Raw genomic sequence first — 115343 nt, forward strand, 5'->3', positions numbered from 1 at the left:
AGTCTTTTGGCGAGATCAAGCCTGATAGCCTGCCGCTTGCCGAGATTGCCAAGTACCGCAAGGCAGCATCGGAGATGGTGGACCGCGTCGGCCTCGACGAGGGTCCCGCCAGCTAGGCGGCACATAGCCGGATAATTTTGGCCGAAGCGGCATCGTCTCGCTTCGGCCATTTGGCGATGGTGGCATCGCATGAGCAGTTTCACCCTCAGGGAAGCGGCGTCTCGCTCCCAAACTTCCGCTGGCAGAATCCGCCGGCAGCGTCATCCCCTTGCCTTCACTCTGGCAGCCATCGCAGCAGCGGTGGTCCTTCTCCCGATCGTCACCGTCATCATCGTGGCTCTTTCGGGCAGCGGGGCGGACTGGCCGCATCTTGCGCGCTATGTACTTCCCCGGTCCGCCCTCATCACCTTCTGGATGCTCGCGCTCGTTTCCGTCGGCGCCGGGGTCGTGGGCGTTGGCTGCGCCTGGCTGGTGGTCGCGTATGATTTTCCCGGACGGCGCATCCTGTCTTGGGCGCTCGTCCTTCCGCTCGCCGTCCCTCCTTATCTCGCCGCCTATGCCTTCGCCGAGTTTCTCGATTTTGTTGGACCCGTGCAAAGCACCATCAGGGCGCTGTTCGGATTTGAGCGGCCGGGTGATTACTGGTTTCCCGACATCCGCTCCACCATAGGGGCCGCCATCGTCATGGTCGCAGTCACCTATCCGTACGTTTATCTGACGGTGCGCGTAGTGTTCCTGATGCAGGGCCGCAACATTGCCGATGTCGCGCGCACCCTCGGCGCCGCGCCCTCGCGCGTCTTCCGGCGCATCCTGCTTCCCGTGGCGCGTCCCGCAATTGCAGCCGGCCTCTCCCTTGCTTTGATGGAGACCCTCAACGATATCGGCGCGGTTCAGCATCTGGGTGTACGCACGCTCACATTGTCGGTCTATACCACCTGGCTTAATCGTGGCAGCCTGGAAGGCGCTGCGCAGATTGCCGTTCTCATGCTCGCCCTTGTCGCCCTTCTGCTTCTGGCCGAGCAGCTTGCACGCCGCAGGCAGCGTTTTCACGTAGCGCGCGCGACGCAGATGAAGGCTCGCCCGCCGCGAACGCCCTTGTCGGGCTGGCGCGGCTTTGGGGCTGCCTTAATTGGCCTGGTCCCGATTATGGCCGGCTTCGGCGTCCCGCTTCTGATATTCGGACGCTATGCAATCAACCGTCTCCATCAAGCGAGCGACCCGGCACTCGCCAAGGCCTTCATGACGACCGTCAGCGTAGCTTTCGCGGCCGCATTGATCGCAGTGATAACTGCGCTGCTGCTGATTTATGTCGCCCATCTTGTACGGTCACGTGCGGTGACATTGCTCGTGCGCCTTGCCGCCATCGGCTATGCACTTCCGGGCACGATCCTTGCTCTTGGCATGCTGATCTCGCTTGCCCGCCTTGACAATTTCATCGATGCGCTGGCGCGCGATTACGCGGGATTTTCTACCGGCCTGCTTCTCACCGGCTCCGCTACGGCCGTGGTGCTCGTCTGTGCCATCCGCTTTCTGGCTCTGGCCGATGGTGCGATCAGGTCAGGCTTGGCGAAGCTGCCGCCTCATCTCGATGAGGCTGCCCGTAGCCTTGGCCGGTCCGCTTCGGCAAGCGCGTACAGCACGTTGTTGCCGCTCTTGAAGCCAGCTATCCTGACCGGCGGCATACTGGTGTTTGTGGATACGGCCAAGGAGCTTTCGGCAACCATCTTGCTGCGGCCATTCGGCTTCAACACGCTGGCAACCTTTGTCTATGAGAACGCTTCTCGCGGTGCCGTGGAGGAAGGCGCCCTGGCGGCGCTGCTCATCATCGCGACCTCCATCGTGCCCGTCATCCTGCTTTCGGGCCCTCTTACACGGGATCGGGACGCGTAACCCGCTCTAAAAAGACGGCGCCCTGGAACAGAGCGCCGCAAAATGGGAATCAGTGCTTGGAAACGAGCTTGACCGGCTTCCTCAACCCGGCTTCTGCCGTGGATGCTGGCCGACAAGTTGCGGAGGACTATCCAGTTTAGCCCTTAACGATATCTTACTTGGCATAAAGCATTTTCTAGCCGGGGAGATCGCCGCTGTAATGTCAGTAAATTCCGCAATCACACTTTGTTAGCTATCGAGTTCGGGCAGGTTCCTGAACAGCTCCAGTGCTTCTGGGTTGGCCAGCGCCTCCTTGTTCTTGATCGCGCGCCCATGCACCACGTCGCGTACAGCAAGCTCGGTGATCTTGCCTGATTTGGTGCGTGGTATGTCGGCGACCGCGATGATCTTGGCAGGTACGTGGCGCGGGCTGGCACCGGTCCTGATCCGGTCGCGGATCTTCTTGCGCAGCGCATCATCGAGGCTGACACCTTCCGAAAGCCGTACGAACAGTACCACGCGGACATCCCCATCCCATTCCTGGCCAATGCAGATCGCCTCAAGGATTTCCGGCAGCTTCTCCACCTGGTTGTAAATTTCGGCAGTGCCGATGCGGACGCCACCGGGGTTCAGCGTCGCGTCCGAGCGGCCATGGATGATGATTCCGCCATGCTTCGTCCATTCGGCAAAGTCACCATGGCACCAGACATTCTCGAAACGGTCGAAATAGGCGGAGCGATATTTCTCATCTTCCGGATCGTTCCAAAAGCCGATCGGCATGGAAGGAAAGGGTGTGGTGCAGACGAGCTCTCCCTTGCCGCGCGCGAGCGGCCGTCCCTCGTCATCCCAGACGTCGACCGCCATGCCTAGTCCCGGACCCTGTATCTCGCCGCTCCAGACAGGCTCGGTGGGCACGCCGAGAACGAAACAGGAAACAATGTCCGTGCCGCCAGAAATCGACGTCAGGTGTACATCCTGCTTTATGGAGCGATAGACGAACTCGAAACCTTCGGGCGCAAGCGGCGATCCTGTGGACGAGAGGGTGCGCAGGCTGTCAAGATCATGCGATCGCGCCGGCTCAAGGCCCGCCTTGCGAACCGCGTCGATGAACTTGGCGGACGTGCCGAAGAACGTCATCTTCTCGTCCTGCGCGTAGTTGAACAAGGCATTGCCGTCGGGATGGAACGGCGAACCGTCATAGAGCAGGATCGTGGCTCCCGTGGCCAATCCCGATACCAGCCAGTTCCACATCATCCAGCCGCATGTGGTGAAGTAGAAAAAGCGGTCGCCCTCGGTAATGCCGGCATGCAGGCGCTGCTCTTTCAGGTGCTGCAGAAGGGTGCCGCCTGCCGAGTGGACGATGCATTTGGGAACGCCCGTCGTGCCGGAGGAAAAGAGGATGTAGAGGGGGTGCGCAAAGGGCAGGCGTTCATAGACGATCTCTGCCGGCTGGAAAGGTGCGAGCGCTTCTTCGAGCGTCTGCGACCGATCCGTCGCGGCCGCCGTGGCCGAGGAATTGCCCAGGTAGTCGACGATAATGGCCTTGCGTACGCTGGGAAGGGAGGCCAGGATCTCCCGTGTCTTCTCGCCAATGTCGAAGGCCTTGCCGCCATACCAATAGCCGTCCGGGGCAATGAATATGATGGGCTCGATCTGGCCGAAGCGGTCGAGCGCGCCACGGACGCCGAAATCGGGCGAACAGGATGACCAGGTCGCGCCGAGGGAAGCCGCCGCCAGCATCGCTGCCACCGTCTCCGGCATGTTGGGCATCATCCCAGCGACGCGGTCGCCAGGCTTCACACCTTCAGCCCGGAAAAGCTGCTGCAGCCGCGAGACCAGCGCCTTCAATTCATCCCACGAGAGCCGTCGCTCCACCTTGTCCTCGCCGCGGAAGACGATGGCGTCTTCACTGCCGGTTTTCCAAAGCAGGTTTTCTGCAAAGTTAAGCTTCGCATCGGGAAAGAACGAGGCGGCGGTCATCCGGTCCTGGTTGACGAGGGCACGCCCGCCCCGCTCTCCGATCACGCCGCAGAAGTCCCAGACAAGTGTCCAGAAATCTGCAGTCTCCTCCACAGACCATCGATGGAGCGTACGGAAATCCCCAATCGTGCGACCCGAGACTTTTTCCGCCTCTTTCATGAATGCGGCCATCGCCGACTGGCGAACTAGTCCCGCGCTCGGTTTCCACAACGGCTCTTCCTGGTGCATATCAACCTCTCCCTAATTGCCCGGTTTATGCACTTCGTGTGGAAAAGGGGCAAGCATGCATTCAACGCGACTTAAACGCGCCACAAAGGATTGAAATAAATGACTTGCTGTTTAAGGACGCTAGAGCACTTGTGTGCCCCTCGCGGGCATACGGGAGCTTGTAACCTGTTGATTCTGCGCATCACCGTTCGCGAAATGATTCCGTTTTCGGGCTGATGCTGTATGAATGGTCAGGCTGGTCTTGGGGGCCGCAGCGCGAGGGATGATGCCAGTTTCGGTGGTAAGGCGGGGCGCCTGGGTGGTTGGCGCCGCAGTCGTCGTGGCAGCGATCGTGCTGGCCAGCCTGCCTTTGATCGCCTCGACCCAAATCGTGCGCGATGGAATCGCCTATCAGATGACTGCCTGGAGCGGCTACCGGGTACGGTTGGACGATGCCCCCGACATTCGTGTTTGGCCCACCTTCCGCGCGGTCCTCAACGATGTCACGTTTCAGGGATGGGGTGACGGCGGCCCTGTGGAGGTGCTGCACGCCGAGCGAATCGAGATGGACCTTTCGGCGATCGCTGCGCTTCGGGGAGAGGTCGTCTTTACCAGAATGCGGCTGATTCGCCCTGTTCTACATCTGGCAGAGGAGGACGGCCGCCTCCATCTGCCATCCCCCAGGGACTGGGGCAGGTTGCCGCGCTCTCTTGCGGTGGCGCGCAATGTACTGTCCACGCAAACGGGCGCGAACGGAACAGGGCTGCCTGACGATGTCTTCGGGACCATCGAATTCTTGCAAGGCCGAGTCATTGTCGTTGCCGGAGAGGAGGCAAGGGGGCTCATCACGAGCCTCTCGGGTAGCTTTGATTGGCCAGCCCTGAACCGGAACGCTTCGCTCAACCTGAATGGCATCTGGCACGGCGAGAATGTCAGGCTCAGCGCCTCCAGCCCGCAGCCGCTGGTGCTCCTGGCCGGTCGCAACGCGCCGCTGAATGTCGCGCTGCAGGCCGCACCTGCAAATGTATCGTTTGAAGGCAATGCCAGCACCGTGGGTGGTGGATTTGTCGATGGCCGGATCGAGATCGCAGCACCGTCTCTCAGCCGCCTAGCGGAGTGGACGCAGTTGCTGACACTTTCAGGCCGCCGCCACGGCCCGGTTGCCATGAGCGCCAAGGTGGTGGGAGACGCAAGGCGGCTCAAGTTCCAGGACACGACCCTCAATATCGATACGAGCACTGCCGAGGGGCTTCTGGACCTTGCCTTCACCGAAGGTGGTCCGCTGGTTGCCGGCACGCTCGCTTTCGACAATCTCGATTTGCGCGCGATGCTGAACCTGCTCGGACCATTTTCCCAAAGCCCGCTGGTTGCGCACGATATGCCGGGCGGCGGATACGATTTCGACCTGCGGTTTTCGGCGGTGAATGCGAGTTACGGCGAAGCCAGGCTCGCCAATGTCGCGGCTGCCGCCAAGGTGAAGGACGGATTTTTCACCTTCGATATTTCAGACGCGGCTGTCTTTGGCGGCACGATTCAAATCAGTGCGCGGGAAGACCGTAGGGGCAAGGACAGCGTGGTTGAACTGCGTGCAAGCGGTGACAGGATCGAAACGGACAGGCTAGCCGATTTTTTTGGATACCAGCGTCTTGTGCCGCAGGCCCCCGGTGCGTTTTCCCTTGTTCTAAAAGGCTATGGCAAGGATTTCGAATCCGTTCTGGCGACGGCCGACGGCAGTATGGCCGCGGTCCTTGGACCGGGCAGAATTCCCGGCCTTAGTCTCGACGCCTTTTTCAAGCGCAGCGAGGCTGGCGACTTTTTCTCCCTTGACGCTCTTGAGGATGGGGCCCTCCCCATCGACGGGGTGGAGATCAAGGCCAACGTAAGCAAGGGAGTTGCACAGCTTGAAAAAGCGGAGGCGCGTTCAGGCCCTTATGTCATTTCTCTGGACGGACTTATTCCGCTCGCAGGCCGGGCGCTTGCTCTTTATGGCAATCTGGCCGCCGCCGAAGGAGCAGACAGCCGTCTTTCCTCGCCTTTGGTCTTTTTCGTAGGGGGCGCTTGGAGCGCCCCACTTATTGCTTCCTTTCTGCCGCCAAGCGGGACCAACGGCGAATAGGATCACCGCCCTCCGTTAGACTGGGTGCGGCACCGTAAGCCGAAGAGGAAGAATGTCCAGGCGGGACTACTGGCCGTTCTGTGGCGTTAAATCCGAGGCGGGCTGAACTGTTGGCCCTGATGCATCTTCCGCGCTACCGGCTGGTGTGTCTGTTGCATCGCCGCCAACATTCTTGATCGTGTTTTCTAATACCTTGAACTGACCGTCCATCTTCTCCTTCGCAGCGCCAATGGCAGCATCAAGCGGGCTTGGCGTCTCACCGGAAGCGTCGGGCGCAACGCCCATATTCTTCTCGATGGCGTTCTTCACATCGTCGATTCGGCTGTCCACGCCATTCCTGGCTGCATCGATCACCGCATCGAGGGGGACAGATTCGCCCGTTGCCTCGTCATCTCCCACTGCCGTTTCGGATGCGGGTTCTTCCACGGCCGCTTCGTCTTGCTCTGCGGCTTCGTCTTGCTCTGCCGCTTCGTCTTGCTCTGCTGTTTCGTCCTGAACAGCTTCGGGAGTCCCCGTCTCCTCGACTGCTGGCTCCTTTTCGCCGGTGGACGATTGATTTTCTTCCTTGCTACAGGCGGCAAGGGCAAAGAGCGACAACGCGCACACGGTAGTCGTGAAAAGCCTTTTCATATCGATACTCCGCTGGAAATCGCAGCCATCTATTATCGAGGCCGTTTTCCCGGCGGGGTTTAGCGACGCGGCGCGCATATAGTCAACCAAGGGTGTTACGCCGGCTCACATATTTCAACGCATTGAACGCCTTCGTGGGATCACAAATTGTGGAGGGGGAGAAGAAACCCGTCAGTTTTCAGGGTCCTCATCCTCCTGAGGGCGTGCCGGAATGACATAGGCTCCTGACAACCAGCGATTGAGATCGATCTCCTTGCAGCGTTCGGAACAGAACGGGTAGAACTCACGCACGGAGGGTTTGCCGCATTCGGGGCACGGACGCTTAGGGCGCAGCGGAGTCACCTTGTCGGATGTGCCGTGTTTCGTGTTCATGCCGCAGGGGTATTCCCGGATTGCCAGTTCTTGTGGACAATATAGCCGTCGGCAGTGAGCAAACCGACAGTCTCATAAAGCGGAAGGCCGACCACGCCCGTGTAGGAACCGACGATCTTCACTACGAAGCTGCCTGCAAAGCCCTGAATGGCGTAGCCGCCTGCCTTGCCGCGCCACTCGCCGGAAGCCAGATAGCTTTCCATCTCTTCGCGCGACAAACGCTTGAAGCGGACCCGTGTTTCCACCAGCCTGTGGCGCAGCTTTCCCGCGGGCGTGAAGAGACAGATCGCCGTGTAAACCCTGTGCGACCGTCCGGAAAGCAGCCGCAGACAATTAGACGCCTCTTCCGCAAACTCGGTCTTGGGCAAAATCCTGCGGCCCACCGCTACGACCGTGTCAGCAGCGAGTATAAAGGCACCCTCCGCCTCACCGTCCTTCTTCAGCCGCTCCAGCGCCTTGTCCGCCTTGGCGCGCGCCAGTCGCTTCGCCAGCGAGCGTGGATGCTCCGCCCTCGAAGGAGTCTCGTCTATCTCGGCGGGCATCAGGCGGTCCGGCTCGATTCCGGCTTGCTGGAGAAGTTCCACACGCCGAGGCGAAGCCGACGCCAGGATGAGTTTGCCAGGCGCGCTCATCAGAAAATGTCGATCCAATCGGGTCGCAACCCGCAATTTCCGGGCAAAACCGCAAGCTTCCTTACTTGAAGCGGTAAGTAATCCGACCCTTGGTCAGATCGTAGGGCGTCATTTCCACGAGAACCTTGTCACCGGTCAACACGCGAATGCGGTTCTTGCGCATCCTCCCTGCCGTGTGGGCGATGATTTCGTGATCATTTTCAAGTTTCACCCGGAACATTGCGTTTGGCAGCAACTCGGTGACTACACCGGGAAATTCCAGGACTTCTTCCTTCGGCATCCGAAACCTTTGTTTTGGCGGACAGTGGCGGCCAGGACCGAACTTACCGCCTGGATTCCAGGCGGCAGGAACGGGTCAGGCCGAAATCGGGCGGAAACTAGCCCATCCGGCCGCATTTGTGAACATGCTTGTTTACCTTTCGTCAGATGGTATCGCAGAAGCGAAGTGGAAGCGGCGCTTGATCCGCTCGGCTAAGCCATCACGGACCTCACGATAGGCTGCGAGCACATGCTCGCGAGCGCCCTCGATCACTGAAGGATCTAGGGTCGGCCAGTATTCCACCTCGACCGCCTGAGTACGCGTCAGTTCCATCGCAGTATGATGTGCCTCCGGCGAGAGCGTCACAATCAGGTCGAAATACAAGTCCTCCATCTCGTCCAGCCGGCATGGGTGCCAGTCAGGGGGCAGGGAAAGGCCGCTTTCCGCGAGCACCGCGTCCACGAATGGTTCACGCTCGCCGCTGCGCACACCCGCCGAAGCGACGAAGATGGATGGGGGAAGAAGGTTCCTGGCGAGGACTTCGGCCAGAGGGGACCGAATCACGTTTTCTCCACACAGGAACAAGACGGAACGTGGCTTTGCCGCTTCGTCGTCTTGAGACTCTTGGCCTAGCCATCCTGTCATCCTGGTCAACCCCGCCAGTGCAGTACGCACACGAGCGTGAAGAGGCGACGTGCTGTATTGAAATCCACCTCTATCTTGCCGGAAAGCCGCTCCATCAATGTCTGCGATCCCTCATTGTGGAGCCCGCGGCGTCCCATGTCGATTGCCTCGATCTGGCTTGGAGATGCCGTGCGGATGGCTTGATAATAGCTTTCGCAGACGAGGAAGTAGTCCTTGACGATGCGCCGGAAGGGCGTCAGCGAAAGGATGTGGGTGATGACAGGCGTGCCGTCTTCCCGCGTTACGCTGAGCACGAGGCGCGACTCCGCGAGGGAAATCCTAAGCCGGTAGGGGCCGCTCTTCTCGTCGCCAACGGGCTGGAAATGGTTCTCCTCGACAAGATCGAAGATGGCCACGGCACGTTCATGCTCGATATCCGGTGTGGCGCGGCCGAATGTCTCGTCAAGCTCGACGTCGATCAGGCGGGACTTGCCGGGATCACGCGCGCACATCCATCTGCTCTAGGAGTTCATTCTTATAGAGACCGAGCGGCCATGGGCCTCTAGCCCTTCCGCTTCGGCAAGTGCGATCGCCGAAGGGGCCAGGACGCGAAGCTGTTCAACCCCCAGCCGCAGGATCGACATCCGCTTCATGAAGTCGAGCACGGAAAGTCCGGAGGAGAAGCGTGCCGAACGCGCTGTCGGCAAGACATGGTTGGAGCCGCCGATGTAGTCGCCGATCACCTCGGGTGTATGGCGGCCAAGGAACACGGCGCCCGCATTGCTGATGCGGGATAGAAGGTTTTCGGCCTCGTCCGTTGCAAGCTCAAGGTGCTCGGGCGCAATTCGGTCGATGATCGCAGGCGCCTCATCGAGGCTATGGACGAGAATAATAGCTCCGAAATCGCGCCAGCTCGCAGCGGCAATCTCTGCTCGCGCCAGCGTCTTCAACTGCTTTTCAACCGCCTTCTCGACCGCGTCGGCCAATTGCGAATCGTCTGTCAGAAGGATGGATTGCGCCGCTGCGTCGTGCTCTGCCTGGGCGAGCAGGTCGGCAGCAATCCAGTCGGGATCATTGTTCCTGTCGGCCACCACGAGCACTTCGGAAGGACCGGCAATCATGTCGATGCCCACCTGGCCGAAGACATGCCGCTTGGCCGCGGCCACATAGGCATTGCCCGGACCCACGATCTTGTCCACTGCCGGTATAGTTTCCGTGCCGTAGGCGAGGGCGGCAACCGCCTGCGCACCGCCGATGCGATAGATTTCGGAAACACCCGCAAGCTGCGCTGCCACAAGCACGAGCGGATTGATTTTCCCTCCGGGAGCTGGCACGGCCATGACAAGGCGCGTGACGCCCGCCACCTGCGCCGGAACGGCGTTCATCAATACGGAGCTTGGATAGCTCGCCATGCCGCCCGGCACGTAGAGGCCGACGGAGCCTATCGGCGTCCACCGCCAGCCGAGTTCCACGCCGAGCGGGTCCGTGTAGCGCAGGTCGGCAGGCAACTGCCGCCGATGATGTGCCTCGATGCGCTCCTTGGCGAGTTGCAGCGCATCGATCAAGCCCGGTTCCGTCGCCTGGCGCGCAGCCTCGATCTCGGCGCTGGACACCCGCATCCCCAACCCGCCCAGGTCGAAACGGTCGAAGCGTTCGGTATAATGAGCGACGGCCGCATCGCCCTCCGCGCGCACCCGGGCGATGATGTCACGTACCGTTGCGTCGACTTCTGCCGAAGCCTCACGCTTGGTTGACAAGAAGGCCTGGAAAGCGGTTTCAAAGTCAGCGTCAGCGGTGGAAAGCCTCTTTGTCATTTAATCCAGATCTTTCGTACTGTGATGCGGACGCACCGGGGTCTCCCACGCCGCACCCAGATCGCAAAGGCGTGCCTCGATGCACTCGACGTCAAGGTGGAGGGTGGCGCCTGCGGCAAAGGCAAGTTCCACGACACCGGACGGTGCATCGCCCGGTATGAACCGGATGGCAAGCAGGGACAGTACCTCTTCCGGCTTGTTCACATCTATACCGGTCGAACGGACAGCAAGCACGCGGTCGAACTGTATCGCCGAAAGCCGCCTCTCATGTGTGCGACGTCGAAGAAAGCGTCCGCGTTTCTGTTCCCTTTCCCAGACAAAGCGTCGCACGGTCATCGCAAAGCGCTTCTCCCGCCTGTAAAATTTCATCTCGCCTATCTTGGACACCGCGTCCTGCACGTGGGCGGAGACGATGGCGAGATCTTCCTCGTCAAGGGCTGCCAGCTTCAGAAGGTCCATCGATCCACTTTCCTGGCTTGGGGGAAGGCAAGCGCCTCGATCGCGCTCTTGTGCTTTCCCGCTTCTGTCAGCCGGAGATACGCTCGATCTGCGCACCGCATCCCGAAAGCTTCTCCTCCAGCCTCTCAAATCCGCGGTCGAGGTGATAGACGCGATTGACCAGCGTCTCCCCCTCCGCTGCAAGCCCGGCGATAACCAGAGAAACCGAAGCCCGCAGATCGGTCGCCATCACCGGCGCGCCCCTGAGACGCTCCACGCCGTCCACAATGGCCGTCTGGCCTGAAAGCGAAATCCGCGCGCCAAGCCGTGCTAGTTCCTGCACATGCATGAAGCGGTTTTCGAAAATCGTTTCGGTGATCCGGGACTGGCCCTGGGCCATGGTCATCAATGCCATGAATTGGGCTTGAAGATCTGTCGGGAAACCGGGAAAAGGTTCCGTTTCCATGTCCACGGCGGCGATTCCGGCACCATTGCGCTTTACGCGGATTCCCGCATTGGTGCGTGTGATCTCCGTTCCGGTCTGCTCGATCGTCTTGAGAGCCGCCTCCAGCAGGTCGGCGCGAGCGCCTTCCAGGAAAACGTCGCCGCCGGTCATGGCGGCGGCCAGGGCATAGGTTCCGGTTTCGATGCGATCCGGGATGATGCGGTGCCTAGCCCCGGAAAGACTGGTTACGCCGGTGATCCTTATCGTCGAGGTGCCGAAGCCTGAAATCTTTGCGCCCATTGCGTTGAGGCATTCGGCCAGATTGACGATTTCCGGCTCACGGGCCGCGTTTTCCAGCACGGTCTCGTGCTTTGCCAATGTCGCCGCCATCATCAGCACGTGGGTAGCGCCCACGGAGACCTTAGGGAAGCGGTAGCGCCCGCCCGAAAGGCCGTTCTTCGCCCGGGCGACCACATAGCCCCCGTCGATCTCGATCTCAGCGCCAAGCGCGCGCAGGCCATCTATGAAAAGGTCGACAGGCCGAGTGCCAATAGCGCAACCGCCAGGGAGCGATACCCGTGCCTCGCCCATCCTGGCAAGCAGTGGGCCGATCACCCAGAAGCTGGCGCGCATTTTCGAAACAAGTTCGTAGGGTGCGGTGGTATCCACGATGCTGCGGGCAGAAAAATGGATCGTGCGCGAATGGCCCTTGCGCTGGTTCTCCCGGCGCCCGTTAACCGAATAATCCACGCCGTGATTGCCGAGGATACGAATCAGCAGCTCCACATCCGCCAGGTGGGGAACGTTTTCGAGCGTGAGCGTGTCATCGGTTAGAAGAGAAGCGATCATCAGCGGAAGCGCGGCGTTCTTGGCACCGGAAACGGGAATGGTGCCATTGAGCTGATTTCCCCCGCGAATGCGTATGCGGTCCATGAATTCCTTTCCCGGAAAATGAATCCGGCCTTTGGTTCGCGCGACTTACCTGTCCTAGAGCAAGGCTGCGCGCGGTTCAAGAAATTGCATTCTTGATGCAAGAAGCGCCTGCGAACATGCCATGCAGCCCATGGTGAGGCGACATGGGCGCCTTCCTGCTAGGCGTCATTGCCGTCTTCGCTCTTCCTGCCAATGGTGGGAATGCCTTCCGCGCGTTCGTCCGGCTTGCCTGCACGCCTTGAACGGGCCTGCGCCTTGCGCCGGGCAAGATTGGCGCGCAACTCGGCGGCGAGCCGCTTCTGGCGTTCGGTTTTCGTCTCGTTCCTTTCCTTCGCGGTCATGGTCGGTTCATCCTGCTCAATACGGGCGAAAAAGCGGCGGCCTCTGTGAGACGAAGCGGCCTCTCATCCTGCTTATATATTGGAGCGGGCGCTTGCGCTTGGCCAAGTGATATGGCAGAAGGCCGCCGAATGCGGCAATGCCATTTCCCAAGATCCGGTACGATCGAGGGAAATGGAAGGGTCGCTGCCGTAGCTCAGTGGTAGAGCACTCCCTTGGTAAGGGAGAGGTCGTCAGTTCAATCCTGACCGGCAGCACCATCTCACGTTGTTGATTTCATTGCGTAATTGACGAATTTCTCCGGCAGATTCACATTGACGCTGGTCTATCGGACGGGCTGCGGCTCTTCCTGCTCCGGTTCAGGAGCTGGCATTTCCTCGGTTCGCGGATCGTAAGCGACGGGAGCGGAAATTCCGGAGTCGGTTGCGGCCACGTAGTCCGCGCTGTGCATCGTCGGCGGACGCGCCAGTGTTCGTATCCGCAGCAGGATGAAGACCGTCAGCATAAGACAGATCACGCCACTTGTCAGAAAAAGCGCATCGGGACCCGCAAGGCGCATAGCAAATGCGCTAATGAGCGGACCCACCACGGAACCCACACCATTCAGGAACAGCAGCCCGCCTGAAACCTCGACGAAGCTTTCGTCGGTGATCAGGTCGTTCGCGTGAGCAACTGAAAGGGCATAGAGCGGAAATGTGAATGCGCCGAAAAGAAAGGCGAGCGGCAGGACTCCAGGGCTCCAGAACCGGCTGGCCAGGAAGAGCGAAAAGCCGGTCAGAGCCGACAAGAATGCGGCCAGAGCGATAATCGCGCGGCGGTCGAATCGATCCGAAAGTCGTCCGAAAGGCCACTGCGATAGCGCCCCGCCCAGTACGGTGACGCCGATGAAGGTGGCGACGCCTCTGACGTCCAGGCCAGCACTGGACGCGAATACCGGGGCAAGTGACCAGAACGCCCCGTTGACCAGCCCGACGGCGAAACACCCCGAGGCACCAGCCGGCGACATGCGCATGAGCCGGAACGGCTGGATCCTTACTGCTGTCAATGGCGCGGGTGCTGCAATCGCGGTCAGTGCGACTGGCACCGCTGCCAGAGAGATGATGATGGAGGCGATGATGAACGGCGTAAATCCGCCGGGATTGTAAAGGGTCAGGAGGATCTGACCGCCGATGATCGCTGCGAAGGTGAGGGTGGTATAGATCGAGAAGACCGTTCCGCGGGAAGCATTGTCAGTGCGCTCGTTGAGCCAGCTTTCGATGACCAGGAAGAGGGAGGCGATGCAGTAGCCGGTACCGGCGCGCAAGAGCCACCATGTCCACTCCTCCAGTGTCAGAACGTGGAAAAGCGGAATCACGGACGCAATCGCGGACATCGCGGTGAACACCCTTATGTGCCCCACAGGCCGTACCAGATAGGCGACGGAGAGGCAGCCGGCGACGAAGCCCACGAAATAGCCCGACCCCATGAGGCCGATAGACAATGGAGGAAAGGCTTCCGCCTCCGCGCGAAGGGGCAGCAGCGTTGTCAGTAGCCCGTTTCCGGTCAGCAGGATGGTGGCGCTGAGGAGCAGGGCGCCAAGTTGCAAGATGACAGCCAAATGCCACCTCCGACAGGTTCGGGAATGTCCTGTGTGGCATGTTAAAGGTTAGTTTGGAACGAAGTCATGAGCCAAGCACTTTCAGTGGACGTTGCGAGCCTGCTGTTCGACAATCGCCGCAGCTACAGCGGTATGCCTCGTTGTGCACAGTAATGATAAAGCGGCGGGGACTCGGCTTTGATCATTGCAAAGCGAACCATCTGAAAATCGCTCAATGTGCCTGCCTCATGATCATAGGTGACGGCAAACGGGCGGTGGCCGACATAATTGACAAATTCGCGTGTCTCGTCGCGCAGGTTAACCCAGCCGCAAACCGTCAATTCTCCTGAGGAACTCCTTGCTGCTTTGAGGCCGGAGAACAATGCGTCCGGGTTTTGAAGGCTTCCGCGCACATCCTGTTCTATCCGGTGCAACTCGGTCCGCGATAAATCGTGCGCAGCATAATCTTTCGGACCTGGAGATGAAACACATCCCGCCAACGTTGCTGAGACAAGCAGAAGCAATGCCTTCATGCGCTTTCACCTCCCCCTTTTTTGGCTATGGTGTGGGCGAGAAGGATGTGCGTCAAGCTTCAGATGATCTGCAGAAGACGTAGCGGTTCGTTTGTTAAAGGGGAGCCTGACAGACATAAAAGAGTGACAGGAGGCAACCTCCTGCCGTATCGGTCAAAACATATGTTGATACGTCTTGACCGACCGTATTTCTGCCGTGTCTTGGAACGAGAACTCCGCACGTGGCGCGAGCAGAAGCGCGTGCGCCGGCAAGGTGGCGGGAATTTTTATGCGGCCATTGACTGGCCTTAAATACGGGGATCGGAATAAGATGCAGGTTCTTCCAGTCATTGTCAGCGGCGGGGCGGGCTCGCGCCTGTGGCCTCTGTCCCGCGAGATGCACCCCAAGCCGTTCATCCGCCTGCCTGACGGCACGACGCTGATAGGGCGCACCTATTCGCGTGCAGCGGCGCTGGAGGGTGTCGAACGCATCGTCACTGTCACGAATCGGGAATTGCTTTTCCTGACAGCAGATGCCTATGCGGAGGTCGAAGCGCCCAACTGCCACAACACATTCCTGCTGGAACCGTTCGGGCGCGACACGGCAGCCGCTATCGCGCTCGCCGCTCTGCACGCGGCCAGCAGTGGTGCTGGCGAAATGCCGCTTCTCGTCATGCCTGCAGACCACCTGATCCGCGACGAAGCTGCCTTCGCGAAAGCCGTGGAGCGGGCCGTCGTTCTGGCCGGACAGGGCCGGATCGTTACGTTTGGCATCCGGCCGGACCGGCCAGAGACAGGCTATGGCTATATCGAGGTTGAAGGTGAGGAGGTGCGTCGCTTCATCGAGAAGCCCGATGCCAAACATGCCGAAGAATATGTGGCAAGCGGCCGGACTTACTGGAACTCAGGCATGTTCTGCTTTGCAGCCGCGACCATGCTAGGAGCCATGCGCAAGCATTGTCCGGAAATTATTTCCGGCGCAGAGGCGGCCTATGCCCGCGCATTGAAGAGCGAGGCAGATAATCGCGTTTCCTACGAGGTGGAAAGCGAAGCTTTCGCAGCCACCCCAGCCATCTCCATCGACTATGCCGTGATGGAAAAAACCGATAACGTGGCCTGCGTCCCCGTCGAGTGCGGCTGGTCCGATATTGGCTCCTGGTCAGCAGTGTCAGAACTTGTCGAGCCGGACGAAGCCGGCAATCGCGTCACCGGCGAGGCACTGGTGGAGGGTGCGCGCAATTGCTTCGTTCATTCGGAGGACCGTCTCGTCGGACTGGTCGGCGTTTCCGACCTGCTCGTGGTCGATACGCCCGATGCGCTTCTCGTTGCCCATAAGGACAAAGCGCAGGAGGTGAAGAACCTTTACAACCGCCTGAAGGCAAACGGCAACGATGTAGCAAGGCTGCACCGCACTGCCCACCGTCCATGGGGCACCTACACGGTGCTGGAGGAAGGCGACCGCTTCAAGATCAAACGCATCGTCGTGAAGCCGGGCGGCCGCCTGAGCCTGCAGGCGCATCATCACCGGTCGGAACATTGGGTAGTGGTTAGCGGGACCGCGCTTGTGGTCAACGGCGACAAGGAAATGTTGGTGACGACGAACCAGTCGACCTACATCCCCGGTGGTCACCGGCACCGTTTGTCGAACCCCGGCATTCTGCCGCTGGTTCTCATAGAAGTGCAGAGCGGAGACTACCTCGGAGAAGACGACATCGTCCGTTTCGAAGATGTCTATGGGCGCAGCTAAACCAAGCGGAAGGGCCATGTTGAAAAAGACAGACAATCCAAATGGCGGGAAGCTGCTGATCGTCTCCAGCTACCGGCGCTCGTGCGGCATCGCTCAATATGTAGAGTTTCTGGAAGGGCCGCTGCGGGCACAGTCCGGATGGGATATCGAGATTGCGGCGCTTCCGGTCACCCTCTTGAGGGCGCAGTCCCCCTATGCACGCGAGGCTGCCGCCAGGGAAATGGCGGAAATCGTGCACCGGGCGAAAGGCGCGGACGTGGTCAATATCCAGCTTGAACCGGGCCTTTTCGGATTGACCCCCATGCGCATCTGGAAGCGTCTGGATGCTATCATCAAGGCGAGCAAGAAGGTGCTTCTGACCTATCACACCGTCCCCAGCATGCAGGCAGAAAGCCTCAGCCTTTCACTGCGGGGCCTTGCCGCCGCCATACGGTCTTACCGCGGCAACTATGTCTTCGACAGGCTTTTTCGCAGAATCCGGCAAGCGCCTCACAAGTTCCACCACATTGTGCAAACCGAGCGCGAGGCAAGGAACTTTGTCCTTATGGGGATTCCGGAAAACACGATCTCCCATATGCCTCTTGCTTTTTTGAGCAAGGAGGCAAAACAGAGCTTTGATTTTTCCTCCTGCCGGCAGGAAGTGGAGGGTCAGTATGGTCTCAAGAACAGCAAGATAATCGCCTGTTTTGGCTTCCTGAGCGAATATAAGGGCATTGAAGTTGCCATCCATGCGATGCGGCTTTTGCCGCCCGACTATCACCTTCTGATTGTCGGCGGACTTCATCCCGAAGGCTTGGCGACGCGTACGGTACACCAGCCATATATTCACCGCCTGGTCACTGAGCTTTATCCAAAGAATGTCCGGGGAGCCGAACAGGAGGAGGAACTCATTTCAGCTTCGCTGATGAAAAGCCTTCTTGACAGAGTGCATTTTTGCGGCGCGCTGGGTAACGATGACTTCAACAAGATCATGGCGGCTTGCGACGCGGTGGTCCTGCCCTATGCCGAGGTTGGGCAGACATCGTCCGGCCCGGCATCGCTCGCCCTTGACTTGCAGCGCCCACTCTACTGCTCGCGAACGCATTGCTTCCGCGAGTTGGACAATTACCAACCCGGAATCTTGAGCTTCTTCGAAATCGGCAATCACGTCGAACTGGCCGAGAAAATCATGCTGGGCGATGCGATGCGCGACGAACGCTCCGCCGCGCGCGCCGCCTATGTACAACGATACAATGTAGAAGCGCGTGCCGCGCTCTACATTGAGTCTGCGTCAAGAGTCATGCAGAGAGCCTAATGAATTCGCCGGAATTTGAGAAGAACCGCTGGCGCTGGATAGAGCGTAGCTTCAAAGACGACCTTGCCGCTCTGTTGAACCAACGCTCGCTGGCATGGCACCTCTACCTGGCACAGGTGGCGGAGCTCAGGAAGAATTCCGGGCTTGGTCTCATCGCCCCCTTCGCTTCGGTTCTGGTGCATGTGCTGGTGCTGGGCTCGGTCATGGGGCTGGTTTTTCAGGAGCCGCTCGATAAATTCCTGCCCTATTTTGCGATTTCCTTCTCCTTGTGGCAGGGGCTGGCGATCTATGTTTCGCAGAGCGCGCAGGCGAATGAGAAGATATCGCGCTATATTCCTTTCCCCAATATTTCAGGATACATGGTGCATTTGGTCAATGCATACGAATATGTCGTCACCATAATAATGAAATTTGCTGCCGCCTGCATTATAATACTTGCCGTCAATCCAACGGTGCTGCTGAATGCAGAATATATGGGTTTTTTTGTCGGCATTGTACTGATATCTGCTGTCTTGTTTTGTTGGAGCCTTCCCATCTCCTTTTTCTTTGACAAGATACGGCTTCTGCGTGCGTTTCTGCCTCAATTCTTGTTCGCGGTTTATCTTCTCACGCCCATTCTCTGGTACGCTGATCGGCTCAAGGAGCACCAGTGGGTGGCGGATTTCAATCCGGTCTTCCATCTCATTGAACTCGCACGCGCGCCGATCATCACCGGCACCTGGCCGGTCGCCTCCTATTTCGTTGCGCTGGGACTCATCGTTTTGGGCGTTCTTCTATCGTTTCTCGTTTATCCCGCCAATCGGGCGCTGGTCGTCTATCGGTGGGTAGCATGAACATTCATTCCGCTAGGGAGCAAAATAGCAGCAGCGGTGAAAAGGATATTGTCGTCCGGCTGTCTGATGTTTGCGTCGACATACCCTTGAGAGGATTCAAGAGTGTCAATGTCAATGCCGACCCGAGGATCCGCCGCCGCAAGAACGGTGAGTTGGTCCTGCGCGCCCTTGACAATATTTCCCTTGAAGTGCGTCGCGGCGAGAGGATCGGCATCATCGGCGGTAACGGAAACGGCAAGACCACGCTTCTTAAGCTGATCGGGGGAATGTTGCCGGCAGCTTCCGGCCGCGTTGAAGTCCGTGGCTCCATTCGCGCATTGCTTACGATCGGCGCCGGCACGTTCCCGGCGCTTACAGGCCGCCAGAACGCTCATCTGCGCTACTCGTTGCTCGGCATCAAGGGCATGACTCTGGACGAATATGTTGACAATGTCGCCGAGTTTGCGGCTCTGGGCGCGTTCTTTGACCTGCCCATGGGCACTTATTCTCCGGGAATGCAGAGCCGCCTTCAATTCGCCATGAGTACTGTGGAGCCGGCGGAAATACTGCTTCTTGACGAGTGGATGGGGGTTGCCGATCGAAACTTCCAGAAAAAGGCCCATGAGCGTCTGGTCAGCTACATCAGCAAGAACGAAGCGTTTCTGTTCGCTTCTCACAACGAGAAGCTCCTGGACCAGATGACGGACCGGAAAATCACACTCAAGCTGGGGCGCCTGGTGGAGCAGTAAGCTTTGCACCAGGTCTGTTCACAAATGCGCTCGGGCTTCAAAGGCCCAGTGGCTTCAACGGCACGGTTAAACTTTGCCGCGAGCAAGCGCCCTGTAAAGATCGAGATAGGCGGCGCACATCGTCTCGGCTCTGAATAGCTTTTCATACCGGATACGGGCATTGCGGCCCATCTGCCGCGCAGCCTCCTGATCTCCGGCCAGCCGGCGCATCGCTGCCGCCAGAGCCTCCGGGTCTGCCGGCGGAACTGTAAGTCCCGTTTCTCTGTCTACGTTCACATAGCTCGTGCCGGTTCCGATCTCGCAAGAGATCATGGGCTTGCCCGCACGGGCAGCCTCAACCAACGCCACGCCGAAAGCTTCCGAACGCAGGTGGGAAGGAAAGACGAAGGCGCGGCAGAGCGCAAGCAAGGCTTCCTTGTCTGCATCTGAGACGCTGCCCAGCAGGCGGACATTGGCAAGATTTCGCGCCTCGATCTCAGGACGGATTTCTCCTTCCCCCGCAATAACGAGGGGCAGTCCGGTACGCTCGGCTGCATCGAGGAGGAAGGGAAGGCCCTTGTAGTATCGAAGTGCGCCCACGAAGAGGAAGAAGTCCGCCCCCACACGTTGGCGCCATGCTGCTACGTCCGTTTTTGCTGGCGGGCTTTGCCTCTCCGCAAGTCCGATGGGCACGATCGAGATTTTCTTTCCGTAGCGCGTCAGAACACGGCTCGTCTCCGCATAGGCTGGAGAGGTGGCGACGATATGGTCCACGCCTTGGAGGAACCGGTGCATCAGCGGCTGATAGAAGGGCGCAAGGAGACGCTGTCGCACGATGTCGGAATGATAGGTAACGAGAGTGGGGCAGGCGGGGCGTTGAACAAGATGAAGAAGGTCCATCATCGGCCAGGGAAAATGATAGTGCACGATGTCCGCCCGCGCAGCGAGTGCACGGAACTTGCCGAAGAGCGAAAGCGACAGACCCGTTGAGGCCAGATAAAGATCGCGCCTTGCATGATGTACCGTATGGTGGCCAGCCGCAAATGGCTCGCGGCTTGGTTCGCCTGCCAGCGCAAGAACATCGGTTTCAACGCCGAGCGGGGCAAGGCCCTCAGCTATTTCCCAGATCACGCGCTCAATTCCGGTAAAACTCTCCGGAAGATAGGTCTTGAAAAGATGCAGGATTCTCACGCTTTCCCCGAACGGTTGTGAGGATCAGTTTTGCTTTTGTCCCGCCCCTGCATTGACCGTTATCGGCGGGATCAACCCGCTCCGCAAGCCCGGGAGATTTTCTTCAAAAATTTTCAAAGGCCTATTTGCGTATAATTGCGGAGCGGGGCCAAAACACGTGCAGATGATTGAAACGCCGCACTGAGAAGGGGCAATTCATGCACGAGGGGATGAACTGTGACGCACCGCAAGCAAGCTGCGCCGCGCCGCCGATCGCACGGGCGCCGCAACTTCCTGCAACGTGCAGAGACAATCCTTCCCAATCGTTTTCAGGAATCATCCGCAAATCAGCCAACTAACCTCTGCTGCGTTCGTCGCGCGCTCGTGGGCTCGATGTGAGCGGCCCCTCAGACTGCGCCGATGGCAAGAGAGTAGCCGGTCCTCCCGCCCCCCGGACCGGCTTGCCCAAGGTCCCGTTCCTGTCAAGCTTCGGCGTGACAGACGGGACCTTGGCGCTCACCTCCCGCGCATCGACGTGAACGGCCGGTCGGCGGACCCTATCGGAGCGGCCGTTCCCGCATATATGCTAGGGGGGCGGCAACAGTTTCGAGGGAGGTCTCATGAGCCAGATGAACGTTGCGCTTCTGACCTTCTCCAGCATCGTCTTTATCGCGGCGGCAAGCGCTGCCAAGAATTGGGCCATTTCCGGAAGTCGTCCGTTCTGGCTGCTTCTCACGCTGGCGCTATACACCTTGGGCAACCTCATCATGTTGCGCCTAATCCGCGACCTCGGAATGGGCATCGCCTTGAGCTTGTCTGCCGTATTGCAGCTGATTGCCGTTAACGCCGTGGCTCTGTTGGTTTTCGGAGAGCGCGTCACGCCTGTTCAGGGCGCGGGCCTCGTTCTGGCGGTGGTTTCTGTTGCCATGATTACGCTGCCGGCAGGGCGGTAAGTCTGACCGGAAGTCCTGCGTGCCGAAGCGCAGCCCGCTGACGAACAGCTTGACAACATCCGAAAACTGTCGCCGAATTAATTCGTGTACAAACGAATAATCACGGCGGTGGCACTTGGCGGTGCAGTTTGCGCCATAGTGCCTGGGAGCGTTGTCGGGAGGACAATGACATACAGGCGCAAGTACATGGATGAAGCGGCCGGCCCCTTAGGGGAGGCCGAACTGCCCGCAGTGCTGCCCTTCGGCAAGAGCCGGAGACCGCAGGAAGTAATGAGCTTCCGGGTGGAGGGGCGTAGTGCCCGCCTCATCCGGCTTGCGCATCCGCGCGCCACGTCACTCTTCCAAAGGGCATTCGGGTCCCGTACGGTCACGCTGACGCAGGTCGCGGGGCTCGCCACACTATTGCGCCATGGCGACCTGCCGCAGAATCACGTCGGTGTGCTTACTGCTATCGACGCTCCCACGCTGAGCCCGCTCCTGCGAAAGGGTGCAACTCGTGGGTCTTGCCGAGCTCATGCAGTCGCAAAAGGATCAGCGCGTCAATCTGCGACGGTTTACGCACACGGGTACGCAGTTCACCAGTCAGATACTGTGACTATTCCAAAGGGTGAGCCACGAGGTCCTGACGCCACTCAGACCGCGCGATCGCAGGCGTTTCGTAGAACTGCTGAAAATGATCACCTGAAAAAAATGATCGTCTGAATGAAGGCGGCTGGAGAGAATGATGCCCGAATTCCCGATACGCAAGATTGTGGTCACGGTAGAGGAAATCCTGCATGAAGGCGGCCCTCCGCCAAAGACGCCCCGCCGCCGCGGTGCCGTGCTGGCACTGGTGAAAAATCCCTATGCCGGGCGCTATGTCGAGGAACTCCAGCCCGGCATGGAGGATTTAAAGCCGCTTGGCCTGACGATGACCAAACGCCTCATCGCTGCGCTGGGCGGTGACAAGAAGGCCATCGATGCTTATGGCAAGGGCGTCATCGTGGGTTCGGCAGGCGAATTGGAGCATGGAGCGCTCTGGCACGCTCCCGGCGGATATGCGATGCGTGAGGAGCTGGGCGAAGCCCTCGCCATAGTACCTTCAGCCAAGAAGGTTGGCGGTATCGGTGCCCGAATAGACATTCCGATCGGGCACATCAACGCCGCGTATGTGCGCAGCCACTTCGACGCGATGGAAGTGGGCATTCCGGATGGCCCCCGGCCCGACGAACTGCTCCTGTGCCTGGCAATGGCATCGGGCCCGCGCGTGCATTCCCGAATGGGCGGGTTGGAAGCTTCGGACATCCAGGCTTTTGACGGGTTGCGGTGAAGCGCTGAAAAGCTCGCCGGCGCGGGCGGGACGATGATGTATAAAGGCCATCAATGACCGGCTTAGCAGATCACTCGCATGGCATTGTCGCCGGCATCGATGTGGGCGGCACCTTTACCGATCTCATCGTGCTCGACATGAAGAGGGGCGCGGTGAAGATCGGCAAGGTGCCGACCACTCCGGAGGACCAGTCGCAAGCGGTGCTGGATGCCCTGTCGGGCTCTGGTTACCGGCCATCCGAGATCGACCTCATCGTCCACGGCACAACGACAACGACCAACGCGTTGCTGGAACGCCGAATCGCGAAAGTCGGAATGATCACCACACGCGGCTTCCGCGACGTAATCGAGCTAGGCCGCCGTACCCGCCCGAATCCTTATGGGCTCTTCGGCACATTCATACCGCTCATTCCTCGCAATCTGCGTCTGGAGGTGGATGAGCGGATCGAGGCAAGCGGCCGCATCCGCACCCCGCTCGATGAGGAAGGGCTGAGAGCGGCAGCGCGAACGCTCATCGAGGCCGGATGCGAAGCGCTGGTGATCCATTTCATCCATGCCTACAGAAATCCGGTTCACGAAGATCGCGCTGAAGAAGTGCTGCGCGAAATCTGGCCGAACACGTTCATCACCACGGGCCATGCGCTCCTGTCGGAGGCGCGTGAATTTGAACGCGGGGTGACAGCGGCAGTGAACGCTGCGGTTCAGCCGATCCTTCAGCGTTATGTCGAGCGGATGGGCGGCGAATTGCGACGGGGAGGCTACGCACGCGACTTCTTGATAATGAACGGCAATGGCGGCACCACCTCCTCAAGCCTGGTTGCCCGCGAGGCGGCAAAAACGGTGATGTCCGGCCCGGCCTCCGGCGTCATCGCCGCAGCGCGTACCGCTGGACGCGCCGGCTACACCAATCTCATCACCTATGACATGGGCGGCACATCCACCGATGCCGCGCTTATCCGGGGCAGCAGGCCGCTGATCTCCAATGAGCTTGAGCTCGAATATGGCATGCCCATCCATGTGCCGATGGTGGAGGTGCATACGATTGGCGCGGGCGGCGGCTCGCTCGCCAAGGTCAACAGCGCCGGCCTTCTTGAAGTCGGGCCCCAGAGCGCGGGCTCCATGCCGGGCCCCATCTGCTATGGGCGCGGTGGCGACCAGCCGACCATTACGGACGCCAATCTGCTGCTGGGCAGGCTCGACCCCGCACGCCTTCTGTCGGTCGATGAAGAAGTGCCCCTTGCCACCGTTGAGGAAGTGTTCAGGGCGAATCTGGGAGACAGGCTTGGGCTTTCGGCAGTGGAGGCGGCCGGTGCCGTGCTCAAGATCGCCAACCTGAAGATGGCCGGAGCGATCCGCATGGTATCGGTGGCCAAAGGCAACAACCCGCGCGACTTCGTGCTTTATGCGTTCGGTGGCGCTGGTCCGCTTCATGCAGCGGCGATAGCGCGGGAACTCGGCGTTCCCCGCGTCATGGTTCCGCCGCGACCAGGTATCACGAACGCGCTCGGCTGTATCGTTGCCGATCTCCAGCAGGATTATGTCAATACGGTGAATACCGCTGTCCGGGACATCGATCCCGATCAGCTGAACGGCATCATAAAGATGCAGGTAGCGGCTGGCCTAGATGCCCTTGGCGAAGAATCGATCACGCCTGTTAAGATCCGCATCGAGCACAGCCTCGATATGCAGTTCGTGGGCCAGACGCACCTGATCCGCGTGCCGATTTCCGGCCTCGTCTCGAAGATGGACGACATACAGGCGCTTTTCGAGGAGGCCTATTACAGCCGTTTCCGCGTAAGGTTACCTGAAGTGCGGGCGAACGTCGTCAATGTGAACACCTCCGTCATCGGCGTCCGCCAGGAAGTTCCGCTCGATGATCTCATTCCGCGCGAAGGACGCGCTCCGACGCTCGACAAAGCCCTGCGCGAAAGGCGGCAGGTCTGGTTTGACGGCAAGTGGCTGGAGACGCCGGTCTACGATCGCGAGCGTTTGCCGCTTCACGCGCAGATTGTGGGTCCGGCCATTCTCGAACAGTTCGATGCGACCACAGTCATCCTTCCCGGCGACATTGCCGAGGGGGATGCGCTTGGCAATATCATGATCACCATCAAGAGCGTTGCCGATGAGCGGCATTGACCCGATCACCCTTTCCGTCATCCAGGCCAGCCTTCAGCAGGTCTGCGATGAGATGGACACAACTTTCTCTCGCGCGGCTTTCTCGCCCATCATCGCGGAGGCAGATGACCGTTCAGACGGCATCTATTCGGCAGAGGACGGATCGCTGATCGCGCAGGGTCTGAAAGGGCTGCCCGTGTTCGTCGGCACGATGCAGGCATCCACGCGCACCATCATTGAGTTCATCAGGGAAGGCCGCTGCCTGCCGCCGGAGGAAGGGGACATCTATATCGTCAACGATCCTTATCTTGGCGGGACGCATCTTATGGATGTGCGCTTTGCCATGCCCTTCTACCGGAATGGCAGGATTTTCTGCTGGCTTTCCAATATTGGCCACTGGCCGGACATTGGGGGTGCCGTTCCCGGCGGCTTTTCTGCATCCGCGATCTCGGTCGAACAGGAAGGGCTGCGGCTGCCGCCGGTCAAGCTGTTCAAGCGCGGGGTGATGGACAAGGAAATCTTCTCCATCATCACCTCCAATATCCGCGTGGCCGACCAGCGCATAGGCGATATTCGCGCGCAGACGGCAGCCCTCGAAGTGGGCAAGGAAAGGCTTGCGGCGCTGCTTGACCGCTATGGCGACCAGACGGTTCTGGAAGCTATCGCCGAGCTGCGTGCCCGTTCGGCAGAGCAGATGCGTTCTGCAATCTCCCGCATTGCGGAGGGAACCTATCGCGGCAAGGCTTTCATCGATTCGGACGGCGTTGTGAACGAGCCGCTTACAATCGCGCTTTCCGTCACCAAGACAAGCGACAACCGCCTCATTTTCGATTTCGAAGGTTCCAGCCCGCCATGCAAAGGGCCGATGAACAGCGTGCTGGCGACAACCCATTCTTCCGTCTACCTTGCCGTAAGGCATATTTTCCCCGAGATTCCATTAAGCGCAGGTGCCTTCGATCCTCTTGTGATCAAAAGGCCAGCCGGAACCTTCCTGGACGCTCAATATCCGCGGCCGGTCTCGGGTTGCGCTGCGGAAGTATCCCAACGGATTGCAGAGGCGGTGTTTGCGGCGCTGGTCCAGGCACTGCCGGAGGATGTTACAGCGGCGCCTGCCGGATCGAGCGGCAATTTCGCGCTTGGCGGCCACGATCCGGAGCGCGGGCGCGACTATGTGATGTACCAGATTTCCGGCGGCGGCTATGGCGGGAATGCGCGCGAGGACGGCCTCACCAATGGCTGCTCGACCATCGGCATTTCCAAGTCGCCTCCTGTGGAGATCACCGAGCAGGTTTTCCCGGTCCATTTTCTCGAATATTCCCTGCGTGAGGGTTCGGGCGGGGCAGGGCGGCAGCGTGGCGGCTTCGGGCTTATTTACGAGATCGAGCTGCTGCGCGGAGAGGCAATGGCCTCCTTTGTGATGGACCACGGCCGCTTCGGCCCGCAGGGTGCATTGGGCGGCGCAGACGGAAAGCCCGGCGAAATCATCGTGACCCGGGGCGGCCTTGCCCATCGGCCAGCCCATATCACCAAGGAACAGGACATCCCGCTTTCAGCAGGAGATCGCGTCCGGGTGGAGACACCCGGAGGGGGCGGCTATGGCCACGCATTGGAGCGCGATCCGCAGGCGGTTCTGCGCGACGTTCTGCTGGGATACTACACGCGTGAAGAGGCTGAGACGCTCTTTGCAGTCGCGATCTCGGACGCATCCGAAATCGATGAGGAGCGGACCGCAAGCCTGCGCGAGGTGAAGGCGGCGTAAGGCTCCTCGTGTCCGAGGGTGCGGCCCCTTCAGCATCTGCCTTGCTGCGCTCAGCAGATCCCGGGAAAATGACCTTTCGGCTCGAACAAAAAACCCCGCGCACCTAAATGCGCGGGGTTCCGATTGGTTACTGATGAGCGGGAGGCTATTCCTCCTTCGCCTCGTCGCTCTGCTTCTTCAGTGCGGCGCCCAGAATGTCGCCCAGAGATGCACCGGAATCTGTCGAACCGTATTGGGCAACAGCCTCCTTCTCCTCGGCGATTTCCAGCGCCTTGATGGACACGGCGATCTTGCGCGTCTTCTTGTCGAATTGCGTGACGCGGGCGTCCACCTTCTGGCCGACGGCAAAGCGTTCAGGGCGCTGCTCGTCGCGGTCGCGCGACAGGTCCGAGCGGCGGATAAAGGCATCCAGATCGTGGTCGACGAGTCGCACCTCAATGCCGCTATCCTTGACGGCGGTGACCTCGCAAGTGACAACCGCACCCTTGCGCAACTCGCCAGAGGCTACCGCTTCGCCTACCGCATCGCGGCCAAGTTGCTTGATGCCGAGCGAAATGCGCTCCTTCTCAATGTCGACATCGAGAACCTGCGCTTTCACCATATCACCGCGGTTGTACTCCTCGATCACCTGCTCGCCGGGGCGCGTCCAGTCGAGATCGGAAAGGTGGACCATGCCGTCGACATCGCCTTCCAGTCCAATGAACAGGCCGAACTCGGTCTTGTTCTTGACCTCGCCTTCGACTACCGACCCGACCGGATGGTCGCGGGCAAAAGCTTCCCACGGGTTCTCGAGCGTCTGCTTAAGGCCCAGCGAGATGCGGCGCTTGACTGGATCGACCTCCAGAACCACAACCTCGACTTCCTGTGTCGTGGACAGGATCTTGCCGGGGTGGACGTTCTTCTTGGTCCAGGACATCTCGGACACGTGAATGAGGCCCTCGATGCCAGGCTCCAGCTCCACGAAGGCACCATAATCGGTGATGTTGGTGACCCGGCCCGTAACCTTCTTGCCCAGCGGATACTTGCCGCCGATGCCTTCCCACGGATCGGCCTCAAGCTGCTTCATGCCAAGCGAGATGCGGTGCGTTTCCTGATTGATGCGGATGATCTGCACCTTCACAGTTTGCCCGATATTGAGGATTTCCGTGGGATGGTTGACGCGACGCCACGCCATGTCGGTGACGTGCAGCAGGCCATCGATGCCGCCAAGGTCCACGAATGCGCCGTAGTCGGTGATGTTCTTGACAACACCCTCGACCACCTGGCCCTCCTCGAGGTTCTGTACGATCTCCGAGCGCTGCTCGGCGCGGCTTTCCTCAAGCACGGTGCGGCGGGATACGACAATGTTGCCGCGGCGCTTGTCCATCTTGAGGATTTCGAAGGGCTGCGGGGTGTGCATGAGCGGGGAGACATCGCGAATCGGTCTGATGTCCACCTGGCTGCGCGGCAGAAAGGCAACGGCGCCGTCCAGATCGACGGTGAAGCCGCCCTTGACCTGATTGAAGATGACGCCCTCGACGCGCTCGCCCTTGCTGAATTTCTCTTCGAGCTTGATCCAGCTCTCTTCGCGGCGGGCCTTATCGCGGCTAAGCATGGCCTCGCCCAGCGCGTTCTCTACACGCTCGACATAGACCTCTACCTCGACGCCTGGCTTGAGTTCGCCGTCCTTGGCCTTGGCGCCGAATTCCTTCAGCGGCACCCGACCTTCCACTTTCAGGCCAACATCAATGATGGCCATGTCCTTTTCGATGGCGGTGACAACACCTTTTACCACTGAGCCTTCGACAAGGTCGCGCTCGGAAAAGGATTCTTCAAGAAGGCTCGCGAACTCCTCGCGAGAGGGGTTGAGTTGTGACATTGAATCTCCTGAAAAAACCCCGAAAACGGAGTAGAGCGCCGGCGGGTTGGTGTTGCGTTTCGTCTGCGATGCATCCGCCCTTTCGGGCCAAAGCCGCTAGCAGCGGCGGATCCGGCGCAAAGATGCAGGCAGACCGGTTCATGAAGAATGGCGAAAAACGCCTGCCGTTCTGAACGAAGACAGGACGTTGCTTCCGTCAGCCGTTCCCCTCAGCCAGCGCCTCTTTTACCATGGAGCAGGCAGTGGAAAACGCCGTTTCTATATCCATTTCGCTCGTGTCTAGCAAGAGCGCGTCGATTGCCGGACGAAGCGGGCTGTCCTTGCGGTTCATGTCGCGCGCATCCCGCCTTTCTATGTCAGCCAGGATCTCGTCGTAATCGGCAGTGCCGCCTGCATTGACGATCTCTTGCCAGCGGCGTTTCGCCCGAACGGGAGCACTCGCCGTCACATAGAGTTTAACTGCCGCATCGGGGCAGACGACGGTACCTATATCGCGACCATCGAGCACCGCACCAGGCGGCATCGCGGCAAATGCGCGCTGCTTCTCCACCAGTGCCCTGCGGACCGAGGGCATCAGAGCGATTTTTGAAGCCGCTTCGCCCACGCTGTGAGTCGAAAGCGATAGCGTGTCTAGGCTTGAAAGACTGAGCGTTCGGGCCGCTGTTTCGGCTGCCGCTATGTCATCCAGCGGGATCTGTGCATTCAGAAGTGCCTTGGCGACAGCGCGATAGGTGAGCCCGGTATCTAGGTGATTCAAGCCGAAATGATCCGCCAGCTTGCGCGCTAGCGTGCCCTTGCCGGAGGCGGCCGGACCGTCAATGGCAATAACGACGTGATCAGCCATCAGCCAGACTCCTCCAAGCGGGTGAAGGTTATGACGGAACGTTGCTTCGCTACGCTCATGCATTCCCCTCAAGTGCCTCGAACATGGCGCCGGCTGCCGTCATCAGCCCCATGAATTGAGGGAAACTGGTAGCGATCATCGTCTCGTCGTCGATTGTCACCGGTTTCTCCGACGCAAGCCCCAGCACGAGAAATGACATCGCAATCCGGTGGTCGAGATGGGTGGCAACCTTACCGCCGCCGAAGCCCTTTCCGTCGGGCCTGCCGTGAACGGACAGGGTAGCCTCGCCCTCGGCGCAGTCGATGCCATTGACCTTAAGCCCTTCGGCAACAGCCGAGAGGCGGTCGGATTCCTTGACGCGCAGCTCTTCCAGCCCAAGCATCAGCGTCTCGCCTTCGGCATAACTGGCCGCTACGGCGAGTATCGGATACTCGTCGATCATGGAAGGCGCTCGTTCCGGCGGCACGGTTACGCCCTTGAGCCGCGAGTGGCGTGCGCGCAGGTCCGCCACCTCCTCGCCCCCGGCAAAGCGGCGGTTCAGAAGCTCGATATCGGCGCCCATCTCCTGCAAGGTCAGGATAAGGCCGGTGCGGGTGGGATTCATCAGCACATTCTCGATCACCATGTCCGAGTCAGGCACGATGAGGGCGGCAACCAGCGGAAAGGCCGCTGACGAGGGGTCGCCCGGCACGGCGATCTGCTGGCCTCTGAGTATAGAGCGGCCCTCTATGCTGATGTGGCGGGCGCGCTCCTTATCCACTTTCACTTCAATTGCCGCGCCGAAGCCTGTCAGCATCTTTTCTGTATGATCGCGTGTCATGACCGGCTCAATGACTGTCGTAACGCCCGGCGTATTGAGTGCGGCCAGAAGCACTGCGGATTTCACTTGTGCCGAGGGGACGGGAACGCGGTAGGTGATGGGCGCGGCGTGGCGGGGGCCGCGCAGCGTGATGGGCAGGCGGTCTCCTGGGGCAGCCTCTACAACCTGAAGCCCCATTTGCCGCAGCGGATCGAGGACCCGCCCCATGGGACGGCTGGAAAGTGATGCGTCACCGGTGAAGCGGGTTGTCATGTCATAGCTGCCGACAAGGCCCATGGTAAGACGTGCCCCGGTGCCAGCATTGCCGAAATCGAACGGCTCCTGGGGCTCCAGAAGGCAGCCATTGCCCGTGCCCTCCACAACCCAGGCATCGTCCTCGCGCGCGATCAGCGCTCCCATGGCGCGCAGCGCATCGGCCGTACGCAGCACGTCTTCGCTCTCCAAAAGACCGGTAATCCGCGTTCGCCCGGAAGCTAATCCACCGAACATGAGGGAACGGTGGGAGATGGACTTGTCGCCCGGCACGCGCATATTGCCTTTGAGGGCGGAAGAGCGGCGGCTCTGCGCTGCGCGGGGTCTGGAGTGCACGGTCATGGCTCTCTCCGCATTCGGGAACGTTGCGCGCTGCCTCTAGCACGTTGGGAAAGACCGGTCATCCCCCGGCCGGAAAGCTCGTGAACAACAAGGGTAGAATGGCTTTCTTTTAGCTTTGACAGGCGCTTCATCTGTGGCTATGGGGACCGAAAACGGCATGGCCGGGCGGCGTAGATTTTCGCCCGTACCAAGACGCTGGCTCGATCCCGGGCCAGCTGGCAAAGATGAGGCAAAAACGGTGGCAAGACCCGAACTCGGCACTAAGCGCATCTGCCCGGAAACGGGACGCAAATTCTACGATCTAAACCGCGATCCTATCGTATCGCCCTATACCGGCCAATCCTATCCTCGCAGCTATTTCGAGGCAGGCGCGGAGACGCTCGTGGACGATGAGGAAGAGCTGGAGGAGAAGGAGCTCGACGCTCAGGAGGGTCCCGAGATCATCTCCCTTGAGGATGCCGATGACGACGTCAAGGGGAGCGAAGACGACCTGCCGGAGCTCGATGACGATGATGTGGATCTCGGCGACGACGACGACGACACCTTCCTCGCCGACGAAGAGGAGGACGACGACGACGTCACCGGCATTATCGGCGTCAGTGACGACGATGATGAACATTGATGGCATTCGAGCGGTGGAGATTATCGGGTTCCCTGTGGATGGGGCTTGATTCTCCTGCCGGTCGGGTTTAGAAGCCGCCATCACATCGGCAATAGCCGAGACCTCTTCGCCGGATACGGCACCGGTTCACAGTGACCGGATGTGGGGCCATAGCTCAGTTGGGAGAGCGCTTGAATGGCATTCAAGAGGTCAGGGGTTCGACTCCCCTTGGCTCCACCAACTAACCTTTGTACGACCCTGAGACATAGGTAACAGATCGAACCTAAGACATGGGTGACGACCTCGTGCCGAACGGGTCGTCTATTGTCTGCAATATCCTTTGTTCGAGGTCGATCTATCCCAAATCATAGTGCAGAGGCTTACGAGCAAATGCTGTCATCGTCTTCGGTGCTTCCGAGCCTGCGCCCGGCCAGCACGGTGAAGACGTTGATCTTCCTCCTCGGGCAGGCCGCTATACCGGCAAACATTGCTCATCCTCCGGGTCAAGAAGACAGCCAACAAGACAAGCACGGTCGTTTATCACCGAACACGCCTTCCACGGCATCAACACATCCCGCCAAAGCGAGAAAGTGTTACCATCTGTCGGTAGGAAACGTCACCTATGTTAGGGTGATCATTTCTAAATTCATTTTCATTGTACCTTAGCCATCTATCGCAATCGCCGCGCAGGAGCCTACGCCGTTAGCGTGTCCTCTACTCATACCATCGTGGAAACCACAGACGACTTTGAATAAGCGCTGAAGGTTGCGGTTCAGAAAAACTTGGATGCCCTTAACGCAGGGGTGGCAAGGGGCTGGTGCCGCACGCCGGACTCGAACCAGCGACCCCATCATTACGAATGACGTGCTCTACCAACTGAGCTAGTGCGGCTTACCAGACGCAGGACGACTTAGCTATCGCCCTACTATTTTCTTCACTCCTCCGCCAACCCACTGGCTTCCAACGTCATTCTCTAGCGGATCCGCTCATTACGAATGCGTTGCCCGGCCAACGGAGCTAGTGCGGTCTGCGGCACGGAAGCTCCGGCCGCATGCTGCGCCTGATACAGACATCACGGGCGAAGATCAAGTAATGTTGAGCGTCATCGTACCCATACCCTCCGCATCTTTAAATGGCGGTGGACTCTGGCGATTGTAAGATTAAGCTGGAGGGGGTGTCCGGGAGGAAAGAGACGGCACACCAATCGGAGGAGGGAACCCATGGCTGAAATCTCTATGAAGGTGAATGGACGTGCTGTGACGGCCGAAGTGGAGGATCGCACCTTGCTGGTGCATTTCCTGCGCGAACATCAGGGCCTTACCGGCACGCATGTGGGCTGTGACACCTCCCAATGCGGCGCATGCGTCGTGCATGTGGACGGCAAGGCCGTCAAGTCCTGCACCATGCTTGCGGCGCAGGCATCGGGCGCTCAGGTTCTTACCATAGAAGGCTTGGCGGACGGAGGCGAATTGCACCCGGTGCAGGCAGCATTCCGGGAGCATCACGGGCTGCAATGCGGCTTCTGCACGCCAGGCATGATCATGGCAGCAGTCGACATGATCCGGCGCCATCCCGGAGGTCTCGACGAAAAAACGGTGCGGGCAGAGCTGGAGGGCAATCTGTGCCGCTGCACCGGCTATCACAACATCGTCAAGGCCGTGCTGGCGGCAGCGGAGGCGATGGCGGGCCAGAAGGCAAAGGCAGCTTAGGGCAAGGTGGGCAGTAGGCGACAGGGCATGGCAAAAGGGAGCGGGTTGCAGGGTAGGCGATGAAGTTCGCATTACCGCCGCAAGGCCTTTATCCGCCATTGCCGACAAGGGAGGATTCCATGAGCGTTGAAGGTGTCGGCGCGCGGATCGCGCGCAAGGAGGACAAGAGATTCATCACCGGCCTTGGCCGTTTTGTGGACGATATGGTGCTGCCGAGGATGAAACATGCGGCTTTCGTGCGCAGCCCCTACGCGCATGCGAAAATCACCGGCATCCGCACCGAGGCTGCGAAAGCCATGCCCGGCATCCTTGCCGTTTTGACGGGGCCGGAACTGAAGGACGATGGCATCGGTAACCTGATCTGCGGATGGATGATTCACTCCAAGGACGGTACGCCGATGAAAATGGGCGCATGGTCGCCGCTGGCCGTGGAACGCGCGCGTTATGTGGGTGATGCGGTTGCCGTCGTGGTCGCCGAGACGCGCGCGCAGGCCCGCGATGCGGCAGAGGCCGTCGAAGTCGACTATGAGGAACTGCCCGCAGTGACCGAAGCCGTCGAGGCGCTCAAGCCTGGGGCTCCGCAACTGCACCCAGAGGCGGAAAACAATCTGATCTTCGACTGGGAGCTGGGTGACGCCAAGGCAACAGACGAAGCCATCGCGCGGGCCGCGCATGTCACGCGCATGAAGATCGTGAACAACCGCCTTGTGCCGAATGCAATGGAGCCGCGGGCGGCTCTGGGGCACTACGACGGGGCGGAGGATCACTTCACACTCTGGACTACCAGCCAGAATCCGCATCTGGCCCGCCTCGTGATGAGCGCTTTCTATAATGTGGCGCCGGAGAACAAGCTCCGGGTGATCGCGCCGGATGTCGGCGGCGGTTTCGGCTCTAAGATCTACATCTATCCAGAGGAAATCGTCTGCCTCTGGGCCTCGAAGCGGACTGGCTTTCCTGTGAAATGGACGGCTGACAGAACCGAAAGCTTCCTGTGCGACGCCCATGGACGCGACCATGTGAGCGAGGTGTCTCTGGCTTTCGACGCCGATAACCAGATGATAGCGCTGAAGGTCGACACCATCGCCAATCTGGGCGCCTATATGTCGCTTTTCTCCTCATGCGTGCCAACCTATCTTTATGCCACACTTCTTTCAGGCCAGTATGTGATACCGGCGATCCACTGCAATGTGCGCGCGGTCTACACCAACACCGCGCCCGTTGACGCTTATCGCGGGGCCGGCCGGCCGGAGGCGACTTATCTACTGGAACGAGTTGTGGAGACGGCAGCGCGCGAACTTCAGATCTCGCCGGCAGAACTGCGGCGCAAGAATTTCATCCGTGCTTTTCCATACCAGACGCCGGTGATTATGAACTACGACGCGGGTGACTACGAGGCTTCGCTGGAGGCAGCCATGCAGGCGGCCGACTATGCAGGCTTCACCGTCCGGCGCGAGGAAGCCAGAAGGCGCGGCAAGCTACGCGGTATCGGGATGAGTTGCTACATCGAAGCCTGCGGCCTTGCGCCATCACAGGCAGTGGGCTCGCTCGGGGCGGGCGTAGGCCTTTGGGAATCGGCGGAAGTGCGGGTGAACATGGCCGGCACCGTGGAGGTGCTGACGGGCTCGCATAGCCATGGCCAAGGACATGAGACCACATTTGCCCAAGTGGTGGCCGAGCGGCTCGGCATCTCCATCGATCAGGTTTCCATCGTCCATGGCGACACGGACAAGGTGCAAATGGGCATGGGCACCTATGGCTCACGCTCAGGCGCAGTAGGCATGTCCGCTGTGGTCAAGGCGCTCGACCGGGTAGAGGCGAAGGCGAAGAGAATCGCCGCTCATCTCCTGGAAGCCGACGAGGCGGACATCGTGATCGAGGATGGAGCAGTGAAGGTGGCCGGCACGGATCGCAGCCTGCCCTGGGCTCAGGTCGCGTTGTCGGCCTACACGGCTCATAATTTGCCCGAAGGGATGGAGCCGGGCCTGAAGGAGACCTCTTTCTACGACCCGTCCAACTTCACCTTCCCTGCCGGCTGCCACATTGCGGAAGTCGAAGTCGATCCCGAGACCGGCCACACAGAGATCGTGCAATTCGTGGCGGCAGACGATTTCGGAAATATCATTAACCCGATGATCGTTGAGGGGCAGGTGCATGGCGGGGTAGCGCAGGGAATCGGGCAAGCGTTGCTCGAGGGCTGCCGCTATGATCCGGATACCGGCCAGCTCCTGACTGCCTCCTACATGGATTACACCATGCCACGGGCCGCCGATCTGCCTTCGTTCGATGTGTTGACCAGCAACACGCCATCTCCCAGCAATCCACTGGGGATCAAGGGCTGTGGAGAGGCAGGTGCCATCGGATCGCCGCCCGCGGTTATCAACGCCATAACCGATGCCATTCGCAACAACGAGCTGCCCATGCCTGCAAGCTCGCAGACGGTGTGGAAGGCGCTGCGTAAAGCCGCGTGAGAAAGCATGAAGCCGAAGGCAGGAAGCCGTTGCATCGGCCCTTTGCCGGAAGTGACAGAAAACGAAAGGGCTGGCCCGAGCTTTGCTCACCATGCACATTCGACCTCTCGATGAGGAGAACGTAAATGTATCAGACCACTTATCATCGCGCTGCTTCACTGGAGGAAGCCGCAAAATTGTTGGCCCAGGCCGATGACGGCAAATTCCTGGCTGGAGGGCAGACACTTATCCCCACCATGAAACAGCGGCTCGCCGCCCCTTCGGATCTCATCGACCTTCGTCACATTCCGGAGCTCAAGGGGATCACCATAAACGGTTCCGACATGCGCATCGGCGCTGGGACCACCCATGCAGAGGTTGCGGCTCATGCGGGTCTTGCCGCTTTATGCCCTGCCATTTGCCGACTGGCCGCACATATCGGCGACCCGCATGTGCGACATATGGGAACCATCGGGGGCTCCATTGCCAATAATGATCCAGCGGCGGACTATCCCGCAGCCGTCCTTGCACTGGGAGCGACGGTTGAAACCAGCAAGAGAACTATCGCGGCGGACGATTTCTTCACCGGCCTCTTCGGAACTGCGCTTGAAGAGGACGAGATCGTAACCGCCGTGTCGTTTTCTGCACCTGAGAAGGCTGGTTATGCCAAATTTCCGAATCCCGCCTCCCGCTATGCGCTTGTGGGCGTGTTCGTCGCTCGGCGGCCAGAAGGGGTGCGCGTAGCTGTCAGCGGCGCGGGTGAGGACGGCGCTTTTAGAGCTTCGGCTCTGGAGGATGCGCTCGCACGCTCTTTCGATCCAGCCGCGCTAGACGGCATTTCCCTGCCGTCTACAGGGCTCATGTCGGATATTCATGCTTCCGCCGAATATCGCGCTCACCTGATCGCGGTGATGGCCAAGCGTGCCGTCAAGGCCGCAATCGGGTGAGTATGATCAGATAGGGTGTGCACAAAGCTGGTCAGGCTGCGCGCTTCTTCTTGGGCAAAAGGCCCTCTCGCTGTGCCTGCTTGCGGGTCAGCTTCCTGGCGCGGCGGATGGCCTCGCCACGTTCGCGCGCGCGCCGTTCTGAGGGCTTCTCATACGCGCGGCGCGACTTCATCTCGCGAAAGATACCTTCGCGCTGCATCTTTTTCTTCAGGACTCTCAAGGCCTGATCGATATTGTTATCCCGTACAATAACCTGCAATGTTCTTCCTTCTTTCTGTTGGAGTTCTGGTTCAGACCTGCCCCATCTGCCACTTGAGCACCCAGGGCGGCACGTACAGACGCCTGTTTCGACGACTCGGAAGCGCGCGCTTATAACAGAAAACGCACCAGAAGTATCCTGCGCATGCAGGAATTATCTTCCGTAACAGATATAATGCGCCAGCCGCTGTTATTGAAGCGCGGAAGGATGTGCAAATGAGCGAAAGGACAATTTGGAAGACCGGCCTGGGTCTTTGCGTTCTCTGCCTGGTCCTGTTCGCCGCTGGATGGTTCACTCGCGAAGACCCGTCTGAAAAGCCTTATCTGCAAATCCTTGGTGGCGGCTTCATCTTCAACTACCGCAACGCGGAAGTATTCTACGGATTCACGGCGCAGGTGGTGCGCCCGCTGGCCAGCGGCTCCATCATTGAAGCGCGCTTCGAGGATCCTGGCGGTGGGCCGCCTCACGTCGTCGCCGAGCGGGTAAGCCCGATGACGGACCGCTACATGTTACGCTCGCCGCCCGTTGCGCATGTCAAAGCCGGAAAGCCATATCACGTCGATATCGAAATCTATGACCGCAGGCACGAAAAGCTTATCTGGCAAACGCGGCGCAACTACGCCAGCCAGGTGAGCGACGAGGTCATGCCTGAGGAACCGCTTACCGTCGGTCCCGGCTACCACCGCTACCGCAAAGGCGTGGACGGATAGGCTGGCTCTGATTGTCTGATGGCCGGCTTGGCGCTGCAACAATTTCGCGAGCGCAAGGAGCCGAGCGAGAGATTGAATCAACAGAAATTCGAGCTCAGCAAGAATAGGGTGATGACGGTTTCTCACAAGGGTGCTAAACTTCCCCTAGTGTTGGCTTCTTGCCTATAACAGGTCCGGCAGTCAAACTGGTGATCTGTAGCATTCAGGTGTCTGGTCTGTGGCTTTGCCGGCACTTGAACCTGTCCGGGATGGATGTTGCCCCGGCAGTTAGATCGTTTTGGTTGGGTTCATTCCGCGTTTGGGTGGCGCCAGTATGCGCCGCAAGTTGCGTCGAAGATTCTCAAGGTTCCGGGACGGAACTTTGAGGGAAGGAAACCGTTCACCCAATAGGAGCCGACCGGCAACGATCCTGTTGCGACAACCGGCCTTTCGCGAGAGAGCACGATGCAAAGGAGAGAAACTGAAATCTTCGATCTTTTTTCGGAGATTTACAGCAGTACGGCACGAGAGGAAATGAGCCTGCAGGAGTACCTGCTGGCCTGCCGGGACGACAAAAGCATGTACGCCACCGCCGCCGAGCGGATGGTGGATGCCATAGGGGAGCCGACCCTGATCGACACCAGCTCTGATGAGCGATTGGGGCGTATTTTCGCGAACCGGACAATCAAGATTTACCCGGCCTTCTCTGATTTTTATGGCATGGAAGACACGATCGAGAGGATCGTCGGGTATTTCCGCTATGCCGCGCAGGGTCTGGAGGAGCGGAAGCAGATCCTCTATCTCCTGGGTCCGGTTGGCGGTGGCAAGTCTTCGCTCGCTGAGCGCCTCAAGAAGCTGATGGAAGAAAGGCCGATCTATACGCTCAGCGTGAACGGCAAGGTCAGCCCCATCTTCGAATCGCCGCTAGGGCTGTTCCATCCGGAGCGGATGGCGGACCTGCTCGAAGACAAATACGGAATTGCCAGGCGGCGCCTTACTGGACTTATCTCACCTTGGGCGGCAAAGCGGCTCGATGAAGTGGGCGGGGATATTTCCAAGTTCAGCGTCGTGAAGCTCACCCCGTCCCGGCTTCGCCAGATAGGGATAGCCAAGACGGAACCGGGTGACGAGAACAACCAGGACGTCTCCTCCCTGGTTGGGAAGGTCGACATCAGGCAGCTTGAAAATTATAGCCAGGCAGACCCGGATGCATACTCCTATAGTGGCGGACTTAACCGCACTACACAGGGGCTGCTGGAATTTGTCGAGATGTTCAAGGCGCCCATCAAGGTGCTGCATCCGTTGCTGACGGCGACCCAGGAGGGGAACTATAATGGCACCGAGAATTTCGGCGCCTTCCCCTATCAGGGCATCGTGGTTGCACATTCCAACGAGTCGGAGTGGCTGCAATTCAAGAACAACAAGAACAACGAGGCGTTTTTAGACCGTATCCTGGTGGTGAAGGTGCCTTACTGCCTTCGCGTCACCGAGGAAAAGATGATCTATGAGAAGCTTCTTCGCGAGAGCGAACTGACAAGCAATCCCTGCGCGCCGGAGGTGCTGGAGATCCTGAGCCGCTTCACCGTTTCGACCAGGCTCAACGAGCATGAGAACTCGTCATTATACACCAAGATGCGGGTCTATGACGGCGAGAACCTGAAGGATGTTGATCCCAAGGCCAAGTCTGTGCAGGAGTACCGTGACGCGGCGGGTGTCGATGAGGGCATGACCGGCGTGAGCACGCGCTTTGCCTTCAAGGTGCTGTCGGAGACCTTCAACTACGATACGAAGGAGGTCGCCGCCGATCCGGTCCATCTGATGTATATTCTGGAACAAGCGATCAAGCGCGAGCAGTTTCCCAAGGAGACGGAGGCGGCTTATCTCGACTTCATCAAGTCGGAGCTCGCAACGCGGTATGCCGAGTTCATCGGCCACGAGATCCAGAAGGCATATCTGGAATCCTACAGTGAATACGGCCAGAACCTTTTCGACCGTTACATCGCCTATGCGGATGCGTGGCTGGAGGATCAGGATTTCAAGGATCCGGACACCGGACAAATCCTGAACCGGGAGATTCTCGACAGCGAGCTGTCACAGATCGAAAAGCCCGCCGGCATCGCCAATCCGAAGGATTTCCGGAATGAGGTGGTGAAGTTCACGTTGAGGGCTCGCGCCAAGAATCACGGGCGTAATCCGGCCTGGACGAGCTACGAGAAATTGCGTGAGGTGATCGAAAAACGCATGTTCGGGCAGGTGGAAGATCTGTTGCCGGTCATCAGCTTCGGCTCAAAGAAGGACAGCGCCACCGAGAAGCAGCATGCCGAGTTCGTGGAGCGAATGACGGCACGCGGTTATACCAGAAGACAGGTTCGCCGCCTGGTGGACTGGTATATGCGCGTGAACAAGGCGGGCTGACGATGCAGCGTGGGCTTTCCAATGCCGAATTATATCGACCGGCGTCTTAACCCGAAGGACAAGAGCCTCGGCAATCGTCGGCGCTTCCTGAAACGGGCTCGAGAGGAGCTGAAGCGCGTCGTCAAGGAGCAGGTCAAGTCCGGTAAGATCACGGACGTGGATGCGCAGCATAGCGTGCCCATGCCGGCGCGCGGAACGGCCGAGCCAACCTTTCGGCCGGCAGCCGGCACCGGGGAACGCAACTATGTTCTGCCTGGCAACAAGGAGTTCAGCCCCGGCGACCGGATTGCCAAGCCGGGAGGTGGCGGGGCAGGGTCCGGCTCCGGCGCAGGTGTCGGCGAGGCGGAGGACGACTTCCGCTTCATGCTTTCACGAGAGGAGGTGCTCGACCTCTTCTTCGAGGATCTGGAGCTTCCAGACATGGTGAAGCTCAACCTAAAGGAAGCTGTCACCTTCAAGCCTCGCCGAGCGGGATTCGCCGTTACCGGCGCGCCCACCAACATCAATGTTGGCCGTACCATGCGTAACAGCTATGGCCGGCGCATCGCGCTGCACCGACCGAAGCGGGAGCAAGTGGAAGCACTGGCGAAGGAACTGGCGGAGCTGGAGGCAATGCCTTCATTATCCACGCGGCGCGAACAGATCGAGAAGCTGCGGGAGGAGCTGGACCGGATGGAACGCCGCCGCCGAACCATTCCCTATGTCGACCCGGTCGATATCCGCTTCAACCGGTTCGAGGCACAGCCGCTGCCCAATGCCAGCGCTGTCATGTTCTGTCTCATGGATGTGTCGAGCTCCATGGGAGAGCGGGAGAAGGATCTTGCCAAGCGCTTCTTTGTGCTGCTCCATCTCTTCCTGAAACGCCGTTATGATCGGATCGACATCGTTTTCATCCGCCACACACACGAGGCGCGGGAGGTGGATGAGGATACGTTCTTCTACTCCACCCAGAGCGGCGGCACAGTGGTATCCACGGCGCTTGACGAGATGATGCGGATCATTCGCGAACGTTACCCAGCACGGGAATGGAATATCTACGCTGCCCAAGCCTCGGACGGCGACAATATTGCCGGCGACTCGGAAAAATGCGCGGCCTTGTTGCAGGACGAGCTGATGGAGCTCTGCCAGTATTACGCCTATGTCGAAATCATCGACGAGCGCGAGACAGAGATATTCGGGGCCACCGATAACGGCACTTCCTTATGGCGCGCCTATCGCACGGTGGGTGAGAAGTGGCCGAATTTCCAGATGACGCGGATCGCGCGCCCCGCCGACATCTATCCGGTTTTCCGGCAACTTTTTTCAAGGCAGCCGAATATACGCGCGCGAACCTGATGGATGACGATGGCATTTGAAAGCGGCAAATCCAACCTTCTCTTCACGAGTTCTGACTGGAATTTCGAGACGCTGTCGCGAACCTATGACGCCATCGAACGCATAGCGCTCGATGAGATGAAGCTCGATATCTACCCCAATCAGCTGGAGATCATCTCGTCGGAGCAGATGCTAGACGCCTATTCCTCCGTCGGGATGCCGTTGATGTATCAGCACTGGTCCTTCGGCAAGCGCTTCGTCTTCGAGGAGCATTTTTACAGAAAAGGCCAGCGCGGTCTGGCGTATGAACTGGTCATCAACTCCAACCCCTGCATCACCTACCTGATGGAGGAGAATACAATGGCCATGCAGGCGCTGGTAACGGCCCATGCTGCATTCGGCCACAATCATTTCTTCAAGAACAATTACCTCTTCCGCCAGTGGACCGATGCGAGCGCAATCCTCAGCTACATGGAGTTCGCCAAGAAGTATATCACCCGCTGCGAGGAACGGTACGGCACGGCAGCCGTCGAGGCGATACTCGATTCTGCCCATGCCATCATGGATCACGGTGTCTTCCGCTATCGCCGCCCGCCGCGGCTGTCGTCGGAGAAGGAGCGGGAGCGGATACGCGAAAGATTGGAATACGAGGAGCAGACCTATAGTGACCTGTGGCGCACTCTGCCGGTCACGCCCGGTACGGACCCCAAGAAGGCTGAAGGCGAGGCATCCGAACGGAAGCGCTCGCTCAATCTTCCGGAAGAGAACCTGCTTTATTTCCTGGAAAAGAACAGCCTGATCCTGGATCCCTGGCAGCGGGAGATTTTGCGGATCGTGCGTGTCATCGCTCAGTACTTTTACCCTCAGCGGCAGACAAAGGTGATGAATGAAGGCTGCGCCACTTTCGTTCACTATACGATTATGAACAGGCTTTTTGATCAGGGCAGAATTAGCGAAGGCGTCATGCTGGAAATTCTGCAAAGCCACACCAATGTCGTCTTCCAGCCAGACTTCGACGATCCGCGCTTCCCCGGCATCAACCCTTATGCACTCGGATTCGCGCTGATGCAGGACATCCAACGGATCTCGACAGAGCCGACGGCGGAGGATCGCGAATGGTTCCCTGACTATGCCGGGAAGGGAGACTGGCTAGACACGCTGCTCGATGCATGGGCCAATCATCGGGATGAATCTTTTATCCTCCAGTTCCTTAGTCCGGCGCTCATCCGCAAGTTCAGGCTTTTCCTGCTCCAAGACGATTCCGGCAAGCCCTATTGCGAAGTCTCCTCGATCCACAACGAGCGAGGGTATGAGGCTATACGGGCCGCGCTTGCGCGCAGCTATGACATCGGCGTGAACCAGCCGGACATTCAGGTGGTCGATGTCGACCTGCTCGGTGATCGTCATCTGCGCCTGCAACACAATGTGAAGAACGGCATCCTTCTGGAGAATGAGAGCCGGGATGCGGCGCTCCGCCATGTCCGCCATCTCTGGGGCTATGACGTAAGCCTGGTTGGCATCGACGCTGAAAGCGGTAATGTGCTCTATGAATGCTCGACGCCTTGAGCCATCTGGTTGAACCAAGGAGAGGTCTAACGTAGCCGCAAGGGGCTACTTCACGATGGTCCCTGCAAGCTGCGTAACCTGCCGAGAGCGTCTCCACTGGCCTAGTCGGATATAGGAGGCGCCCATGACCATCCGGAATCTCGAATTCGCCGTCACCCCTCAGTCGTTGGCAATTTTCGGCGCTTCCGAGCGCTTCGGCTCGGTCGGACGCATGGTGATGGAAAATGTTCTGGCCGCTGGTTTCGAGGGAGAGGTCTGGCCGATCAATCCCAAGTACCGTGTAGTCTGCGGCCGGCCTTGCTTCGCCCATGTCAGGGATCTGCCAGTGGTTCCCGACCTTGCGGTGATCGTCACTCCGGCAAGAACCGTTCCCCAGATCATCCGCGAGCTTGGAGAGAAGGGTAATCGCGCCGCTGTGGTAATCAGCGCCGGGCTAACGCGCGAAAACGGGCTAAGGCAGGCGATGCTCGATGCGGCAAAGCCATTTCTGTTGCGAGTGATCGGCCCAAACACGCTGGGCCTGATCGTTCCGCCGGAAAAGCTCAACGCCAGCTTCTCCCACATCACGCCGTCCGTGGGAGGTATAGCGCTTCTGTCCCAATCCGGAGCGATCACTACCACCCTCCTGGATTGGGCGGCTGAAGAGGGGATCGGTTTTTCGCACGTTGTCTCGCTTGGTGACATGGCTGACGTCGATGTGGGCGACTATCTCGATCTGCTGGCGGGCGATGCAAAGACCCGGGCGATCCTTCTTTATCTCGAAAGCATTCCCGAACCGCGCAAATTCATGTCTGCGGCGCGGGCGGCCTCGCGCATCAAGCCGGTGATCGGCATCAAAGCCGGAAGGCATGCAGAGGCGGCAGAAGCTGCTGCCACACATACCGGAGCGCTTGCAGGATCAGACAGGGTTGTGGAGGCGGCTTTCTCGCGTGCAGGCATTCTTCGCGTGCGGGGTCTTGACGAGTTATTCGCTGCCACCGAGACGGTGGCGCGATTTCAGAAGCTTGAGCGTTCCCGCGTCGGCATCGTCACGAACGGCGGGGGGGCAGGCGTGCTGGTGGTCGACCGTTTGATGGATCTAAAGGCCGATCTTGCTTCTTTGTCGGATGAAACCATGCGGCGGCTCGATGAGAGCCTTCCTAAAAACTGGTCTCGTGCCAATCCGGTAGACATTATCGGCGACGCTCCTCCCGAGCGCTATCGCGCGGCAGTGCAAGCGGTAGCGGCCGATGCTGGAACGGATGCCGTTCTCGTCATCAATTGTCCCACAGCGCTTGCTTCGCCAGCCGATGCGGCGCGCGCCATCGCAGCCCTGACCCAGGGTGGCAGGATCAATGGCAAGCCGGTGCTGACATCATGGCTTGGAGAAAAGACAGCCCGCGAGGGCCGTTCAATTCTCCAGAACGCCGGAGTGTCGAGTTACAACACTCCGGCCCTGGCGGCAGCAGCGGTATCCCATCTTAGCCACTGGTCACGCGCGCAGAAAAGCCTGATGCGTGTTCCTTCCAGCCGTGCGGCCGATATCCAGGCGGATATAGCCACTGCACATTCGGTCTTGCGGAAAGCCGCGGCGGAAGGGCGTCGGATACTGACGGAGCCGGAGGCAAAGGTAGTCATAGGCGCTTACCGTATCCCCGTGCCTGAAACGGTCATTGCGCGGAGCCCGGACGAGGTGGCCGACGCTGCCCGGCGCCTGCTTCAGTCCTCAAAAAGACTTGTTGTGAAGCTCCTGTCGAGGACCATCACCCACAAGTCCGACGTGGGGGGCGTCGTTCTTGACTTGCTCAGCCCGGAAGCTGCGAACCAGGCTGCGCGCAACATCGAGGACGCCCTGAAAAGGATGGGCAGGGCGAGAGAGATCGACGGCTATGTCGTGCAGCCGATGATCAAGCTGAAGAACGCACACGAGCTTATTCTCGGCCTTAATCGAGACGAAATCTTTGGCCCCGTGCTTTTATTCGGGGCAGGAGGAACGGCCGTCGAGGTGCTCGATGATACGGCCATTGCCCTGCCACCGCTCGATGACGTTCTGGCCGGCGATCTTATCGATCAGACCCGCATTGGCCGGCTGCTTGCCGGCTATCGCGACCGGCCGCCGGCGGATCGGGCGGGCATCATTGCCGCTCTTTCCGCCGTGTCGCAACTCATCGTCGATTTTCCGTGCATCGTCTCCATGGATATCAACCCGCTGCTGGCCTCAAACGAAGGGGTAATGGCGCTTGATGCACGTATCGAAATCGAGCCGGAAAGGGTGGAACAGATCGGACCAAACCCGGCACTGGCCATCCGCCCCTATCCTGCCGACTGGTCGAAAGATGTGACGCTCGGGGACGATACCTATCATCTGCGTCCCATCGAACCTGCGGATGTGTCGCTCTACCCGCCATTCTTTGAAAAGGTTGCGCCGGAAGACATACGCCTTCGCCTTCTCGCGCCGCGACGCAACTTCCCGCACGAGATGCTTCTGCGCCTGACGCAGCTCGACTATGATAGGGAGATCGCGTTTGTGGCACTACGGAAGGATACCGGGGAACTCGCGGGCATTGTGCGACTCTCGTCGGATCCGGACCGCGAAAGGGCGGAATTCGGAATTCTCGTGCGAACCGATCTTCAGGGAAGGGGGCTAGGCTGGGAGCTTCTGAACCATGCGATCGATTATGGCCGGTCCGAAGGCCTCGCGCACATTGAAGGATACATCCTCGCTGAGAACACCGGAATGCTTAGGATGTCACGGGACTTCGGCTTCCGCCTGACAGCTCATCAGCAGGAGCCGGGCGTTACGATTGCTGTCCTCGATCTGCAAAAAACCTAGCCTCTTTAGGTAAAGATCGCGGCAGCTCCCCGGTCGCTTAGAAGCAGCCAATATGATGATCTCGATAACGCGGCAATGTGTGCTGATCGGTCCTGAGGAGGACGGCAGGCGGTAGCGGCAGGCGCGGTCAGAATAGAGTTCCGCCCCGATCCGGTTCCGGAGGGCCTATCAGCTCTTCAACCTTTCCCAACACGGCCTGCACGTCGAACGGTTTCTCGAAGACCGCCGCGAATATTCTCCGGTTCTCTTCCGAAATGGCCGCCTGCGCTGCGCTGATGAGGATGATGGGAACGTCGTTCCAGTTCCTGTCATCCCGCACCGACAGTGCAAATTCGAGGCCGTTCATGAGCGGCATCATGAAATCGGTGATGACAAGGGCAGGCGACTTGTTCATCTGAGCCAATGCGCTCTTGCCGTTAAAGGCTTGGAGCACATGATAACCGCGCTCTTCAAGTGCATAGACGATCAGTTCTGCGACCAGAAACTCGTCATCGACGACAAGGACGCGTTTCATATTCCAGTTCACCGGGCTTGGTGGGGGGCAGCGTCCTGGGCACTGCCATCGAGAGTGTCTTTAATGGCCGGGTGAAGCGGAGCGAGCTTGAGGCCATCTTTTCCGAATCGAATCTCCTGAACGGCAGTGTCATAGTCGCAGTCGCGCACTTTCATGATCGCCAGCACACGGCGAATCCGCGCGTAATGTTCGGCAAAGCGCAGGAGAATGATGTTTTCAACGATGCTGGATATCTCCGGAGCGGGCGTATCTGCGGAGCCGCCGAAAAGATCGGGCATCTCCCAGCTTGCAACCGTCGTTGTGCCGTTTGCGCGTAACTGGTTCGAAAGCGCGGAAAAAAACTCTACTATCCGGGACTGAGAGACAGCAGCCCGTTTGAAAGCTCCCGCGCCGTCGATGAAAAGACGCCGGGTGCCCTGTTCGCGCACTTGCCGGAGCAGCCTCTCGCCAAGCCGGTCCAAAAGATCCTCGCCAAGAGGATTCCATTCAACCTTCAGCGTTCCCGACTTGATAGGAGGATCGAAGTCGAGGCCAATGGCCGTGGCCTTTTCCTTGAGCCGCTCCGGACCCTCATAGAAGCCGAAGAAAAGCGCTGGCTCGGCGTGGCTCGCCCGCGAGATAAAATTGAGGCCGAGCATTGTCTTGCCGACGCCTGAAGGTCCCATCAAAAGGGTGAAGGAGCCTGATCGGAACCCTCCGCCAAGCGCATTGTCGAGATCCTCCACTCCCGAGGAAAGCATCTCGCTAGCCAATTCGGGTTCCGCCATGCCTTTGTAGGCTGCTTCCAGCCGCGGATAGACAACGATGCCGGAATCAGTGATCTCGAAATTGTGCAGGCCGCGGAGCATGCTGCTGCCGCGCATCTTGCGCACCTCGATGCGGCGGACCGAGCGCGCCCCGACGATCTCGTCTGCAAGGTCGATCACGCCGTCGACCATCGTATGTTCGGGGCTGTCATCACTGAGGCGTGCGCTTGCAAGAAAGAGGCTTGTGCAGCCCCCAAATCCCGCATGACCCTGAAGCTCGGCAACGAAACGCTTAATCTGGTCGCGCGACTGCGCCTGGTAATGGGCGTTAAGCAGTCCATCCAGGACGAACAGGGTGCGTTTCTCCCGTGCTATTTCCCTGCGGATAATATGGACGATCCCATCCAGCCCCTCAGTGACCATTTCGCGATAGGCACTGACGAACTGGATATTTGTGCCGATTTGGGAGCGGTCGAAAAAGGAAAGCGTGGACAGCAGCTTGAAAAGGTGCTCGTGAGCTTCGGAAAGCAGGGTGACGAACAGAACCTTCTCGCCTAAGCCGGCCCGGTGAAAGGCAATCTGATTGGCAAGGATCGTCTTTCCGGCGCCAGGGCGTCCCTGCAGAACGTAGGATCCGCCGGCCACCAGTCCGCCATTCAGAACCGTGTCTAGGCCGGGAATGCTGGTCGTCATTCTCTCCAAGGAAGCCAATAGCTTTTCTCCCCTCCAAGGTGCAGACGCCGCACCTCTAGACGGCCCCCACTTCTGACGAATCGGAAAAACGGACGCGGCAAACCCAACGCTTCCCCCGACGCCACAACACGTCACACGTAGTTATGTTCCAAGGGAAAAGGAATTTCTTTTTAGCCGAACGACCGACGCAAGATGGGGCCCAATGACGGGGCATAACGAGCCGATGTGCCCTGGGTGCTTCCGGACGTCCCCGCGCTACCAGTGCGGTGGCTTGGTTACAGGTGGTGAAGGAGTCGCCTGTTGCTCAAGTGCAAGAAACCGCTCGGTCAAGAGGGCGAGCTTCCTGCGCAACAGATCGATCTCGATCCATTGCTTGGCAAGCTGCCCGGACAACTCCTCGATCATGTGTTCCTGCTCCGCCACTGCCATTTCGAGCTTGTCTAGCCGGTCCTCGGGCATCTCGATCTCCGCTATCCACAAAGCCAGGTGCCCCGACAAGTGCCCGATTCCAGTACCCGCGTCGAGAGCATGGCCGTTGGCAGCAACGAGGCTGCGTGATACTTCTTCAATAAAACTAAAAACAGGGGAACACGGCCCTCCCATGGCGGACGCCGCGATAGAACTCAGAGGCATCGACAAGAGCTTCGGCGCCGTCCATGCCAATCGCAATGTCAGCTTGAAGATCCCTGCGGGGACCATCCACGGCATCGTTGGCGAGAATGGTGCCGGAAAGTCCACGCTCATGTCGATCCTCTACGGCTTCTACCAGGCAGATCGCGGCGAGATTTATATCCACGGCCAGCAAGCGGCCATTCTGACGCCCAACGATGCGATTGGCCGCGGCATCGGCATGGTGCATCAGCATTTCATGCTGGTGCACAATTTCACCGTTCTTGAAAACATTATCCTTGGAGCGGAGGGTGGACCGTTGCTCAATCCCTCCGTTGCAAAGGCGCGCGCGGAGCTTGAACGTCTGGAGCGCGACTACGGGCTGAATGTCGATCCCGAGGCGGTGATCGAGGATCTTCCCGTGGGCCTTCAGCAGCGTGTCGAGATTCTCAAGGCGCTGTTTCGTGGCGCCGAAATTCTGATCCTTGATGAGCCAACGGGAGTGCTGACGCCGGCTGAAGCAGATCATCTCTTCCGTATCCTCCGCTGCCTCCGGCAGGAAGGGAAGACCATCGTGCTCATCACGCACAAGCTGCGCGAGATCATGGCCGTGACCGACAATGTCTCCGTCATGCGCCAGGGCAGCCTGATGGCGACGCGAAGGACAAGCGAGACGACGCCGGAGGAACTGGCGGAACTGATGGTGGGGCGCCGCGTGCTCCTGCGGGTGGAGAAAGGGGAGGCAAAACCTGGCGAGTTGCTCCTTTCGGTCCGAAATCTCTCGGTGCGTGATTCCCGGGGCGTGACGATGGTGGACGACGTCTCCTTCGATGTACGGGCAGGCGAGATCGTCGGCATTGCGGGTGTGGCGGGTAATGGGCAGACGGAGCTTCTGGAAACCATTGCCGGCATCCGCAAGGCGTTGTTCGGCACTGTGACGCTCAATGGCCGGCCCGTGGACTTGACGGGGGAGGCCGATCCGGGGGATCTGCGGAAGCGTGGCATCGCCCATGTCCCCGAAGATCGGCACAATATGGGGCTCGTGCTGGCCTTCGAGGAGAGCGAGAACGCCATACTGGGCTATCATCGGCAGAAGCGTTACCTGAAAGGCCCGTTTCTCGACACAGAGGCTATCCGCCAAGATGCGCTGGAGAAGATCAGAAAATACGATATCCGGCCGCCCGATCCACGGCTTAAAACGGCGAAGTTTTCTGGCGGAATCAGCAAAAGATCGTGCTTTCGCGCGAGTTGGAGCAGGATCCTCAAGTACTCATCGTCGGCCAGCCGACGCGCGGAGTGGATGTTGGCGCCATCGAGTTCATCCACAAGCGTCTGATCGAGATGCGCGACCGCGGAAAGGCGGTGCTTCTCGTTTCCGTGGAACTCGATGAGATACGCTCGCTTTCCGACCGCATCCTTGTCATGTTTGCTGGACGCGTCGTGGGCGAGCGTGGGCCCCAGGTGACGGAAAGCGAGCTGGGCCTGTTGATGGGCGGCGTGGAGGAACAGGAGGCGGCAGTTTAATGAGCGTCCCTTACGCCAAGCTGCCAACTTGGGCCGATTACGGCCTTATCCCGCTTATCAACCTCGTCGTGGCTTTTACGATCGCAGGACTTGTCGTCCTGCTTATTGGGGAAAACCCGCTGCGCGCAGCCGCCATTTTGGTCGAGGGCGCTCTTGGCCGAGGCCAGGCCATTGCCTACACACTGTACTATGCAACAAGTTTCATCTTCACCGGACTATCCGTCGCTGTGGCCTTCCATTGCAGCCTCTTCAACATAGGCGGGGAAGGACAGGCTTATATCGGCGGGCTAGGCGTCGCGCTTGTATGCCTTGCCTTTGATGCGATCTTACCCTGGTGGCTTACCTTTCCGCTGGCTATCGCCGGGGCAAGCCTCTTTGGTGCGGCATGGGCCTTCATTCCCGCCTTTTTGCAAGCCAGGCGCGGCTCGCACGTCGTCATCACGACCATCATGTTCAATTTCATCGCCGCCAGCCTAATGGTCTACCTGCTGGTGAATGTGCTGAAGCCCGCCGCAAGCCAGGCGCCGCAGACGCGCACCTTTCTGGAAGGAGGGCAGTTGCCGAAGCTCAACTTCCTTCTGGAGGCGGTCGGGCTCTCGGTGCGTTCCTCCCCTTTCAACCTGTCCTTCCTGCTGGCGCTCCTTGCCGCTTTTTTGTGTGGGTGCTCATCTGGCGCACACGGCTGGGCTACGAGATCCGGATGCGCGGCCACAGCCCCAAGGCAGCGCACTATGCCGGTGTCAGCGAGATGCGCGTCATCGTCAATGCCATGCTGATTTCCGGAGCGCTTGCGGGAATGATGGCTCTGAACCCGGTAATGGGCGATTTGAACCGGCTGCAGATCGATTTCGTTGCCGGGGCAGGATTCGTCGGCATCGCTGTGGCGCTCATGGGCCGTTCACATCCGGCGGGCATCGTGGCCGCAGCGATCCTCTTCGGCCTGCTCTATCAAGGGGGTGCGGAACTGGCCTTCGAGATGCCGGGTATCTCGCGCGACATGATCGTCATCATCCAGGGACTAGTGATCCTGTTCGCGGGTGCACTGGAGCATATGTTTCGGCCAAGCTTGCAGGCAATCTTCGCCAGTGTCCGCCCACCGCAGGCGGGCGCGGAGGCGAAGCAGGAAAGCACGTGAGATGGAGCTGCTGAACACGCTCGTCTTCCTGTTCGATTCCACGATCAGGCTTTCCGTTCCGCTGCTTCTTGCAGCCTTGGCGGGGCTCTACTCGGAGCGTTCCGGGGTCTTCGACATCGGGCTGGAGGGCAAGATGCTGGCAGGAGCCTTTGCCGCGGGGGCGGCGGCAGCGGTCTATTCCTCAGCCTGGGCAGGAATGGCCGCCGCCATAGCCGTTTCCGTCTTCCTTGCACTGGTGCACGGCTTTGCTTCCATCACCCATCGCGGCAACCAGATCGTCGCGGGGGTGGCCATCAACTTCATCGCGGCCGGCTCCACAATCATTCTCGGCCAGGCCTGGTTTTTACAGGGCGGGCGCACGCCCTCGGTCGGGTCGGATGCGCGCTTCGGCGCCATCCATTTGCCCCTTGCCGATGCGATTGCCGAAATTCCGCTGATCGGACGGCTCTATTCAGACCTTATATCCGGCCATTCGATGATCACCTATGCAGCGTTCCTGATGGTTCCGTTCACCTGGTGGGTGCTCTTTCGCACACGCTTCGGGTTGAGGCTCCGGGCAGTGGGCGAAAATCCAGCAGCAGTGGACACGGCGGGTATCTCGGTTGCCTGGCTACGTTACCGCGCGGTCATCTGCACCGGGATCCTTACAGGAATTGCCGGCACCTATCTGGCACTGGCGCAGAATGCCGGCTTCGTGAAGGACATGACGGCAGGGCGCGGCTTCATTGCGCTGGCCGCACTGATCTTTGCCAAATGGCGGCCAGTGCCGGTCATGTTTGCCTGCCTGCTCTTCGGTTTTCTCGATGCACTGTCGATACGCATTCAGGGTACAGTATTCCCGCTGGTGGGGCAAATTCCGGTGCAGTTCATGCAGGCGTTGCCCTACATCCTCACCGTCGTCCTGCTGGCGGGTTTCGTCGGCAGGGCGATCCCGCCACGCGCCGGCGGTGTGCCTTATATGAAGGAGCGGTAATGAGCGCAGACGAACTTTTTACCGCGGCAAAGGCGGCCATGAGCCATGCCTATGTGCCTTATTCCGGCTTTCCCGTGGGGGCAGCGATCCGCACGCCTGAGGGCGCCGTCCATGCCGGCTGCAATATTGAGAACGCCTCCTATCCCGAAGGCTGGTGCGCAGAGACGACCGCGCTCGGGCACATGATTATGGCAGGCGGAAGCAAAGTGTCGGAAATCGCGGTAGTGGCGGAGAATATGCCTCGGATCATGCCATGCGGCGGCTGTCGCCAGCGGCTTGCCGAATTCGTGACTGCGGATGCAAAGCTTCACCTTTGCGATATGAATGGCGTGCTTGAAACAGTTTCGTTTGTCTCCGTTTTTCCCCGTGGCTTCACGCTGGAGCACGAAAAATGACGCGGGCTGCGGCAATCCTGAGGGAACGGCTGGGCGCACTTGTTCCACGGGTTGCGCTGGTTCTTGGCTCGGGTCTTAGCGGGCTCGTTGAGCACCTGGACAAGCCGGTGCGTGTTCCTTACGCCGAGTTGCCCGGGTTTCCCCGAAGCGGCGTCTCCGGCCATAAGGGCGAGCTGGTCGCAGGCATCTTCGAGGGCGAACCCATCATCATGCTGGCGGGCCGTGCGCATTACTACGAGCATGGGGACGCGGCAGCCATGCGGCCCGCGCTGGAATGCCTCCAGGAAGCTGGCGTGACGACGCTTATCCTCACTAATGCTGCTGGCTCCCTCAAGGCCGAGATGCCGCCAGGCTCTGTGATGCTGATCACAGATCACATCAATTTCTCGGGCACCAATCCCCTGATCGGCGAGCAGACCGACCGCCGCTTTGTCGGCATGAGCGAAGCCTATGACAGGGGACTGCGCGCCGGCCTACAGGAGGCTGCGCGGAAAGCTGGCGAGGTCCTGCATGAGGGTGTCTACATGTGGTTCTCCGGCCCCAGCTTTGAGACGCCAGCGGAGATCCGGGCCGCACGCATGATCGGAGCGGATGCCGTAGGCATGTCCACCGTTCCAGAGGTAATCCTTGCGCGATTCCTGGGCCTTAAAGTCGCTGGCTGCTCGGTCATCACCAATCTTGGTGCGGGGATGGCCGCAGGCGAACTTTCCCATGAGGAAACAAAGGATATGGCCCCGGTGGGCGGAGAGAGGCTGGCGCGGATACTGAGGCAGTTCTTTGCGGAGGGGCTGGAACATGTGTGATGCCGGACATGCGAGGATTTCCAATCCAACGCCTGGTGGAAATTGGTCGCTATGACTCTTCCGCAGGAGATCATCCGCCGCAAGCGGGACGGCAGGCGGCTTTCGCCGGAAGACATTGCCGAGTTCGCCGAGGGCCTTGCCTCCGGAAGCTGGAGCGAGGGGCAGGTCGCATCGCTGGCAATGGCCATATTCCTCAACGGCATGGACCGGACAGAGACGGTGGCGTTGACACTGGCCATGCGAGATTCAGGCAAGGTGCTTGATTGGGCGGCGCTTCCGGGACCCGTCACGGACAAGCACTCGACCGGGGGCGTGGGCGACAATGTCTCGCTGATGTTGGCACCGATCGTAGCTGCGGCCGGTGCTTATGTGCCGATGATCTCCGGCCGGGGACTCGGGCATACCGGCGGCACGCTCGACAAGATGGAGTCTATAGCAGGTTATCGCAGCCAGCCCTCCCAGGAGGATTTTGAACAGGCCCTGCGCACGGCAGGCTGCGCTATCATCGGCCAGACAAGCGATCTCGCGCCTGCCGACCGCCGCCTTTATGCTGTGCGTGACGTGACCGCGACGGTGGAATCGATCCCGCTCATTACAGCCTCGATCCTGTCCAAGAAGCTTGCGGCGGGGCTGCAGTCCCTGGTGCTGGACGTCAAGTCGGGGAACGGCGCCTTCATGGCTACAAGGCGGGATGCCGAGGCACTTGCGAAAAGCCTCGTCGAGGTCGCAGAAGGTGCAGGCCTTTCAGCGAGCGCCCTCATCACAGACATGAACGAGCCGTTGGCCACGGCGGCCGGGAACGCGGTGGAGCTACTTAACGCGGCCGATTTCCTCACTGGCAAGTCACGCGATCAGCGGTTGGAGAAAGTGACGCTGGCTCTTGCGTCGGAGATGCTTGTAAAATCCGGCCTTGCCCAGGATGCGGATCAGGCGTTGGATATAGCGCGGCGTGTACTCGATGGCGGCGAGGCGGCGGAGCGCTTTGGCCGGATGGTGAGGGCGCTTGGAGGACCGGCAGACTTCATTGATAAGGCAAAGAAATACCTGCCGAGCGCGCCCCTACAGGTGCCCGTTTACGCAGCGATGGAAGGTTACGTCGGACGGATAGACACACGCGGGCTCGGGCTCGCCGTGGTTGAGCTCGGCGGCGGGCGGCGCAAGCCGGAGGATGCGGTGGACCACGCCGTTGGACTTACCCGTCTACTGCCGGTCGGAACACAGGTGCGGCGGGGCGAACCGCTCGCTATCGTCCATGCGCGCAGCGAGGGGGACGCAGAAAACGCGGCGGAGAACGTCCGACGGGCTTATGAAATCGTGGAGGGCCGTCCGCAACTACAAGAGCCGGTGCTGAAAAAGATCACGGCCGAAGCCTCCTGAAGCAGCGGTTTCGCATTGGAAGCGGTTTTAACCTGCTGTCAGAGCGCTACTTCGTGCCATACATGCGGTCGCCCGCATCGCCGAGGCCGGGTACTATGTAGCCACGCTCGTCGAGCCGCTCGTCGATGGCGGCGGTAAATATGGGGACGTCGGGATGAGTGTTCCGGAAATGCGCGATTCCCTCCGGCGCCGCCAGAAGACAGAGGAAGCTCAGGCTGGTGGCGCCCCGTTCCTTCAGCTTGTCGACTGCTGCCACAGCCGAGTTTGCCGTTGCAAGCATTGGGTCGACAACGATGACGAGGCGATCCCCCAGATCGCTCGGTGCCTTGAAGAAATATTCGATCGCCTCAAGCGTGTCGGGATCGCGATAAAGCCCGATATGCGCAACACGAGCGGCGGGAACAAGGTCCAGCATTCCGTCTAGCAACCCGTTGCCAGCCCGCAGGACCGAAGCAAAGACCAGCTTCTTGCCCTCCAGTGTCGGCGCTTCCATCGTGGTGAGCGGCGTTTCGATGACGCGCGTGGTAAGTTCCAGATCGCGCGTCACCTCATAGCATAGGAGAAGGGAGATCTCGCGCAGGAGCTGCCGGAAGCCAGCCGTCGAGGTGTTCTTATCGCGCATAATGGTAAGCTTGTGCTGGACAAGCGGGTGATCGACAATGGTTATGCCCTGCATATGCTTCTCCCGCGAAATCTCTCTGCTCGATAGCGCAAGGCAGGCGTGAGGACGCGCCTAATTGGCAAGCTTCTCACCCTGATAAACGCCCCAGACGGATTCTTGCGCAATCCAGCCAGTGTGTCCGGCGAAAGTCATACGGCACCATTCTCCGTTGCACGTATCAACGTCACCGAGTGCGCCGGGTTCGACCTGGGCAACTATGCGCGCGTTTTCGCTTGGCTTGGAAAAAAGGGGAAGGGATGCCTTCTTTCCTTTGAACCAGGGGCCGGCGATGCCGGTGCGGCGCCCGGAAAGCAGCGACTGGTTGATCCAGCCCTCGGCTCCCTCTGCGTCGCGAACCCGGCGCCAATTGTCATACTCCTGGATGATCTCCATCGGCAGGCCCGGCTTCAGATAAAGCCATTCCACCGCATATTGCGTGCCCGGCCCGACGCGCATGTTAACGCGGCCGGATTTGAGGCTGACAAAACGGGGTAAGGGCAGGCCGCTCGGACCCCGTTTCAGGGTATGCCCCCCATTGCTGCCACTTGACTGGGCAAGGGAAACGGAGGGTAAGCTTGTTATGAGGAGTGCCGCGGCGAAGAGCATCATCAGGTGGCGCATTCCAGCGACGCGCCAGCGCACCGCTTGAGAAGAATTTTGCTGCAAACCCATGTTACCTACTCTGAACCAACGGTCTTTCGCTTTGTCTTCGCCGCGCCTGATGCTAGACATCGGTCGCGAAGTGGCAAAGCCGGACGGCTTCTTTTCAATATCGTCCGTTTTGGTTAATGAGGCCTCAACGTTGGGAGGTATCGTATATTCATGACAGGACGAAAGAAGCCTCTCGTCGTCATCACCCGGAAGCTTCCGGATCAGGTCGAAACGCGCATGCGGGAGCTTTTCGACGCGCGGCTCAATGTCGACGACCGGCCGATGAGCCGGGAGGAACTGGCTGATGCCGTCAAGGAAGCTGACGTTGTGGTGCCGACCATAACCGACCGGATCGATGCCGAGCTTATTGCACAGGCGGGCGAGCGGCTGCGGCTCATCGCGAATTATGGTAATGGGGTAGACCATATCGACGTTCCTGCAGCGGCCGCGCGCGGCATTACCGTCACCAATACGCCTAATGTGCTCACCGAAGACACGGCGGACATGACCATGGCGCTGATGCTGGCCGTGCCGCGCCGGCTGACGGAAGGGGCGGCACTGCTGCAAAACGACGGCAAGTGGGTAGGCTGGTCTCCGACATGGATGCTAGGGCGGCGCATCTGGGGAAAACGGCTTGGCATAGTCGGCATGGGCAGGATCGGCACCGCCGTGGCGCGCCGGGCAAAGGCTTTCGGAATTTCCATCCACTACCACAATCGACGCCGCGTAGCGCCGATGATCGAAGACGAACTGGAGGCCACCTATTGGGATAGCCTCGACCAGATGCTGGCCCGTATGGACATCATCTCCATCAACTGTCCCTCTACCCCGGCAACATTCCATCTGCTGTCGGCGCGCCGCCTGGCGCTGATGTTGCCTTCGGCCTATCTGGTCAACACAGCTCGCGGCGATATCGTTGACGAGGACGCCCTCATTACGATGATCGAACAAGGCAAGCTTGCCGGTGCCGGCCTCGACGTTTTCGAGTACGAGCCGTCGATCAACAAGAGGCTCGTCAAGCTGGCAAATCAGGGGAAGGTCGTGATCCTGCCGCATATGGGTTCGGCCACCATCGAGGGCCGCATCGACATGGGCGAAAAGGTGATTATCAATATTCGCACCCTATTCGACGGCCATCGTCCGCCCGACCGGGTGCTGCCGCGCATGAGTTGAGGGAATAGCCGCCAGCGTCTGATGGAGCAGAGCGAGCAGGCTTGCTCTTACGGCATTCCCCGCACCGCAACGACTGCATTCGTACCGCCGAAGGCGAAACTGTTGCTGATGGCGGCCCCGACCGTGCGTCGGTGGGCCCTATTGGGCGTAACGTCCAGGTCACATTCGGAATCCGCCTCGCGAAAGCTGGCGGTGGGTGGGACGATCCCGTTCCGAACGGCTTGGATGCACGCGATCAGTTCTATGGCGCCCGATGCGCCGAGGCAATGGCCGTGCATCGACTTGGTCGACGAGACGGAAAGCTTTTGCGCATGTTGCCCGAAAACGTGCTTCAGCGCCTCGGTTTCCAGACGGTCGTTCGCCTTTGTGCCAGTGCCGTGGGCATTTACATAGTCGATTTCTTCAGGCGCCAGACCTGCCTCGTCAAGACAGGCCCTGATGGCGGCCACTGGTCCTTCTAGCGTCGGTGCGACAATGTCGGAGGCGTCGGCCGACATGCCCACGCCGGCCAACTCCGCCAAAATCGTTGCCCCGCGCGCCTCGGCGTGCTCCAGCGTCTCCAGAACCACGACACCGGCGCCTTCGCCAAGCACGAGCCCCTGCCTGTCGGCTGAAAAAGGCCGGCAGGTATCGGGTGCAAGAACACGCAGCGCTTCCCAGGCCTTCATAATGCCATAGATCAGCGGCGCGTCGGCGCCGCCTGCCAGCATGACATCGGCTCGCCCAAGGCGAAGTTGGTCGACCGCAAGCGCTACCGCATGATTGGATGAAGAGCACGCTGAAGTGGCACCCATGACTGGACCCTTCAACCCATATTCCATGCTGACCTGTCCAGCGGCGGCGCCGGGCATGACGCGCGGCACCGTGAAAATGCCGACGCGGCTCTTTTTCTCCAGAAGAATTGCGCGATAGCTTTCCTCGATGGCGTACCAGCCGCACACACCGACGCCGATGACGGCTCCGGCGCGGTGCGCAGCCTCCCCAGCGATCTGCAGTCCCGAATGCTTCAGAGCTTCGCCTGCGGCAATGACTGCCAGAAGGCTGTTGCGGTCCATGGTAACGAGCCGCTTGGACGCGAGCCCATGCTGGGGCAGAGACTTGATCTCCGCCCCGATCCTCACCTTCACGTCGTGCAACTCAGCGGTGGCAATCGGGCCTATCGCCGATCTCCCGGCGCACATCGCCCGCCAGATAGAATCCACATCCGAGCCCAGCGCACAAATCCCGCCGAGGCCGGTAACGACGACGCGGCTTCCCATATCAACCCTTGATGTCCAAAAGGTTGCGCACAGCTGCGACGATATCCTGCACCGTCTCCAGGTTCTCCCACGCCTGGCTGGTGTTCATCTCGATTTCGATGGCAAATTCCTCTTCAAGATCGAATATGATCTCTGTCAATTCGAGCGAATGGATGCCGAGTTCATCGAGGGGGGTGGACAGTTTGATGCCGGACGCGTCGCCTTCGGCATGTTCCCGGATCTTCGCCAGTATCTTCTCGCCGATGGCGTCCGTCTCTTGTACGTTTTCCACGCCAGACCTCTCGCAGGTTCCTGTCCATCCGGGCAATCGAATGGATTCACATCCCTAAGAAGTCATAAGACTGCAATATGGCATCCGCGGCAACCCTCGGGTTGCTTATTGCGCTTCACCTTTGACGAAGATGGTGACGGTATTGTTGTCCGCAAACTCGACAGCCACGATATCGCGCAGCAGGATCGAACGCGAATCTATAGCGTGATAGAACATGGCGCTTCCCTCGATGGATTCGTGCAGCGTCTGGATTTGATCTTCCTGTTCCATGATCGCTTGTTCGATCACGCCATTCTCTTCTCCCAGATCGGGCAGGTACACGATCTCCAGCGTATCGAGATTGAAAGTCTTGCGGACCAGTTCTGCACTCTCGCGCGTGTTCCTGAGAGCGGCCACGACACGCTCGATTTGCGCTTCCTTCGTCGTCTCTTCCGTCTTTACGTCCGAGCCCACGATCGCGTCGATTGCCTCTTCCCGGTCAAGGCCCTGAGCTAGAAGCGGATGGTGGACGAGCGGCACAAGGAGGAAGAAAAGCGCGGCTGCGGCCACCGAATTCCCTTTCATGACAGGGCGAAAGACGGGGCGGCAGACATGCGTTGCAAACATTAAACTGTTCTCCTGGGTGTGGGTAGAACGGACTGCAATGTCCGAATTCATGGTGGTGTTCCATCGGAGCGCGATACAAGCGACCGCGCTGAATGGTTTTTTGCGCCCCACCATAGCGAATAAACGGAGGTGAGGGACCTTGTTCGATACGCCGCATCACCTGCCATTCCTCCGGCGCGGATGCACGGCAGAACTGCATTAATCGGGAACTCTTCGCGAATGATGCAGGGACGGCCAAACATACTGGGAGCTATCCTGATCGAGCGCAAGGCCAAGCGTCAGAACGCCTTGAAGGTGAGCGTGGTCAAGGAGCGTACAACTCCAGGGACGTTGGCAATTTTCTCGTTGATGAACTTGCCCACATCCACGCCATCTTCGATATAGACCTTCAGCAGGAGGTCGTATTCGCCGCTGGTGGAGTAGAGTTCGGAAGCGACCTCACGCCTGTAGATCTCGTCGGCAACCTCGTAGGTCTTACCAGGCTGGCAGCGCAACTGTATGAAAACGGGTCTCATGGCGGCAATCCAAGGCTTTATCAGACTAGCTCCGAGGGTCGGTTCATAACAGGTTTCTGTCAACTGCGGGAATGGCCCTTGAACGGGTGCGTCGGCTGCGGCTATGGCTGACCGACTATCAAGATAATAGGAACTGACGCATAGTCCCGTAATGGCGGAAGCACGACGAGACAAGTCCGGCTACGAAGAAAGGCTGCGGAGGGCCGGTGTACGCATCACCCGGCAGCGCAGTGTGATACTGCGTATCCTGTCGGAGACGGAGAGCCATCCGGACGCAATGGAGATCTTCAAACGCGCATCGCAGGTCGATCCGAGCATTTCGCTTTCTACGGTCTATCGCACAATGAAGCTGCTGGAGGAGATGGGCGCCATCCACCGGCACGAATTTGAGGGCGGCCGTGCGCGTTTTGAGAAGGCAAGCGGCCATCACGATCATCTCATCGACATCGACACGGGCGATGTGATTGAATTTCATTCCAGCAAGATCGAGGCTTTACAGGAGGAAATCGCCCGGTCGCTAGGCTATGATATCGTTCATCACCGCCTGGAGCTTTATGGCAGGAAGCGCCGCCGGCGCTGATGCGGCGAAACGAATCGCAAGCGGCGCGCGTTGCGCGTCCAAGAAGATGGATGCCTTCCATGAAGAAAGCCGACATTGGACTGATTGGCCTTGGCGTAATGGGTGCCAATCTGGCCCTTAACATCGCCGAGAAGGGATTTCGCGTCGCCGTCTTCAATCGAACGTTGGCGCGGACGCAAGAGTTCGTTGCGGAAGCAGGGCCGCTTGCGAGCAACATTGTGGCGTGTGAGACTCTTGAAGCGCTTGCGGGTGCGATCGAGCGTCCGCGGCCGGTTATCCTGATGGTGCCGGCAGGGCGGGCGGTCGACGAGCAGATTGCGGCGCTGCGCCCGCTCCTCGACAGAGACGACATTATCATCGATGCTGGAAATGCCAATTTCCGCGACACGAGGCGGCGCATGGAGACCCTGATGGGAGACGGTCCCCGCTTTCTCGGAATAGGTGTTTCGGGCGGTGAGGAGGGAGCGCGGCACGGACCCTCGATCATGATCGGGGGAGCGCAGGATGCATACCGAACTGTCGAGCCCATCCTCAACGCCATTGCCGCCCGTTATGGCGACGAGGCGTGCGCGGCGTGGCTCGGCCCCGATGGCGCCGGGCATTTCGTCAAGACCATCCATAATGGCATCGAATATGCCGACATGCAGATGATCGCAGAAGTATATGGCGTTCTGCGCGATGGGCACGGGCTCGCCGCAGGTGACATTGCGCCCATTTTTGCGAAATGGAATGAGGGTCGGCTGAATTCCTACCTGATCGAGATCACGGCCGAGGTGCTGGCGGCTCGCGATACATCCACGGGCAAGCCGCTTGTCGACGTGATCCTCGACAGCGCTGGCCAGAAGGGCACCGGGCGCTGGTCGGCTATTGAGGCGCAGACTCTCGGGATCCCTGCAACGGCCATCGAGGCAGCGGTCGCCGCGCGCAGCCTTTCGGCTATAAAGCACGAGCGTGAGATTGGGGAGGCAAGGTTTGGTGTGCCGGCGCCTGCGGCAGACCCTGTGGACGAGCAAAGGTTGGCAATTCTCGAACAGGCGCTGCTTGCGGGCAAGGTGGTGGCCTATGCTCAGGGCTTCGCCGTCATGGCGGGGGCCTCGCGGGAATTCGGATGGAATCTGCCGCTTGGAACCATCGCGCGCATATGGCGGGCTGGCTGCATCATCCGCTCGCAATTCCTGGGCGAGATTGCGGCGGCATACGACGCCGCACCGGAGACCGAAGACCTGCTGCTGACGCCGGCCTTTGCCGCGCTGATGGAAACTACGCATCCGCATCTCAGGGAGGTCGTGGCGCAGAGCGCCAGGGCAGGAATCGCGGTTCCAGCACTTTCCTCCGCGCTTGCCCATTTCGATACGTTCCGCCGCGCTCGCGGCACCGCCAACCTTATTCAGGCGCAACGCGACTACTTTGGCGCCCATGGGTTCGAGCGGATCGATCGCGCGGGGACGCATCACGGCGAATGGGTCAGGGACGTTTAGGGCTCATTCGACGCTGCCATCTGCACCATTGATGGCTAGCATTCCTGCATGGGCGTGGCGCGCCGCAGCCGTTCCTGCCCAATAGGACGCCAAGCCGCAGGGCTCAGGCTTGGTTCGTGCAGGCACCTGCATTATGTGAGAAGCGCGAAAACTCCCCGAGGCGAAAATGACCGTCACCCGTCAGCAAGTCATCGACAGGCTCAGCTCCATCAAGGGGCCTGATCTAGAAGGGGACATCATCTCGCTTGGCCTCGTTTCGGAAATTTTCATTGCCGGCGGCAAGGTTTTTTTCTCTATTACGGTGCCTGCTTCGCGGGCGCAGGAACTGGAGCCGCTACGCGAGGCTGCCGAGCGGGCGGTAAAGGAACTGCCTGGCGTCAAAGGCGCGGTCGTCGCGCTCACGGCGGAGCGGCGGGGGGGGATGGGCTCGCCCCCGGCACCGCCCCAGCGCCCGCCGCAAGTTCAAGCCCGTCCGCCCGCAGTGCCACAAGGATCCCATCCGGCAAAGGCGGGTGTGCCCGGGGTCGATGCCATCATCGCCGTGGCCAGCGGCAAGGGCGGTGTTGGCAAGTCAACGACTGCGGCAAACCTTGCGCTCGGTCTGGCAGCCCTTGGATTGAAGGTCGGCCTTCTCGACGCCGATATTTACGGTCCCTCCGTGCCACGGCTTCTTGGCATCAAGGGCAAGCCGGAGATGACGGAGGGCAAGAAACTGAAGCCTATGGAAGCGTTCGGGCTTCAGGTCATGTCCATCGGCTTTCTCGTGGAAGAGGAAACCCCGATGATCTGGCGCGGGCCGATGGTCATGTCGGCGCTGCGTCAATTGCTCCGCGACGTGCAATGGGGACCGCTCGACGTCATGGTGGTCGACATGCCGCCGGGAACGGGCGATGCGCAGCTAACCATGGCGCAGCAGGTGCCTCTCGCGGGCGCGGTGATTGTCTCTACGCCGCAGGATCTGGCACTGATCGATGCGCGAAAGGGGCTCAACATGTTCCGCCGCGTCGAGGTGCCGGTGCTGGGGATCGTCGAGAACATGAGCTATTTCATCGCGCCCGACACAGGCAAGCGCTATGACATTTTCGGCCATGGGGGCGCGCGTGCGGAGGCAGAGCGGCTCGGCGTGCCCTTCCTGGGCGAAGTCCCGCTGACGATGGATGTGCGGGAGTCCTCTGACGCGGGCACTCCGATTGTCGTCGGGGCGCCCGAAAGCGCGCAGGCCCGAACCTACCGGCGGATCGCTTCTCAGGTGCATGAATCACTTCAGGCCAGTCGTATGACAGGCGCTGCGGGGCCCGCCATCGTGTTCGAATGACTGCTAACGATGCGCGGGCAACGTCTAGCGATGCTTGTTCAGGCGTTCTGCTCGGCTTCTGTCCCGCTGACACGGGCATTAAAATCTGCGAAGAACTGCGCCGCGAGCTTCTTTGAGGTGGATTGGACGAGGCGACTTCCAAGCTGCGCAATCTTGCCGCCAACCTCGGCCTTGGCCTGATAGGCAAGAATGGTGGTTTCCCCGCCAACCGCCTTCAACGATACGTCGGCGGCTCCCTTTGCAAAGCCGGCTACGCCACCCTTGCCTTCGCCGGAAATGGTGTAGGAGTTCGGTGGATCGAGATTTGTCAGCTCCACCGTTCCGTTGAAGCGTGCCTTGATCGGCCCGATCTTGAGCGAGACTGTTGCTGCAAATTGGGTGTCGGATGTCTTTTCCAGGGCTTCGCAACCGGGAATGCAGTCCTTCAGCACTTCCGGATCGTTAAGCGCTTGCCACACCGCCTCTACTGGAGCGGGTATCCGTTCCTCACCCTCGATCATCATGGCCATAGAGCGCCTCCCTCAAACAGTTCATGGCTAACCCAGGCAAGGGTGCATGTCCATCCATTGCCTTGCCAGCAACCGATGATGCAGTATCCGCCGAGTGGAAGAAGGAAAGGCCGGCACGATGACACAGGGCGCTGGGAAGAGGCGGTTGCGTTCGCAGGAATGGTTCGACAATCCCGACAATCCGGGAATGACGGAACTCTACCTTGAGCGCTATCTCAACTATGGTCTTACGCGTGAGGAGCTGCAGTCCGGAAGGCCAGTAATCGGGATTGCCCAAACCGGTTCGGATCTTGCGCCCTGCAACCGCCATCATGTCGAACTGGCCAAGCGGGTGAAGGCAGGCATTCGCGATGCCGGAGGTATTCCTATCGAGTTTCCATGCCACCCCATTCAGGAGACAGGGAAGCGGCCCACGGCGGCGCTCGACCGCAATCTTACCTATCTGGCGCTTGTGGAAGTGCTCTACGGCTATCCGCTGGACGGAGTTGTCCTTACCATCGGCTGCGACAAGACCACGCCTGCGCTGCTCATGGGCGCGGCAACGCTGGACATTCCGGCTATCGCCCTTTCAGTAGGCCCCATGCTCAACGGCTGGTATGGCGGGCGGCGCGTCGGTTCCGGCACAGTGATTTGGGAAGCGCGGCGAAGGCTTGCCGCCGGCGAGATCACCGAGCAGCAATTCACCGAGATGACGGCTGCCTCCGCTCCTTCCGCGGGCTTTTGCAACACGATGGGAACGGCATCCACGATGAATTCGCTGGCTGAGGTGCTGGGAATGCAATTGCCCGGTTCGGCTGCCATTCCCGCGCCCTATCGGGAGCGTGCGCAGATGGCCTATGAGACAGGCCGGCGTATCGTGAGCATGGTCCATGAGGATGCGAAGCCTTCGGACATCATGACGCGTAAAGCTTTCGAGAACGCTATCGCCGTCAATTCGGCGCTTGGCGGCTCGACAAATGCGCCGATCCACCTGAACGCACTGGCGCGCCATCTGGGTATTCCGCTCGACAACGATGACTGGCAGCAGATCGGCCACCATATACCGCTGCTCGTCAATCTTCAGCCGGCGGGGGAGTATCTGGGCGAGGACTTCCACCGTGCCGGAGGGGTACCTGCCGTTGTGGCGGAGCTTATGAAGGCGGATCTTCTGCCACATCCGGACGCGATGACGGTGAACGGCCGCACCCTGAAGGAAAATTGCCAAAGCGCGGTGACAATCGATTCCGATGTGATACGCCCTGTTGCCAAGCCGCTTAAGGAAAACGCTGGCTTTATCAACCTTAAGGGCAACCTGTTCGACAGCGCGATCATGAAGACCAGCGTGATCTCTGCGGAATTCCGTGAACGTTACCTTTCCAATCCGGACGATCCGTCCGCTTTTGAGGGAAGGGCGATCGTTTTCGACGGGCCTGAAGATTATCATGCCCGCATCGACGATCCGGCCCTTGAAGTCGATGAGAACTGCATCCTGGTCATGCGCGGCACGGGGCCGGTCGGCTATCCGGGCTCTGCAGAGGTGGTGAACATGCGTCCGCCGGACTATGTTCTGAAAAACGGGATCGAAGCCTTGCCCTGTATCGGCGACGGCCGCCAGTCAGGAACTTCCGGGTCTCCTTCCATCCTCAATGCTTCGCCTGAGGCTGCAGTGGGCGGCAATCTTGCTCTGGTGAAAACGGGCGACCGCATTCGCGTCGATCTCAATAGCGGACGCGCCGATATGCTCGTGAGCGAGGAGGAACTGGAGGAACGGCGCGCGGAACTTGTTGCAAGGGGCGGCTATGCCTCTCCGGCGCACCAGACACCTTGGCAGGAAATCCAGCGCTCGCTGGTAGACGATCTTGCGCACGGAATGGTGCTGAAGCCCGCCGTCACCTATCGCCGGATCGCCCGCGAAAAGGGAATACCACGCGACAATCACTGAGGCTGGCACCCCTCAGGAAGCGGCCGGGCGAGATCCGGAAAGGGACGTTCACGTGGCAGCGGAAGTTGTCCGGCCGCGGCGGCAAGCTCACGGATACCTGGCGCGATTTGCTGCAGGGGGATGGATGAGATGCCAAGGCGCATGTAGGTGCGCGGATGGGTCGGTCCGTGGAAGAAACGCGCCCCCGGCTCCACTATGACGCCGCGCGATCGGGCTGCCCTGGCAAGTGCCGCCGTGTCCGCTCCAGAAGGATTTTCGAGCCAGACGGACGTGCCGCCGGTCATATCTGTCGCTCGCCATCCTGGCATGTACTGGTGGATTGCATCGAGCAGTTCCTTCCTTCGCTCTTCGAAAGCGGCCGACAATCTGCGCACCAGTGCATCGTGATGTCCGAGGGAAAGAAAGAGCGCAACGGCGCGCTGGTTGTTGGTGGGCGGATGGCGCAGCATGAGACGGCGCAAGGCTCTCAGTTCTGCCACCAGTTCGGCGGGCGCCACGATGTAGCCCAGCCGCAGACCAGGCGCCAGCGTCTTCGACATGGAACCGACATAGATGACACGTCCGGTATGATCGAACCCTTTAAGGGCTTCCTCCGGCGCCTCTACGTCAAGCTGACTGTCATAATCGTCCTCGATGACGATCCAGTCATTCTCCTCTGCACGCGTAAGCAGCCTTGAGCGGCGCTCGCCGCTGAGGCGGACCATGGAAGGGCAATGATGGTTCGGCGTAGCGAAGACGAAATCCGCATCATTAGGGATGGCTTCCACCATCATGCCTTCTTCGTCCACGGGCACAGGCAGGATCTGCGCTCCGGTAAGGCGGAAGATCGAACGTGCGTCGGGATAGCCCGGATCCTCCATGGCCACGCGGGAGCCGCGATGCACGAGCAGTGTGGAAAGCATGTAGATGGCGTGCTGGGCGCCAAGCGTGACGATGATCTCGTCCGGATTGGCAAAGATGCCGCGCCGTGGCAGGAGCCTGGCCTGAATCTGCTCGATAAGGAGAGGATCGTCCTGATCGACCATGTCCGCTGCCCAATTGCGAATTTCAAGCACTGCCAGAGCCATGCGGTTGCATTCGCGCCATTCGGCTGTGGGAAAAAGGGAAGGGTCGAACTGGCCATAGACGAACGGGTACGAGGAATGCAGCCAGTTCCTCCTGCTGGGCGCCCCCGGCATCTCGCTTGCTGTTACCTGGCGGCGCGCCTTCCAGTCGATCCTCGCCACCTGTCGCGCGTTGCGCGGCGCGCTGGGGGGCGTGGAAAGCACTTCCGGATTGACGAAATGGCCACGCCGTTCCCGCGCAATCAGGAAGCCTTGATCGACGAGTTGTTGGAAGGCGAGAACAACGGTGCCGCGCGCAACACCAAGCGTGTCCGCAAGGACGCGGCAGGAGGGCAATGGCATGGAAGGGGCAATCTGCCGGTCGAGAATTGCCGAGACAATGGCCTGGCGAATCTGTGCCTGCAAGGTTTGCGACGAATCAGGGGAAATCTTGATGAGCCCCGTCCACAGGGCCGTGTCGTTTCTGGCAGGCATGATTCCTCTCTCACCGGTGAGCGTACCGCTGGGGAAACTTTGCCGCAAGCCTGGACTAAGGCTTTAAGCCAACGACGGTCTGGCTGCTCGAACCTTGCGGTACCGAGGGCGTTGAGGCATGGATCTTTCGCCCGCGTGATTTGCCGCGCGGGCGCGTCGTGCTGGTCGAAGGCGATGCCAGTATGAGCAAAGGAGCTGCATCATGGGAGCTTATCGAGACGCACTGGAAGCATTGCGCAGACACCGTCGCGAGAACGAGGATTTCGACCTTAAGGCTGCATTTGCAGCCGATGCGGAGCGGTTCAGGCGCTACTCCCTCCCGTTCGACGACATGCTGCTCGACTTTTCCAAATGCGCGGTAAGCCAGCAAACACTCGACCTGCTTCTCCGCGTTGCGCGTGCCGCGGGCGTTGCAGATCGGCGCGACGCGATGTTTGCCGGAGACAGGATCAACATTACCGAGAACCGTGCCGTTCTCCATGTGGCATTGCGCGGCGGCGCGGGAGAGCAAGTGCTGCTCGACGGTAAGGATGTGATGCCGGAGGTGGAGCGTGTGCTTTCCGCCATGGCTGGCTTTTCGGCAGATGTGCGCGCCGGCCGGCTTAAGGGCGCCACCGGCAAGCCCTTTACCGATGTCGTCAATATTGGCATCGGCGGTTCCGATCTTGGCCCGGCCATGGCCACGCTCGCACTTGCGCCTTATCATGACGGCCCAAGGTTGCACTATGTCTCGAATGTCGACGGCGCGCATATTGCGGACACGCTGAAGGGGCTTAATCCGGACACGACGCTCTTCATCATCGCTTCAAAGACCTTCACCACGGTCGAGACCATGACCAACGCGGCCACGGCGCGCGGCTGGATCATCCAGGGGCTGGGGGCGGAGGCGGTCGGAGCGCATTTTGCTGCCGTTTCGACCGCGCTCGACAAGGTAGCCGCCTTCGGCATCCCGGAGGACCGCGTCTTCGGCTTCTGGGACTGGGTGGGCGGACGATATTCGCTCTGGTCGGCGATCGGCCTTCCAGTGATGATCGCAGTTGGCGAGAAAAACTTTCGCACGCTGCTTGCCGGGGCCGCGGCCATGGACCGGCATTTCGGCCAGCAGCCTCTGGAGGCCAACATGCCCGTTCTTCTCGGACTTATCGGTTTTTGGCACCGCGTCATCTGTGGGTATCCCGCCCGCGCTGTGATCCCCTATGACCAGCGGCTTTCCCGCCTTCCTGCCTATCTGCAGCAGCTCGACATGGAATCGAACGGCAAGAGTGTGACCCTGGACGGATTCCCGGTTTCAAACCCCAGCGGGCCGCTCGTCTGGGGAGAGCCCGGCACGAACGGGCAGCATGCCTTCTTCCAGCTTCTGCACCAGGGGACGGATATCATCCCTGTTGAGTTCATCCTCGCGGCAGAAGGGCACGAGCCGGGAATGGAGCATCACCATGACCTGCTTGTCGCCAATTGCCTTGCCCAATCGGAGGCGCTGATGAAGGGGCGCACGCTGAAAGAGGCGGAGGAGCAGCTTCGCGCCAGGGGCATGTCCGAGAAGGAGGCTGCGGCCCTTGCGCCCCACAGGGTTTTCCCCGGCAACAGGCCATCCGTCACCATCATTCACCGCCGGCTCGACCCATTCGCTCTTGGAAGGCTGATCGCGTTATACGAACACCGCGTTTTCGTGGAGGCCGCGCTGTTGGGCATCAATGCCTTCGATCAGTGGGGTGTGGAACTGGGGAAGGAGCTTGCAACCGAGCTTCTGCCCGTGGTGGAGGGGCGGAAGAGTGCCGGAGACCGCGACAGCTCCACCGTCGGGCTTGTGGAATATGTGGCTCGATTGCGCAGCATGTAGCCACTCTGCCCGGGAGGGTCTTCCTACCCAAGCGGCGCATGTATCGGTGTGCGAGCGGACCCCGCACACCGGAAGCGATCAGACCTCCTTGAGCGCAGTGACCTGAATCTCGACCTTCAGGCGCGGGTCGGCAAGACGCGACTCGACGCATGCACGGACCGGGGCGTGTCCTTCTGGCACCCAAGCCTCCCACACCTCGTTCATCGCGCTGAAATCACCTATGTCGGCAAGCCAGATCTGGGCGCCGAGCAGCTTTGTCTTGTCGGTGCCAGCTTCGGCAAGAAGCTCATCAATACGCGCCAGGATATCCTTCGTCTGGCCGGACACATCGAGCGCCGCATCGCGCGCAACCTGCCCGGCAAGCAAGACGATCGTGCCATTTGAGGGATATTCAACGATCTGGCTCATGCGAGCGCTGGTATGATGCCTACGTATCACGGTTTCTTCCTCTGTTTCTATGGTTGCAAGTCATTTGCCCGAAGGCCGGAAGGTTCAGATCGAAGCGTCCGGCAACGCGTCCCGCCCAGCCGTGCAGCCTTGATCGACCGGATGATCTCCATTTCCTTCTGCAGTACTGACGAAGGTCAGTGGGGAATCACGGCCAGGACGAGCCCGGTTGCACCGGACGCATTCACTGTTTGCGGCGGTGCTGTCCAGTCTGCTGTTTGCGCGAACAAGGATGTGCGATGGCGTTTGTTTCCGGGTACCGGTCGAACAGTCGCATGTTAACGGCCGCGTGATGCAAAGACGAGACTAAAGTAACTTCCTTGACACTCTTGGAAGCGGGACGGCGATATTGAGGTTTGCCCCGCCAGCACATCCGAGCCGATAGGGCCCGTGGCGCTATTGAGACTTTGCAAACGCTTACTCCGGCGTCACCTTGCCGCGCATCTTCTTGATGGCAGAGCGCCCTGCCTTCGTCTTCAGCCGGCGCTCGATCGCGCCTTTCGAAGGACGGGTTTTCTTGCGCGGCTTCGGCGGTGGTTCGGATGCACGCATCAGAAGCGCAGCGAGGCGAGCGCGAGCGTCTGCCCGATTCTGTTCCTGGGTGCGGAAGCGGGCCGCCTCGATCACGATCTCGCCTTCCTTTGTGGCCCGGTTGCCCGCCAGCTTGAGCGCCTGTACGCGCACATGTTCCGGCAGGTGCCGGGCAGCCGTCACACGGAAGCGGAGCTGCACTGCGGTCGCAACCTTGTTGACGTTCTGCCCGCCGGGACCGGAAGCGCGGATGAACTGCTCTTCGAGTTCGTCCTCATCCACCCGGATTCCCGGTCTTATCTGAAGACCGTCTTCGCTCATGGGTTGCCTTCGTTCGGAGGGCGAGCGCGCGCTCACCCTTGCTTCACGAAGAGAATGAACCGGCCCGGTGCTGCCGTGCAAGCCTATTCGGCAGCTTGTCGTATCTGCGGCGAGGCATCGAGAACATCGGCTTCGACATGTGCTTCGAATATCTCGAAGTTGCTCGCAAACATGCCAACCAGCTTCTCTGCCTGCGCGTCATAGGCTGCTTTGTCAGCCCAGGTGGCGCGCGGGTCGAGGATCGTACGGTCTATGCCGGGAACGGCGACGGGCACAGCGAAACCGAAATGCGGATCGGTGCGGAACTCGGTTTCACGAAGCGAGCCGTCGAGTGCAGCGGTAAGCAGAGCCCGGGTAACGCTGATAGGTATGCGGTGGCCGGTGCCATAGGCGCCGCCGGTCCAGCCTGTATTGACCAGCCAGCAATCAACCTGGTGCCGGGCGATGAGGTCGCGCAGCAGATTGCCGTAGACCGATGGATGGCGCGGCATGAAGGGAGCGCCAAAGCATGTGGAGAAGGTGGCTTCCGGCTCGGTCACGCCTCGTTCGGTGCCCGCGACCTTGGCGGTGTAGCCGGAAAGGAAGTGGTACATTGCCTGAGCTGGCGTCAACCTGGCAATGGGCGGCATAACGCCGAAAGCGTCCGCCGTGAGCATGATGATGTTTCGCGGATGGCTCGCCTGCCCCGTCTTGCTGGCATTCGATATGTAGGGGAGCGGATAGGCGGCGCGGGTGTTCTCCGTCAGGCTTCCATCGTCGAAGTCCGGGACTCTTTGCTCATCCAGCACGACATTTTCAAGAACGGTGCCGAAGCGGCGCGTGGTGGAGAAGATCTCCGGTTCCGCGTCCGGGCAGAGGCGGATCGTCTTGGCATAGCATCCGCCCTCGAAGTTGAAGATGCCATCCGGACCCCAACCGTGCTCGTCGTCGCCGATGAGCGTGCGCGTCGGATCGGCCGAAAGGGTGGTCTTTCCGGTGCCGGACAGGCCGAAGAAAATGGCCACGTCATCCTCTGGCCCTACATTTGCCGAGCAGTGCATAGGCATGACGCCGCGTGTGGGCAGAATATGGTTGAGCGCCGTAAAAACCGACTTCTTCATTTCGCCCGCATAGGCCGTTCCGCCTATGAGCACGATCATGCGCGTAAGATCGATGGCGATCACCGTTTCGCTGCGGCATCCATGACGCGCAGGGTCTGCCCGGAAGGACGGCAAGTCGATCACCGTCATGGCAGGAACGAAGCTCGCAAGACTCTGGCGCGAGGGACGGATGAGCAGATTCCGAATGAAGAGTGAATGCCAAGCATATTCTGTGACAACGCGAACCGGTAGCGCATTGTCCGGATCGGCCCCGCCGATCAGATCCTGTACGAAAAGATCCAGATTTTCCGCATGGCGCTTGAAGTCTTCAAAGAGCACATCGAACTGCTCACGCGTGATGCCCTTGTTGTTGTCCCACCAGATAGCGTCCTCGGTGTCGGAGTCGCGGACAATGAATTTATCTTTGGGTGAGCGCCCCGTGTGCTGGCCAGTCTCCGCCACGAGCGCGCCATGCGCCGTCAGCCGCGCCTCTCCGCGTCGCGTTGCCTCCTCGTAGAGATAAGGCGGGGTGAGATTGAAATGAATTGTCCCTTTCGGGTTCAATCCGCTCTTTTCGATACCATATGCGGGGTTACGGACGCCGGTTTCTTTCATAGGTCACTACCAGATCGCGTTAATGAAGGGCCGGCACAAACCCGGCTAGGCTGAACATATAGGGTGCTCAAGTCTGAAGCAGAAAAACCGAGCATTTTCAAATCATTAATCGATTTAGATGTTTTTAGAACAGTTTAAATCGGTTATAATCATCGCCGCTCCTTTGCCTGTCGGAACAATGCGCGGGGAAATGTTCGCCTTGGATAAGCTTTGCCTTGCGTGAAACCGTCGCACTGCCGGTGACACCCGAAGCCATGTGTGCCACATTTTGTACCCAATTTGTCCTGCAACTGCCGCCGGCAGACGCAGTTTAAAGGGACGCACCACGATGAGGGAGCCAGTGGAAATGGCAACAATCGCGCTCGTTGATGACGACCGGAACATCCTCACATCCGTCTCGATTGCGCTGGAATCAGAAGGCTACCGCGTCGAAACCTACACGGACGGCGCATCGGCGCTGGAGGGGCTCAGCGCCCGGCCGCCGTCTCTTGCCATTCTTGATATCAAGATGCCACGCATGGACGGAATGGAGCTTCTACGCCGTCTTCGCCAGAAGAGCGACATGCCGGTTATCTTCCTGACGTCAAAGGATGACGAGATCGACGAGTTGTTCGGGCTGAAGATGGGCGCTGACGATTTCGTCCGCAAGCCATTTTCACAGCGGCTTCTCGTTGAGCGGGTCCGGGCGGTCTTGCGGCGGGCGAGTGCGCGCGAAGGGGTTGCGAAGGCGTCTGACAAGCAGTCGCGCTCGCTTGAGCGCGGTCATCTCGTCATGGATCAGGAACGCCACACCTGTACGTGGAAGGGAGAAGCGGTTACTCTTACAGTGACCGAATTCCTTATTCTGCATGCCTTGGCCCAGCGCCCGGGTGTTGTGAAAAGCCGTGATGCGCTCATGGATTCGGCTTATGACGAACAAGTCTATGTTGACGACCGGACGATTGATAGCCACATCAAGCGCCTTCGAAAGAAGTTCAAGGCGGTCGATAGTGAATTCGACATGATTGAGACGCTCTACGGGGTTGGATACCGATTCCGAGAGGCATGACGGGACATTTTGCGCTGCATGGCCATTGAGGCTGGAGAAACCGTCGAGGCAAGCAAGGAGCGTTCCTTCGTTCCGCAGGAAAGGACGGGTCATGGCGGCCGCGCCTGGCCACTGAGGCGCCTATCGCTGTCAGTACGGCGCGTGCTGGGGCACTTCATGTTCTCCAGCCTGACCCGCCGAATCCTCATCCTCAACTTCGCCGCCATTGGCGTGCTGGTCGTAGGGATCCTCTACATCAACCAGTTTCGGGATGCGCTGATCGACGCGCAGATCGAAAGCCTGCGGACTCAGGGCGGCATCATTGCCGGTGCCATCGCCTCATCGGCGACGGTTGAAACCGATTCCATCATGATCGATCCGGAGAAGCTGCTTGAACTGCAGGCGGGTGACAGCCTGCCGCCTCACAGCGACCAGCTCGAAAGCCTGCGTTTTCCCATCAATCCGGAAATTGTTGCGCCGCTCCTGCAGCGGTTGATCACGCCGGGCAAGACGCGCGCACGCATCTATGACCGGGACGCAAACCTGCTGATCGATTCACGCGGGCTCTATTCGCGCAGCCAGATTCTGCGATACGGGCTGCCAGCGGTCGACGGCGAGGAAAAGGGCGTGCTTGATTGGCTGCACAAACGCGTGACGACCTTTTTCCAGCGCAACGACCTGCCGATCGACAAGGAGCAGCCGGGCGGAAGCGGTGTTGCCTACGAGGAGGTGATGGCCGCACTCACCGGGGGAACAACGGAAGTGGCCCGCCGGCGTAGTGAGCAGGGCGAGTACATCATCTCCGTTGCCGTTCCCATCCAGCGGTTTCGCGCCGTCCTCGGCGTTCTGCAGCTTTCCACCCAGGGCGACATCGACCGTATCATCGCCGAGGAGCGTCAAGCTATCCTACGGGTGTTCGGCGTGGCGGCCATAGTGACAGCAATTCTGTCGCTGCTGCTTGCCTCCACCATTGCGAACCCGTTGCGCCGGCTTGCGGCCGCGGCGATTCGCGTAAGGCGCGGCGTGCGCAGCCGGGAGGAGATTCCCGACTTCTCGCATCGTCAGGATGAAATTGGCAATCTGTCCGTAGCACTGAGGGATATGACCAAGGCGCTCTACGCCCGCATCGATGCCATCGAAAGCTTTGCAGCCGACGTCGCGCACGAGTTGAAGAATCCGCTCACCTCGCTGGGGAGTGCTGTGGAGACGCTGCCGTTGGTAAAGGATCAGAAGTCGCGGGACCGGCTGATGGAAATCATCCAGCACGACGTGCGACGGCTTGACCGTCTGATTACCGACATTTCCGACGCTTCTCGCCTCGATGCCGAGTTCGTGCGGGAGGAGGCCGAACCTATAGATTTCGAACGGCTGGTCGGCGACCTTGTGTCGGCCGCCCGTGATGTGGGCAGCAGGAAAAAGAAGGTGGAGATAGACTTCAGGGTCGAGGGAAAGCCCGACCAGAGTTTTGTGGTGCCAGGCCACGATTTGCGCCTCGGGCAGGTGATTGCCAACCTGATAGAGAATGCGCGTTCCTTCGTTCCCGACGAGGGCGGGCGGATAAAGCTTGAACTGTCGCGCAGCGCAAGGCGCATCATTCTGACCGTGGATGATAACGGGCCGGGCATTCGCGCAGACGATATCGAGCGGATCTTCGAGCGATTTTACACGGACCGTCCTTCCGGGGAGGCGTTCGGGCAGAACTCCGGACTTGGCCTCTCCATTAGTAGGCAGATTATTGAAGCCCATGGCGGCACTCTGATGGCGAAGAATATCCCCGGGATGAAGCCGGGTGAGGTGCGGGGCGCACGCTTCGTGATCTCGCTGCCGGCCGAGGATTGAAGCCTTGTCATCCAACCATCACGGGAGCCTGGTGCTTGCAGGAGAGCAGGGCGTGTTCATCACCGGCGCCTCCGGTTCGGGCAAGACGACGCTTGCGCTTGCGTTGCTTGGCCATTGCGCCCTGCACGGGATTTTTGGGCGCCTGGTTTCCGACGATCAGGTGCTTTTGAAAACGGCGGCCGGGCGGCTCATGGGCAGTACCCCGCAGGCGATCGCGGGGCTTGTCGAAGCCCATGGTTTAGGACCTGCACAAATTGTGCATGAGCCGGCGACTCTGATCGATCTGATGGTCCGGCTGGTGCCGGAGGAACAGGCACCACGTGTCGAGGATGGAGAGGAGGCCAAGCTCGAAGGCGTTGTCGTGCCATGCCTTCTCTTGCCCGCGCGAAATGCTGCGGCATCATCCATGGCCATTGCGGCAAGACTCCGGCTAGCACCCTTTGGGTGAAAAATTGTCGCGCTATTGTCAAAAAGGATAAAGAAAACCCAGTTTCAGCTTGTCATTAGGCACTACGTCGACAAGATTGCGCTCCTGGCGAATGCCTGGTGCAGCAATGCCCAGGCATTTCTACGGACTACACAGCCGCTGGAACGGGAGTGATGGCGTGACAGCCTCGCAAGTCGGAAATGGGAAAGCGCGGCAAAACTTGTCTGGAAGCGTGCGGGCTTGGGTGTAATGATCGGGGTCGTTCTGGTGACGCATGGGCGCCTAGCGGAGGAATTCAGGCATGCTCTGGAGCATGTTGTGGGGCCGCAGGAAAATTTCGAAACCGTTTCCATCGGTGCTGACGATGACATGGAACAGCGCAGACGAGATATTGTCGACGCGGTCAGGCGGGCCGATACAGGGTCGGGTGTGATCATCCTGACCGACATGTTCGGCGGTACGCCATCCAACCTGGCAATTTCGGTAATGGATCCTAGTCGGGTTGAAGTCGTAGCGGGCGTGAACCTGCCCATGCTCATCAAGCTGTCCAGTGTACGAGCGGAAAACGACATGGAACTGGCGCTCACCCAGGCTCAGGCGGCCGGCCGTAAATATATCAACGTGGCAAGCCAGGTACTCAACGCCAAATGAACGGTGCCTCGTCCGATAATCACGATGAGGGCGCGGTGGTTGTCCGGGATTTCGACATCATAAATCAGCGCGGCCTACACGCTCGCGCATCCGCGAAGTTCGTTCAGCTCGTTGCCGGTTATAACGCCAAGGTTACCGTGGAGAAGGACGGCATCCGTGTAGGGGGCACCTCCATTATGGGATTGATGATGCTCGCTGCCAGCTCCGGCTGCTGTATTCGCGTAACCGCGCAGGGCGCCCAGGCACAGGAAGTTATCGACGCGCTCGACGAACTGATCAAACAGCGTTTCGGCGAAGAATGCTGATCGGTCGGCGGTAGCTGCTTGCAGCATATGTACAGATAAAGATTTCCTTATGCGTCCGATTGTCGGCTGCAATCCGATCTGCTAACCAGTCCACACATTCGCGCTACTCTACGCGCAATCGATGTTCAAGCTGGAGCTGAACCAATGGCCGCCGAAGACTTTGTCATTGCCGATATTTCCCTTGCCCCCTGGGGCCGGAAGGAGATCGAGATCGCCGAGACCGAGATGCCCGGCCTGATGGCGTGTCGGCAAGAGTTCGGCGAGACGAAACCTTTGACCGGTGCGCGCATCTCCGGTTCACTGCATATGACCATTCAAACGGCAGTCTTGATTGAGACACTCAAGGTCCTCGGGGCCGAGGTTCGCTGGGCTTCCTGTAACATCTTCTCCACCCAGGACCATGCCGCTGCCGCTATCGCCGAGACGGGCACGCCCGTCTTTGCGGTGAAGGGCGAAACGCTTGAAGAATATTGGGATTACACGGACCGTATATTCCAGTGGCCGGATGGTGGGCGTTCCAACATGATTTTGGACGATGGAGGCGACGCTACCATGTACATCCTGCTCGGCGCGCGCGCGGAGGCGGGCGAGGATGTGCTTTCCGATCCAGGTAGCGAGGAGGAGGAAGTTCTTTTCGCACAGATCAGGAAGCGCATGGCGGCAACGCCCGGCTTTTTCACGCGCCAGCGCGACGCCATCCGCGGAGTGACGGAGGAGACCACGACCGGTGTCAACCGCCTTTATCAACTTCAGAAACAGGGATTTTTGCCTTTCCCGGCCATCAATGTGAACGATTCCGTCACCAAGTCGAAATTCGACAACAAATACGGGTGCAAGGAATCGCTGGTGGACGGCATTCGCCGCGCCACAGACGTGATGATGGCGGGCAAGGTAGCCATCGTCTGCGGCTATGGTGACGTGGGCAAGGGATGTGCACAATCCCTCGTGGGGGCGGGTGCGCGCGTCAAGGTGACCGAGGCGGACCCTATCTGTGCCTTGCAGGCGGCGATGGACGGCTTCGAGGTGGTGACACTGGACGAGGCCGTTTCGACCGCCGACATCGTGATCACGGCCACCGGCAACAAGGATGTTGTTGCCGTCGATCACATGCGCAAGATGAAGGACATGGCTATTGTCGGCAATATCGGCCATTTCGACAATGAGATTCAGGTGGCCGCCCTGCGCAATTACAAATGGACGAACATTAAGCCGCAGGTGGACATGATCCAGTTCCCTGACGGTAAGCGCATTATCCTGCTTTCGGAAGGCCGCCTGCTCAATTTGGGCAACGCAACGGGGCACCCCAGCTTTGTAATGTCCGCCTCTTTTACCAACCAGGTTCTGGCGCAGATCGAGCTGTGGTCGCGGGCGGGCCAGTACGAGAATAGCGTTCACGTCCTGCCGAAGCATCTCGACGAGAAGGTGGCGCGGCTTCATTTGAGCAAGCTGGGCGTAAAGCTCACCGAGCTTACGCCGGAGCAAGCAGCGTATATCGGCGTCAGCCCACAGGGACCCTTCAAGCCAGATCATTACCGGTACTGACCGCTTTCGCCCGCGATAATCGGCTTTGGAGCGAATAACAGCCTGACCCGATCGATAGTCCGGCTTCAAATTTGTCTCGCGACCTCCTTCACGCCGATTCCCTCAACGGTTACAGTGCACTGATTCGAGGGAACGCCGATCCAGCGGCGTTTACGGGGCAATAGGATATTGATGCGGCGGAGAGGAACAAGGCATGCCGTGGCTGGACCCGCTGTGGAGCGGGGCTGCGGGGTCTCAGGACCCAAAAGCCAGTGACGGGCTTCGGACGGGGCTTCGACCCGCGTTCGGTGCCGGCAAGACAAAGAGCTGGAAAGCTTTGAGCCGGGGCCTGGCCTCGCTGCCGCTTCTTATCTGCTCCTTGTTGCCCGAAACTGCCCAAGCAGCGCAGCAGGCCGCCAGCTTGCCGCGAAGCAGCATTTCCGTAAATGCGGTGATTCAGTTTGCGGTTTTTGCCGGCGTGATGGGAGCGGCAATCCTCTCCGCGATATGGCTCATCCGCGAGCGCGCCCGCACCGCAGCGGAAAATGCCGAACTCAAGGCCCGTGTAGCGGATCTTTCGGCGGGATTGTCCCGTTCAGAGGCGCTGTTGAACCTTAAAGACCAGCGCATCGTCGCCTGGCAACGGAGCCTGCGCCCGGCTGTCCTCGGCGAACTGCCGATAGAAAGTGGCGCGCCCCAGGAAAGGAGTGCATTCCTCGCTTTTGGCCGGTGGCTGATGCCCAAATCCGCATATGCTCTGGAAAGAGCCGCCGCAGTCTTGAGAGAGCAAGGGACCGCCTTCGACCTCGTTATCGAGACTCAGAAGGGAGGTCTTCTGGAGGTGCAGGGCCGCCGGTCCGGGATTTATTCGGTCGTCCGTTTCGTCTCACTGACCGCCTCTCAGGCCGAGAATGCGCGCGTGAAGCTGGAGTATCAGCGCCTTCTCGCCGATCAGGAGAATGTCCGAAAGCTCCTTGACTCCCTCGAAATGCCTTTTTGGCTGCGGGACGCGGGGGGAAGGTTGAAGTGGGTCAACACCGCCTATGCGCGTGCTGTCGAGGCAGAGGACGCGCAATCGGCAATACGCGACGGCCGCGAACTCCTGACGTCGGCCGCACGGGCAGTGCTGCAGGAGCACCACCTGCGCGATCCCATCTATCACGATGCGGTTTCGACCGTCGTCAAGGGTGAACGGCGTGTCTTTGTCATCACGAATTACGCCGGCAATGACGGCGCTGCCGGGCTTGCGGTCGATACGAGCGAAATCGACGCGCTGAGGCGTGAATATGAAAGTACCTTGCGCAGCCATTCCGACACGCTTGACCAACTCACGACTGCTGTCGCAATCTTCGATGCCAGCCAGGAGCTGAAGTTCTACAATCAGGCCTTCCAGAAACTGTGGAGCCTTGATCCCCGTTTTCTGGACAGCAGGCCAGAGAATGCGCTGTTGCTCGACAGGTTGCGCAGCGAGGGCAAGCTCGCAGAGCAGCCGGAATGGCGGCGCTGGAAGGAGCAGCTTCTTTCCGCCTATCGCTCGGTCGAGCCGCAGGAGCATTGGTGGCACCTTCCCGACGGCCGCACGATCCGCGTCGTTGCTACTCCGCAGCCCAAGGGCGGCGTGACCTGGGTCTTCGAGAACCTGACGGAGAAGATTGATCTGGAGAGCCGCTACAATGCAATAGTCCAGGTGCAGAGCGAGACTCTAGACAACCTCGCCGAGGGTGTCGCTGTGTTCGGGCCTGACGGCCGCCTGCGTCTTTCCAATCCTGCCTTCCGCACGCTTTGGGGCATTCCCGAAAGGCTTGTGCACACCGATACACATATTTCAGTGCTTAAGGCAGCGTGCGACCCAGCCGCGACAAGCAGTCCGTGGGGCGCCTTCGTTGCTGCGGTGACCGGTTTCGATGATGAACGGCGCGATAGCAACGGACGCGCCGAACTCGTGGACGGTACCATCCTCCACTATGCCATTGTCCATTTGCCCAACGGCCAGGTAATGCTGACCTTTGTCGATGTGACGGACAGCGTGAACGTCGAGCGGGCGCTGAAGGAGAAGAACGAGGCGCTGGAGCGAGCAGACAAGCTCAAGGACGATTTCGTGCAGCATGTCTCCTATGAGCTGCGGTCGCCATTGACAAACATTATCGGCTTTACGGAATTGCTTGCGCTGGAGACGACGGGGCCGCTTACCGTCCGGCAGCGCGAATATGTTGACCATATAGGTTCCTCCTCCTCGCTTCTCCTTACGGTGGTGAACGACATTCTCGATCTTGCAACGGTCGATGCTGGCATCATGGAATTGGAAATCAGCGAGGTCGAGCTGAGGCCGTTGCTGGAGGGCGCGGCCGAACTCGTTTCGGACCGACTGCGCGAACATGACATCACGCTCAAGGTGGAGGCAGAGGAGGCGCCCAAGCGCTTTCATGCCGATGGCCACCGTGTGCGCCAGATCCTCTACAATCTTCTTGCCAATGCGGCCAATTACGCGCCAGAGAAAAGCACGATCACCCTTTCGGCTCACAGCAGCGTGAACAGCGTTGAATTTCGCGTACACGATGACGGCCCCGGTGTCTCTCCGGATGTGCTTGCGGCCATCTTCAAGCGTTTTGAAACGCGTCCCAATGGCGGGCGTCGGCGGGGGGCCGGGCTTGGCCTTTCTATCGTCAAGAGCTTCGTCGAACTGCATGGAGGCCATGTGGATATTGAAACGGGTGCGGGCAGGGGGACCACTGTCATCTGCCGGTTCCCGCTGGCCCCGACAGGCGTGAGGGCGGCGGCGGAATAGCATGGGCCGGTCCTTTCAACGCCTTCTTCCGGACGAGACTGCGACGGAGCGCCTTGGCGATGATATCGCGGCCGCGCTCAAGCCAGGCGATATAGTTGCCCTTGAAGGGGATCTCGGCGTTGGCAAAACTGCACTCGCCCGCGCCATCATCAGGGCGATGGCCGAAGACCCTCAGCTTGAGGTTCCCAGCCCGACCTTCACGTTGGTGCAAAGCTATGACCTGCGCATTCCCGTCCACCATTTCGATCTGTATCGCCTGACCGGTGTGGACGAGCTTGAGGAACTGGGCCTGGCGGAAGCGCTCATCGATGGTGTGGCCTTGGTCGAATGGCCAGAGCGTGCTCCAGGCCTTGTCACCCGCGCTATTCACGTAAGGCTTTCTGAACAGGATGGGGGGCGTAGCGCCGACATTGCCGCACCCGAGGCAGAAGCCGAGCGACTGGCCCGGTCGTTTGCCATCCGGAATTTTCTGGATGCGGCAGGGCATGCAGGTGCAAAACGGGCCCACCTTATAGGTGATGCCTCGACACGTGCTTACGAGGCCGTGTTGTCAGCGAAAGGAGAGCAATTCATCCTCATGGATGCGCCGGAGCGGCGCGATGAGCCGATCCTGCGCGACGGCATGCCTTACAGCCGCATTGCGCGCCTCGCCCGCTCAGTTGCTGCCTTTGTGGCCGTCGCAAACGGCCTGCGCGACGCGGGGTTTTCCGCGCCGCGCATTTTCGAACAGGATCTTGAGCGGGGACTGCTTCTGATCGAGCATTTGGGAACGCAGACGCTTGTGGATGGAAAGGGCGTGCCGGTGCCGGAGCGTTATCTGGCTGCCGCGCGCCTTCTTGCAGCAATGCACGAACATCCATGGCCTCACCAATTCCCAGTATCCAACGCTGCAAGCCATGCGCTCCCCCCTTACGATTGGGGGGCTCTCGGGATCGAAACCGAGCTGATGCTCGACTGGTATCTCCCGGAAATGAAAGGCAGGGAGGCGACCGATCCGGAGCGCCAGGAATTCGGCCGCCTGTGGCTCAAGCTCGTCGAGCGGCTCGACGTAAGCGAGCAAAGCATTGTCCTGCGCGATTATCACTCGCCGAACATCATCTGGCGTGGGGAAAGGACGGGCTTTGACCGACTCGGCCTGATCGACTTTCAGGATGCCGTCATTGGCCCTGCCGCTTATGATGTGGCATCACTGGCACTCGATGCCCGCGTGACCATAACGGAAGCCTTCGAAAAGGCGGTGAGGGATGCTTATTGCGATGCCAGGACCGGGTCTTCCTTCGATCGTACCGCTTTCGAGGAGGCATTTGCGATCACCGCCGCCCAGCGCAATACGAAGGTTCTCGGCATATTCGTCCGCCTTGCGCGACGTGACGGCAAGCCGGCCTACCTGCGTCACCTTCCCCGCATCCGCAGCTATCTGGAGCGGGTCTTTGCGCATCCTGCCTTGGAGGAAATAGCAGAGTTCTACAGGGATATCGGCATTTTCGAGGTAGAGGAGTGAGCGCGAGAATACCGAAGAAGGCGATGGTCCTTGCTGCCGGCCTCGGGCTGCGCATGCGCCCGCTCACCCAGACATGCCCGAAACCCCTCATCACGGTTGGCGGCCGTCGCCTGATCGACTGGGGCCTTGATGCACTTGAAAGAGCAGGGGTGCAGGAAGCGGTCGTCAATGTGCATTACCTGCCGGACAAGCTGATCGACTATCTTGCATGCCGGCAGGCGCCACGCATCGCAATCTCCGACGAACGGGACAGGCTGCTGGATTCGGGCGGTGCAGTTGCGAGGGCGCTGCCATTGCTGGGGCCGGCGTCGTTTCTCCTCCTTAATGCCGATACTTTCTGGATCGATGGCTCGTCAAACAATCTCAACCGGCTTACTCTTGCATGGGACGCGGCGGAGATGGATATACTGATGCTGCTTGCCGATCCTGCATCGGCGACGGGGCATACCGGGAAAGCGGATTTCACTATGGATGCTGAGGGGCGGCTGAAGAGGGCCGGTGGAGGTGACGGGCTAATCTATGCGGGCGCCGCGATTGTCAATCCTGCCCTGCTGGAAGGTGTGCCCGCCGAGCCGCATTCGCTCAATGTCCACTTTGATCGGGCTATTGAAGCCGGCCGCCTTTACGGGCTGCCGCTTGACGGCCACTGGATCACCGTCGGTACACCGGAGGCCATACCCGCTACCGAGGCCCTGCTGCGGCATCTTGGCATTTCGCCGTGAGAACCCCGCGCGTCTTCTCTATTCCGCCTGGCGCGCCTTTTCTTTCGTCCCTGGTTGAGGCGCTGTTCAAGGGACAGCTTGTCCCGGGATTTCGTCATGAGGGCGATCCACTCGCACTTGCCGACGTGACGATTTATCTTCCAACCCGTCGTGCTGCGCGTGAGCTGCGCAGCGTGTTGACGGAGAGGCTGGGCGGCGTGTCGGCCATCCTTCCGGTAATCCGGCCCTTGGGTGAGTTCGAGGCCGAACTGGCGGACATGCAGGCTGAAGGCGGTGCAGCGGCTCTCGACCACGCGCCGGCGATCCCGGAGCTTGACCGCATTCTTCTGCTGAGCCCGTTGGTGCAGGCATGGAAATCGCGGGTACCGGCTCATGTCGCCGAGCTTTTCGAGGAAGGCGTGGTGGTACCGGCTTCACTCTCCGACAGCATCTGGTTTGCCCGCGACCTTGCCGCGCTGATGGACGAGGTCGAGACCGAGGAGGCGGCCTGGTCGCATCTATTAGACCTTGTTCCCGACGAACTTGCCGCCTGGTGGCAGGTGACACTCGATTTCCTCAACATCGTTACGCAGGCATGGCCTGAGATCCTTGCAGAACGTGGCCGCTCCAACCCTGCTGCACACCGCAACGCCATGCTGGCGGCCGAAGCCGCAAGGCTCGTTCATAATCCGCCCCGCGGACCGGTGATTGCCGCCGGCTCAACCGGCTCAATCCCAGCCACAGCGCGCCTGCTTGGTACCATTGCAAGGTTGGAGAAGGGTGCGGTGATCCTTCCAGGGCTCGATGCGGAACTGGACGAGGACTCATGGCAAGCTATTGACGCCGAAGCAGACCCGTCATCCTGTGGACATCCGCAATTCGGACTGAAGAAGCTTCTTAGCGCAATAGGTGTCGGGCGCAGCGATGTCGTTCAACTCGGAATGCTCCCCAATGACCTGGCTGCCCGCAGAAGGCTTGTAAGCGAAGCGCTTCGGCCTGCCGAGACGACCGATCTCTGGGCAGCGAACAGAAAGATTATCGAGGAGTCGGTGAATGCGGGCGCGCTTTCCGGGGTCAGCCTTCTGGAGGCAGCAAATGAGCGGGAGGAAGCGGCGGCCATCGCGGTCGCCTTGCGCCATGCGATCACGCAGGAAGGAAAAACTGCTGCGCTGGTGACGCCCGACCGAGCCTTGGCGCGGCGGGTGGCGGGAGAGCTTCGACGCTTCGGCATCCGGGCAGACGATTCGGGCGGCAGTCCGCTGGCAGACACCGTGCCGGCAGCCTTGCTGCGCCTCCTGCTGGAGGCGATCTGCCGCCCTCAGGAGCCTGTTACGATCATCGGGCTTTTAAAGCACCCCCTGCTGTGTCTGGGTCTATCTCGCGAGGTGGTGCGCAGGGCGGCGGAACTGATCGAACTCGTCGCTCTGCGGGGAGGCACGGGCCGCCCGGATGCGGCCACTCTAGCCAAACTTTTTGATGTGCGGCTAGAGGCTCTTTCGCGCGCTCCGCGAAAGCCTTTCTGGATGAGCCGTATCAAGGCTGGCAACGTGGCCGAGGCATACCAGGTGCTCACGGCGCTTGAGAGCGCTGTAGCGCCTCTCGCTGCGTTACGGCAGGCCGGTCCGGTGAGGCTTGAAGACCTTGCCCGGGCCTCCGTGGAAGCCGTCGAGGCACTGGCGCGCGATGCCCAAGGTTCGCTCAGCGGCTATTATGGCGGGGAGGCGGGGGAAGCGCTGGCCGCTTTCCTTCGGGAGCTTATAGAAACCCGCACCACCATTGCTGCACCAATCGATGAATGGCCGGATATTTTTTCCGCGCTGATAGCGGGGCGGATGGTCAAGCCAGCAGCGGGCGCAGATCATCGTATCGCCATATGGGGTACGCTAGAGGCACGGCTTCAGAATGTCGATCTGCTGGTGTTGGGGAGCCTGAACGAGGGGAGCTGGCCACAGGTGCCGGCTTCGGACCGCTTCATGTCGCGCGTCATGAAGGGCGGGCTTAACCTTGAGCCGCCGGAGCGACGCATCGGCCTTGCCGCGCACGATTTCACGATGGCGCTGGGAGTCAAGGAAGTGGTGCTTGCCCGCTCGGCCCGGGCGGAAGGCGCTCCGGCAGTCGCTTCGCGTTGGTTGCAGCGTCTCCTGGCATGCGCAGGACTGGCGGAAAGCGAAGCGATGCGCAAACGCGGCGGGCGCTACATCCAATGGGCGTATGCACTGGAGAAGAGCAAGGAGGTTGAGTTTGCCCCTCGCCCCTGCCCGAAGCCGCCACTGGAGGCGCGGCCGAAGCGTTTCTCCGTCACGGAAATCGAGACGTTGCGGCGCGATCCCTATGCCGTCTACGCGCGCAGGATTCTTAAACTTTTCGCCCTTGATCCTTATATCCGCGACCCGGGAGCGGCCGAAAGAGGCACGCTGTTTCACGACATTCTTCAGGTATTCATTCAGTCGGGCGCCGATCCCTGTGCTCCCGACGCTGAGGACCGGCTGCTTGCTATTGGCAGAACCAAATTTTGCGAAGCGGGCCTGCCTCCCGACGTTGAAGCGGTCTGGTGGCCGCGCTTCGAGCGCACGGCCCGTGGCATCATCGAGTGGGAGCGGTCGCGCGGAGAGAACGTAGCTGTCCGTCACGCCGAAATCCGCGCCTCGGCAATCGTCGTGGGGGCCACGGGAAAGCTACTTTCGGGCCGCGCCGATCGCATCGATATCCGCGCCGACGGTCAGGCCGATGTCATCGACTACAAGACTGGTTATCTGCCCTCGAAGGGGCAGGCGCACCGCCTTCTGGCTCCACAGCTTGCCCTGGAAGCCGCCCTTCTTTTGCGCGGCGCCTTTGCGGAGCTTGGCACTGTTCGCCCGGCGGAATTATGCTATGTGCGGTTGCGGGCAAATGGCTCGGTCGAGCCGGAATCGATCCTGAAGTTCAAGGATTCGAACAAGACCGGTGCCGGGCTTGCCGACGAAGCCTGGGAGCGGCTTGAGCGGCTGCTCGCCTATTACGACCGGCCCGATAGCGGCTATCTTTCCCGTGCGCTACCCTTCAAGGAAGGCGATATGGAAGGCGAATACGACCACTTGGCAAGGGTGCTGGAATGGTCCGCAGGCGGCGATGAGGCTGGTGCGGGGCGAGAAGACGGATGAGCGGCACGCCTTTCCGCATTCCCCGTGATACGCTGGAGACGCAGGCACTTGCCTCCGATCCTGCGGTGTCGGCCTGGGTTTCTGCCAATGCCGGTTCCGGCAAGACCCATGTCCTGGCGCAAAGGGTGATCCGGCTGCTTCTTAAAGGCACTGACCCGGCGAAAATTCTTTGCCTCACCTATACGCGCGCTGCCGCCGCCAATATGGCGAACCGCGTATTCGGAAGTTTGGCCGACTGGAGCCTTCTTTCAGATGAGACGCTTGCCAAGGAAGTGGCAAAGCTTGAAGGGCGCACGCCAAGCCCGGAAAGACTACGCCGTGCGCGCCGCCTTTTCGCCCGTGCACTGGAAACGCCCGGCGGCCTTAAAATCCAGACCATCCACGCCTTCTGCGAGGCAATACTCCACCAGTTTCCGTTGGAAGCGAACATTGCCGGCCATTTTGAGCTGCTAGATGCCGGGATGGAGGATGCGCTTTTGGGCGAGGCACGGCGAGACATGCTGACGAGCATCGCGGCCGAGAAGGATGGACCGCTGGCAGAGGCTTTCGTAGAGGTGCTGCAGCGTGGTGGCGAAAGCGGGCTGCAGGCGCTCATCTCAGAGATCGTAGCGAAGCGGGACGGTCTCAGCCGCTTCATCGATGCGGTCGAGGATGATAAAAAACCGCATGCAGCGCTTCTTGCCGAATTCCGATTTGCCCCGGAGGAAACGGCGCGCGGACTTGCCGATGCGGCCTGGCCCGTGCCCGGCTTTAGCCGGGAGGAATTCGCGCGCTTTGCCGCCGCTGCGGAAGAAACCGACGCGCGCAGCGTGTTGAATCATATCCTGCCCGCAGCACAGCAGGCATTTGCCGAATCCGACCCCATTCACCGGCTCGAACTGATGGCCAAGGCCTTCCTCAAGACCAATGGGGAACCTTACGGCGTGTCGGCATTTAAGGCCGCGTTGCGGGCGCGCCTCCCGGGCATCTACGACCGATACCTGGAGGCGGCCGCATATCTTCGGGGAGCGTGCGACAGGCTGGCGCTTTTCCGCATGCTGGAGGCGACCACGGCGGCGCTCGTCATCGCCGAGGCGCTGATTGGCAGGTATGAGCGCCTGAAGCGTGCGCGGGGCTTTCTCGATTTCAACGACCTTATCATGCGCACAATGCGCCTTCTGGCGCGGACCGATGTGGGGCCGTGGATACATTACAAGCTCGACCGCGGGATCGACCATATCTTGATCGACGAGGCGCAGGATACGAGCCCCGAACAATGGCAAATCGTGAGGCTTCTGACGCAGGAGTTCTTCGCCGGCCATGGTGCGCGGGAGGGTGTGAACCGTACCATCTTTGCCGTGGGGGACGAAAAGCAGTCGATCTACTCCTTTCAAGGGGCGGAGCCAGAAGCGTTCGCGGAAAACGGGGCGGTCTTTGCCCGCAGCGTCCCCGAGGCGGGCGGTCGTTTCGAAAAAGTGCGGCTCCTGCGTTCCTTCCGTTCTACGGAGGATGTGCTCAGGGCAGTCGATCATGTCTTTTCCCGCGATGAAGCCCGCAAGGGACTGACGCGCGGCCGGGAGCCTATCGAGCACAAGGCCATTCGCGACCGCGCGCCAGGTTATGTCGAGATATGGTCGCCGCTTTCCCCCCAGGTGGTGGACGAGCCCGATGACTGGACGCGCGCGATCGACCATACATCGGCACCAGCGGCAAGACTGGCTGAAGTCATCGCGGCCAGGATCGCCCAGTGGCTCGAAAATGGAGAGATGCTGGAAGGCAAGGGGAGGCGCCTTGCCCCCGGCGACATCATGGTTCTCGTACGGAAGCGAGACCGCTTCGTCCACGCGCTCTCGCGCAGCCTGAAGAACCGGCAGATCCCGATCGCCGGCGCAGACCGCCTGCGTCTGACGGCCCATATCGCCATCAAGGATCTGATCGCGCTTGGCCGCTTCCTCCTCCAGCCGCATGACGACCTGTCGCTTGCGGCCATCCTCAGAAGCCCCCTGTTCGGGTTGGAAGAGGAGGCGCTCTTTCATCTGGCCTGGCCACGCACGGAAGGCACATCCTTGTTTTCCGCCGTGCGGGAGAAAGCAAAAGAGGACGCAAGGCTGTCCGAAATCCTGACGACGCTGGTCAAGTGGCAGTCGGACGCCGCGTTCAAGCCGGTTTTCGAGTTCTATAATGGCGTGCTGGCAGGCACACCGGAGCGCGTGGGCGGACGCAGCCTCTTCGTCGCCCGGCTCGGGCACGAGGCGCATGACGTACTGGACGAATTTCTATCCTTCTGCCTGACTGCGGAGCGTACGGGCCTGATCGGGCTGGAAGCCGTTCTTGCCACGCTGGAAAGCGCCGCTCCCGAGATCAAGCGTGAGATGGACCAGTCACGCGATGAAATCCGCATCATGACGGTCCATGCGGCAAAGGGGCTGGAGGCACCTGTTGTCTTCCTTGTGGATCCGGGCAGCGCGCCGGTTTCCAGCAACCACATACCCGGGTTGTTACCGTTCACGATGAGAAATGACGGCGATCCGCTTAACGGCTTTCTTTGGCGCCAAGGTGCTGACCTTGCCAATTCGACCGCCAGCCGTTTCGAGGCGGAGGTACGTCAGAAGGCCGAGGAAGAATACCGGCGGCTGCTTTATGTAGGGATGACGCGCGCTGAGGACCGGCTGATCGTCTGCGGCTATCACGGCGTGCGGCCGGCGGCCTCCACATGGCATTCACTCGTGCGCGAAGCCTTCGCAGACGTGGAAGGTACACAGGAACTGCAGGAGCCGGTGGAATGCGCACCCGCGTTGCGTTTCCGTGTCACGCCGGTCGAGGAAACCGTTGAACTGGAAGCGCCAGCCCCCTCGCAAGAGCCGCCTGCCTCGCTGCCGCGCGAATTGATGAAGGCGCTTCCGCCGCTTCCGGAACTTCCACGGCCACTTTCGCCCTCAGGGGCAGCGGCACTCATCGAGGATGGCTACGAGGTCACTATCTTTCAGCGATCCCCCGTCTTTGACGTTGTTGCACCTGGTTTCGCGCTTGAGCGAGGAAATGCGATACACCGCCTGCTGCAGGTGCTTCCCGATCTGCCGGTGGCCGAGCGGGAGCCTGCCGCCCGCCGCTATCTGGCGAGGGTGGCCTCGGGCTGGCCGGAAGGGGAGGCGGAGGGCGCCTGCCGGTCCGTCCTGCAGATCTTGCGGGACGAGCGTTTTGCTCCCCTGTTCGCGCCATCCTCACGGGCTGAGGTCTCCGTCCTGGGAGAAGTCAAGCTTGGCGGGAAGAAGCGCGCCGTCTCCGGCAAGATCGACCGGCTCGCAGTTACGCCACATGACATCCTAATCGTAGATTACAAGACCAACCGGCCTGCGCCGCAAACACTGGACGAAGTTCCGCAGGCATATATTGCCCAGCTAGCGCTCTACGCCGAGCTGTTGAAACCGCTTTACCCCGGAAAAAGCGTTTCCGCCTCGCTCCTTTTTACCGAAGCACCACGCCTCATTCCCGTCCCGCCGGACGACATGGCCGCTGCCCTTGCCCGACTCACGAGAGCGTGAGAGAACAGCGCTTGAACTCTTCGCCGCCAACTCCCACATGGCAATTGACCCTTTCGATATAAGGAGAGGCTTATGGCCACCGTCACTGTAGACAAGAACAATTTCCAGGCCGACGTGCTCGACGCAACGGAGCCTGTGGTCGTGGATTTCTGGGCGGAGTGGTGCGGCCCCTGCAAGATGATTGCTCCAGCGCTGGAGGAAATTTCGACCGAGCTGGCTGGCAAGGTCAAGGTCGCCAAAGTGAATATCGATGAGAATCCGGAACTGGCCGCTCAATACGGCGTTCGTTCGATTCCTACGCTGATCATGTTCAAGAATGGCGAAGTCGCTGATATGAAGGTAGGTGCCGCTCCCAAGACGGCGCTGTCCGCCTGGATCGGAAACGCTGTCGCCTGAAGCGGGATAGACCACGCTCTTGCTTTTCTGGATGATGAAAGCCCGGTTTTGACCGGGCTTTTCTTTTGCTGGCATGCGCCGGCTCTAGCTAGGCAAGCGCCAAGGCCACAAGAAAGAGAAGGGCTGTTAGCTATGGGCGAAGATGTCCTCCTCGTCCCAGCCCATCAGATCCAGCTTGGCCCGAGTGGGCAGGAATTTGAAGCATGCCTCCGCCTCCTCACGGCGCCCGTCACGCTCAAGCCGCCCTTGCAGGACCTCGCGCAGGCGGTGGAGATAAAGAACATCGGAAGCCGCGTATTCAAGCTGTTCGGGGGAGAGCGTCTCCGCCGCCCAGTCGGACGATTGCTGGGCCTTGGATAGATTTACGCCCAGAAGCTCCGAGCAAATATCCTTCAGACCGTGTCTGTCAGTATATGTGCGGGTAAGACGCGAGGCGATCTTGGTGCAGAACACCGGCTCCGGCATCACACCGAAAGTGTAGTAGAGCACGGCGAGGTCGAAGCGAGCGTAATGGAAAAGCTTGGTTATGTGCGGATTGGACAGCAGCGCGACGAGATTTGGAGCCTGTTTTTGTCCTGAGCTTATCTGCACCACATCGGCTGTACCGTCGCCTGAAGAAAGCTGTACCACGCAAAGCCGGTCGCGATGGGGCTTGAGGCCCAGCGTTTCGGTATCGATGGCGACCGCCTCCACGTCATAGCGCGCAAGGTCGGGAAGATCGTTCTGATGGAATCTGATGGTCATTGGCCTGTTCGCAAAAAGAGTCGTGCCGCGTCTAGTTTCGATTAGCCCGGCGTCGGGGCGGTTCAAACCGCTTAGTGCATTTCGGGCATTCATGGAAATGCTGCCATGATCCAGGTTCTTGTTCTTTCACAATTCCGGACGGAAAACCTGCGCGCCGCCTTGCCTAGTCCGGCTTTTCTACCCTTTCCGAAGCGAGCGCCGCCAGGATACGCGCCCAGGAGCGCTGCCCCTTATGAAAGGAGATGAGCTCATATTTCTCGTTGGGCGAGTGAATGCGGTCGTCCAGCAGTCCGAACCCTACAAGGAGAGACGGCATGCCCAGAAGATGCTGAAAATCGCCCACTATGGGTATCGAGCCGCCCATGGCGATGGCGACGGCAGGCTTCTGCCATTCCTCGGTCAAAGCACACTGCGCCGTCGCTACCAGCGGTGAATCGTAAGGAAGCTGGATGGCAGGCGAGCCACCGTGCGGCGTGAACTCTACGGAACAGTCTGCAGGTATGCGCTGCCTGACGAATTCGCGGAAAGAATCGCGAATGGCCTGCGGGTCTTGCCGATGTACCAGCCGGAAGGACACTTTGGCAGATGCTTCCGCCGGAATGACTGTCTTGAATCCTTCGCCCGTATAGCCGCCGGTAATTCCGTTGAATTCCGCAGTAGGGCGCGCCCAGACCAGTTCGAGCCCCAAGCGGCCTTTTTCCCCCGCGGGTTCAGACAGGCCCACCGCTTCGAGAAGGCTCTCGCTTTCCCGTTCGAGCGTCTTCCAACTCGCCAGAACCTCAGGTGGAGTGTCTTCAACTCCATTGTAAAAGCCCGGTATGGTCACCCGGCCATTCTCGTCATGCAGATCAGCGAGCACCCGGCTCAGAATACGGATGGGATTGGCGGCCAGCCCACCGTAAAAGCCGGAATGAAGGTCGCGATCGGCAGCCTTGACCGTCACCTCCTCGCCTACAAGTCCCCTTAGCCCGACACAGATGGCTGGCGTTTCCCGATCCCACATGGTGGTATCGCAGACGAGCGCGAGATCGGCCTTGAGTTCGTTTGCATTGGCTTCCAGGAAAGGCTTGAGCGATGGCGAGCCTGATTCTTCCTCACCCTCGAAAAGGATAGTCACCCGGCAGGGCAGCTTGCCGTGCACCTTCTTGTACGCACGACAAGCTTCCACAAATGTCATGAGCTGGCCTTTGTCATCCGATGTGCCGCGTCCGGTGATCACCTTGCGCCCGGGCTCGATCTCCTTCACGGCAGGCGCAAAGGGATCATTCTCCCACAGCGCCAGCGGGTCCACCGGCTGGACGTCGTAGTGGCCATAGAAGAGGACGTGCGGGCCTTCGCCCTCGTGATGGGCCACGACCATGGGATGGCCGCCGGTCTCTCGCACGTTCGCAGTGAAACCGATGGACTGGAGGTCTGCCACAAGCCATTCGGCCGCCCTCCGGCACTCAGCAGCGTAGACGGGGTCGGTGGAAATGGATGGAATGGCAAGCAGCCCGAACAGCCGCTCCAGGCTTTCGTCTACGGAACGATCGATCTGATCGAGAACGGGGGCGAGTTCGGGCATGGCCATGGCTCTCCTTCTATTGCGAGGAAGACTCTTGGTGTGCCTGCTTTGGCAATCGCGCAACGGGCCGCGGAGGGCGGCCCCTTTTGCTTGTCTGGCTGTTCCCTTACCAATAGGGGCAGGAATTGTCTTCCAGGTAATTGTGGACTGTGATCTGACCGTCGATGATCTGCTGCCTGGCCTCATCCACGGCGGTCTTCATCTCGTCGGTGATGAGGTCTTCATTGAACTCATCGAGCGTATAGCCCACCGCATCCTCGGCGAGCCCGACATCCTGGACGCCATAGGTGAACTCGCCATTCTGGGCGTCCTTGAATGAGTTGTAGACCGCCAGGTCAACGCGTTTGACCATGGAGGTGAGCACATGGCCGGGGTGGAGATGGTTCTGGTTGGCATCAACGCCTATGCCGAGCTTGCCGGCATCGGCGGCCGCCTGCAGGACGCCCACGCCCGTTCCGCCGGCCGCATGGTAGATGACGTCGGCACCCTGATCTATCTGTGTGCGCGCAATCTCGCCGCCCTTGGTCGGATCGTTCCAGGCCGCCGGCGTGTCACCCGTATAGTTGCGGATAACGCGCGCTTCGGAGTCAGCAGCCTGCACACCACCCACATAGCCACATTCAAACTTGCCGATGAGAGGAACCTGCATGCCTCCCACAAAGCCGACTGTGCCCGTCTCGGACGCCATGGCGGCCAGGATGCCCACCAGATACGAGCCTTCGTACTCCTTGAAGGTTACAGAGCGAACATTCGGCTGCTCCACCTTATCGTCGATGATGGTGAAGCTTACATCGGGGTAGTCCGGCGCCACCTTGTTGAGGAACTCGACCCAGGAAAACCCTACCATGACGACGGGGTTATGCCCGCGCTCGGCAAACCGGCGGATGGCCTGCTCCCGCTGGGCGTCATTGGATATCTCGAACTCGACATATTCAATGCCGGTTTCCTCCTTGAACTGTTCCGCTCCCATATAAGCCATTTCATTGAATGACTTGTCGAACTTGCCCCCGAAATCATAAAGGATAGCGGGAGAGAAACCTTCCTGAGCCGTTGCCATGCCGGCCATTCCAATCGCGGCAAAGAGGCTGATCAACAAACGCTTCATCTGTTCCACCCTGTCGGTTCTATCAGGCACGGATGGCTGGCGTTGGTGAGACGCTTTGCACACCGCATGCGCCGCAGGATTTCCTCCTGCATGACGCGCAGTCTTGCATGGCGACTGCCAAAACTCACGTGAAAATTTGGGCCTGGGCTAATCTCGAATCCGTAGCTGCGGATAGTTTTGCCGGCCTTCAGTGGGGGGCATGCGCGGGAGCAGGGCAGGTCACGCCCGTCCCTTGCAGGCCGCAATAGCCAGCCGGATTCTTTGCAAGATATTGCTGGTGCTCTTCTTCCGCAAAAAAGAATTCTGGGGCCTTCTCAATCTGGGTCGTAATCGAGCCGCGGCCGGCTGCCTTCAGCGCTTTTTCGTAGGCTTGGCGCGAGGCTTGCGCCTCTGCAAGCTGCCCCTCCGTCGTGGCGAAGACGGCCGAACGATAAGTGGTGCCGATATCATTGCCCTGGCGCATGCCCTGGGTGGGATCGTGGCCTTCCCAGAAGATCTTGAGCAGGGCTGGGAAGGCGATGATCTGCGGATCGTAGACGACGAACACTACCTCAGCATGGCCGGTGAGCCCGGTCACAGTCTCGCGATAGGTGGGATTGGGCGTGATCCCGCCAGCATATCCTACCGCGGTCACCCAGACGCCGTCCACCTGCCAGAACAAGCGCTCCGCGCCCCAGAAGCAGCCCATGCCGAAGAGAACCTGCTCGGTTCCGCGCGGATAGGGGCCCTTTAGCGGTCTGCCAGTGATGAAATGGTTCTGTGCTGTCGGGATGGGGTCGGGCCGGCCGGGCAGGGCTTCGTGTGCCTTCGGAAGCCTGAGCTTCGTTTCTGAAACTTGGAAGAACATGGCTTTTCTCCTTCAGCCTTGGTGCAAGAGCGTCAATACCTTGCGGCAAAGAGGTCGTCCGGCCGCCGTTTGGGCTGGCCGAGGATGTAGAAAATGAGTGCCAGAGCCGCAAATAGCAGCCAGCTGGGAAGGGAGAGCACTGCGGTCAGGCCAGGGTCCCACAAGGCCGCAAAGGTTCGGTCTTCCACCGTCTTTCGGAACGCCTCAAATGTTCCGGGCGAGCTTGCCTGCCAGCTTTCGATGAAGGGCGTGAGGGTAATGGAAGCCGTCGCGATGGAACGTGTCGCGTCGATTACCGCGGTGACAACCGCACCGGCTAGAGCGAAAAGTGAAAGCAGGCGGGACAGGAAACGCATCGCTCGACTCACGGCAAGATACCCCTGAGATAGGTGCGCGCGGCGTGATTGGCAATTGCGGCAGAACGAATTGGTTATGGTTGGGTGCAGGAAAGACGCAAGGACATCTTGGCATCCGCATTTAATTCGACTAGATGAGCCCCGGGCAATCACATGCCCCGGCGCGCTGTACGGAAATGCGGCGCTGCCTGCGGAGAGGTGGCCGAGTGGTTGAAGGCGCACGCCTGGAACGCGTGTATACGGGCAACCGTATCGAGGGTTCGAATCCCTCTCTCTCCGCCAGTCAACTTATTGGAATCATTCTCTAATTTGAAATTTTCAGCCGTAACGGCGCAGAACTGCGGGTTTTCGGTCTAAAGCTGTTGACTTCGCTCTCTGCCTGAATCGCTGATTTCGTTCTCTCTCTGCCGACATTCTCCAAACCTCCTGACTGCGCGGATTTGGTGCGGAGTTATAAATCATTGTAAATGCATTGTTATTTGGACTGTGAAGTCCGTACATTTGTAGAGAATTTCGGTAGCAGAGCGCAACTCGGGTCGAATTGTACGCCAGTTTCTGGCATATGCACCGGTTTGCCAAGGTTGAGTATTGGAAGATTGCGACGCGTTTCACGTTGATAACGCCCCCGCGAAGGGGGCGACGCTGCCATTATTGCGTAGGCACAGAAGGAAGCGATTTGAGAACGGTCGTATATCTGAAGGCCACGACTTCCGAACCGGCGCGTAGTCTCGTGCTTGGGACCGTCGGATTCGAACGCGTCCCTTCTCTTAATATGGGAAGCTGATATACGCTGGGGCCAAGATACCGGGCCTGCCTTCGCCAATATGAGCACCTCCCGGTTCCCCCAACACCGGGTAAAATAAGGGTCCGGGCTGGATTTCCTTTGCCGGATCAGGCACATACCGGTCAACAAGAAACGCGACACGAGGGGCGAAGCCATGCAGAACCTGCTGGACGATCTGACAGAGCTTCTGCAGGCCGACCAAGCCTTTATCTCGGACGGGGCGATCCTGAAGAATGCGGTGATCGAGGCCGCGCTGAACATGGACCCGCGCCTGCTGGCCCTGCTGATGCAGTCGCCCACGATCAAGGCGCATTTCTTCACCGAGGTGGCGGGCGCGCTGGTTTTCGACAAGGTGAAGTTTCAGGACTTCGTGTCGAACAAGGCGTTCCTGCCCGACAGCTACACGGCCTTCAAGAACCGCATCGGCCTGACGGACGGGCGCGGCGATTACCTGAGCCAGTCGCGCGACGTGGTGCTGGCGTGGCCCTACAAGGACTGCGTGCTGGAAGGCGGCATGACCAAAGAGGATCGTGGCCGCAACGAAGTGTTCTGGAACACGACGCTGGCCCCGGACGACATCACGCGGCTGTTTGAACCCAAGGTGCTGACCGGCTGGGAACGCTGGGATGCCGAGGCCGTGGCAGCGGGCAAGGCCAAGCCCGTGGGAGTGGTATCAGAGGACGACAACCTGCTTATCAAGGGCAACAACCTGCTGGCGCTGCATTCGCTGAAAGCGCGCTATGCGGGGAGGGTAAAGCTAATCTATATCGATCCGCCCTATAACACCGGCAATGACGGGTTTCGGTATAACGACCGCTTCAACCATTCGGCATGGCTGACCTTCATGCGGAACAGGCTGGAAGTGGCGAAGGAATTGCTGAGCCGGGATGGGGCAATCTTCGTCAATCTAGATGACGGCGAGGCGCACTATTGCAAGGTGCTGATGGATGAGGTGTTCGGGCGAGAAAACTTTGTGGCGAACGTGGTTTGGCAGAAAAACTATACCGTGAAGAACTCGGCTAAATATCTTTCCGACATGCACGACCACATTCTAATTTTTGCCAAAGATCGAGAAACCTGGCGACCAAACTTAGTCGCACGAAAAGCGGATACCACGGACAGCTATACGAACCCGGATGGTGACCCACGTGGACCCTGGACAACTAATGCGGTTCAGGCGAGGAATTATTATAGTGAAGGCTCATACGAAATAGTTGGACCAAACGGTCGGTCCCATCTCCCACCTACTGGTACATATTGGCGGGTGTCGAAAAGCACTTTTGAGAAGCTGCTTGCAGATGATCGTATCTGGTGGGGAGCGAGGGGTGATGCAATCCCAAGAATAAAGAAATTTCTTTCGGAGGTCAAAGAAGGCGTTGTATCGCCAACTTGGTGGAAGCATGATGAAACTGGGACAAACGCAGAAGCCAAAGAAGAGGCACGGACGTTGCTTCAAGATGACAATGCCCTCTTCATGACGCCGAAGCCAGAACGTCTCCTTCATCGCATTATAGAGATCGGCTCAAACGAGAACGAAATCATCCTGGATTTCTTTTCAGGATCAGGCACAACACCATCGGTTGCCCAGAAAATGGGGCGTCGCTGGCTTGCCATTGAACAAATGGATTACATTCTTGAGCTGCCTGCATCTCGCCTCAAGAAAGTCATCGAAGGCGAACAGGGCGGGATTTCCGAGGCAGTGGGGTGGCAGGGCGGCGGGTCTTTCGTCTATGCCGAGCTTGCGCAGTCCAATTCCGCCTTCGCCACACGGATCGAGGCCGCACCCGACACCGCCGCGCTGCAAGGCATCTGGGCCGACATGCAGGCCACCGGCTATCTGCGCCCGGACGTAGATACACGCGCCTTCGATGCCGGTGTCTTCGCCGACCTGCCCGTGGAGGACGCAAAGCGCCTGCTGATGGACTGCCTCGATGCCAACCACCTGTACGTCAACTTAAATAGCTTGGGCGATGCGAATTACGATATCTCAGACGACGACATGCGCGCCACCCGGTCCTTCTACGGCATAGACCAATGACCCAGACCCTGAACGACAAGCTGGGCGCGGCGGCAGACATGGGGCTGCTGAAAAAGGACATTCCCGACCATATCACCGGCAACCTGGCCCCCAAGATTGCGCTGCGCCCCTATCAGGTCACGGCGCTCGAGCGGTTCCTGTTCTTCGTGGAGGATTACCCGCAGAAGCCGTCGAACCCGCACCTGCTGTTCCACATGGCCACGGGCAGCGGCAAGACGGTGCTGATGGCGGCGCTGATGCTGGACCTCTACACGCGCGGCTATCGCAACTTCCTTTTCTTCGTGAACTCAGCCCAGATCATTGAGAAGACCAAGGAAAACTTTCTCAACGCCGCATCGGCCAAGCACCTGTTCGCGCCCACAGTGCGCATCAATGACAAGCCGGTGGACATCCGCGCAGTGGATACCTTCGACGCGGTGTCGAAGGATGCGATCAACATTCACTTCACCACCATTCAAGGGCTGCACACCCGAATGCAGAACCCGAAAGAGAACGCCGTCACCATCGAGGACTTCCGCGATTACAAGGTAGTGATGTTCTCGGACGAAGCGCACCACCTGAACGCCGAGACCAAGAAGACGCTGACCAAGGGCGAGGCCGAAGACAAGGCCAGTTGGGAAGGCACAGTGTCCGAGATTTTCCGCCAGCATCCCGAAAACATGCTGTTGGAGTTTACCGCAACCGTGGACCTGAGCCACGAGGCGATCCGGGCCAAGTATGCCGACAAGATACTCTACGACTATTCGCTCCGACAGTTTCGAGAAGACGGCTATTCCAAGGACATTGAGTTGCGGCAGGCCGATTTGCCGCCCGAGGCCCGTATGATGCAGGCGATGGTCTTGAGCCAATACCGCCGCAAGGTGGCCGAGGCGCACGGGCTGCATTGCAAGCCGGTTATCCTGATGAAGTCTAAGACCATAGCAGCATCGGGCGAAAACGAAACGGACTTCGCGGCGATGGTAGCGGGTCTGACCGGCGAGCGGCTCGAAGCCCTGCGCGCAGCATCAAGCGGGGATGAGACGTTATCCCGCGCCTTCGCCTTCATCATAGACGAACGCGGCATGGCGGCAGACGACTTCGCCCACGAGTTGCAGGGCGATTTCAGCCCCGACAAGGTAGTGAACGTTAACAACCCGACGGATTTGGAAAAGAGACAGATAGAGCTGAACGCGCTTGAGGACCGCGCGAACGAGATACGGGTGATCTTCGCCGTTGATAAGCTGAACGAAGGCTGGGACGTGTTGAACCTGTTCGACATCGTGCGCCTGTACGACACCCGCGACGGAAAGGCGAACAAGGTGGGCAAGACCACCATGGCCGAGGCGCAGTTGATCGGGCGCGGAGCACGATACTTTCCATTCACTGCCCCTGATCAGCCCGATGCCGCGCAGGAGAAACGCAAATACGACAGCACAGTTGAACACCCGCTGCGCATCCTAGAAGAACTGCATTACCATTGTTCCCACAATCCGAAATACATTCAGGACATCCGCAACGCCCTGCGCCAAACCGGGATGCTGGACGACACTGCCCGCACAGTGCGGCTCCGGCTTAAGGACAGCTTCAAGCAATCGTCCCTCTATTTGTCTGAATATGTCTGGGTAAATGACAGGATCAGAAACCCGCGTGAAGGCGTGGCGGGGCTGGACGCATATAGCGTTCCCTCCAACATTATCTATCCGACGCTGATGACAGGGCGTGTGACGGAAAGCTCCGCCTTTGGCGGCGGCCAGTTGAAACTGACGCCGACCGACAAAGAGCCGATAGCGCGCGATCTCAAGCTGACAGACTTCGGCAAGGCCATTCTGGGTTTTGCGATGGACGGCAACCACTTCTTCCACTTTGCCAATCTCAGGACGTATTTCCCGCAGCTTGCCAGCGCATCGCAGTTTCTGACATCAGCCACCTATCTGGGCGGGGTGACGGTGACTGTGCGCGGTCTGCTCGATGACTTGGACGCGCTGACCGCGCGGCAGAAACTCGACATTACGCAATATGTGCTCCACCAGATCGAAAGTGGCGTGAAGCGCGAAAGCGTGGACTTTGTCGGAACGAAGGATTTCAAGCCGTACCGGATCAGCGATCGTTTTACCGACAAGACGCTGAAACTGCGTATCGAAGGCGAAACCGGCCTGAGTTGGGTCAATGGCGAAAGCAATGTGCCGGGTCTGGATCAGATCGACCTGACGACGAAAGACTGGCACGCCTATGACGACAGCTACGGCACCGATCAGGAAAAGCACTTCATCAAGTACCTGAATGATCAGGCCGACCGGCTGCAGGAACGATATGACGACTTCCACCTGCTGCGGAACGAGAAAGCGGTAAAACTGTTTGCCTTCGCGGACGGGCAGGCATTCGAGCCAGATTTCGTGCTGTTCCTGCGCAAAAAGGGTGAGGAAACTAGCACGATCTTGCAACTATTCGTTGAACCCAAGGGCGATCACCTGAAACAGGCCGATAGCTGGAAGGAAGCGTTTCTAACGGACATAGAAGGCCAAGGGCGTATCGAAATCATATTTCAGGGGCGCGACTATTCAGTGTACGGCCTGCCCTTCTTCAACGATCAGGGGCAGAGCAATGCAGACTTCAAGGCGGGATTTGAACGGTTCCTCAACGGCTAAATAGCCGGAGGCTGATTGCGCCCCAAGCCGACCGCACTGCATGAGTCTTGTGCTAAATTATCCGATTGCCCTGATGCCCATCTAGGTATCGTCGTCAATAACTGTAGAACTCGGCTCTGAAACGAAAAAGATCCCACCGCGGGAGGAGTTGCAGCAGGCTCTTGGAGTAACGAACTGTGAATGTGAACGAGGAGTTTTGCCTCGACGATTGAAGGCGAGAGCAGCGTCAGACGCAAAATCCGACTGACATAGGAGGCACTGATCTTCTCTGCGGCAGCGACCTCCTCGATGGTGGTGTGAACGCCAGTTTCCAGCAGCTCGCGCCAACGAAAGCCACGGCGATCGCCTTGACCGTGTTGTCGACACGAGCACGAGGCAGCGCACATGACGATATGCCATCCGGCAGGATGATCTGCTTGTGCCCACCGCGCTGTGTAAAGGACAAACGCGCAAACTTCTAATCCGTTGTTTGCAATCGCACCTCCCCAGCCCTAGGTGAAAAGCATTGCTTGTCTCGAAAATACGAAGGATTCTCCATGCTTTATGTCGATATCCCGACGCTTTCTGACCTACGAAAGCTCAATGAGGTACGCGCTGATGCTTGCGTGTCACTCTATGTTCCCACCACTCCGGTGACTCAGGATGTTGAGGCATCTCGCATTGAGGCAGGCAATCTCGCCAAGCAAGCATACGAACAACTTCAAGCTGATGGCTTGGACAAGCGTCGCTTGGCGGCACTTGGAGAGCAACTGGATGATTTGCTGGACGATGACGAATTCTGGCGTTTTCAGGCAAATTCACTCGCGATCTTTGCGACGCCGGATACGATCCAGACATTCCGGCTGGCAAACCGCCTCCAGCCGATCATTGAAGTGGCGGATCGCTTCCTAACCAAGCCGCTGATGCGTGCCATCACCTTCGCCAATGATGGATTCGTACTCGCTCTGTCTGAGAACGATGTACGTTTGATCGAAATCTTCCCGGACCTTCCGCCGCAACGCGTGCAGGTGCCAAACCTGCCGAAAGATGCTGCGAGTGCAGTCAAGGTATCCTTGCTCAACAACCGTACGTCATTGCGTCGTGTGATGGGTTCCGAAGGCCAAAAGGTGCGGCTCGCACAATATGCGCGGATGGTGGATGCTGCCATTCGCCCGATACTTTCTAATCGCGACGCGCCATTGATCCTGGCAGCCAACGAGCCTGTTGCGGCCATTTTCCGGTCGATCAACAGCTATCCGAATCTCGTTCCCGACACCCTGACGGTGACCAACGACCGATCGACCGAGGCAGAAATTGCCGCAGCGGCACGCCCCATACTCGATGCCACCTATGCGCGGGAGATCAACGAGGTCAAAGCCCTGTTTGAACAACGCGCCAGCGACCGCCGGGCAACCACGGACATTTCAGATGCAGCGCGTCTTGCCACATATGGTGGGATTGAAACCCTGCTGGTGAATTTCGATGAGGTCGTCCATGGCACCGTCGATGAGGATACCGGAGCCGTCGTCTTTGGCGAGGAAGGGCCTGACACCTATGGCATCGTGGATGAGATCATGGCTCGGGCATTGGCCAGCGGCGCGCGCGTTCTTGCTGCACGCAAGGATGATATTCCAGGCGGTGCATCGTTGGCGGCCACATTACGCTATCCACTTTAGGATCCGCTGGCTTTGCTGATCTGCCGATCCCACTCTAGCGGGAACGGCTTCATCAATGTGGCAAGGGTCATCTCTGGCCCTTGCCTGCCGTCGAGGATCGCGTCGACGATTGAAGGCGCCAGGAGGGTTAGACGCAAAATCCGACTGACATAGGAGGCGCTGATCTTTTCAGCGGCGGCAATGTCCTCGATGGTGGTGTGAACGCCAGTTTCAAGCAGCTTGCGCCAGCGGAAGCCACGGGCGATCGCCTTGACCATCGTGTTATCCACACGAGCACGAGGCGGCGCCCATGACGAAGTGCCGTCGGGCAGGACAATCTGCTTGCGCCCACCGCGCTTGTTGAACGTGATCGGCACATGCACGGTAATAGTGTCGTTATCGCGCGTGACGGTCATAGCTACGCTGCCTTCCTACTGCCTGCGACTGTCTGATCTGGACGAACAGCCCCCAGTTCCGCAACAAGGCCGGCCAACCCTAGCGTGCGCAGGCGGATGGCAAGGCCATCAGCAGCAAGATCAACCCGCTCGACCAGAAGCTGAACAATGCGCGCCTGCTCGGTCGGAAACAGTTCGTCCCAGATCGGATCGAGCCGCTCCAGCGCATCGCGAACCTCGGCCTCTGGCAATTCATTGATTTCCGACCGAGCCGCACGCCATGTGCCGATGATGATTTCTGGCGCACGCAGAAGCCCACGCAGCTGATCAATAACGGCGTTCTCCACCTCTGCGGCAGGCACGCGAGCGATCGGACAGGCATTTGCGCCACGTTTCAGCACCGACTGGCTGACATAATAGCGATAAAGTTTGTCGCCCTTCCTCGTATGCGTTGGCGAGAATGCGGCCCCATCCGGACCAAAGATCAGGCCTTTCAACAGCGCCGGCGTCTGCGCCCGCGTATTGCTGGCGCGTTTGCGCGGGCTTGTCTGAAGAATGGCATGGACCTTGTCCCATAGAGCACGATCGATGATCGCCTTGTGCTCGCCGGGATAGCTTTCGCCCTTGTGCACGGCTTCACCGATATAGACCCGGTTGTTGAGCAGTTTGTAGAGAAAGCCCTTGTCGACCAGTTTTCCCCGGCGGGTGCGCACATTTTCTGCGGTCAGAGCTTTTGCCAAGACCGTCGCCGAACCGATACTGACAAAGCGCTCGAAGATCATGCGTACCGTGGCAGCCTCGGTTTCCTCGACTACCAGCTTGCGGTTTTCCACCCGGTAGCCGAGCGGAACGACACCACCCATCCACATGCCCTTCTTGCGGGAGGCACGGATCTTGTCGCGAATGCGTTCGGCCGTGACCTCGCGTTCGAACTGGGCAAAGGACAGCAGAATGTTGAGCGTCAGCCTGCCCATCGATGTGGTGGTGTTGAACGACTGCGTCACGGAGACGAAGGTGACGCCATTTCTGTCGAACACCTCGACCAGCTTCGAAAAATCCATCAGCGAGCGTGACAGGCGGTCGATCTTGTAGACGACCACCACATCAACCAGCCCGTCCTCGATATCAGCCAGCAGCTGTTTTAGCGCCGGCCGCTCCAGCGTACCGCCGGAGATGCCGCCGTCATCATACTGATCACGCACCAGCACCCAGCCCTCGGAGCGCTGGCTGGCGATATAGGCTTCGCAGGCCTCGCGTTGCGCATCGAGACTGTTGAATTCCTGCTCCAGCCCTTCCTCGGAGGACTTTCTGGTGTAGATGGCGCAGCGCAGCTTACGAATGGTGGGTTTGTTCATGCCCGGCTCCGGTGATTTTTCAGGCCGAAGAAGATCCAGCCATTCCAGCGCGTGCCGGTGATGGCGCGGGCAACCGATGACAGGCTTTTGTAAGGGCGTCCCTGCCATTCAAAACCATCGGCCAGCACGGTGACGGTGTGCTCGACACCCTGCCATTCGCGGATCAGGCGGGTTCCGACAATTGGTCGATCATCGGCACGGTTGCGGCGTACCATCAAGTTGCCGCCATCAAGCTGTTCACCCAAGACTTCCAGCCGCTCGATTGTCGAGGGCTTCAGCCCGCCAAGGCTGAGTTCCTGGATGCGATAGGCCAGCCTGCTTTCGAGATAGCGCCGGTTGAAGGCAGGCGGCTCGCTGTCGAACAGATCGCGCCACTGCTTTTTCAATTCCGGTGTTGTGGCCGTCTTCAGCGCCACCAGGCGCTTGGGGATATGATCATGCGTCGTCATGAAACTCTCCGGTGAGTTGGAGTTGCATGACGGCATCGATCTGGCGTGAAGTGAAGGCAACTTTCTCCACTATCTTCAACAGGATGAGCGCATTTACGCTGACGCAGCCGAATGATGCCGCGTACCAGCAACTGGCACAGTTCGGCATGACGTTCTGCAGTGGACATACGATCAGGCGGGAGGGGATTAGGGCTTCGCATGTATCTCTCCTTTGTAGGAGAAAAGCCGCCCATGCTGGCCAAACAGGACATTTTGCCCTTAGACTTTGCGAGGCAAGTATTTTCGGGAGGGGAATATGGTGCGCGCACCGGCCAAAAGCTGTCCAAATTTGTCGAGATTATTCGAAGATGCTGAGCCAGAACTTCTAGCCCAATTCCTGAATGCAACTGCCTTCCAGCGATTGGCCTGGCTTGAAGATTACCGGTTCAGTGCGGATGATCCAGAAGGTCCGTCAACTGCCCGCAACATGCTGCTTAAGGAAAAGAAGGATCGGCTGGGTCCGCTTGAGACAGAGGCAGCGCGCATCATAAACATTGCCAGCGACCGCGGTGAGTACGCCCTTGAGGGCCTGACAGGAACCAGCCTGGAAAATGACCGCGCAAGGGTGCTTCTTGGCCAACGCGATAACCTCGCGCGGAGTTTATGGACATATATCAGAGAGCACGCGCTTTTCGAAGCAGCAGAGAATAGTCTGCACCTGCGCCTGTACCGGCGATATGACAAACATTATCAGACATTCATGGCAGAACCGTCAGCTGGCGGCGGTCCGGATGCTAGCGGTGCTTTACTTGACGAGCTACTTGCCGATCTGGGCAAGCGGCTTGACCGTGGCGAGGGCTACAGCATCGACAGGTTCGACATTCCCGAGGACGGTGACGAACCTGCAGCCGAAATGTATTTGCTGTTTCATCCTGATCCGCCGACCAGCGTTCGGGAGATTGACGATCAGGGCAATCGGTCAAGAATCTATTTTCGTCCGCCCGGGGAAGCGATGATCGTTTTTACTCCCTCAACAGGACGGGTGCACGTTCGCGCACGCAACAGAAGATTGCGCCACACCATTGCTGAGCGCTTTATCGAAACGGCACTGCAGCAGACATACTCCAGTCAGCCTGTCGATTTTCAGGCCTACGATATTTCACAGTTCCTGAAGGGATTCGACCTCCCACTACCAGATTTCGATGAAGACGCGGTAATCCTAAACGCACAGGTCATCCGCGCTGACATTAGTATCGGCAACCTTACCAATCGGCTTTCGCTTTCCACCACCATTGGACAGAATATCTCTGAGCTAATACAAAGTCAGCCGGGCTTATCCAGGATCTTCGAACGTGCATTGGCTATTCGATTCATTGAAATCGCGGTTCGCTATTGGCGAACCGATCGGGAAAATGAGGAAACTCTCAACTTCACGCTCACAGATCGCAATACCAGCAGCCTGCTCAGCCTCGATGATCCGTTCGAACGCGTCCTCGGACATCGCCTGCTTCGACACTGGAACATCATGCGAGAAGGTCGGGCGCCAAGCGCTGCTGAGAGCATGATGGTTATCCCCGCCCTGTTGGCCATTTGGGACATCGGGGCCGATAAGGTCGCGGGCACCTGGCTTCAGGCTCGTGGTATCGCCCCAAAGATCCTAATCGATTTGGGCTTTCTCGTGCCCGCCGGCTGGGAAGGCGATGACCTGATCGACGATGAGGACGAGGTCGGCCCGGTCACGGCCGAAGTGGTCGTCCGGATCGAGAGGGGGGATGCGGAGGAAGAAGACCGTAAAGTAGCCGACCTCAACGTCTCCGAAGGACAGGTGACGCCTGCGGACAACCCGGATCGCTACAGGATCTATCGGGTGCGCGACGGCTGGGTGGTGCAACACCTGAAGGAACGTCTCGAACAAGTGCTCGACGCGCCTGCCATCGAGAAGCTTACAGATCACCTCTTCTACCTTGGAACGCTCGGGGTCGATGGCGGGAATGTTCCGATCTACCTTGCGCGTGGTCTAGACCGGGAGAAGGTCCGGTCGGCCGTCGATACGGAACTTCGGGCGCGCGCCAATCTCGGTGTTGGCCTGATTCTGCAGGCCGGCCACGCTTCGGGGCCATGTCTGGCAGCCAACGTTTTGACGCCGCTTGCCGATCAGATCGACGATGATCAGTCCGAAATCGCATTAGTCGCAGACAAGCTCCGGTCCGTGTTTCGGCGACACCGGATACTGGCCCGTGGTGGACAGGCGGTCGAACTCACTCGCTCCGGGGAGACCCTTGCTACTCTGTTTGTTCCAGGGAAAGGCAGCATCGACATAGAAGGTAAGAACCGCATCGCGGTCATCCAGCGACTTGTCGATGCGCACAACAATGGCCCGATGCCAATGGCAACCCGAGATCTTGTCAAGGACATCGCCGAAGACCAATCCCTATCGAATATCTTCAAGCAGCCGCTCTGGAGCAAGTTGAAAGCTAACTTTTTGCGAAGCCTTGGCGCCAGAGGGCCCTGGGAGATCGCCATCTGAGGGCTGGCTCCGATCTGGCTCCGATTGGGGGGTCTGACGGGCTCCGATTCTTCAGGCCATTGGAAGTGCTCACTCAATCTAGAGGAGCACTTCCATGCCGACTCCCTTTCCTCCGCGCCACGCAGCCTCGACGAGATGGCCCGGCGCCGCGACGACCAAGCCCACCCCTTCGAACTCGGAATGGCGCTGCACCCGCTGTGACAAGCTGCTCGGCGTCTGCAGGGACGGCCGCATGCATCTGCGCTTTGCGCGGGGGCACGAATATCTGGTGGGCTTCCCGGTCCAAGCCACCTGCCGCAGCTGCGGCACGCTGAACCACGCGACCGCCCCCGCGCGCTAAGCCGCGCATTCTTCTTCCCCTTCCGAAATCTCAGAGACGCACGACGTCCTGACCTGGCCACGAGAAGGCGCCGGACGCCTGGCCGCAAGGCAGGCGTCCGATGTCTATCGCGTGGCACGAGATCCGTGATCACCTTATGAAAACCTCTTCCACCCTTCAATTCCAACGCAGCTTCGATGCTTTCCGTAGCGTGCATCAGACTCTCGCATTGTTCCGAGATCCTGCAGCCCTCCTTGACTGGCTGCACAGTAAAACCAACGAACCAGACACCAAAAACCTGATCCTCTCGACGCTGGTTGAGGCGGCGCAGACTGAAGGATATGCATCCGATTGCGCGCTGACCATGCTGTTGCTGGCGCTTTGGCCCGGTCTGGACGCGATCCGGCGGCGATCCATTTGGCGCAGGATCGGCACCGCAGACGAAATCACATCCGACGTGCTGGTACGCACGACAGAGGCCGTCCGCAGACTTGACCTCGAGCACGTCAATTGGATTGCAGCCACGGTCTTACGGAACGTCGAACGTGACATGATCCGCGCCCGCCAGCGCGATGCAGCATGCAAAAGTCTGAACAGCGACACCGAACCTGACGATGTAGTCACCGATCAGGTCCGGCAACGGCCCGAGGCTGAGGATGCGTTCATTCAGAAGGATCTGCAAACGCTGATCGGCGCGGACGCCCTGTTGGTAATCCGCGTGGCCATCGAGGGTTTTACGCAGGCCGAGGTCGCCACTGAACTTGGCGTGTCCGAGGACGCCGCTCGCAAACGCTATCAGCGCGCCATCCGGCGTCTGCGCGATGCCCTGCAACAAATCGTCTGACCTGATGTCCCGTTCCGGGCAGCGGGGTGGCTTTTCTCATTCAGAAGCCAATCCGGGCCCACTCGAACAGAAGGAGGCAAGCGTGATCACGACACCCGATTATGTGCCCGAAGATCTGAAGCGCCTTCCAGGCCTCTATCGGCGCTGGGAGCTGAACGAAGTGCTGCAGCCTGATCGCAATTACCAGATCGAGGATGCCGGCACCCATGCAGATGGCACCCCGTTACTGGCGGTTTACGCCACCCCCATTGCCACCGACAGAACGCAGCAATTCCAGCGTGAGACAGATTCCGAGAGCGGTGAGTAATAATCAATATGAACAAGATCTCTCATAAATTCACCGCCGCCCAGCTGCTGCTGACCGAGGCGCAGTTCTGCGCTTGGATCGGCCAGTCAGCACCCGGCACTACCATACAGTACAATTGCGGGTTCCTCGCAATCGACACCGTGCGCGCCAGCAGCGATCTCCTCGAGCATGAGCGCAAGGAACTGGTTCGTGTTGGTCGCCGTGCCTGGTGGGCATTTGAACACGGTCTCGTCCATCTCGTGCAGCGCCGGCTTGCTCCGGATCGGTTCGCTTATCTGGCAATCGCCCGTGCCCGCCCAAAAAAGATGCAGGCAAGCCTGCTCAGCATGCTGGCCCAGCATGAAGAAACTGGCGGGCTCGCCAATCCCAACATTTCGCTTCGCCAATCCCGATCCTGAAAGGAGCCTTCGATGTTTGCCACCTCCAAGCTGAATACTTTGCGCAAACGCCATTACGGTCTTGATGGCTTGCCAACCTCGATTTGCGTCCTGGCTGTCGACCAGCTGGCAAGTTCTGTGCGCTCGATCGAGGTAGCGACCCTTGATGAGGTGGCCTTCGCCATCGTCAACGCCGAACAGGCTTACAACGCCGCTGGCGATCGCCTGTTTGCCCTGCGCCGCCTCTATAATCTGGCCCGCGAGGCTGGTGGGATCGGGTCTGGTTGTGCAGTCGATGCTGCAATCGAAGCCAGGCCGGAGCGCTGATCATGGCTATTCTTGCCATCGACCCCGGCCTCAACAACGGCATCGCTGTTCTGGATTGTGAGCGCCGTCTGCTGCTCGCAACCGAAATCCCGATGATTGGCGAAGGTGCCAATCGGCGCCTCAACATGACGTCGTTTGCCAGCATCATCCTTCAGTTCCGGATTGAGCATGCCGTTATCGAGGATGTTGCGGCGATGCCCAAACAGGGCGTCTCGTCGATGTTCCGTTTCGGGCGAGCGGCTGGTGCCATTGAGGGCGCGCTTGCTGCGCTGAAAGTACCGACAACCTTCATTCGACCGGCGATCTGGAAACGCGACATCGGTGCCAAGGCCAAGCAGGCCGAAGATATCCGCGCACTGGCGATCCAGACATGGCCGGATCAGGCGCACCGCTTTGCCCGCAAGCGCGACCATAACCGTGCCGAAGCCGCGCTGATCGGTCTCTGGTTCCTGCAACATTCCGGCTGGACGTCCGGCGGTGAGGACACACCGCCCACCTCTTCCTTGCTTGCAGGTTCACGGGTCTTCGTTGGCGGCGAAGGCTGGAGGACGCTCTGATGAACCCGTTCAAAGCGCACGGCCTCGACCACATCTCGGTCAGCCAGCTTAATTTGTGGGCTGCAGCTCCTGGCATCTATGTGATGGAGCGCCTGCTGGGCCATCGCACACCAGTTGGTGCCGCTGCCCATCGTGGCACGGCAGTCGAAGCTGGTGTCATCGCCGGCCTGATGGGTTCATCACTGAATGAGGCCATCGATACCGCGAACGCTGTCTTTACCGAGCGGACCGCGCTTTCATCAGATCCGCGCCGCGACAAGGAACGTGATGCCTTGGCCGGCATGGTCGAGCGCGGGATCGAGTTGCTCGGCCCATGGGGCAAGCCGGATCGCACACAGGTACGAAAAGAATGGCGCATGGATGGCATTGCCGTGCCGGTGCTCGGATTTACCGATGCCGAATATGATGCACACGGGCTGATCATCGACCTGAAAACCAGCCACGCCCTGCCGTCAACGATCCGGACATCCCACGCCAGACAGGTCGCAAGCTATGTCGGTGCCGGTTCGAATATGAGCGGCGGTGTGGCCTACGTCACATCGAAGAAGTCGGCGCTGTACCAGCTTGAGAACGCTTCGGCCCATGTCGCGGCGCTGACCCGCATGGCGCATTCGTTGCAGAATTTCCTCGCCATCTCCACCGATCCACACGAGCTGGCGAGCCTCATCACCGTCGACACTGACAGCTTTTACCTCGCCGACCCACGGGCGCGTCAGAACGCGTTTGACGTGTTCGGCGTCTGAGATCCCCAATCACGGGATGGGCCAGCTGGCGGCCAGATGCCGGCACAAAGCGCGCAGCGCAGAAAGATTGACATCATGACTACTGGATTTGGACTGAGCATTGGAAGCGGTAAGGATTTTCTGCCCTCCATCCGCATCAACGGCAAGGATGGCGGCGTCGAGCGATCGACATGGGATGGCAGCGAACGTGGTCTCGAAGTAGTCGATGACCTCGTTTGCCTCATGGACTGGGCCACGCTCCAGGTGGGCTGGGTCGAGTTTACAGATCGTGGCCCCGACAAGCGGCTGGTGGCGATTGGCGATCCATTGCCGGACCGCCCCTCCGAAAAGCACAAGCAGGGCGTGCAGGTAGTCGTCTATCTGCCGGGTGGTCTTGGTTGCCATGAAATCTGTTCGACCGCGATCGGCGTCGTCGGCGCGCTGGAGCGCATCTATGATGCGAGCATCGCAGCACCTGAATGGCAGCAGGGCAAGGTACCAGTGGTGCGCCTGACCGAGTTCCAGAAAGAAAAGACCAAGCATGGCAACCGCGCCGTGCCGGTGTTCGAGATTCTTGACTGGAAGGATCGCCCCGCCGAGCTCGACGAGCACAAGGCGGCGCCAAAGCCGCGCGCAGCAATTCCGGCATCCACCAGTACGAGCCGTCCGGCTGCGACCGGCTCAACCCAGATGACGCCGCCTGCGTCCGTCACCCGCGCCCCGGTGCCGGACTTCGGATGAGTGTCGAGGGGATCGGGAGGCGGCCACCTTCCGATCCCCGTGCACCGCACATGCAGACTGCTTGGTGGGGGAGGTCCACATGGGGTACGACAATGACGCTAGAAGTACCGGATGAATTTGCAAGCGCCTGCCAGTGGGCTGACAGCTATCGGGCGCTCGGTCTTGCGGTAATCCCTGCCGCTGGCCGGGAAAAGATCCCGGTCGGCAAATGGCGTGAGTTCCAGACCGGCATTCCGCAGACCGTCCATGATCGCTGGTACGGCGATGATGGCGAACATCGTGCCAATTACCGCATGGGCTTTTTGACCGGTGCGGCGTCACTCGGCGATGGCTGGAAGCTGCTGGTCATTGATCTTGACGAGAAAGGCACAGTATCCGGCTCCACGACTTGGGATCACTGGATTGCCGATAACGAACTTGGCTGCGATCCTGAAACCTGGCGCGCCCGCACCGGTGGCGGCGGTCAGCATATCTATTTCCGCTATCCTGATCATCTTTCCATCAGGAATACACAGGAGACAATCGCCGGTATCGATGTCCGCGCTGAGGGTGGGTTTGTCATCGCCCCGCCGTCGCGACATCAGAATGGCAAGCAATATCTCTGGATCTTCTCGCCCTTCGACACGGAACTGGCGGAAGCGCCGCAATGGCTGCTCGACAAGGTCGGCGCCACGGAGGCACTGCTACTGGCGGCCGCGCCAGCCCAGCCATCGACACTGTCATTATCATCACCTCCGCGCGCCCAAACGGCGACGATGGCGGCCGATCATTCGTCCTCACCGCAACAGGCCACCGATGCCTGGGGGCACATCGTCGATGGCCGCGATGCCTATATGCGCGACATGGTCTGGGCGGCAATCGTCGACTGGTATCGCGAATGTCCAATCCCGCCATCTGAGCGCGAGGTCGAGCAGAAGCTGCTTGAGGTTTACGCTGTCTATGAGCGCAAGGTGCGTCCGCAGGAAGCCGGCAACACGCTCGAGGGCGAGGGACGCGGCGTTTCTGCCTTCCGGAACAAGTGGGCCTACGCCATGCGGCAGTGGGATACCAAGGTTGCCGCGGCGGCGAAGGAAAAGCCAGCGGGAAACCACAGTGTCTGGGAACAAACCTCACCCTCGATCGACCCGTCGGCCGAACTGGAATGGTTCGACGATATCAATCCGATCATCAGCACGCCCTACATCGTCAAGGGCGTCCTTGATCTCGGTGCCATGTCGGTCGTTTACGGCCCCTCGAATTCCGGCAAGACCTTCTTCGCTCTTGATATCGCCTACCATGTTGCGATCGATCATTCCTGGCGGTCACAGCGCGTCGCAGGCGGGTCCGTCCTTTATCTCGCCGCCGAGGGTGGCAACGGCATCGCCAACCGCATCGTCGGGCTCAGAAAGACCAGCGGCGTTGTCGAGGTTCCCTTGGCGCTGCGCCGTGCGGGTCTCGATCTTCTTAATCCGGACGCCGACACCGAACGTGTCGTCAAGCTTGCCGAGGAAGTCGCAAACCGCGCGCCCCTCAAGCTGATCGTCATCGACACGCTGTCGCGCGTCATCGCTGGCGGCGACGAGAACGGCCCGGTCGACATGACGGCCTTTATCAAGAACGTCGATCGCATCCGTCATGCCACCGGCGCCCATATCATGATCGTCCACCATACCGGCAAGGATGCGGCCAAGGGCGCACGTGGTCATTCATCGCTCCGGGCCGCCACCGATACGGAGATCGAAGTGTCGGTCGACGAGATGGAGACCCGTTTCGCCAAAGTGACCAAGCAACGTGACCTGCCGGGTGGCGAGGAATTTGCCTTCAAGCTTGATGCCGTGGCGCTCGGGGTCGACGATGACGGCGATACCATCACTACATGCGTCGTGCTGCCGGTGGAGAAGCAGGCGCAAACGGATGACCTCCTGCCGCCGCGCGCGACCTGCAAAGCCATCCTGAAGGCCGTCGACGACGCCTGGAAGGCGAAGCATCCATTCTCGATGGCGCCCCAGTCAAAAGCGTCCGGGCGATATGCCCCGCGGGCGCTCGGCCAGCAGTTCGACCTGCCCGGCAAGGCCATCGAGAGCCTGCTGATCAGCTGGATCGATAACGCCATCATCGCCGTCGAGATGTGTGATTCCGACACCAAGAAGCGGGGTTTGAAGGTGCTCGAGTGGCTCGATTGAGAGTTACGGAGGTTGCACGGATGTTACGGAACTATGCCCCATAAGTCATTGAAATCATTATCCGGAAGTCACTACGGAAGTTACGGAGAAGGAGGTGCTAAGCCATTGATTTCATTTACGGAGGTTTACGGAAGTCTGACCTCTTCTAAAGAAGGCCGCTGCGCTTTGGCTTCGCGGCCTTCAACGGGGTCACGCGAGAAGGAGTTTTGTCATGGCCTATGACTTTGACACCGCCCAGTTGGCGACCAAGCCCAAATCCGAGATTGTCGTCGACATGATGGCAGCGTTGCACAAGCTCGATGCGCTGGCGCGAAACATGGAGCGAAAATGGGGTGCATGCCGCCTGCCGGCACTGGTGCCCGACGATCTGGCAAAGCGGTTTTATTCGCAGCATCGAAAGGTCTCGATGGCGCTGCGCGAAGGCCGCCATCAGGATGCGCTCCACGAGATCGAGCGCATGGTCACCGCCTGGCAGTTTCTGGATCAAGAAGCAGACAGGTTGGGTGCTGAGCCGATCCATCCAGCTGTCTGGGAGGTGGCACTTTCCGATGGCACGGTGGCGGCGATCGTTCAGGACGAGGACAGCGCCGCCGCTGTCGACCCGCAGGACCGCGCCATGAAAATCTACATGCTGTCCGAAATTGCCCGCCTGATCGAGGCCATGCCGACGGTAATGGCGATCAAGGACGAATGGCCCGGCGCCAAGGTCGTGCCCACGCGCACCATCACTGCCGACAACTATTGGTGGGAGCATGGCGATGAACTGCCGTTTTGACCGACCCCGCAGTCGCGATGACAGCGACATGATCTGGACACCCAAGCTGGTCGAAGCACGCCTCGCTGAAGCTGCTGTCGTGCTGCAGCGATTGCCCGAGCCGCGGCAACAGGGATATTTCAATACGTGGCCTCGCCATAGCTACGAGTTCGGTGACCTTGTGGAGCAAGAGCCACGGCAAACATCATTGCCGCCACCATCGCCTGCTGCGATCTCTCGCATGGAGGAGGCACTGACATGGACAATCGAACTTGATCCGATCGATGGCAGGATTATCTGGCTGCGCGCTCATAACACGCCGTGGAAGGCGATTTGCTGGAAGGTGGGCCTGCAGCGCTCTGCAGCCAATGAGCGCTGGCTCTACGGGTTGTGTGTCATCGCCATGAACCTCAACCGGCAGCCAGTGCCGAGGAAGCGGTCACGGCGCTATGTCATCCATTACGTTCGGGATTTTTCTATTGAAGCGTCGACGGTATGATACCAACAATGGGTCAATAGGCCATCATTCGCGCGCAACAGAGTTGGAATGTCTGAAGCTGAGGAGTTTCCTGCCCATAGCGACTACGTCATGGTGAAAGTCAATCGTGCTGTCGATAGCGACAATATCCGCACAAGACGGTGCTTTGTCTGCGGAGGTCAACCGTCAACAGGGGCTGGCGAACATGTGTTTCCGAAGTGGCTTCAAACAAGATTTGGGCTATTTGACGAGAGACTTACTCTGATTAATGGTACATTAATTCCCTATCGTAGCTTATCAGTCCCCTGCTGCGCCGACTGTAACACTGGATTCCTGTCTCGAATTGAGACCAAAGTGCAGGAAATAGTTGAACGCGGTTGTGTTGAATCCTGTGCAGACCGCCTTTCCGTGGCGCGCTGGATGGCTAAGATTCTTGTTGGTATTTTGGTCAAAGAAACTGCTCTCCTGCTGGATCGAAAGAACCCATCGCACGGTAGCATTGTGCCGCCTGATCTCATTGATGAGCTCTCTCATTGTCAGCTCCTACTTCAAAGCGCTCGAAAGCCCACCCGTTTCGAAGCCCTGCATGGCCCGTTCCCTTTTACCCTGTATTGGTATCGCATTAATGGCCCAGAAGACGGCTTTGATCTCTCGACCGACATTCTCGGACAGTCGATCGCAATGCAGTTAGGTAAATTAGGACTTGTCTTCGTAAACGATGGCGGTCTGCAGATGATTCATGGTGATAAAGGACCGTATGGGTTGGAAGGGGCAACAGTGTTACCTCACCAATTCGGTGAACTTGCTGCTCGCATACACACCAAGGCATCGCTACGTGATGCTACTCATTTCTATCTCACCTCCGAGACACCAGATCAGCTGACCATAAAGCAACAGTCCGTACGACCATTCACAGGAACAATACTTTCTGGCGGAGAGATGCAGGTGTTTCAACCCTGGGACTCCGTGAGCTTCGCCGTGCGCGCGGCTCAAATTACGCGGCTCGAAGAAAGTGTATTCTTGGACCCTGAAACCGGACATGAAATGACCATACTGACAAATCTTTTCTCAAGCGAGGAGCCCGGGGCGGACGCTTCATCAAATCCAGAAAGATAGGCTGGACGACGTGGCTCGGGCCCAACGATGACCACCGCGCAATGGGGCGTAGAATGTCCGCCGGACATACCGCAGCAGGACAAAACCAGCTGGTTTGGGGTATATTCTGGCTATGCTCAGGAGAGTAGCGCGCCTGCGATGGAGATGATCCTCGCAGGCGTTGTCGTTTCCGGCATCATCGTTCCTATTCAATGAGACCAGCATCATGGCCGTTCGTCCACCAATCCACCGTCCTGTCGGACGGCGCGACAAGCGTGAGCGTGACCAGGACTATGCGCGGCGACGCAATCCCGAGGCCCGCGCGCTCTACCGCTCGAAGCGCTGGCTCACTGAGCGTGCCGCCTTCCTGCACCAGCACCCGCTTTGCGTGGAATGCGAGCGTCACGATTTGATCCGCCCGGCGGGCGTCGTCGATCATATCGATCCGCATGGCGGTGACGAGACGGTGTTCTGGGACAAGGACCGCTGGCAGGCGCTGTGCGCATCCTGCCATGGCAAGAAGACAGCGGCTCTGGATGGTGGCTTCGGCAATACGAAACGCTGCTCATAGGCCCCCGGGGAGGTCAAATCTCTGGAAGCTTCACGCAGAAGACCGCGCGCCACCAAAAACATATGCGTGGCCAAAATGGAGCATGGGGGGTGTGTGACTAAGATGTTAATTTCATTGGATACAGAAAATGGCAATCGCCGAAACTTCGCACGTCAGCGCTGGCGACCACATGCGTCAGCTTGCGGTCGAATATCGCAAGCTTGATGATCTGGTGCCCTATGCGCGCAATGCCCGCACGCATTCAGATGCGCAGGTCGCCGAGATTGCCGGTTCGATCCGCGAGTTCGG

The 115343-nt window shown here is 59.6% G+C and carries 101 protein-coding genes, 4 tRNA genes and 2 pseudogenes (2 of these 107 only partly in view); 65 read left to right on the forward strand and 42 right to left on the reverse strand.

Annotated features, from left to right (window positions below):
* Together HUS57_RS16770 and HUS57_RS16775 are read left to right on the forward strand one after the other, a co-directional pair.
* A protein-coding gene (locus tag HUS57_RS16770; protein WP_173935007.1) for a Fe(3+) ABC transporter substrate-binding protein crosses the window boundary here: on the forward strand, nucleotides 1-116 show its 3' portion. Its footprint begins 940 nt before the window's first position; 116 of the gene's 1056 nt are visible here — the last part of the coding sequence; its start codon lies beyond the left edge, outside the window; its stop codon occupies nucleotides 114-116.
* Nucleotides 117-189: 73 nt separating this feature from the next.
* Nucleotides 190-1890, forward strand: coding sequence for an iron ABC transporter permease (locus tag HUS57_RS16775; protein WP_173935008.1), 1701 nt, complete (start codon nucleotides 190-192; stop codon nucleotides 1888-1890).
* A 228-nt stretch (nucleotides 1891-2118) separates the two neighbouring features.
* Here HUS57_RS16775 and HUS57_RS16780 read toward each other — a convergent pair whose 3' ends face one another.
* On the reverse strand, nucleotides 2119-4077 hold the full coding sequence (locus HUS57_RS16780) for an acetoacetate--CoA ligase (RefSeq protein WP_173935009.1): 1959 nt from the start codon (nucleotides 4075-4077) through the stop codon (nucleotides 2119-2121).
* Nucleotides 4078-4339: 262 nt separating this feature from the next.
* Between HUS57_RS16780 and HUS57_RS16785 the strand changes: the two genes are divergently transcribed.
* Nucleotides 4340-6172, forward strand: a complete 1833-nt coding sequence (locus tag HUS57_RS16785) for an AsmA-like C-terminal region-containing protein (protein WP_173935010.1) — start codon at nucleotides 4340-4342, stop codon at nucleotides 6170-6172.
* A gap of 66 nt (nucleotides 6173-6238) precedes the next feature.
* Here the strand turns inward: HUS57_RS16785 and HUS57_RS16790 are convergent, their stop codons facing one another.
* The 10 genes from HUS57_RS16790 to HUS57_RS16835 form a co-directional block, all read right to left on the reverse strand.
* On the reverse strand, nucleotides 6239-6802 hold the full coding sequence (locus HUS57_RS16790; protein ID WP_173935011.1) for a hypothetical protein: 564 nt from the start codon (nucleotides 6800-6802) through the stop codon (nucleotides 6239-6241).
* 171 nt (nucleotides 6803-6973) lie between these two features.
* Nucleotides 6974-7174 carry a DNA gyrase inhibitor YacG gene (gene yacG / locus HUS57_RS16795; RefSeq protein ID WP_173935012.1) on the reverse strand — a complete coding sequence of 67 codons (201 nt, stop codon included), beginning with the start codon at nucleotides 7172-7174 and terminating at the stop codon, nucleotides 6974-6976.
* A complete protein-coding gene (locus HUS57_RS16800) occupies nucleotides 7171-7806 on the reverse strand; it encodes a Maf-like protein (RefSeq protein ID WP_173935013.1) in 636 nt (211 codons plus the stop codon). The genes yacG and HUS57_RS16800 overlap by 4 nt, the downstream gene beginning before the upstream one ends.
* Before the next feature lie 61 nt (nucleotides 7807-7867).
* Nucleotides 7868-8086: a translation initiation factor IF-1 gene (gene infA / locus HUS57_RS16805; RefSeq protein WP_011579535.1), complete on the reverse strand. Its 219-nt coding sequence runs from the start codon at nucleotides 8084-8086 to the stop codon at nucleotides 7868-7870.
* 132 nt (nucleotides 8087-8218) lie between these two features.
* Nucleotides 8219-8710, reverse strand: coding sequence for a low molecular weight phosphatase family protein (locus HUS57_RS16810; protein ID WP_173935014.1), 492 nt, complete (start codon nucleotides 8708-8710; stop codon nucleotides 8219-8221).
* Between the two features lie 5 nt (nucleotides 8711-8715).
* Nucleotides 8716-9201 (reverse strand): UPF0262 family protein, encoded by a 486-nt coding sequence (locus HUS57_RS16815; protein ID WP_173935015.1) that lies wholly within the window; start codon nucleotides 9199-9201, stop codon nucleotides 8716-8718.
* Nucleotides 9202-9210: 9 nt separating this feature from the next.
* Entirely contained in the window at nucleotides 9211-10503 is a 1293-nt protein-coding gene (gene hisD, locus HUS57_RS16820) for a histidinol dehydrogenase (RefSeq protein WP_173935016.1), read from the reverse strand.
* On the reverse strand, nucleotides 10504-10962 hold the full coding sequence (locus HUS57_RS16825) for a DUF2948 family protein (RefSeq protein WP_173935017.1): 459 nt from the start codon (nucleotides 10960-10962) through the stop codon (nucleotides 10504-10506).
* 67 nt (nucleotides 10963-11029) lie between these two features.
* Complete coding sequence (gene murA, locus HUS57_RS16830; RefSeq protein ID WP_173935018.1) at nucleotides 11030-12319, reverse strand: UDP-N-acetylglucosamine 1-carboxyvinyltransferase; 1290 nt, start codon at nucleotides 12317-12319, stop codon at nucleotides 11030-11032.
* A 158-nt stretch (nucleotides 12320-12477) separates the two neighbouring features.
* Nucleotides 12478-12660, reverse strand: a complete 183-nt coding sequence (locus tag HUS57_RS16835) for a hypothetical protein (RefSeq protein WP_173935019.1) — start codon at nucleotides 12658-12660, stop codon at nucleotides 12478-12480.
* 183 nt (nucleotides 12661-12843) lie between these two features.
* On the opposite strand from HUS57_RS16835, the gene HUS57_RS16840 reads away from it, so the two are divergent.
* Nucleotides 12844-12918 (forward strand) — tRNA-Thr (locus HUS57_RS16840).
* A gap of 65 nt (nucleotides 12919-12983) precedes the next feature.
* Here HUS57_RS16840 and HUS57_RS16845 read toward each other — a convergent pair.
* Nucleotides 12984-14255, reverse strand: a complete 1272-nt coding sequence (locus HUS57_RS16845; RefSeq protein ID WP_173935020.1) for an MFS transporter — start codon at nucleotides 14253-14255, stop codon at nucleotides 12984-12986.
* Nucleotides 14256-14377: 122 nt separating this feature from the next.
* Nucleotides 14378-14767, reverse strand: coding sequence for a hypothetical protein (locus HUS57_RS16850; protein ID WP_173935021.1), 390 nt, complete (start codon nucleotides 14765-14767; stop codon nucleotides 14378-14380).
* 310 nt (nucleotides 14768-15077) lie between these two features.
* Here HUS57_RS16850 and HUS57_RS16855 point away from each other — a divergent pair, with 310 nt between their 5' ends.
* From HUS57_RS16855 to HUS57_RS16870, 4 genes are read left to right on the forward strand one after another with little or no spacing between them, the layout of a single operon-like run.
* Nucleotides 15078-16493: a mannose-1-phosphate guanylyltransferase/mannose-6-phosphate isomerase gene (locus tag HUS57_RS16855; RefSeq protein ID WP_173935022.1), complete on the forward strand. Its 1416-nt coding sequence runs from the start codon at nucleotides 15078-15080 to the stop codon at nucleotides 16491-16493.
* A 16-nt stretch (nucleotides 16494-16509) separates the two neighbouring features.
* Nucleotides 16510-17787 carry a glycosyltransferase gene (locus tag HUS57_RS16860; protein WP_173935023.1) on the forward strand — a complete coding sequence of 426 codons (1278 nt, stop codon included), beginning with the start codon at nucleotides 16510-16512 and terminating at the stop codon, nucleotides 17785-17787.
* Nucleotides 17787-18620 carry an ABC transporter permease gene (locus tag HUS57_RS16865; RefSeq protein WP_173935024.1) on the forward strand — a complete coding sequence of 278 codons (834 nt, stop codon included), beginning with the start codon at nucleotides 17787-17789 and terminating at the stop codon, nucleotides 18618-18620. The genes HUS57_RS16860 and HUS57_RS16865 overlap by 1 nt, the downstream gene beginning before the upstream one ends.
* Nucleotides 18617-19348, forward strand: a complete 732-nt coding sequence (locus HUS57_RS16870) for an ATP-binding cassette domain-containing protein (protein WP_173935025.1) — start codon at nucleotides 18617-18619, stop codon at nucleotides 19346-19348. Before HUS57_RS16865 ends, HUS57_RS16870 begins: the two co-directional genes overlap by 4 nt.
* 66 nt (nucleotides 19349-19414) lie before the next feature.
* Here HUS57_RS16870 and HUS57_RS16875 read toward each other — a convergent pair whose 3' ends face one another.
* Nucleotides 19415-20518: a glycosyltransferase gene (locus HUS57_RS16875; protein ID WP_173935026.1), complete on the reverse strand. Its 1104-nt coding sequence runs from the start codon at nucleotides 20516-20518 to the stop codon at nucleotides 19415-19417.
* A gap of 599 nt (nucleotides 20519-21117) precedes the next feature.
* Here HUS57_RS16875 and HUS57_RS16880 point away from each other — a divergent pair.
* From HUS57_RS16880 to HUS57_RS16900, 5 genes are all read left to right on the forward strand, one after another.
* Entirely contained in the window at nucleotides 21118-21450 is a 333-nt protein-coding gene (locus HUS57_RS16880; protein ID WP_173935027.1) for a hypothetical protein, read from the forward strand.
* Between the two features lie 165 nt (nucleotides 21451-21615).
* Nucleotides 21616-22152 (forward strand): hypothetical protein, encoded by a 537-nt coding sequence (locus tag HUS57_RS16885; protein WP_173935028.1) that lies wholly within the window; start codon nucleotides 21616-21618, stop codon nucleotides 22150-22152.
* A 22-nt stretch (nucleotides 22153-22174) separates the two neighbouring features.
* The gene (locus HUS57_RS16890) at nucleotides 22175-22759 is read left to right on the forward strand and encodes an amino acid synthesis family protein (RefSeq protein WP_173935246.1); all 585 of its coding nucleotides are present in this window, start codon (nucleotides 22175-22177) and stop codon (nucleotides 22757-22759) included.
* Nucleotides 22760-22812: 53 nt separating this feature from the next.
* On the forward strand, nucleotides 22813-24894 hold the full coding sequence (locus tag HUS57_RS16895; RefSeq protein ID WP_173935029.1) for a hydantoinase/oxoprolinase family protein: 2082 nt from the start codon (nucleotides 22813-22815) through the stop codon (nucleotides 24892-24894).
* Nucleotides 24881-26632 (forward strand): hydantoinase B/oxoprolinase family protein, encoded by a 1752-nt coding sequence (locus HUS57_RS16900; protein ID WP_173935030.1) that lies wholly within the window; start codon nucleotides 24881-24883, stop codon nucleotides 26630-26632. Before HUS57_RS16895 ends, HUS57_RS16900 begins: the two co-directional genes overlap by 14 nt.
* 145 nt (nucleotides 26633-26777) lie before the next feature.
* Here the strand turns inward: HUS57_RS16900 and rpsA are convergent, their stop codons facing one another.
* The 3 genes from rpsA to aroA form a co-directional block, all read right to left on the reverse strand.
* A complete protein-coding gene (gene rpsA / locus HUS57_RS16905; RefSeq protein ID WP_173935031.1) occupies nucleotides 26778-28490 on the reverse strand; it encodes a 30S ribosomal protein S1 in 1713 nt (570 codons plus the stop codon).
* A gap of 196 nt (nucleotides 28491-28686) precedes the next feature.
* Complete coding sequence (gene cmk / locus HUS57_RS16910; RefSeq protein ID WP_173935032.1) at nucleotides 28687-29334, reverse strand: (d)CMP kinase; 648 nt, start codon at nucleotides 29332-29334, stop codon at nucleotides 28687-28689.
* Between the two features lie 55 nt (nucleotides 29335-29389).
* Entirely contained in the window at nucleotides 29390-30748 is a 1359-nt protein-coding gene (aroA, locus tag HUS57_RS16915) for a 3-phosphoshikimate 1-carboxyvinyltransferase (protein WP_173935033.1), read from the reverse strand.
* Between the two features lie 238 nt (nucleotides 30749-30986).
* Here aroA and HUS57_RS16920 point away from each other — a divergent pair, with 238 nt between their 5' ends.
* A complete protein-coding gene (locus tag HUS57_RS16920) occupies nucleotides 30987-31370 on the forward strand; it encodes a TIGR02300 family protein (RefSeq protein WP_173935034.1) in 384 nt (127 codons plus the stop codon).
* 143 nt (nucleotides 31371-31513) lie between these two features.
* Nucleotides 31514-31589 (forward strand) — tRNA-Ala (locus tag HUS57_RS16925).
* A 575-nt stretch (nucleotides 31590-32164) separates the two neighbouring features.
* Here the strand turns inward: HUS57_RS16925 and HUS57_RS16930 are convergent.
* A tRNA-Thr gene (locus HUS57_RS16930) sits at nucleotides 32165-32240 on the reverse strand.
* A gap of 329 nt (nucleotides 32241-32569) precedes the next feature.
* On the opposite strand from HUS57_RS16930, the gene HUS57_RS16935 reads away from it, so the two are divergent.
* From HUS57_RS16935 to HUS57_RS16945, 3 genes are all read left to right on the forward strand, one after another.
* Complete coding sequence (locus HUS57_RS16935; RefSeq protein ID WP_173935035.1) at nucleotides 32570-33058, forward strand: (2Fe-2S)-binding protein; 489 nt, start codon at nucleotides 32570-32572, stop codon at nucleotides 33056-33058.
* 119 nt (nucleotides 33059-33177) lie between these two features.
* On the forward strand, nucleotides 33178-35526 hold the full coding sequence (locus tag HUS57_RS16940; RefSeq protein WP_173935036.1) for a xanthine dehydrogenase family protein molybdopterin-binding subunit: 2349 nt from the start codon (nucleotides 33178-33180) through the stop codon (nucleotides 35524-35526).
* A gap of 125 nt (nucleotides 35527-35651) precedes the next feature.
* Nucleotides 35652-36452 (forward strand): xanthine dehydrogenase family protein subunit M, encoded by an 801-nt coding sequence (locus HUS57_RS16945; protein ID WP_173935037.1) that lies wholly within the window; start codon nucleotides 35652-35654, stop codon nucleotides 36450-36452.
* A 31-nt stretch (nucleotides 36453-36483) separates the two neighbouring features.
* Here HUS57_RS16945 and rpsU read toward each other — a convergent pair whose 3' ends face one another.
* Nucleotides 36484-36711 carry a 30S ribosomal protein S21 gene (rpsU, locus tag HUS57_RS16950; RefSeq protein WP_173935038.1) on the reverse strand — a complete coding sequence of 76 codons (228 nt, stop codon included), beginning with the start codon at nucleotides 36709-36711 and terminating at the stop codon, nucleotides 36484-36486.
* A gap of 215 nt (nucleotides 36712-36926) precedes the next feature.
* Here rpsU and HUS57_RS16955 point away from each other — a divergent pair, with 215 nt between their 5' ends.
* The 5 genes from HUS57_RS16955 to HUS57_RS16975 all read left to right on the forward strand — a co-directional run bounded on the left by HUS57_RS16955 (nucleotide 36927) and on the right by HUS57_RS16975 (nucleotide 45507).
* Nucleotides 36927-37421 carry a hypothetical protein gene (locus HUS57_RS16955; protein WP_173935039.1) on the forward strand — a complete coding sequence of 165 codons (495 nt, stop codon included), beginning with the start codon at nucleotides 36927-36929 and terminating at the stop codon, nucleotides 37419-37421.
* A gap of 444 nt (nucleotides 37422-37865) precedes the next feature.
* Nucleotides 37866-39815: a PrkA family serine protein kinase gene (locus tag HUS57_RS16960; protein WP_173935040.1), complete on the forward strand. Its 1950-nt coding sequence runs from the start codon at nucleotides 37866-37868 to the stop codon at nucleotides 39813-39815.
* 21 nt (nucleotides 39816-39836) lie between these two features.
* The gene (locus HUS57_RS16965) at nucleotides 39837-41150 is read left to right on the forward strand and encodes a YeaH/YhbH family protein (protein WP_173935041.1); all 1314 of its coding nucleotides are present in this window, start codon (nucleotides 39837-39839) and stop codon (nucleotides 41148-41150) included.
* A gap of 9 nt (nucleotides 41151-41159) precedes the next feature.
* Nucleotides 41160-42695 (forward strand): SpoVR family protein, encoded by a 1536-nt coding sequence (locus HUS57_RS16970; RefSeq protein WP_173935042.1) that lies wholly within the window; start codon nucleotides 41160-41162, stop codon nucleotides 42693-42695.
* A gap of 124 nt (nucleotides 42696-42819) precedes the next feature.
* Nucleotides 42820-45507 carry a bifunctional acetate--CoA ligase family protein/GNAT family N-acetyltransferase gene (locus HUS57_RS16975; RefSeq protein WP_173935043.1) on the forward strand — a complete coding sequence of 896 codons (2688 nt, stop codon included), beginning with the start codon at nucleotides 42820-42822 and terminating at the stop codon, nucleotides 45505-45507.
* A gap of 127 nt (nucleotides 45508-45634) precedes the next feature.
* On the opposite strand, the gene HUS57_RS16980 is transcribed toward HUS57_RS16975, so the two are convergent.
* The 3 genes from HUS57_RS16980 to HUS57_RS16990 all read right to left on the reverse strand — a co-directional run bounded on the left by HUS57_RS16980 (nucleotide 45635) and on the right by HUS57_RS16990 (nucleotide 47919).
* Nucleotides 45635-46021, reverse strand: a complete 387-nt coding sequence (locus tag HUS57_RS16980) for a response regulator (protein WP_173935044.1) — start codon at nucleotides 46019-46021, stop codon at nucleotides 45635-45637.
* A gap of 8 nt (nucleotides 46022-46029) precedes the next feature.
* Nucleotides 46030-47460, reverse strand: a complete 1431-nt coding sequence (locus HUS57_RS16985; RefSeq protein ID WP_246727917.1) for an ATPase domain-containing protein — start codon at nucleotides 47458-47460, stop codon at nucleotides 46030-46032.
* Between the two features lie 255 nt (nucleotides 47461-47715).
* The gene (locus tag HUS57_RS16990; RefSeq protein WP_173935247.1) at nucleotides 47716-47919 is read right to left on the reverse strand and encodes a SlyX family protein; all 204 of its coding nucleotides are present in this window, start codon (nucleotides 47917-47919) and stop codon (nucleotides 47716-47718) included.
* Between the two features lie 142 nt (nucleotides 47920-48061).
* On the opposite strand from HUS57_RS16990, the pseudogene HUS57_RS16995 reads away from it, so the two are divergent.
* The 6 genes and pseudogenes from HUS57_RS16995 (at nucleotide 48062) to deoA (ending at nucleotide 54276) form a co-directional block, all read left to right on the forward strand.
* Nucleotides 48062-49593, forward strand: a pseudogene (locus HUS57_RS16995) (ABC transporter ATP-binding protein).
* Nucleotides 49593-50728, forward strand: a pseudogene (locus HUS57_RS17000) (ABC transporter permease). Before HUS57_RS16995 ends, HUS57_RS17000 begins: the two co-directional pseudogenes overlap by 1 nt.
* A 1-nt stretch (nucleotide 50729) precedes the next feature.
* Nucleotides 50730-51701, forward strand: coding sequence for an ABC transporter permease (locus HUS57_RS17005; protein WP_173935046.1), 972 nt, complete (start codon nucleotides 50730-50732; stop codon nucleotides 51699-51701).
* On the forward strand, nucleotides 51701-52096 hold the full coding sequence (locus tag HUS57_RS17010) for a cytidine deaminase (protein ID WP_173935047.1): 396 nt from the start codon (nucleotides 51701-51703) through the stop codon (nucleotides 52094-52096). The genes HUS57_RS17005 and HUS57_RS17010 overlap by 1 nt, the downstream gene beginning before the upstream one ends.
* Nucleotides 52093-52899: a purine-nucleoside phosphorylase gene (locus HUS57_RS17015; protein WP_173935048.1), complete on the forward strand. Its 807-nt coding sequence runs from the start codon at nucleotides 52093-52095 to the stop codon at nucleotides 52897-52899. Before HUS57_RS17010 ends, HUS57_RS17015 begins: the two co-directional genes overlap by 4 nt.
* A 51-nt stretch (nucleotides 52900-52950) precedes the next feature.
* The gene (gene deoA, locus HUS57_RS17020) at nucleotides 52951-54276 is read left to right on the forward strand and encodes a thymidine phosphorylase (RefSeq protein ID WP_173935049.1); all 1326 of its coding nucleotides are present in this window, start codon (nucleotides 52951-52953) and stop codon (nucleotides 54274-54276) included.
* 46 nt (nucleotides 54277-54322) lie between these two features.
* Here the strand turns inward: deoA and upp are convergent, their stop codons facing one another.
* Together upp and HUS57_RS17030 are read right to left on the reverse strand one after the other, a co-directional pair.
* Nucleotides 54323-54952, reverse strand: a complete 630-nt coding sequence (upp, locus tag HUS57_RS17025; RefSeq protein ID WP_173935050.1) for a uracil phosphoribosyltransferase — start codon at nucleotides 54950-54952, stop codon at nucleotides 54323-54325.
* A gap of 57 nt (nucleotides 54953-55009) precedes the next feature.
* Complete coding sequence (locus HUS57_RS17030) at nucleotides 55010-55558, reverse strand: SH3 domain-containing protein (RefSeq protein ID WP_173935248.1); 549 nt, start codon at nucleotides 55556-55558, stop codon at nucleotides 55010-55012.
* 201 nt (nucleotides 55559-55759) lie between these two features.
* Between HUS57_RS17030 and HUS57_RS17035 the strand changes: the two genes are divergently transcribed.
* Nucleotides 55760-56761, forward strand: coding sequence for a D-glycerate dehydrogenase (locus HUS57_RS17035; protein WP_173935051.1), 1002 nt, complete (start codon nucleotides 55760-55762; stop codon nucleotides 56759-56761).
* A 47-nt stretch (nucleotides 56762-56808) separates the two neighbouring features.
* Here HUS57_RS17035 and HUS57_RS17040 read toward each other — a convergent pair whose 3' ends face one another.
* From HUS57_RS17040 to HUS57_RS17055, 4 genes are all read right to left on the reverse strand, one after another.
* Entirely contained in the window at nucleotides 56809-58020 is a 1212-nt protein-coding gene (locus tag HUS57_RS17040; RefSeq protein ID WP_173935052.1) for a beta-ketoacyl-[acyl-carrier-protein] synthase family protein, read from the reverse strand.
* A 1-nt stretch (nucleotide 58021) separates the two neighbouring features.
* Nucleotides 58022-58291: an acyl carrier protein gene (locus HUS57_RS17045; RefSeq protein WP_173935053.1), complete on the reverse strand. Its 270-nt coding sequence runs from the start codon at nucleotides 58289-58291 to the stop codon at nucleotides 58022-58024.
* A gap of 105 nt (nucleotides 58292-58396) precedes the next feature.
* Nucleotides 58397-58897 carry a hypothetical protein gene (locus HUS57_RS17050; RefSeq protein WP_173935054.1) on the reverse strand — a complete coding sequence of 167 codons (501 nt, stop codon included), beginning with the start codon at nucleotides 58895-58897 and terminating at the stop codon, nucleotides 58397-58399.
* Between the two features lie 278 nt (nucleotides 58898-59175).
* A complete protein-coding gene (locus HUS57_RS17055) occupies nucleotides 59176-59412 on the reverse strand; it encodes an Lrp/AsnC ligand binding domain-containing protein (RefSeq protein WP_173935055.1) in 237 nt (78 codons plus the stop codon).
* Nucleotides 59413-59563: 151 nt separating this feature from the next.
* On the opposite strand from HUS57_RS17055, the gene HUS57_RS17060 reads away from it, so the two are divergent.
* The 3 genes from HUS57_RS17060 (at nucleotide 59564) to HUS57_RS17070 (ending at nucleotide 62785) form a co-directional block, all read left to right on the forward strand.
* Nucleotides 59564-59992: a Fur family transcriptional regulator gene (locus tag HUS57_RS17060; protein ID WP_173935056.1), complete on the forward strand. Its 429-nt coding sequence runs from the start codon at nucleotides 59564-59566 to the stop codon at nucleotides 59990-59992.
* A 59-nt stretch (nucleotides 59993-60051) separates the two neighbouring features.
* A complete protein-coding gene (gndA, locus tag HUS57_RS17065) occupies nucleotides 60052-61470 on the forward strand; it encodes an NADP-dependent phosphogluconate dehydrogenase (protein WP_173935057.1) in 1419 nt (472 codons plus the stop codon).
* A gap of 166 nt (nucleotides 61471-61636) precedes the next feature.
* Nucleotides 61637-62785, forward strand: a complete 1149-nt coding sequence (locus tag HUS57_RS17070; protein WP_173935058.1) for an Mrp/NBP35 family ATP-binding protein — start codon at nucleotides 61637-61639, stop codon at nucleotides 62783-62785.
* Nucleotides 62786-62823: 38 nt separating this feature from the next.
* Here the strand turns inward: HUS57_RS17070 and HUS57_RS17075 are convergent, their stop codons facing one another.
* Nucleotides 62824-63294: a carbon monoxide dehydrogenase subunit G gene (locus HUS57_RS17075; protein ID WP_173935059.1), complete on the reverse strand. Its 471-nt coding sequence runs from the start codon at nucleotides 63292-63294 to the stop codon at nucleotides 62824-62826.
* 118 nt (nucleotides 63295-63412) lie between these two features.
* Between HUS57_RS17075 and HUS57_RS17080 the strand changes: the two genes are divergently transcribed.
* Nucleotides 63413-65215 carry an IlvD/Edd family dehydratase gene (locus tag HUS57_RS17080; RefSeq protein ID WP_173935060.1) on the forward strand — a complete coding sequence of 601 codons (1803 nt, stop codon included), beginning with the start codon at nucleotides 63413-63415 and terminating at the stop codon, nucleotides 65213-65215.
* Here HUS57_RS17080 and HUS57_RS17085 read toward each other — a convergent pair.
* A complete protein-coding gene (locus tag HUS57_RS17085) occupies nucleotides 65209-66753 on the reverse strand; it encodes a PLP-dependent aminotransferase family protein (protein ID WP_173935061.1) in 1545 nt (514 codons plus the stop codon). The genes HUS57_RS17080 and HUS57_RS17085 overlap by 7 nt on opposite strands.
* A 202-nt stretch (nucleotides 66754-66955) precedes the next feature.
* On the opposite strand from HUS57_RS17085, the gene pgi reads away from it, so the two are divergent.
* Complete coding sequence (gene pgi, locus HUS57_RS17090; RefSeq protein ID WP_173935062.1) at nucleotides 66956-68593, forward strand: glucose-6-phosphate isomerase; 1638 nt, start codon at nucleotides 66956-66958, stop codon at nucleotides 68591-68593.
* 78 nt (nucleotides 68594-68671) lie between these two features.
* On the opposite strand, the gene HUS57_RS17095 is transcribed toward pgi, so the two are convergent.
* The 3 genes from HUS57_RS17095 to HUS57_RS17105 form a co-directional block, all read right to left on the reverse strand.
* Nucleotides 68672-69001: a RidA family protein gene (locus HUS57_RS17095; protein WP_173935249.1), complete on the reverse strand. Its 330-nt coding sequence runs from the start codon at nucleotides 68999-69001 to the stop codon at nucleotides 68672-68674.
* Between the two features lie 456 nt (nucleotides 69002-69457).
* A complete protein-coding gene (gene arfB, locus HUS57_RS17100) occupies nucleotides 69458-69892 on the reverse strand; it encodes an alternative ribosome rescue aminoacyl-tRNA hydrolase ArfB (protein WP_173935063.1) in 435 nt (144 codons plus the stop codon).
* Between the two features lie 83 nt (nucleotides 69893-69975).
* Entirely contained in the window at nucleotides 69976-71586 is a 1611-nt protein-coding gene (locus tag HUS57_RS17105) for a phosphoenolpyruvate carboxykinase (RefSeq protein ID WP_173935064.1), read from the reverse strand.
* Between the two features lie 346 nt (nucleotides 71587-71932).
* Between HUS57_RS17105 and HUS57_RS17110 the strand changes: the two genes are divergently transcribed.
* The 12 genes from HUS57_RS17110 to trxA all read left to right on the forward strand — a co-directional run bounded on the left by HUS57_RS17110 (nucleotide 71933) and on the right by trxA (nucleotide 89400).
* The gene (locus tag HUS57_RS17110) at nucleotides 71933-72634 is read left to right on the forward strand and encodes a response regulator transcription factor (RefSeq protein ID WP_173935065.1); all 702 of its coding nucleotides are present in this window, start codon (nucleotides 71933-71935) and stop codon (nucleotides 72632-72634) included.
* A gap of 18 nt (nucleotides 72635-72652) precedes the next feature.
* Nucleotides 72653-74452, forward strand: a complete 1800-nt coding sequence (locus HUS57_RS17115) for a sensor histidine kinase (protein WP_173935066.1) — start codon at nucleotides 72653-72655, stop codon at nucleotides 74450-74452.
* A gap of 4 nt (nucleotides 74453-74456) precedes the next feature.
* Complete coding sequence (locus HUS57_RS17120; protein WP_173935067.1) at nucleotides 74457-74900, forward strand: HPr kinase/phosphorylase; 444 nt, start codon at nucleotides 74457-74459, stop codon at nucleotides 74898-74900.
* A gap of 228 nt (nucleotides 74901-75128) precedes the next feature.
* Nucleotides 75129-75530: a PTS sugar transporter subunit IIA gene (locus HUS57_RS17125; protein ID WP_173935250.1), complete on the forward strand. Its 402-nt coding sequence runs from the start codon at nucleotides 75129-75131 to the stop codon at nucleotides 75528-75530.
* Nucleotides 75527-75835 (forward strand): HPr family phosphocarrier protein, encoded by a 309-nt coding sequence (locus HUS57_RS17130; protein WP_173935068.1) that lies wholly within the window; start codon nucleotides 75527-75529, stop codon nucleotides 75833-75835. Before HUS57_RS17125 ends, HUS57_RS17130 begins: the two co-directional genes overlap by 4 nt.
* Before the next feature lie 144 nt (nucleotides 75836-75979).
* Complete coding sequence (ahcY, locus tag HUS57_RS17135) at nucleotides 75980-77377, forward strand: adenosylhomocysteinase (protein ID WP_173935069.1); 1398 nt, start codon at nucleotides 75980-75982, stop codon at nucleotides 77375-77377.
* Nucleotides 77378-77570: 193 nt separating this feature from the next.
* Nucleotides 77571-80141, forward strand: a complete 2571-nt coding sequence (locus HUS57_RS17140; protein WP_173935070.1) for a PAS domain-containing sensor histidine kinase — start codon at nucleotides 77571-77573, stop codon at nucleotides 80139-80141.
* 1 nt (nucleotide 80142) lies between these two features.
* Nucleotides 80143-81642 (forward strand): tRNA (adenosine(37)-N6)-threonylcarbamoyltransferase complex ATPase subunit type 1 TsaE, encoded by a 1500-nt coding sequence (gene tsaE / locus HUS57_RS17145; RefSeq protein WP_173935071.1) that lies wholly within the window; start codon nucleotides 80143-80145, stop codon nucleotides 81640-81642.
* Nucleotides 81639-82364, forward strand: coding sequence for a nucleotidyltransferase family protein (locus HUS57_RS17150; RefSeq protein WP_246727918.1), 726 nt, complete (start codon nucleotides 81639-81641; stop codon nucleotides 82362-82364). Before tsaE ends, HUS57_RS17150 begins: the two co-directional genes overlap by 4 nt.
* Complete coding sequence (addB, locus tag HUS57_RS17155; RefSeq protein WP_173935072.1) at nucleotides 82361-85483, forward strand: double-strand break repair protein AddB; 3123 nt, start codon at nucleotides 82361-82363, stop codon at nucleotides 85481-85483. Before HUS57_RS17150 ends, addB begins: the two co-directional genes overlap by 4 nt.
* Complete coding sequence (gene addA, locus HUS57_RS17160) at nucleotides 85480-89004, forward strand: double-strand break repair helicase AddA (protein ID WP_173935073.1); 3525 nt, start codon at nucleotides 85480-85482, stop codon at nucleotides 89002-89004. Before addB ends, addA begins: the two co-directional genes overlap by 4 nt.
* Nucleotides 89005-89076: 72 nt before the next feature.
* Nucleotides 89077-89400, forward strand: a complete 324-nt coding sequence (trxA, locus tag HUS57_RS17165; protein ID WP_173935074.1) for a thioredoxin — start codon at nucleotides 89077-89079, stop codon at nucleotides 89398-89400.
* 126 nt (nucleotides 89401-89526) lie between these two features.
* Here the strand turns inward: trxA and HUS57_RS17170 are convergent, their stop codons facing one another.
* The 5 genes from HUS57_RS17170 to HUS57_RS17190 form a co-directional block, all read right to left on the reverse strand.
* Entirely contained in the window at nucleotides 89527-90144 is a 618-nt protein-coding gene (locus HUS57_RS17170; protein WP_173935075.1) for a ribonuclease D, read from the reverse strand.
* A gap of 163 nt (nucleotides 90145-90307) precedes the next feature.
* Entirely contained in the window at nucleotides 90308-91708 is a 1401-nt protein-coding gene (locus tag HUS57_RS17175) for a dipeptidase (RefSeq protein WP_173935076.1), read from the reverse strand.
* A gap of 106 nt (nucleotides 91709-91814) precedes the next feature.
* A complete protein-coding gene (locus tag HUS57_RS17180; protein ID WP_173935077.1) occupies nucleotides 91815-92813 on the reverse strand; it encodes a BMP family ABC transporter substrate-binding protein in 999 nt (332 codons plus the stop codon).
* 187 nt (nucleotides 92814-93000) lie between these two features.
* Complete coding sequence (gene msrA, locus HUS57_RS17185) at nucleotides 93001-93660, reverse strand: peptide-methionine (S)-S-oxide reductase MsrA (RefSeq protein ID WP_173935078.1); 660 nt, start codon at nucleotides 93658-93660, stop codon at nucleotides 93001-93003.
* Nucleotides 93661-93692: 32 nt separating this feature from the next.
* A complete protein-coding gene (locus HUS57_RS17190; RefSeq protein ID WP_173935079.1) occupies nucleotides 93693-94028 on the reverse strand; it encodes a hypothetical protein in 336 nt (111 codons plus the stop codon).
* A 180-nt stretch (nucleotides 94029-94208) separates the two neighbouring features.
* Between HUS57_RS17190 and HUS57_RS17195 the strand changes: the two genes are divergently transcribed.
* From HUS57_RS17195 to HUS57_RS17210, 4 genes are all read left to right on the forward strand, one after another.
* Nucleotides 94209-94298: transfer RNA gene (locus HUS57_RS17195), tRNA-Ser, on the forward strand.
* A gap of 656 nt (nucleotides 94299-94954) precedes the next feature.
* A complete protein-coding gene (locus tag HUS57_RS17200; RefSeq protein WP_173935080.1) occupies nucleotides 94955-96838 on the forward strand; it encodes a site-specific DNA-methyltransferase in 1884 nt (627 codons plus the stop codon).
* On the forward strand, nucleotides 96835-99462 hold the full coding sequence (locus HUS57_RS17205) for a DEAD/DEAH box helicase family protein (RefSeq protein ID WP_173935081.1): 2628 nt from the start codon (nucleotides 96835-96837) through the stop codon (nucleotides 99460-99462). The genes HUS57_RS17200 and HUS57_RS17205 overlap by 4 nt, the downstream gene beginning before the upstream one ends.
* 536 nt (nucleotides 99463-99998) lie before the next feature.
* A complete protein-coding gene (locus HUS57_RS17210; RefSeq protein WP_173935082.1) occupies nucleotides 99999-101117 on the forward strand; it encodes a hypothetical protein in 1119 nt (372 codons plus the stop codon).
* Here the strand turns inward: HUS57_RS17210 and HUS57_RS17215 are convergent.
* Genes HUS57_RS17215 through HUS57_RS17230 form a run of 4 tightly spaced genes read right to left on the reverse strand, consistent with a single transcriptional unit; the run spans nucleotide 101114 to nucleotide 103443 of the window.
* On the reverse strand, nucleotides 101114-101512 hold the full coding sequence (locus HUS57_RS17215; RefSeq protein WP_173935083.1) for a hypothetical protein: 399 nt from the start codon (nucleotides 101510-101512) through the stop codon (nucleotides 101114-101116). The two genes, HUS57_RS17210 and HUS57_RS17215, sit on opposite strands and share 4 nt — an antisense overlap.
* 2 nt (nucleotides 101513-101514) lie before the next feature.
* Entirely contained in the window at nucleotides 101515-102846 is a 1332-nt protein-coding gene (locus tag HUS57_RS17220; RefSeq protein WP_173935084.1) for a recombinase family protein, read from the reverse strand.
* Nucleotides 102843-103295, reverse strand: a complete 453-nt coding sequence (locus HUS57_RS17225) for a DUF2924 domain-containing protein (RefSeq protein WP_173935085.1) — start codon at nucleotides 103293-103295, stop codon at nucleotides 102843-102845. Before HUS57_RS17225 ends, HUS57_RS17220 begins: the two co-directional genes overlap by 4 nt.
* Nucleotides 103282-103443 carry a hypothetical protein gene (locus tag HUS57_RS17230; RefSeq protein WP_173935086.1) on the reverse strand — a complete coding sequence of 54 codons (162 nt, stop codon included), beginning with the start codon at nucleotides 103441-103443 and terminating at the stop codon, nucleotides 103282-103284. Before HUS57_RS17230 ends, HUS57_RS17225 begins: the two co-directional genes overlap by 14 nt.
* Before the next feature lie 147 nt (nucleotides 103444-103590).
* Here HUS57_RS17230 and HUS57_RS17235 point away from each other — a divergent pair, with 147 nt between their 5' ends.
* The 14 genes from HUS57_RS17235 to HUS57_RS17300 all read left to right on the forward strand — a co-directional run.
* The gene (locus HUS57_RS17235) at nucleotides 103591-105801 is read left to right on the forward strand and encodes a hypothetical protein (protein ID WP_173935087.1); all 2211 of its coding nucleotides are present in this window, start codon (nucleotides 103591-103593) and stop codon (nucleotides 105799-105801) included.
* Nucleotides 105802-106241: 440 nt separating this feature from the next.
* The gene (locus tag HUS57_RS17240; RefSeq protein WP_173935088.1) at nucleotides 106242-106964 is read left to right on the forward strand and encodes a sigma-70 family RNA polymerase sigma factor; all 723 of its coding nucleotides are present in this window, start codon (nucleotides 106242-106244) and stop codon (nucleotides 106962-106964) included.
* A gap of 82 nt (nucleotides 106965-107046) precedes the next feature.
* A complete protein-coding gene (locus tag HUS57_RS17245; RefSeq protein ID WP_173933813.1) occupies nucleotides 107047-107271 on the forward strand; it encodes a hypothetical protein in 225 nt (74 codons plus the stop codon).
* Nucleotides 107272-107279: 8 nt separating this feature from the next.
* Nucleotides 107280-107669, forward strand: a complete 390-nt coding sequence (locus HUS57_RS17250) for a hypothetical protein (RefSeq protein WP_173935089.1) — start codon at nucleotides 107280-107282, stop codon at nucleotides 107667-107669.
* A gap of 12 nt (nucleotides 107670-107681) precedes the next feature.
* Nucleotides 107682-107975, forward strand: coding sequence for a hypothetical protein (locus HUS57_RS17255; RefSeq protein ID WP_173935090.1), 294 nt, complete (start codon nucleotides 107682-107684; stop codon nucleotides 107973-107975).
* 2 nt (nucleotides 107976-107977) lie between these two features.
* Nucleotides 107978-108532, forward strand: a complete 555-nt coding sequence (locus HUS57_RS17260) for a hypothetical protein (protein WP_173935091.1) — start codon at nucleotides 107978-107980, stop codon at nucleotides 108530-108532.
* The gene (locus HUS57_RS17265) at nucleotides 108532-109275 is read left to right on the forward strand and encodes a PD-(D/E)XK nuclease family protein (protein WP_173935092.1); all 744 of its coding nucleotides are present in this window, start codon (nucleotides 108532-108534) and stop codon (nucleotides 109273-109275) included. The genes HUS57_RS17260 and HUS57_RS17265 overlap by 1 nt, the downstream gene beginning before the upstream one ends.
* Nucleotides 109276-109350: 75 nt before the next feature.
* The gene (locus HUS57_RS17270) at nucleotides 109351-109995 is read left to right on the forward strand and encodes a hypothetical protein (RefSeq protein ID WP_173935093.1); all 645 of its coding nucleotides are present in this window, start codon (nucleotides 109351-109353) and stop codon (nucleotides 109993-109995) included.
* A 92-nt stretch (nucleotides 109996-110087) separates the two neighbouring features.
* Entirely contained in the window at nucleotides 110088-112157 is a 2070-nt protein-coding gene (locus tag HUS57_RS17275; protein ID WP_173935094.1) for an AAA family ATPase, read from the forward strand.
* 211 nt (nucleotides 112158-112368) lie between these two features.
* Nucleotides 112369-112932 carry a hypothetical protein gene (locus tag HUS57_RS17280; RefSeq protein ID WP_173935095.1) on the forward strand — a complete coding sequence of 188 codons (564 nt, stop codon included), beginning with the start codon at nucleotides 112369-112371 and terminating at the stop codon, nucleotides 112930-112932.
* Nucleotides 112916-113410, forward strand: coding sequence for a DUF6362 family protein (locus HUS57_RS17285; protein WP_210256088.1), 495 nt, complete (start codon nucleotides 112916-112918; stop codon nucleotides 113408-113410). The genes HUS57_RS17280 and HUS57_RS17285 overlap by 17 nt, the downstream gene beginning before the upstream one ends.
* A 48-nt stretch (nucleotides 113411-113458) precedes the next feature.
* Nucleotides 113459-114505: a hypothetical protein gene (locus HUS57_RS17290; RefSeq protein ID WP_173935096.1), complete on the forward strand. Its 1047-nt coding sequence runs from the start codon at nucleotides 113459-113461 to the stop codon at nucleotides 114503-114505.
* Nucleotides 114506-114710: 205 nt separating this feature from the next.
* Nucleotides 114711-115055: an HNH endonuclease gene (locus tag HUS57_RS17295; protein ID WP_173935097.1), complete on the forward strand. Its 345-nt coding sequence runs from the start codon at nucleotides 114711-114713 to the stop codon at nucleotides 115053-115055.
* 127 nt (nucleotides 115056-115182) lie between these two features.
* A protein-coding gene (locus HUS57_RS17300; protein WP_210256089.1) for a site-specific DNA-methyltransferase crosses the window boundary here: on the forward strand, nucleotides 115183-115343 show its beginning. 1213 nt of this gene lie beyond the right edge of the window; the window shows 161 of its 1374 coding nt (coding positions 1-161); the start codon lies at nucleotides 115183-115185; its stop codon lies off the right edge, out of view.

Source organism: Chelativorans sp. Marseille-P2723, from assembly GCF_902809845.1.
In the GTDB taxonomy this organism is placed as follows: Bacteria; Pseudomonadota; Alphaproteobacteria; order Rhizobiales; family Rhizobiaceae; genus Chelativorans.

Coding starts and splice junctions, on each gene's coding strand:
- HUS57_RS16775 (WP_173935008.1), top strand. CDS start 190: ATGAGCAGTTTCACCCTCAGGGAAGCGGCGTCTCGCTCCCAAACTTCC.
- HUS57_RS16780 (WP_173935009.1), bottom strand. CDS start 4,077: ATGCACCAGGAAGAGCCGTTGTGGAAACCGAGCGCGGGACTAGTTCGC.
- HUS57_RS16785 (WP_173935010.1), top strand. CDS start 4,340: ATGATGCCAGTTTCGGTGGTAAGGCGGGGCGCCTGGGTGGTTGGCGCC.
- HUS57_RS16790 (WP_173935011.1), bottom strand. CDS start 6,802: ATGAAAAGGCTTTTCACGACTACCGTGTGCGCGTTGTCGCTCTTTGCC.
- yacG (WP_173935012.1), bottom strand. CDS start 7,174: ATGAACACGAAACACGGCACATCCGACAAGGTGACTCCGCTGCGCCCT.
- HUS57_RS16800 (WP_173935013.1), bottom strand. CDS start 7,806: ATGAGCGCGCCTGGCAAACTCATCCTGGCGTCGGCTTCGCCTCGGCGT.
- infA (WP_011579535.1), bottom strand. CDS start 8,086: ATGCCGAAGGAAGAAGTCCTGGAATTTCCCGGTGTAGTCACCGAGTTG.
- HUS57_RS16810 (WP_173935014.1), bottom strand. CDS start 8,710: ATGACAGGATGGCTAGGCCAAGAGTCTCAAGACGACGAAGCGGCAAAG.
- HUS57_RS16815 (WP_173935015.1), bottom strand. CDS start 9,201: ATGTGCGCGCGTGATCCCGGCAAGTCCCGCCTGATCGACGTCGAGCTT.
- hisD (WP_173935016.1), bottom strand. CDS start 10,503: ATGACAAAGAGGCTTTCCACCGCTGACGCTGACTTTGAAACCGCTTTC.
- HUS57_RS16825 (WP_173935017.1), bottom strand. CDS start 10,962: ATGGACCTTCTGAAGCTGGCAGCCCTTGACGAGGAAGATCTCGCCATC.
- murA (WP_173935018.1), bottom strand. CDS start 12,319: ATGGACCGCATACGCATTCGCGGGGGAAATCAGCTCAATGGCACCATT.
- HUS57_RS16835 (WP_173935019.1), bottom strand. CDS start 12,660: ATGACCGCGAAGGAAAGGAACGAGACGAAAACCGAACGCCAGAAGCGG.
- HUS57_RS16850 (WP_173935021.1), bottom strand. CDS start 14,767: ATGAAGGCATTGCTTCTGCTTGTCTCAGCAACGTTGGCGGGATGTGTT.
- HUS57_RS16855 (WP_173935022.1), top strand. CDS start 15,078: ATGCAGGTTCTTCCAGTCATTGTCAGCGGCGGGGCGGGCTCGCGCCTG.
- HUS57_RS16860 (WP_173935023.1), top strand. CDS start 16,510: ATGTTGAAAAAGACAGACAATCCAAATGGCGGGAAGCTGCTGATCGTC.
- HUS57_RS16865 (WP_173935024.1), top strand. CDS start 17,787: ATGAATTCGCCGGAATTTGAGAAGAACCGCTGGCGCTGGATAGAGCGT.
- HUS57_RS16870 (WP_173935025.1), top strand. CDS start 18,617: ATGAACATTCATTCCGCTAGGGAGCAAAATAGCAGCAGCGGTGAAAAG.
- HUS57_RS16880 (WP_173935027.1), top strand. CDS start 21,118: ATGAGCCAGATGAACGTTGCGCTTCTGACCTTCTCCAGCATCGTCTTT.
- HUS57_RS16885 (WP_173935028.1), top strand. CDS start 21,616: ATGACATACAGGCGCAAGTACATGGATGAAGCGGCCGGCCCCTTAGGG.
- HUS57_RS16890 (WP_173935246.1), top strand. CDS start 22,175: ATGCCCGAATTCCCGATACGCAAGATTGTGGTCACGGTAGAGGAAATC.
- HUS57_RS16895 (WP_173935029.1), top strand. CDS start 22,813: ATGACCGGCTTAGCAGATCACTCGCATGGCATTGTCGCCGGCATCGAT.
- HUS57_RS16900 (WP_173935030.1), top strand. CDS start 24,881: ATGAGCGGCATTGACCCGATCACCCTTTCCGTCATCCAGGCCAGCCTT.
- rpsA (WP_173935031.1), bottom strand. CDS start 28,490: ATGTCACAACTCAACCCCTCTCGCGAGGAGTTCGCGAGCCTTCTTGAA.
- cmk (WP_173935032.1), bottom strand. CDS start 29,334: ATGGCTGATCACGTCGTTATTGCCATTGACGGTCCGGCCGCCTCCGGC.
- aroA (WP_173935033.1), bottom strand. CDS start 30,748: ATGACCGTGCACTCCAGACCCCGCGCAGCGCAGAGCCGCCGCTCTTCC.
- HUS57_RS16935 (WP_173935035.1), top strand. CDS start 32,570: ATGGCTGAAATCTCTATGAAGGTGAATGGACGTGCTGTGACGGCCGAA.
- HUS57_RS16940 (WP_173935036.1), top strand. CDS start 33,178: ATGAGCGTTGAAGGTGTCGGCGCGCGGATCGCGCGCAAGGAGGACAAG.
- HUS57_RS16945 (WP_173935037.1), top strand. CDS start 35,652: ATGTATCAGACCACTTATCATCGCGCTGCTTCACTGGAGGAAGCCGCA.
- HUS57_RS16955 (WP_173935039.1), top strand. CDS start 36,927: ATGAGCGAAAGGACAATTTGGAAGACCGGCCTGGGTCTTTGCGTTCTC.
- HUS57_RS16960 (WP_173935040.1), top strand. CDS start 37,866: ATGCAAAGGAGAGAAACTGAAATCTTCGATCTTTTTTCGGAGATTTAC.
- HUS57_RS16965 (WP_173935041.1), top strand. CDS start 39,837: ATGCCGAATTATATCGACCGGCGTCTTAACCCGAAGGACAAGAGCCTC.
- HUS57_RS16970 (WP_173935042.1), top strand. CDS start 41,160: ATGGCATTTGAAAGCGGCAAATCCAACCTTCTCTTCACGAGTTCTGAC.
- HUS57_RS16975 (WP_173935043.1), top strand. CDS start 42,820: ATGACCATCCGGAATCTCGAATTCGCCGTCACCCCTCAGTCGTTGGCA.
- HUS57_RS16980 (WP_173935044.1), bottom strand. CDS start 46,021: ATGAAACGCGTCCTTGTCGTCGATGACGAGTTTCTGGTCGCAGAACTG.
- HUS57_RS16985 (WP_246727917.1), bottom strand. CDS start 47,460: ATGACGACCAGCATTCCCGGCCTAGACACGGTTCTGAATGGCGGACTG.
- HUS57_RS16990 (WP_173935247.1), bottom strand. CDS start 47,919: ATGCCCGAGGACCGGCTAGACAAGCTCGAAATGGCAGTGGCGGAGCAG.
- HUS57_RS17005 (WP_173935046.1), top strand. CDS start 50,730: ATGGAGCTGCTGAACACGCTCGTCTTCCTGTTCGATTCCACGATCAGG.
- HUS57_RS17010 (WP_173935047.1), top strand. CDS start 51,701: ATGAGCGCAGACGAACTTTTTACCGCGGCAAAGGCGGCCATGAGCCAT.
- HUS57_RS17015 (WP_173935048.1), top strand. CDS start 52,093: ATGACGCGGGCTGCGGCAATCCTGAGGGAACGGCTGGGCGCACTTGTT.
- deoA (WP_173935049.1), top strand. CDS start 52,951: ATGACTCTTCCGCAGGAGATCATCCGCCGCAAGCGGGACGGCAGGCGG.
- upp (WP_173935050.1), bottom strand. CDS start 54,952: ATGCAGGGCATAACCATTGTCGATCACCCGCTTGTCCAGCACAAGCTT.
- HUS57_RS17030 (WP_173935248.1), bottom strand. CDS start 55,558: ATGCGCCACCTGATGATGCTCTTCGCCGCGGCACTCCTCATAACAAGC.
- HUS57_RS17035 (WP_173935051.1), top strand. CDS start 55,760: ATGACAGGACGAAAGAAGCCTCTCGTCGTCATCACCCGGAAGCTTCCG.
- HUS57_RS17040 (WP_173935052.1), bottom strand. CDS start 58,020: ATGGGAAGCCGCGTCGTCGTTACCGGCCTCGGCGGGATTTGTGCGCTG.
- HUS57_RS17050 (WP_173935054.1), bottom strand. CDS start 58,897: ATGTTTGCAACGCATGTCTGCCGCCCCGTCTTTCGCCCTGTCATGAAA.
- HUS57_RS17055 (WP_173935055.1), bottom strand. CDS start 59,412: ATGAGACCCGTTTTCATACAGTTGCGCTGCCAGCCTGGTAAGACCTAC.
- HUS57_RS17060 (WP_173935056.1), top strand. CDS start 59,564: ATGGCGGAAGCACGACGAGACAAGTCCGGCTACGAAGAAAGGCTGCGG.
- gndA (WP_173935057.1), top strand. CDS start 60,052: ATGAAGAAAGCCGACATTGGACTGATTGGCCTTGGCGTAATGGGTGCC.
- HUS57_RS17070 (WP_173935058.1), top strand. CDS start 61,637: ATGACCGTCACCCGTCAGCAAGTCATCGACAGGCTCAGCTCCATCAAG.
- HUS57_RS17075 (WP_173935059.1), bottom strand. CDS start 63,294: ATGGCCATGATGATCGAGGGTGAGGAACGGATACCCGCTCCAGTAGAG.
- HUS57_RS17080 (WP_173935060.1), top strand. CDS start 63,413: ATGACACAGGGCGCTGGGAAGAGGCGGTTGCGTTCGCAGGAATGGTTC.
- HUS57_RS17085 (WP_173935061.1), bottom strand. CDS start 66,753: ATGCCTGCCAGAAACGACACGGCCCTGTGGACGGGGCTCATCAAGATT.
- pgi (WP_173935062.1), top strand. CDS start 66,956: ATGGGAGCTTATCGAGACGCACTGGAAGCATTGCGCAGACACCGTCGC.
- HUS57_RS17095 (WP_173935249.1), bottom strand. CDS start 69,001: ATGAGCCAGATCGTTGAATATCCCTCAAATGGCACGATCGTCTTGCTT.
- arfB (WP_173935063.1), bottom strand. CDS start 69,892: ATGAGCGAAGACGGTCTTCAGATAAGACCGGGAATCCGGGTGGATGAG.
- HUS57_RS17105 (WP_173935064.1), bottom strand. CDS start 71,586: ATGAAAGAAACCGGCGTCCGTAACCCCGCATATGGTATCGAAAAGAGC.
- HUS57_RS17110 (WP_173935065.1), top strand. CDS start 71,933: ATGGCAACAATCGCGCTCGTTGATGACGACCGGAACATCCTCACATCC.
- HUS57_RS17115 (WP_173935066.1), top strand. CDS start 72,653: ATGGCCATTGAGGCTGGAGAAACCGTCGAGGCAAGCAAGGAGCGTTCC.
- HUS57_RS17125 (WP_173935250.1), top strand. CDS start 75,129: ATGATCGGGGTCGTTCTGGTGACGCATGGGCGCCTAGCGGAGGAATTC.
- HUS57_RS17130 (WP_173935068.1), top strand. CDS start 75,527: ATGAACGGTGCCTCGTCCGATAATCACGATGAGGGCGCGGTGGTTGTC.
- ahcY (WP_173935069.1), top strand. CDS start 75,980: ATGGCCGCCGAAGACTTTGTCATTGCCGATATTTCCCTTGCCCCCTGG.
- HUS57_RS17140 (WP_173935070.1), top strand. CDS start 77,571: ATGCCGTGGCTGGACCCGCTGTGGAGCGGGGCTGCGGGGTCTCAGGAC.
- tsaE (WP_173935071.1), top strand. CDS start 80,143: ATGGGCCGGTCCTTTCAACGCCTTCTTCCGGACGAGACTGCGACGGAG.
- addA (WP_173935073.1), top strand. CDS start 85,480: ATGAGCGGCACGCCTTTCCGCATTCCCCGTGATACGCTGGAGACGCAG.
- trxA (WP_173935074.1), top strand. CDS start 89,077: ATGGCCACCGTCACTGTAGACAAGAACAATTTCCAGGCCGACGTGCTC.
- HUS57_RS17170 (WP_173935075.1), bottom strand. CDS start 90,144: ATGACCATCAGATTCCATCAGAACGATCTTCCCGACCTTGCGCGCTAT.
- HUS57_RS17175 (WP_173935076.1), bottom strand. CDS start 91,708: ATGCCCGAACTCGCCCCCGTTCTCGATCAGATCGATCGTTCCGTAGAC.
- HUS57_RS17180 (WP_173935077.1), bottom strand. CDS start 92,813: ATGAAGCGTTTGTTGATCAGCCTCTTTGCCGCGATTGGAATGGCCGGC.
- msrA (WP_173935078.1), bottom strand. CDS start 93,660: ATGTTCTTCCAAGTTTCAGAAACGAAGCTCAGGCTTCCGAAGGCACAC.
- HUS57_RS17200 (WP_173935080.1), top strand. CDS start 94,955: ATGCAGAACCTGCTGGACGATCTGACAGAGCTTCTGCAGGCCGACCAA.
- HUS57_RS17205 (WP_173935081.1), top strand. CDS start 96,835: ATGACCCAGACCCTGAACGACAAGCTGGGCGCGGCGGCAGACATGGGG.
- HUS57_RS17210 (WP_173935082.1), top strand. CDS start 99,999: ATGCTTTATGTCGATATCCCGACGCTTTCTGACCTACGAAAGCTCAAT.
- HUS57_RS17215 (WP_173935083.1), bottom strand. CDS start 101,512: ATGACCGTCACGCGCGATAACGACACTATTACCGTGCATGTGCCGATC.
- HUS57_RS17220 (WP_173935084.1), bottom strand. CDS start 102,846: ATGAACAAACCCACCATTCGTAAGCTGCGCTGCGCCATCTACACCAGA.
- HUS57_RS17225 (WP_173935085.1), bottom strand. CDS start 103,295: ATGACGACGCATGATCATATCCCCAAGCGCCTGGTGGCGCTGAAGACG.
- HUS57_RS17230 (WP_173935086.1), bottom strand. CDS start 103,443: ATGCCGAACTGTGCCAGTTGCTGGTACGCGGCATCATTCGGCTGCGTC.
- HUS57_RS17235 (WP_173935087.1), top strand. CDS start 103,591: ATGGTGCGCGCACCGGCCAAAAGCTGTCCAAATTTGTCGAGATTATTC.
- HUS57_RS17240 (WP_173935088.1), top strand. CDS start 106,242: ATGTCTATCGCGTGGCACGAGATCCGTGATCACCTTATGAAAACCTCT.
- HUS57_RS17250 (WP_173935089.1), top strand. CDS start 107,280: ATGAACAAGATCTCTCATAAATTCACCGCCGCCCAGCTGCTGCTGACC.
- HUS57_RS17255 (WP_173935090.1), top strand. CDS start 107,682: ATGTTTGCCACCTCCAAGCTGAATACTTTGCGCAAACGCCATTACGGT.
- HUS57_RS17260 (WP_173935091.1), top strand. CDS start 107,978: ATGGCTATTCTTGCCATCGACCCCGGCCTCAACAACGGCATCGCTGTT.
- HUS57_RS17265 (WP_173935092.1), top strand. CDS start 108,532: ATGAACCCGTTCAAAGCGCACGGCCTCGACCACATCTCGGTCAGCCAG.
- HUS57_RS17270 (WP_173935093.1), top strand. CDS start 109,351: ATGACTACTGGATTTGGACTGAGCATTGGAAGCGGTAAGGATTTTCTG.
- HUS57_RS17275 (WP_173935094.1), top strand. CDS start 110,088: ATGACGCTAGAAGTACCGGATGAATTTGCAAGCGCCTGCCAGTGGGCT.
- HUS57_RS17280 (WP_173935095.1), top strand. CDS start 112,369: ATGGCCTATGACTTTGACACCGCCCAGTTGGCGACCAAGCCCAAATCC.
- HUS57_RS17285 (WP_210256088.1), top strand. CDS start 112,916: ATGAACTGCCGTTTTGACCGACCCCGCAGTCGCGATGACAGCGACATG.
- HUS57_RS17290 (WP_173935096.1), top strand. CDS start 113,459: ATGTCTGAAGCTGAGGAGTTTCCTGCCCATAGCGACTACGTCATGGTG.
- HUS57_RS17295 (WP_173935097.1), top strand. CDS start 114,711: ATGGCCGTTCGTCCACCAATCCACCGTCCTGTCGGACGGCGCGACAAG.